The organism is Asaia krungthepensis NRIC 0535 (assembly GCF_025995175.1).
In the GTDB taxonomy this organism is placed as follows: domain Bacteria; phylum Pseudomonadota; class Alphaproteobacteria; order Acetobacterales; family Acetobacteraceae; genus Asaia; species Asaia krungthepensis.
In genome coordinates this window covers 1-115343 of sequence record NZ_BAPV01000057.1, presented here as the reverse complement: position 1 = coordinate 115343, position 115343 = coordinate 1, and the positions used below count along the sequence as shown (strand labels likewise).

The 115343-nt window shown below is 61.3% G+C and carries 103 protein-coding genes and 3 tRNA genes; 46 read left to right on the top strand and 60 right to left on the bottom strand.

Going from position 1 to position 115343, the window contains the following annotated elements:
* Nucleotides 1-86 precede the first annotated feature (86 nt).
* The 3 genes from AA0535_RS12855 to lysA all read right to left on the bottom strand — a co-directional run bounded on the left by AA0535_RS12855 (nt 87) and on the right by lysA (nt 7457).
* Nucleotides 87-3062, bottom strand: a complete 2976-nt coding sequence (locus AA0535_RS12855; protein ID WP_264816861.1) for a TonB-dependent receptor plug domain-containing protein — start codon at nt 3060-3062, stop codon at nt 87-89.
* A 366-nt stretch (nt 3063-3428) separates the two neighbouring features.
* Nucleotides 3429-6134 carry a DUF4175 domain-containing protein gene (locus AA0535_RS12850; protein WP_264816860.1) on the bottom strand — a complete coding sequence of 902 codons (2706 nt, stop codon included), beginning with the start codon at nt 6132-6134 and terminating at the stop codon, nt 3429-3431.
* 9 nt (nt 6135-6143) lie between these two features.
* A complete protein-coding gene (lysA, locus tag AA0535_RS12845; protein WP_264816859.1) occupies nt 6144-7457 on the bottom strand; it encodes a diaminopimelate decarboxylase in 1314 nt (437 codons plus the stop codon).
* A gap of 90 nt (nt 7458-7547) precedes the next feature.
* Here lysA and AA0535_RS12840 point away from each other — a divergent pair, with 90 nt between their 5' ends.
* The 4 genes from AA0535_RS12840 to AA0535_RS12825 all read left to right on the top strand — a co-directional run bounded on the left by AA0535_RS12840 (nt 7548) and on the right by AA0535_RS12825 (nt 10089).
* Nucleotides 7548-7970 carry a cytidine deaminase gene (locus AA0535_RS12840; protein WP_264816858.1) on the top strand — a complete coding sequence of 141 codons (423 nt, stop codon included), beginning with the start codon at nt 7548-7550 and terminating at the stop codon, nt 7968-7970.
* Nucleotides 7967-8767 carry a trypsin-like serine peptidase gene (locus tag AA0535_RS12835; protein ID WP_264816857.1) on the top strand — a complete coding sequence of 267 codons (801 nt, stop codon included), beginning with the start codon at nt 7967-7969 and terminating at the stop codon, nt 8765-8767. Before AA0535_RS12840 ends, AA0535_RS12835 begins: the two co-directional genes overlap by 4 nt.
* An 80-nt stretch (nt 8768-8847) precedes the next feature.
* The gene (locus tag AA0535_RS12830) at nt 8848-9252 is read left to right on the top strand and encodes a response regulator (RefSeq protein ID WP_264816856.1); all 405 of its coding nucleotides are present in this window, start codon (nt 8848-8850) and stop codon (nt 9250-9252) included.
* A 57-nt stretch (nt 9253-9309) separates the two neighbouring features.
* The gene (locus AA0535_RS12825) at nt 9310-10089 is read left to right on the top strand and encodes an SDR family NAD(P)-dependent oxidoreductase (RefSeq protein WP_264816855.1); all 780 of its coding nucleotides are present in this window, start codon (nt 9310-9312) and stop codon (nt 10087-10089) included.
* A gap of 22 nt (nt 10090-10111) precedes the next feature.
* On the opposite strand, the gene AA0535_RS12820 is transcribed toward AA0535_RS12825, so the two are convergent.
* The 3 genes from AA0535_RS12820 to AA0535_RS12810 form a co-directional block, all read right to left on the bottom strand.
* Nucleotides 10112-10188, bottom strand: a tRNA-Arg gene (locus tag AA0535_RS12820).
* Between the two features lie 32 nt (nt 10189-10220).
* A tRNA-Arg gene (locus AA0535_RS12815) sits at nt 10221-10297 on the bottom strand.
* A gap of 64 nt (nt 10298-10361) precedes the next feature.
* Nucleotides 10362-10745: a hypothetical protein gene (locus tag AA0535_RS12810; RefSeq protein ID WP_264816854.1), complete on the bottom strand. Its 384-nt coding sequence runs from the start codon at nt 10743-10745 to the stop codon at nt 10362-10364.
* Between the two features lie 212 nt (nt 10746-10957).
* On the opposite strand from AA0535_RS12810, the gene guaA reads away from it, so the two are divergent.
* Nucleotides 10958-12553, top strand: a complete 1596-nt coding sequence (gene guaA, locus AA0535_RS12805) for a glutamine-hydrolyzing GMP synthase (RefSeq protein WP_127101130.1) — start codon at nt 10958-10960, stop codon at nt 12551-12553.
* Between the two features lie 283 nt (nt 12554-12836).
* The gene (locus AA0535_RS12800; protein ID WP_264816853.1) at nt 12837-16598 is read left to right on the top strand and encodes an ATP-dependent DNA helicase; all 3762 of its coding nucleotides are present in this window, start codon (nt 12837-12839) and stop codon (nt 16596-16598) included.
* Between the two features lie 860 nt (nt 16599-17458).
* Here the strand turns inward: AA0535_RS12800 and AA0535_RS12795 are convergent.
* Both AA0535_RS12795 and AA0535_RS12790 read right to left on the bottom strand, forming a co-directional pair.
* On the bottom strand, nt 17459-18286 hold the full coding sequence (locus AA0535_RS12795) for an SDR family oxidoreductase (protein ID WP_264816851.1): 828 nt from the start codon (nt 18284-18286) through the stop codon (nt 17459-17461).
* A 436-nt stretch (nt 18287-18722) separates the two neighbouring features.
* On the bottom strand, nt 18723-19556 hold the full coding sequence (locus AA0535_RS12790) for an SDR family oxidoreductase (protein WP_264816850.1): 834 nt from the start codon (nt 19554-19556) through the stop codon (nt 18723-18725).
* A 136-nt stretch (nt 19557-19692) separates the two neighbouring features.
* Here AA0535_RS12790 and AA0535_RS12785 point away from each other — a divergent pair, with 136 nt between their 5' ends.
* Nucleotides 19693-20589: a LysR family transcriptional regulator gene (locus AA0535_RS12785; protein ID WP_264816849.1), complete on the top strand. Its 897-nt coding sequence runs from the start codon at nt 19693-19695 to the stop codon at nt 20587-20589.
* A 169-nt stretch (nt 20590-20758) separates the two neighbouring features.
* Nucleotides 20759-21118 (top strand): ArsC family reductase, encoded by a 360-nt coding sequence (locus AA0535_RS12780; RefSeq protein ID WP_264816848.1) that lies wholly within the window; start codon nt 20759-20761, stop codon nt 21116-21118.
* Nucleotides 21119-21147: 29 nt separating this feature from the next.
* Here the strand turns inward: AA0535_RS12780 and AA0535_RS12775 are convergent, their stop codons facing one another.
* On the bottom strand, nt 21148-21711 hold the full coding sequence (locus AA0535_RS12775) for an HNH endonuclease (protein ID WP_025885762.1): 564 nt from the start codon (nt 21709-21711) through the stop codon (nt 21148-21150).
* A gap of 138 nt (nt 21712-21849) precedes the next feature.
* Between AA0535_RS12775 and gluQRS the strand changes: the two genes are divergently transcribed.
* Complete coding sequence (gene gluQRS / locus AA0535_RS12770; protein ID WP_264816847.1) at nt 21850-22713, top strand: tRNA glutamyl-Q(34) synthetase GluQRS; 864 nt, start codon at nt 21850-21852, stop codon at nt 22711-22713.
* Here gluQRS and AA0535_RS12765 read toward each other — a convergent pair.
* Nucleotides 22682-22819 (bottom strand): hypothetical protein, encoded by a 138-nt coding sequence (locus AA0535_RS12765; RefSeq protein ID WP_264816846.1) that lies wholly within the window; start codon nt 22817-22819, stop codon nt 22682-22684. The two genes, gluQRS and AA0535_RS12765, sit on opposite strands and share 32 nt — an antisense overlap.
* Nucleotides 22816-24207 (bottom strand): argininosuccinate lyase, encoded by a 1392-nt coding sequence (argH, locus tag AA0535_RS12760; protein ID WP_264817031.1) that lies wholly within the window; start codon nt 24205-24207, stop codon nt 22816-22818. The genes AA0535_RS12765 and argH overlap by 4 nt, the downstream gene beginning before the upstream one ends.
* A gap of 150 nt (nt 24208-24357) precedes the next feature.
* Between argH and AA0535_RS12755 the strand changes: the two genes are divergently transcribed.
* The 9 genes from AA0535_RS12755 to AA0535_RS12715 all read left to right on the top strand — a co-directional run bounded on the left by AA0535_RS12755 (nt 24358) and on the right by AA0535_RS12715 (nt 32834).
* Nucleotides 24358-25131, top strand: a complete 774-nt coding sequence (locus AA0535_RS12755) for an N-formylglutamate amidohydrolase (RefSeq protein ID WP_264816845.1) — start codon at nt 24358-24360, stop codon at nt 25129-25131.
* Nucleotides 25068-26015 (top strand): shikimate dehydrogenase, encoded by a 948-nt coding sequence (locus AA0535_RS12750; protein WP_264816844.1) that lies wholly within the window; start codon nt 25068-25070, stop codon nt 26013-26015. The genes AA0535_RS12755 and AA0535_RS12750 overlap by 64 nt, the downstream gene beginning before the upstream one ends.
* A gap of 2 nt (nt 26016-26017) precedes the next feature.
* On the top strand, nt 26018-26611 hold the full coding sequence (coaE, locus tag AA0535_RS12745; RefSeq protein ID WP_264816843.1) for a dephospho-CoA kinase: 594 nt from the start codon (nt 26018-26020) through the stop codon (nt 26609-26611).
* Nucleotides 26608-27285, top strand: a complete 678-nt coding sequence (gene dnaQ / locus AA0535_RS12740) for a DNA polymerase III subunit epsilon (protein ID WP_264816842.1) — start codon at nt 26608-26610, stop codon at nt 27283-27285. The genes coaE and dnaQ overlap by 4 nt, the downstream gene beginning before the upstream one ends.
* Entirely contained in the window at nt 27282-28193 is a 912-nt protein-coding gene (locus tag AA0535_RS12735; protein ID WP_264816841.1) for a glycosyltransferase family 9 protein, read from the top strand. The genes dnaQ and AA0535_RS12735 overlap by 4 nt, the downstream gene beginning before the upstream one ends.
* Nucleotides 28194-28309: 116 nt before the next feature.
* A complete protein-coding gene (locus tag AA0535_RS12730) occupies nt 28310-29329 on the top strand; it encodes a glycosyltransferase (protein ID WP_264817029.1) in 1020 nt (339 codons plus the stop codon).
* Nucleotides 29330-29332: 3 nt separating this feature from the next.
* Nucleotides 29333-31081: an asparagine synthase (glutamine-hydrolyzing) gene (gene asnB / locus AA0535_RS12725; protein WP_264816839.1), complete on the top strand. Its 1749-nt coding sequence runs from the start codon at nt 29333-29335 to the stop codon at nt 31079-31081.
* Nucleotides 31082-31094: 13 nt separating this feature from the next.
* Nucleotides 31095-32414: a dihydroorotase gene (locus AA0535_RS12720; RefSeq protein ID WP_264816836.1), complete on the top strand. Its 1320-nt coding sequence runs from the start codon at nt 31095-31097 to the stop codon at nt 32412-32414.
* Nucleotides 32415-32462: 48 nt separating this feature from the next.
* On the top strand, nt 32463-32834 hold the full coding sequence (locus AA0535_RS12715; protein ID WP_264816834.1) for a hypothetical protein: 372 nt from the start codon (nt 32463-32465) through the stop codon (nt 32832-32834).
* 138 nt (nt 32835-32972) lie between these two features.
* Here AA0535_RS12715 and bla read toward each other — a convergent pair whose 3' ends face one another.
* Nucleotides 32973-33929 carry a class A beta-lactamase gene (gene bla, locus AA0535_RS12710; RefSeq protein ID WP_264816832.1) on the bottom strand — a complete coding sequence of 319 codons (957 nt, stop codon included), beginning with the start codon at nt 33927-33929 and terminating at the stop codon, nt 32973-32975.
* 148 nt (nt 33930-34077) lie between these two features.
* On the opposite strand from bla, the gene AA0535_RS12705 reads away from it, so the two are divergent.
* Genes AA0535_RS12705 through AA0535_RS12690 form a run of 4 tightly spaced genes read left to right on the top strand, consistent with a single transcriptional unit; the run spans nt 34078 to nt 38164 of the window.
* A complete protein-coding gene (locus AA0535_RS12705) occupies nt 34078-34770 on the top strand; it encodes a tetratricopeptide repeat protein (RefSeq protein WP_264816831.1) in 693 nt (230 codons plus the stop codon).
* On the top strand, nt 34770-36161 hold the full coding sequence (locus AA0535_RS12700; RefSeq protein ID WP_264816829.1) for a PQQ-binding-like beta-propeller repeat protein: 1392 nt from the start codon (nt 34770-34772) through the stop codon (nt 36159-36161). Before AA0535_RS12705 ends, AA0535_RS12700 begins: the two co-directional genes overlap by 1 nt.
* A gap of 3 nt (nt 36162-36164) precedes the next feature.
* Nucleotides 36165-37571: a ribosome biogenesis GTPase Der gene (der, locus tag AA0535_RS12695; RefSeq protein WP_264816826.1), complete on the top strand. Its 1407-nt coding sequence runs from the start codon at nt 36165-36167 to the stop codon at nt 37569-37571.
* On the top strand, nt 37568-38164 hold the full coding sequence (locus tag AA0535_RS12690) for an isochorismatase family cysteine hydrolase (protein ID WP_264816824.1): 597 nt from the start codon (nt 37568-37570) through the stop codon (nt 38162-38164). Before der ends, AA0535_RS12690 begins: the two co-directional genes overlap by 4 nt.
* Before the next feature lie 27 nt (nt 38165-38191).
* On the opposite strand, the gene AA0535_RS12685 is transcribed toward AA0535_RS12690, so the two are convergent.
* Nucleotides 38192-38830, bottom strand: coding sequence for a YitT family protein (locus AA0535_RS12685; protein WP_264816822.1), 639 nt, complete (start codon nt 38828-38830; stop codon nt 38192-38194).
* Nucleotides 38831-38927: 97 nt separating this feature from the next.
* Between AA0535_RS12685 and AA0535_RS12680 the strand changes: the two genes are divergently transcribed.
* Entirely contained in the window at nt 38928-39911 is a 984-nt protein-coding gene (locus AA0535_RS12680; protein WP_264816821.1) for a LysR family transcriptional regulator, read from the top strand.
* 23 nt (nt 39912-39934) lie between these two features.
* On the opposite strand, the gene AA0535_RS12675 is transcribed toward AA0535_RS12680, so the two are convergent.
* A complete protein-coding gene (locus AA0535_RS12675) occupies nt 39935-41275 on the bottom strand; it encodes a GntP family permease (protein WP_264816820.1) in 1341 nt (446 codons plus the stop codon).
* Between the two features lie 263 nt (nt 41276-41538).
* Here AA0535_RS12675 and AA0535_RS12670 point away from each other — a divergent pair, with 263 nt between their 5' ends.
* The 3 genes from AA0535_RS12670 to AA0535_RS12660 all read left to right on the top strand — a co-directional run bounded on the left by AA0535_RS12670 (nt 41539) and on the right by AA0535_RS12660 (nt 44045).
* On the top strand, nt 41539-42288 hold the full coding sequence (locus AA0535_RS12670; RefSeq protein WP_264816818.1) for a dienelactone hydrolase family protein: 750 nt from the start codon (nt 41539-41541) through the stop codon (nt 42286-42288).
* Between the two features lie 3 nt (nt 42289-42291).
* Entirely contained in the window at nt 42292-43656 is a 1365-nt protein-coding gene (locus AA0535_RS12665; RefSeq protein ID WP_264816816.1) for an MFS transporter, read from the top strand.
* An 89-nt stretch (nt 43657-43745) separates the two neighbouring features.
* A complete protein-coding gene (locus AA0535_RS12660; RefSeq protein WP_264816814.1) occupies nt 43746-44045 on the top strand; it encodes an HD domain-containing protein in 300 nt (99 codons plus the stop codon).
* A 173-nt stretch (nt 44046-44218) separates the two neighbouring features.
* Here the strand turns inward: AA0535_RS12660 and AA0535_RS12655 are convergent, their stop codons facing one another.
* From AA0535_RS12655 to ubiA, 4 genes are all read right to left on the bottom strand, one after another.
* Complete coding sequence (locus AA0535_RS12655) at nt 44219-44731, bottom strand: hypothetical protein (RefSeq protein WP_264816812.1); 513 nt, start codon at nt 44729-44731, stop codon at nt 44219-44221.
* Between the two features lie 254 nt (nt 44732-44985).
* On the bottom strand, nt 44986-45282 hold the full coding sequence (locus tag AA0535_RS12650; RefSeq protein ID WP_264816810.1) for a hypothetical protein: 297 nt from the start codon (nt 45280-45282) through the stop codon (nt 44986-44988).
* 28 nt (nt 45283-45310) lie between these two features.
* Nucleotides 45311-45964, bottom strand: a complete 654-nt coding sequence (locus AA0535_RS12645; RefSeq protein ID WP_264816807.1) for a class I SAM-dependent methyltransferase — start codon at nt 45962-45964, stop codon at nt 45311-45313.
* Nucleotides 45961-46881, bottom strand: a complete 921-nt coding sequence (gene ubiA, locus AA0535_RS12640) for a 4-hydroxybenzoate octaprenyltransferase (RefSeq protein ID WP_264816805.1) — start codon at nt 46879-46881, stop codon at nt 45961-45963. The genes AA0535_RS12645 and ubiA overlap by 4 nt, the downstream gene beginning before the upstream one ends.
* A 75-nt stretch (nt 46882-46956) precedes the next feature.
* Here ubiA and AA0535_RS12635 point away from each other — a divergent pair, with 75 nt between their 5' ends.
* From AA0535_RS12635 to AA0535_RS12625, 3 genes are read left to right on the top strand one after another with little or no spacing between them, the layout of a single operon-like run.
* Nucleotides 46957-47679: a 16S rRNA (uracil(1498)-N(3))-methyltransferase gene (locus AA0535_RS12635; protein ID WP_264817027.1), complete on the top strand. Its 723-nt coding sequence runs from the start codon at nt 46957-46959 to the stop codon at nt 47677-47679.
* 57 nt (nt 47680-47736) lie between these two features.
* A complete protein-coding gene (locus AA0535_RS12630) occupies nt 47737-49119 on the top strand; it encodes a glutamate--cysteine ligase (RefSeq protein WP_264816803.1) in 1383 nt (460 codons plus the stop codon).
* A 10-nt stretch (nt 49120-49129) separates the two neighbouring features.
* Entirely contained in the window at nt 49130-49753 is a 624-nt protein-coding gene (locus AA0535_RS12625; protein WP_264816801.1) for a LolA family protein, read from the top strand.
* A gap of 12 nt (nt 49754-49765) precedes the next feature.
* Here the strand turns inward: AA0535_RS12625 and rsmI are convergent, their stop codons facing one another.
* On the bottom strand, nt 49766-50725 hold the full coding sequence (gene rsmI, locus AA0535_RS12620; protein WP_264816799.1) for a 16S rRNA (cytidine(1402)-2'-O)-methyltransferase: 960 nt from the start codon (nt 50723-50725) through the stop codon (nt 49766-49768).
* Here rsmI and AA0535_RS12615 point away from each other — a divergent pair.
* Entirely contained in the window at nt 50710-52128 is a 1419-nt protein-coding gene (locus AA0535_RS12615; RefSeq protein WP_264816797.1) for a penicillin-binding protein activator, read from the top strand. The genes rsmI and AA0535_RS12615 overlap by 16 nt on opposite strands.
* Nucleotides 52129-52246: 118 nt before the next feature.
* On the opposite strand, the gene AA0535_RS12610 is transcribed toward AA0535_RS12615, so the two are convergent.
* The 6 genes from AA0535_RS12610 to pdxH form a co-directional block, all read right to left on the bottom strand.
* A complete protein-coding gene (locus tag AA0535_RS12610) occupies nt 52247-52618 on the bottom strand; it encodes a hypothetical protein (protein ID WP_264816796.1) in 372 nt (123 codons plus the stop codon).
* Nucleotides 52619-52804: 186 nt separating this feature from the next.
* Nucleotides 52805-53728, bottom strand: a complete 924-nt coding sequence (locus tag AA0535_RS12605) for a lysophospholipid acyltransferase family protein (RefSeq protein ID WP_264816794.1) — start codon at nt 53726-53728, stop codon at nt 52805-52807.
* A 9-nt stretch (nt 53729-53737) separates the two neighbouring features.
* Entirely contained in the window at nt 53738-54730 is a 993-nt protein-coding gene (gene lpxK, locus AA0535_RS12600; protein ID WP_264816791.1) for a tetraacyldisaccharide 4'-kinase, read from the bottom strand.
* Nucleotides 54721-56679 carry a glycosyltransferase N-terminal domain-containing protein gene (locus AA0535_RS12595; protein ID WP_264816789.1) on the bottom strand — a complete coding sequence of 653 codons (1959 nt, stop codon included), beginning with the start codon at nt 56677-56679 and terminating at the stop codon, nt 54721-54723. Before AA0535_RS12595 ends, lpxK begins: the two co-directional genes overlap by 10 nt.
* A 68-nt stretch (nt 56680-56747) precedes the next feature.
* Entirely contained in the window at nt 56748-57635 is an 888-nt protein-coding gene (locus AA0535_RS12590) for a universal stress protein (protein WP_264816787.1), read from the bottom strand.
* A 97-nt stretch (nt 57636-57732) separates the two neighbouring features.
* Complete coding sequence (gene pdxH, locus AA0535_RS12585; protein WP_264816785.1) at nt 57733-58344, bottom strand: pyridoxamine 5'-phosphate oxidase; 612 nt, start codon at nt 58342-58344, stop codon at nt 57733-57735.
* 142 nt (nt 58345-58486) lie between these two features.
* Between pdxH and fabI the strand changes: the two genes are divergently transcribed.
* Both fabI and aroC read left to right on the top strand, forming a co-directional pair.
* A complete protein-coding gene (gene fabI / locus AA0535_RS12580) occupies nt 58487-59329 on the top strand; it encodes an enoyl-ACP reductase FabI (protein ID WP_264816784.1) in 843 nt (280 codons plus the stop codon).
* 1 nt (nt 59330) lies between these two features.
* Entirely contained in the window at nt 59331-60428 is a 1098-nt protein-coding gene (aroC, locus tag AA0535_RS12575; RefSeq protein ID WP_264816781.1) for a chorismate synthase, read from the top strand.
* A gap of 44 nt (nt 60429-60472) precedes the next feature.
* Here the strand turns inward: aroC and AA0535_RS12570 are convergent, their stop codons facing one another.
* Nucleotides 60473-60901 (bottom strand): OsmC family protein, encoded by a 429-nt coding sequence (locus tag AA0535_RS12570; RefSeq protein WP_264816779.1) that lies wholly within the window; start codon nt 60899-60901, stop codon nt 60473-60475.
* Between the two features lie 405 nt (nt 60902-61306).
* On the opposite strand from AA0535_RS12570, the gene AA0535_RS12565 reads away from it, so the two are divergent.
* From AA0535_RS12565 to AA0535_RS12555, 3 genes are read left to right on the top strand one after another with little or no spacing between them, the layout of a single operon-like run.
* The gene (locus AA0535_RS12565) at nt 61307-63160 is read left to right on the top strand and encodes a ribonucleoside-diphosphate reductase subunit alpha (RefSeq protein ID WP_264817025.1); all 1854 of its coding nucleotides are present in this window, start codon (nt 61307-61309) and stop codon (nt 63158-63160) included.
* Nucleotides 63151-63972 carry an META domain-containing protein gene (locus AA0535_RS12560; RefSeq protein WP_264816777.1) on the top strand — a complete coding sequence of 274 codons (822 nt, stop codon included), beginning with the start codon at nt 63151-63153 and terminating at the stop codon, nt 63970-63972. Before AA0535_RS12565 ends, AA0535_RS12560 begins: the two co-directional genes overlap by 10 nt.
* Nucleotides 63969-64994: a ribonucleotide-diphosphate reductase subunit beta gene (locus tag AA0535_RS12555; protein WP_264816775.1), complete on the top strand. Its 1026-nt coding sequence runs from the start codon at nt 63969-63971 to the stop codon at nt 64992-64994. The genes AA0535_RS12560 and AA0535_RS12555 overlap by 4 nt, the downstream gene beginning before the upstream one ends.
* Before the next feature lie 133 nt (nt 64995-65127).
* Here AA0535_RS12555 and AA0535_RS12550 read toward each other — a convergent pair whose 3' ends face one another.
* Nucleotides 65128-65943: a tRNA1(Val) (adenine(37)-N6)-methyltransferase gene (locus tag AA0535_RS12550; protein ID WP_264816773.1), complete on the bottom strand. Its 816-nt coding sequence runs from the start codon at nt 65941-65943 to the stop codon at nt 65128-65130.
* Between the two features lie 158 nt (nt 65944-66101).
* Between AA0535_RS12550 and AA0535_RS12545 the strand changes: the two genes are divergently transcribed.
* Nucleotides 66102-67166: a polyprenyl synthetase family protein gene (locus AA0535_RS12545; protein ID WP_264816770.1), complete on the top strand. Its 1065-nt coding sequence runs from the start codon at nt 66102-66104 to the stop codon at nt 67164-67166.
* Between the two features lie 163 nt (nt 67167-67329).
* On the opposite strand, the gene AA0535_RS12540 is transcribed toward AA0535_RS12545, so the two are convergent.
* Nucleotides 67330-68154, bottom strand: a complete 825-nt coding sequence (locus AA0535_RS12540) for a glutamate racemase (protein WP_264816767.1) — start codon at nt 68152-68154, stop codon at nt 67330-67332.
* Between the two features lies 1 nt (nt 68155).
* Nucleotides 68156-68908 (bottom strand): orotate phosphoribosyltransferase, encoded by a 753-nt coding sequence (locus AA0535_RS12535; RefSeq protein ID WP_264816765.1) that lies wholly within the window; start codon nt 68906-68908, stop codon nt 68156-68158.
* A gap of 177 nt (nt 68909-69085) precedes the next feature.
* Here AA0535_RS12535 and AA0535_RS12530 point away from each other — a divergent pair, with 177 nt between their 5' ends.
* Nucleotides 69086-69322 carry a hypothetical protein gene (locus AA0535_RS12530; protein WP_127101041.1) on the top strand — a complete coding sequence of 79 codons (237 nt, stop codon included), beginning with the start codon at nt 69086-69088 and terminating at the stop codon, nt 69320-69322.
* 125 nt (nt 69323-69447) lie between these two features.
* Here the strand turns inward: AA0535_RS12530 and AA0535_RS12525 are convergent, their stop codons facing one another.
* The 11 genes from AA0535_RS12525 to AA0535_RS12475 form a co-directional block, all read right to left on the bottom strand.
* The gene (locus AA0535_RS12525; protein WP_264816763.1) at nt 69448-70764 is read right to left on the bottom strand and encodes a citrate synthase; all 1317 of its coding nucleotides are present in this window, start codon (nt 70762-70764) and stop codon (nt 69448-69450) included.
* 71 nt (nt 70765-70835) lie between these two features.
* Entirely contained in the window at nt 70836-71351 is a 516-nt protein-coding gene (locus tag AA0535_RS12520; protein ID WP_264816761.1) for a SixA phosphatase family protein, read from the bottom strand.
* A 13-nt stretch (nt 71352-71364) separates the two neighbouring features.
* On the bottom strand, nt 71365-71667 hold the full coding sequence (locus AA0535_RS12515) for a chorismate mutase (RefSeq protein ID WP_264816758.1): 303 nt from the start codon (nt 71665-71667) through the stop codon (nt 71365-71367).
* On the bottom strand, nt 71660-72376 hold the full coding sequence (locus AA0535_RS12510) for a metallophosphoesterase (protein ID WP_264817024.1): 717 nt from the start codon (nt 72374-72376) through the stop codon (nt 71660-71662). Before AA0535_RS12510 ends, AA0535_RS12515 begins: the two co-directional genes overlap by 8 nt.
* Before the next feature lie 96 nt (nt 72377-72472).
* The gene (locus AA0535_RS12505) at nt 72473-76987 is read right to left on the bottom strand and encodes an AAA family ATPase (RefSeq protein WP_264816756.1); all 4515 of its coding nucleotides are present in this window, start codon (nt 76985-76987) and stop codon (nt 72473-72475) included.
* A 23-nt stretch (nt 76988-77010) separates the two neighbouring features.
* A complete protein-coding gene (locus AA0535_RS12500; RefSeq protein WP_264816754.1) occupies nt 77011-77613 on the bottom strand; it encodes a DsbA family protein in 603 nt (200 codons plus the stop codon).
* Nucleotides 77614-77724: 111 nt separating this feature from the next.
* Nucleotides 77725-78645 (bottom strand): hemolysin family protein, encoded by a 921-nt coding sequence (locus tag AA0535_RS12495; protein WP_264816752.1) that lies wholly within the window; start codon nt 78643-78645, stop codon nt 77725-77727.
* On the bottom strand, nt 78642-79082 hold the full coding sequence (gene ybeY, locus AA0535_RS12490; RefSeq protein WP_264816749.1) for an rRNA maturation RNase YbeY: 441 nt from the start codon (nt 79080-79082) through the stop codon (nt 78642-78644). The genes AA0535_RS12495 and ybeY overlap by 4 nt, the downstream gene beginning before the upstream one ends.
* A 70-nt stretch (nt 79083-79152) precedes the next feature.
* Nucleotides 79153-80217 (bottom strand): PhoH family protein, encoded by a 1065-nt coding sequence (locus AA0535_RS12485; RefSeq protein ID WP_264817022.1) that lies wholly within the window; start codon nt 80215-80217, stop codon nt 79153-79155.
* 113 nt (nt 80218-80330) lie between these two features.
* Nucleotides 80331-81812, bottom strand: coding sequence for a tRNA (N6-isopentenyl adenosine(37)-C2)-methylthiotransferase MiaB (gene miaB, locus AA0535_RS12480; RefSeq protein ID WP_373319337.1), 1482 nt, complete (start codon nt 81810-81812; stop codon nt 80331-80333).
* Nucleotides 81813-81982: 170 nt separating this feature from the next.
* Complete coding sequence (locus tag AA0535_RS12475) at nt 81983-82945, bottom strand: lysophospholipid acyltransferase family protein (RefSeq protein ID WP_264816747.1); 963 nt, start codon at nt 82943-82945, stop codon at nt 81983-81985.
* A 492-nt stretch (nt 82946-83437) separates the two neighbouring features.
* Between AA0535_RS12475 and AA0535_RS12470 the strand changes: the two genes are divergently transcribed.
* On the top strand, nt 83438-85354 hold the full coding sequence (locus AA0535_RS12470) for an autotransporter assembly complex protein TamA (protein WP_264817017.1): 1917 nt from the start codon (nt 83438-83440) through the stop codon (nt 85352-85354).
* Nucleotides 85354-89595 (top strand): translocation/assembly module TamB domain-containing protein, encoded by a 4242-nt coding sequence (locus tag AA0535_RS12465; protein WP_264816745.1) that lies wholly within the window; start codon nt 85354-85356, stop codon nt 89593-89595. Before AA0535_RS12470 ends, AA0535_RS12465 begins: the two co-directional genes overlap by 1 nt.
* A 73-nt stretch (nt 89596-89668) precedes the next feature.
* Here AA0535_RS12465 and AA0535_RS12460 read toward each other — a convergent pair whose 3' ends face one another.
* From AA0535_RS12460 to AA0535_RS12435, 6 genes are all read right to left on the bottom strand, one after another.
* The gene (locus tag AA0535_RS12460; protein WP_264816743.1) at nt 89669-90301 is read right to left on the bottom strand and encodes a nucleoside/nucleotide kinase family protein; all 633 of its coding nucleotides are present in this window, start codon (nt 90299-90301) and stop codon (nt 89669-89671) included.
* Complete coding sequence (locus tag AA0535_RS12455; protein WP_264816741.1) at nt 90298-91776, bottom strand: tetratricopeptide repeat-containing glycosyltransferase family protein; 1479 nt, start codon at nt 91774-91776, stop codon at nt 90298-90300. Before AA0535_RS12455 ends, AA0535_RS12460 begins: the two co-directional genes overlap by 4 nt.
* Before the next feature lie 3 nt (nt 91777-91779).
* Nucleotides 91780-92142 carry a response regulator gene (locus tag AA0535_RS12450; RefSeq protein WP_264816739.1) on the bottom strand — a complete coding sequence of 121 codons (363 nt, stop codon included), beginning with the start codon at nt 92140-92142 and terminating at the stop codon, nt 91780-91782.
* Between the two features lie 20 nt (nt 92143-92162).
* Nucleotides 92163-92963 (bottom strand): glucose 1-dehydrogenase, encoded by an 801-nt coding sequence (locus AA0535_RS12445; RefSeq protein WP_264816737.1) that lies wholly within the window; start codon nt 92961-92963, stop codon nt 92163-92165.
* A 102-nt stretch (nt 92964-93065) separates the two neighbouring features.
* Nucleotides 93066-93656 carry a CarD family transcriptional regulator gene (locus AA0535_RS12440; RefSeq protein ID WP_264816735.1) on the bottom strand — a complete coding sequence of 197 codons (591 nt, stop codon included), beginning with the start codon at nt 93654-93656 and terminating at the stop codon, nt 93066-93068.
* Nucleotides 93657-93746: 90 nt separating this feature from the next.
* Nucleotides 93747-94622 carry a bestrophin family protein gene (locus tag AA0535_RS12435; RefSeq protein WP_264816732.1) on the bottom strand — a complete coding sequence of 292 codons (876 nt, stop codon included), beginning with the start codon at nt 94620-94622 and terminating at the stop codon, nt 93747-93749.
* 133 nt (nt 94623-94755) lie between these two features.
* On the opposite strand from AA0535_RS12435, the gene AA0535_RS12430 reads away from it, so the two are divergent.
* The 3 genes from AA0535_RS12430 to AA0535_RS12420 are packed head-to-tail and all read left to right on the top strand — an operon-like array spanning nt 94756 to nt 97462.
* Nucleotides 94756-95877, top strand: a complete 1122-nt coding sequence (locus tag AA0535_RS12430; protein WP_264816730.1) for an S-(hydroxymethyl)glutathione dehydrogenase/class III alcohol dehydrogenase — start codon at nt 94756-94758, stop codon at nt 95875-95877.
* Nucleotides 95874-96728 (top strand): S-formylglutathione hydrolase, encoded by an 855-nt coding sequence (gene fghA / locus AA0535_RS12425; protein ID WP_264816728.1) that lies wholly within the window; start codon nt 95874-95876, stop codon nt 96726-96728. Before AA0535_RS12430 ends, fghA begins: the two co-directional genes overlap by 4 nt.
* Nucleotides 96725-97462 carry a ribonuclease T2 family protein gene (locus AA0535_RS12420; RefSeq protein WP_264816726.1) on the top strand — a complete coding sequence of 246 codons (738 nt, stop codon included), beginning with the start codon at nt 96725-96727 and terminating at the stop codon, nt 97460-97462. The genes fghA and AA0535_RS12420 overlap by 4 nt, the downstream gene beginning before the upstream one ends.
* A 164-nt stretch (nt 97463-97626) precedes the next feature.
* On the opposite strand, the gene AA0535_RS12415 is transcribed toward AA0535_RS12420, so the two are convergent.
* Nucleotides 97627-98043 (bottom strand): secondary thiamine-phosphate synthase enzyme YjbQ, encoded by a 417-nt coding sequence (locus tag AA0535_RS12415; protein ID WP_264816724.1) that lies wholly within the window; start codon nt 98041-98043, stop codon nt 97627-97629.
* A gap of 50 nt (nt 98044-98093) precedes the next feature.
* Nucleotides 98094-99089 carry a tryptophan--tRNA ligase gene (gene trpS, locus AA0535_RS12410; RefSeq protein ID WP_264816722.1) on the bottom strand — a complete coding sequence of 332 codons (996 nt, stop codon included), beginning with the start codon at nt 99087-99089 and terminating at the stop codon, nt 98094-98096.
* 148 nt (nt 99090-99237) lie between these two features.
* Here trpS and AA0535_RS12405 point away from each other — a divergent pair, with 148 nt between their 5' ends.
* Nucleotides 99238-99768 (top strand): thymidine kinase, encoded by a 531-nt coding sequence (locus AA0535_RS12405; RefSeq protein WP_264816720.1) that lies wholly within the window; start codon nt 99238-99240, stop codon nt 99766-99768.
* A 327-nt stretch (nt 99769-100095) separates the two neighbouring features.
* On the opposite strand, the gene AA0535_RS12400 is transcribed toward AA0535_RS12405, so the two are convergent.
* The 9 genes from AA0535_RS12400 to AA0535_RS12360 form a co-directional block, all read right to left on the bottom strand.
* Nucleotides 100096-100509 (bottom strand): c-type cytochrome, encoded by a 414-nt coding sequence (locus AA0535_RS12400; RefSeq protein ID WP_373319335.1) that lies wholly within the window; start codon nt 100507-100509, stop codon nt 100096-100098.
* Between the two features lie 47 nt (nt 100510-100556).
* On the bottom strand, nt 100557-101045 hold the full coding sequence (locus AA0535_RS12395; RefSeq protein WP_264816719.1) for an FKBP-type peptidyl-prolyl cis-trans isomerase: 489 nt from the start codon (nt 101043-101045) through the stop codon (nt 100557-100559).
* A gap of 25 nt (nt 101046-101070) precedes the next feature.
* Nucleotides 101071-102300 (bottom strand): argininosuccinate synthase, encoded by a 1230-nt coding sequence (locus AA0535_RS12390; RefSeq protein WP_264816717.1) that lies wholly within the window; start codon nt 102298-102300, stop codon nt 101071-101073.
* 96 nt (nt 102301-102396) lie between these two features.
* Nucleotides 102397-103590: a 23S rRNA (adenine(2503)-C(2))-methyltransferase RlmN gene (gene rlmN, locus AA0535_RS12385; protein WP_264816715.1), complete on the bottom strand. Its 1194-nt coding sequence runs from the start codon at nt 103588-103590 to the stop codon at nt 102397-102399.
* Between the two features lie 158 nt (nt 103591-103748).
* Entirely contained in the window at nt 103749-104486 is a 738-nt protein-coding gene (locus tag AA0535_RS12380; protein WP_264816713.1) for a TlyA family RNA methyltransferase, read from the bottom strand.
* Nucleotides 104486-106480 carry a 1-deoxy-D-xylulose-5-phosphate synthase gene (dxs, locus tag AA0535_RS12375; protein WP_264816711.1) on the bottom strand — a complete coding sequence of 665 codons (1995 nt, stop codon included), beginning with the start codon at nt 106478-106480 and terminating at the stop codon, nt 104486-104488. Before dxs ends, AA0535_RS12380 begins: the two co-directional genes overlap by 1 nt.
* Before the next feature lie 4 nt (nt 106481-106484).
* Nucleotides 106485-107405, bottom strand: a complete 921-nt coding sequence (locus tag AA0535_RS12370) for a polyprenyl synthetase family protein (RefSeq protein ID WP_264816708.1) — start codon at nt 107403-107405, stop codon at nt 106485-106487.
* The gene (locus tag AA0535_RS12365; RefSeq protein ID WP_264816705.1) at nt 107402-107662 is read right to left on the bottom strand and encodes an exodeoxyribonuclease VII small subunit; all 261 of its coding nucleotides are present in this window, start codon (nt 107660-107662) and stop codon (nt 107402-107404) included. The genes AA0535_RS12370 and AA0535_RS12365 overlap by 4 nt, the downstream gene beginning before the upstream one ends.
* A gap of 121 nt (nt 107663-107783) precedes the next feature.
* The gene (locus AA0535_RS12360) at nt 107784-108053 is read right to left on the bottom strand and encodes a sulfurtransferase TusA family protein (RefSeq protein WP_264816703.1); all 270 of its coding nucleotides are present in this window, start codon (nt 108051-108053) and stop codon (nt 107784-107786) included.
* A 132-nt stretch (nt 108054-108185) separates the two neighbouring features.
* Between AA0535_RS12360 and AA0535_RS12355 the strand changes: the two genes are divergently transcribed.
* A complete protein-coding gene (locus tag AA0535_RS12355; RefSeq protein ID WP_127102393.1) occupies nt 108186-109121 on the top strand; it encodes an ROK family protein in 936 nt (311 codons plus the stop codon).
* Here the strand turns inward: AA0535_RS12355 and AA0535_RS12350 are convergent, their stop codons facing one another.
* Both AA0535_RS12350 and AA0535_RS12345 read right to left on the bottom strand, forming a co-directional pair.
* Complete coding sequence (locus tag AA0535_RS12350; protein WP_264816699.1) at nt 109122-109934, bottom strand: RlmE family RNA methyltransferase; 813 nt, start codon at nt 109932-109934, stop codon at nt 109122-109124.
* The gene (locus tag AA0535_RS12345) at nt 109931-111070 is read right to left on the bottom strand and encodes a Ppx/GppA phosphatase family protein (RefSeq protein WP_264816698.1); all 1140 of its coding nucleotides are present in this window, start codon (nt 111068-111070) and stop codon (nt 109931-109933) included. Before AA0535_RS12345 ends, AA0535_RS12350 begins: the two co-directional genes overlap by 4 nt.
* A gap of 199 nt (nt 111071-111269) precedes the next feature.
* On the opposite strand from AA0535_RS12345, the gene AA0535_RS12340 reads away from it, so the two are divergent.
* Nucleotides 111270-111343, top strand: a tRNA-Gln gene (locus AA0535_RS12340).
* 1521 nt (nt 111344-112864) lie between these two features.
* Complete coding sequence (locus AA0535_RS12335) at nt 112865-115141, top strand: TonB-dependent receptor (RefSeq protein ID WP_264816696.1); 2277 nt, start codon at nt 112865-112867, stop codon at nt 115139-115141.
* On the opposite strand, the gene AA0535_RS12330 is transcribed toward AA0535_RS12335, so the two are convergent.
* The coding region (locus tag AA0535_RS12330; protein WP_264816694.1) for a hypothetical protein at nt 115090-115343 on the bottom strand (254 nt) is incomplete at its 5' end. The two genes, AA0535_RS12335 and AA0535_RS12330, sit on opposite strands and share 52 nt — an antisense overlap.

Here is a 115343-nt window from a genome sequence, read left to right as displayed (position 1 = left end):
ATCTCCCTCCCGCCCTTTTTTTCCGTCCGGCGCCCCGACCGGCAGCACCACATATTTGGCGCTGACGGGCGAGGAGATGGGGTTGATCAGAAATTCAGACCAGCCTGCAGGAAGATGTAACGGCCGAGATAGAGGCCGCTATAGGTGTTGTCAGCAGAGTTGCTGGCGCCGTTGAGAACGAAGGGCGGGTTCTTGCCGGCGATGTTCTGCACGCCGCCGCTGAAATCCCAGCGATTCCAGGTATAGCCGAGCGAAATGTCCTGCTGGATCATGCCGGGGGTACGGATCCGGGCATTGGCCGCCGGGCTTTCCTCGCTCAGGAAAGCTGAGCCGTCATTCCAGTTCATGCCGCCAATATACTGGAACATGTAGGAAATGCGGAAGGCATCATGCTGCCATGTCAGGGTGGCGTAGTCGCGCACGCGCGGCTGGCCGACACCGTTCTGGTAGAACAGCGCGCCTGTCTGGTTCAGATAGTCGCCACCGGGCTGCTGCTGCTGCTTGTACTTCACGAGTTGCTGGAAGTTGTTGTCAACTGTCAGGCTGTCATGACGCGTGATGCGGAAGCGGTAGTTCAGGTCGAAGTCGATACCGCTGGTCAGCAGGTCGCCCAGGTTCTGGTCGAGGGCAGAGACCGTGTTGATCTGGCCGTTCGGCAGACGGGTGATCGAGTTGCAGTAGGACTGCACGCTGTACTCATAGCACTCGTTCAGGATGTACTGGGTCGGCAGCGAACCGATCAGACCGCCAATGGTGTAGTGCCAGTAGGTGACGGATGCTGCGAGACCCGGGATCCAGCGCGGCGTGATGACCGTACCGAATGTGTAGGTGCGACCCGTTTCCGGCTTGAGCGCGGCATTACCGCCCGAAAGCGTCGGAACCTGACCCGAATTGGCCGAGTTGAAGTTTGCAGGATCGGCCACACCGGCCTTCATGCAGTTGGCGATAAGCGTGGCACCCGATGCACCGGCGCAGGGATCGGAAGCTGCAGGGTAGCCGAGGCCGACACCGCCATAAAGCTCATAGACGTTCGGCTGACGGAAGGACGTGCCCAGCGTGCCGCGGAAGCGGATATCGCGCGTGGGTGCCCAGTCGATGCCGACCTTCCAGTTCTTGGCGCCACCGAAGGTGTTGTAGGACGAGTAACGGCCCTGACCGTCGATCGACAGATCCTTGGCGAAGGCAACGTCCTTGAGGAGCTGCGCATGGCCCTGAATGTAGCCTTCGGTCACGTTGAAGCCGCCCGAGGTGGACTGCACCGTATTCGTGAGCGAGTAACCGCTTTGAACCAGCGGATCGGGGTTGTTCGAGAGCTGCTCGCCACGATGCTCCATACCGAGCGCCACGCCGAAATCGCCGCCGCCCCGCCAGGGCATGTGGACGATATGATTGTTGTGGATACGCAGGTTGAGGTCGCGCAGCTGATACATGGTGTGCGAGTGCGTCGTGTAGTTCGCGTAACGCGCCGCATCGGGCGAGAGACGCGTGAACACGTTGGACTGGACGCAGCCCGGCGAACCGGCACAGGAATTCGGGTTGTAGATCAGCGCACCATCAGGGTCATTGGGGTCGACCTGGTTCTCGAGGCCCCATTCCTGCAGCAGGTTGGAATAGCTGCCGACGCCCTGGAGCTCGTTCGTCACCTGGCTGGCGCCATAGGTGTAGGACAGGTCATACTTCCAGTCGCGCACGATGTCGCCGCGCACGCCGAACATGCCGGTCACGCTGTCATTCGAATTGTTGTTCGTACGCGGTCCGAACTCGTTCAGGCGGCGATAGAGCTGAAGGTCTTCACCGGCAGTGTTGCCGGGATAGCTGGCTGGAATGATGATCGAGTTGGGAAGTGGCGAAGGCGGAACGCTTCCGATCGCCGGTTCAGGCGCGAGCTGCGTCTTCGACGTGCGATGGGCATAGAGCACGTTCGAATAGACATCGAAATGACGGTTGAACTCGTAATGCAGGTCGCCCGTCAGGGTGGAATCCTGGAGGGCGTTCACCAGCCACTGATTCTGGGCATAGTTATAGCGCTTGGAGCGGCTATAGGGGCTCAGGCTGCCATCATCGAGGTTGCCGACATAGGTCGCGCCCGAATCCTGGCCGAAATAGGTGCCGCCCGGCGTGATGATCGAGCCGATCTGCAGTGCGGAATTGCCCGGATAGGTCCCACGAGCGACCTGCGGGTAACGCGACCAGGAACGCGAGCGCGAGGTGACGCCGCCCTGTGTCATGTAGCTGCCGCCAAGGGTGATGTTGCCCTTGTCGTGGTCAAAGTTCCAACCCTTCATGGCCGAGAGCATGCCGGTGCGGTTGTCACCATGGCCGGTGATGCCGCCGCGCATGGTGATGCTGCCGGTATTCAGGTCGTGACGCAGCTTGATGTTGATGACACCCGAAACAGCGTCGGCGCCGTAGAGCTCCGAACCGCCATCGCGCAGGATTTCGACCGACTGGACCATCTGCACGGGAATGGTGTTCAGGTCGACGCAGTTTGAATCGCCATTCGGGGTGGTGCGCTTGCCGTCGATCAGCACAAGAACGCGGTTCTGCCCGAGGTTACGCAGATCCACGCAGGACGCGCCGTCGCCGCCATTGGTGTTACTGTTCGACGTGCCGCTGGCGCCTATAGAGGGCAGGCGTGAGAGATAATCGTTAAGGTTCGTTACGCCGGTCTGCTGGATCTGCTTGGCCGTCACGATCTGGACAGGGTTCGCGCTGGTGTTGTTGGCCGTGCTGAGCGCGGAACCGACAACGATCAACTCCTCGGATTTGCCTCCCTGAGCAAAGGACACCGTGCTTGCAGGGGCCACATTCCGCAACGCATCCTGAGAGCGGGCGGGAACCATTGTTGCGGCGGGCGCTGTCTGCGCATCAAGGCGCGGGCCGTTGGCAGGACGCGGCGTAGTGACCGTCTTGCGGGTGGTGTTGTGACGCACGGCCTTGCGGTGATGGGAGGTGCTGGTGGCCGTCTGAGCCTGCGCGGAAACCGTGGCGACCACCGGGGAGAGGAAGATGGCGGCGCCGAGCAGCAGCCTTCCTCGTCTCTGAAAATTAACGATTTTCATGAAAATTAACCCTCGGAATGACTTTGTTTCACGAGGCTGCGGTTTCTGTCATTTCATTGCAAGGGCGTTATCGTTTTGTGACGTTCCATTGCACGAACGGTTTTTCGGATGTTGCAATTTTGCATCGTTATGTTGCTGAGAAGGCAGTCGCGGCCCCGTGATGACGCCTGCCGGGTGGCGAGGGATATTCCGTTTATGAATCGAATCAGGTCGGAAAGCCTCATGGCCGGGTCATGGCGATTCGATTCGCGCGAGCATCGCCCCCTCGAAAGGGCGTTGCTCCCGCTGAGGGCGTCTGACGCCGTGTGTGGTGATACGATAGGGAGAGGGTCGACGCAGGGGAGGTGCCCCACCGGGGGCAGGCAGTCAGTAGGATTTCAGAAGACGGTCCAGATAGTCGAGTTCGCTCTGCGGCCGGGTACGGTCCGCATCACGGCGGCGCAGCTCGCGCTCGATTTCGCGTGCTCTCTCGCGACTATCCGCATCCGGGACCGTTCCATCGGTATCGGCTCCCGAATGTCCTTTCCCCATCTTGCGGCCCAGCGGATCACGGTCGCTCTTGTCGCTACCGTCATCCTGGGTATCGTCGTCGCCCTGATCCCTGGCTTCTCCCCCTTTCTTGCCGCCGCCCTGTGAGGGCTGACCGGTGCCCATCGTGGGCAGGAGCGCTAGCGGTCTGCCTCCATGGTTCTTGCCTTTCTGGGCTTCTTTCATCTGCTGCCCGGTCTCTGCAAGATCCTTGAGGACCTGCCTTATGGCCTGTTCGGCAGGACTATCCTTGGCTTCAGCAAGATACTGGCGCGCTGTTTTCATGTCCTTGTCGGCCTTCGTCAGCCCGTCCATCTTCTTGTCTGTCAGCGACTTGATGTCTTCATTCAGGACGCGCGCCACCATCTGAAGTGCACGTTGCACGGCATGATCATCGCGTCGCTGCTCATGCTGGATCGCGATCTGCTCCGGCGTGAGGGGCGCGGTGTTGGACCCATTGGGAGATGTCGCTGAGGAGTCCATATCCGGTGGCGGGCTCATGCCCAGCTGACGCAGCAATTCCGCTGTCGGCATGGTGCTCACATCCTGACCCGGCACACTAGCCTGGTTCTGCTCGGCTTCTTTGGCGGCACGCTGCCCGATGCCGAGGCGGGACTGTACGTGGTCGAGCAGGGTCGTCTCGCGTCTGACCAGATCATGCAATGCAGCACGCTGGGCCTGAGCACGCGCCCGCGCCTGCATCTGCTGCGCGATCTGCGCCAGATCCTGAGGCGTGGCGCTGCGCATGCGCTCCGTCATCTTGGACAGCTCATCCAGACGCCTGAGAGCCTCGTCGCTCTGGCCATTGGCTGCCTCGGACTGAAGGCGCCGCATGAGCCGGGATACCGGATCACTGTCACCATCGGGTGTCTCGCCGATATCGGGCATGACCGTGCCAAGTTGCATGCTGCGTTGCATGAGGGCCTGCATGCGCTGGTCCAGCGCCTCTCTGAGGCGTTTCATGCGCTCGGCGAGTTTCTCCTGCTCCGCCTCGGTATGACCTGCATCACCGAGCGCACGCATATGCGCAATCTGGTCCTGCACAGCTTTCTGGGCGGCACGGATGTCGAGATTGGCCTGCGCCGTCTCAGCGTCGCTTCCGGCAAGGTCGTCAAGATACAAGGCCACCGCCCAGCATAGCCCCAGCGTATTGTTCCGTGCCTGGTCAGCATCGGGGTCGTCGAGCTGGGCCGCGGCATACAGAAGGGCAAGCATGCTGCCCTTCGCATCCTGCGGGAGAGTTCCTGCGAGGGCTCTCAACTCATCGGCGACTTCAGGCGGGGTCTCCTGACCGAGGCCAAAGCGATGACGCAGGCTGATCAGGGCGCGCGCGGTGGGGTCATGAAATTCCCGAGCGGGCAGGGTGAGGGTCTCGATCTTGCTGACAGACTCCTTGCCGCCCCGGCTGGTCGCGTGCAGTGTTATGGCCACTTTCTCGCCAGCCCAGAGCGACTCCGTCAGGTCTGTTTCGAAAACGCCCTGTGGCTTTATCGGTGTGCCCTTGAGAGGGATAGGGACGTTCAGCGCAGGCAGATCGGTGCGTGAGGGCAGGATGATCTTGGCCCAGATTCTGGCAATACCATGGGCCTGCGCCGCCCGATAAGGCAGGGCGAGTGTCGTACCGTCTTCTGTCTTGTGCGGGGCTGATGCCCAGGCGATTTCCGGTGGCAGATCGGGCTCGATGTCGAATTGCCACTCTCCAACCGTTCGCCCGCGAGATCGTATCGACACCCGGCCCGTATGCAAAAGACGGGTTGTGAAGCTCCAGCTTCCCGCGTCCAGCCGGCGAACAGTGACATCGGCTGTTTCCACGCCCAGCACATGGGGGCCCGAGCGGGCGCCGGTAACGTGAACCGTGAGCGTGGCATCCTGCGGGATGCGGGGCGGCGCTGTGTTGGATGAAAGAAAGACCGGAGCACCGGGTGCATAGGCGGGGAGATCGACCCATGCCTCGATCTGGGGCAGAGGAACATCGCTGTCATCGACCCCGGGCAGAAAGGCGGCCTCGAGCCGTGACGGGGCTTTTTGTCCCGCCACGAAAAGGGCAAGAGCGAGACAGGCGGCGAAACCCGTCCACCCGGCGAGACGCGATGGAGTCCAGGCAAGGGCAGGCCATCCGCTGCGCAACGGGCCGATACTTTGCCGTAGACGGTCCATATGCGTTTGCCAGAACGCGGTTTCCTCGCCATCGGCGGGGAGGTCATCGAGCCCTGACAGTGGTCTGTGCCGCAGTCCCGATTTCTCCTCCAGCCGCCTGTCGATGCGATGCAACTCTGGTGGCGTGACGCGGGAGAGGTTGCGCGCGGCCAGAGCCAGTGCCCCGCCGCCGACACCGGCCAGCAGGAAGGCGTGTAATGTATCGGGCAGGGATTGCGGGACTCGTAGCAGCCCGCTCAGCGCGTAGCCACCGACCAGGGCTAGGGGTGTTTGGACCGCAAGCCAGGCGGATTCGACCCACAGAATGCGCCGGGCCCGATGTCGCGCCTGATGGACCCGCGCCTCAAGCGAGAGCGTCTTGGAACTGGCAGGTGCGGGTGGCGCCATGATCATGCGTCAGGTGGCCGTCCCGGCGCCGTCCAGCCAGTCGGGAACGACGTCATCGCTCCAGAGACTCTCCAGGTTCTGTCTCTTGCGGATGATTTGCCACTTGCCGTTTTCGATCATCACCTGTGCGGCAAGGGGGCGACTATTATAGGTCGAGCTCATGACAGATCCGTAAGCTCCTGTATCCAGCACGGCAATTTGGTCGCCGGGACGCAAGGCGGGAAGCAGTCGGTCCTTGGCCAGTACGTCGCTCGACTCGCATACCGGGCCGACAACCGTCTGGGGTGCCGTCTCCGCATAGGCAAGATCGGGGGCGAGCGGGATAATGCCATGCCATGAGTCATAGAGGCTCGGTCGCGCCAGATCGTTCATTGCAGCGTCCACGATCACGAAATCGGATACGCCCTCACGCTGGGCTTTCAGGTCGATGATGGATGCAAGCAGGAGGCCCGCGGGTGCCGCAATCCATCGACCCGGTTCGATCGCGAGTTGAAGGTCGAGGCCGCCCAGTGTCTCGACAATGGCGCCTGCCAGCGCCGCAGGCGGAGGCGCAAGTTCGTCACGATACCGGACGCCCAGCCCGCCGCCGCAATCGACCATGGTCACTGTCAGGCCCTCGGATCGCAATCCGCTTACGAGCTCGGCAATGCGGGTATAGGCCGCCTTGAACGGCGTTGGAGTGAGGATCTGGCTGCCGATATGTGTGGCCAATCCCCTGATCTCGATACCCGGCAGTTTACTTGCTTCGCGATACAGAGTGGGGGCGTCGTCCCAGTCGATGCCGAACTTGTCGCCCAGACGCCCGGTGCTGATCTTGTCATGCGTTCCGGCATCGATATGCGGGTTGACGCGCAAGGCAACACGCGCTGTCAGGCTGGAGGCGCGAGCGAGACGCGACAGGCGTCGCAGTTCCTCGACGCTCTCGACATTGATCTGTCCAATCTCCTCCTGAAGGGCGAGCATCAGCTCGGCGTCGGTTTTGCCCACGCCCGAGAACACGATATGGGCTGGATCGATCCCGGCCTGGATTGCCCGGCGGAGCTCGCCACCGCTGACCACATCGGCCCCGCAGCCTTCCTGACGCAGCACGCTCAGAGTGGCCTGGTGATCATTGGCCTTCATGGCATAATGCAGGGCGATATCGACGCCACGTTCGGTAAAGGCCTTGCGCAGATTGCGCGTGCGCCTGCGCAGCGTGCCAGCCCCGGTTACCCAGCATGGTGTTCCAACCGCGCTCGCGATGGTCTGCAGGGGGACACCCTCGAAAAGCAGCCCATCCTGCCCGTCCATGTGAAGAGAAGGGCGAGAGGCGAGAAGGTTCATGATATCAGGGTCGTGGCGTGTCATGCCGGACAGACTACAAGGGCAATCCGCGGCTTCCAAGCCGGGATTGCAGAGCGGAGAGGGATTTTCATGACCACGGATCTGGTGGCGGCGGCGCTTGCTGCACGGTTGCGGGCCTATGCGCCGTATTCACGTTTTCAGGTTGGGGCTGCGCTACGCTGCGACGGCGTAATTCACGCCGGGTGCAATGTCGAGAACGCCGCCTATCCGCAGGGGAACTGTGCCGAGGCCAGCGCTATCAGCGCCATGGTGATGGCAGGCGGGCGCAGGATCGACGAAATCGTGATTGTCGGGTCAGGTGAGGCACCGTGTACCCCGTGCGGTGGGTGCCGCCAGCGTCTGCGCGAGTTCGGCGCTCCAGAATTGCCGGTGAGAATTGTGAACGCGCAGGGCGAATTGCTGCTCGATACGACGCTTGAGGCCTTGCTGCCCTGGTCGTTCGGCCCGGATCACCTGGTGAGTCGACCGGGACAGGAAGATACCGGTAGATGAAACGCCTCTCGGGTTCAGGACGTGGGCTGCAAAGTCATGTCGCCGTACCACGACGCGGTTCAATGCTGCGCATGAAAACCGGGCTTGCGGCTGGTCTCAGCCTGATGATCGCTGCTGCGTGCGGTCATGCCGATGCGCGCAGGCCGGTAACTGCCTTGCCAGGTGTCGGGCAGGGGGAGCGTCATGCCATCGATGTCGGTCACACGCCGTGGCGCATGCTCGGGCGTGTGCAGACGGAGTTGGGCGCGCGATGCACGGGCTTCATGGTCGCACCTTCGGTCATCATGACGGCAGCGCATTGCCTCTGGCGGGAGGAAGTGGCCGGTTTCGTGCAGCCTTCGAGCGTGCATTTCATGCTGGGCTATGACACGGGCTCATGGCGTGGCACTGCACGTGCGGTTCGCTTTATCATTGCACCCGCCTATGATCCTTTCCACCCCCTGCGCACCAGTCAGGCTGACCATGCCACGGTCATTCTCGACCACCCGCTGATAACGAGCGCTGATCTCGTGCCGATCGTGGCTGCTTCACCTGGCCTGCCCGCCATGCTGGCCGGGTATCAGCAGGACCGTAAGGAGCTGGCGATTGGTGACTCAAATTGCCATGTGGTGCAGGTGCGCGGGCAGTTGATCGATCACGATTGTGCAGCCACGAAAGGCGCAAGTGGCGCCCCGTTGCTGGTTTTGAAGAATGGAAGCTGGGGTATCGCCGGTATCGATGTACTTGCCCATGACGGACAGGGCGGAACGGCCGTCGGTTTCGCAACCGAACAGAGTTCTGACAAAACTGTTAGATAGAAGTAACAACGTCGCCAGCGAACTGTAAGCCTGCGCCGCCGTTGACATGGCTCAATGCTCTTCCGGGAGATACGGGGACCATGTGCGCAGATCTGTCTTTTGCTACCGCCCGCTCGAGCGATATTCATACCGCGCCTACGGTTCTCGTTGTTGAAGACCAGGTTCTTCTGCGTCTTTACGTCTCCGACATGATCGAGCAGGCGGGATATACCGTGCTCTCCGCCGAAAATGCCGATGAAGCGCTGACGGTCATCAGCTCCAATCCTCAGATCAGGATTGTCTTTTCCGATCTGGAGATGCCGAGTGAGATGACAGGGCTCGAACTCGGGCACCATCTGTCTCGCACGCGCCCGGAGATGGGCTTCGTTCTCACATCGGGGCGCCAGATGCCCGGTAGTGCTGCCTTGCCCCCTCGCGGCCTTTTTGTCCCCAAGCCTTTCCTTGAAAGCGATGTATGCGCAGCCTTGCAGCGTTGCGTGCATTAGTCTCAAGCCACGTTTTCCCGCCACCCCCAAAAAAAAAAGAAAAACCGGGGTTAAATCATGGATACGACCGTTGGAGGTCGCGCGCCCCGCAGTCGTACGCATCCGGGGTTGGCGGCCCGTTCTGTTGAACCCGAACACGCCATTCTGATCTCCGGCGCAAGCTGTGATATCGGTCGTGCTGTAGCGCTGCGCTTCGCTCGTGCAGCCTATCCGGTCATCCTCACCTATTGGTGCAAATGCGAGCCTGTCCTGACGCTTGCAGTTGAAATCAATCGGGCAGGGGGGCGCGCGCTGGCACTGCCTCTCGATATCCGTGATCGTAAGGCGATTGCAGAAACGTTCAGAAGAGGATGCGAGGCATATGGGCGTATCGGTGTCCTCGTGAACAATGTCGGTATGGCGGGTCGCGCCGTTCCCTTGGCGGGAGCCTCCCCGGAGGATCTGGAGACGGTGATCGATACCAATATACTGGGTACGGTTTTGATGAGCGCTGAGGCGGTACGTCAGATGTCCGTGTCGGCGGGGGGTGTCGGCGGCGTCATCATCAACATCTCGTCTGTCGCAACACGATCGGGCAGCAGGATATTCCACGTGCCGGAAGCGACGTCCTGCGGCGCAGTTGAGGCTCTCACCAAGGCGTTGTCAGATGAGGTGGCGGCGGACGGAATAAGAGTGGTGTCGGTTGCACCCTGTGCCGCGCCGTCTCACGCGCGCATGCGAAAGAATATACCGTCCAGCAGGGCTATTGAGGCGGATGATATCGCACAAGCCGTCTTCTTTCTGGCCTCTGATCAGGCACGCGCCATCACGGGCACGACTTTGACGGTGTCAGGCTGACGGCTGATTTTCAGAAAGAGAATGGCGCACCCGAAAGGACTCGAACCTCTAACCCCCAGATTCGTAGTCTGGTGCTCTATCCAATTGAGCTACGGGTGCGTAGTGATCATTTGACTGATCACGATTTATACTGGCGCACCCGAAAGGACTCGAACCTCTAACCCCCAGATTCGTAGTCTGGTGCTCTATCCAATTGAGCTACGGGTGCGTCGTGGGGCGGGTTCTACTGCGAGTTGTCCGACCCCGCAAGAGGGAAAAAGAATTTTTTTCAATCAATGATTTGGGCGGGTCATGACGATATGGGCGCGGCATGTCGGAGCCCCGTAAATGCCGCCGATCGCATTCCCTACCGGATAGCCATTGAAGACGATGCTGTAGGGTTTGCCCTGCGCGTCCTTGAGGTCGAGCTGGGCATGATAATGGTGTGGGTCGGTGCCCCGCACGCCCTTGAGCACCAGCGCATTATCCCCCGGGGTGAAGCTGATCACCTTGGTGCCGATCTGAAGGGTCGAATCAGTGGTCGTCGGACAACTGCCCTCATCGGCCACGAGCGCTCCGGTCCAGAGCCCGATGGGGTCCTTGCTGGGAGGCGCGGGCGGCGAGCAGGCGGTCAGGCCGGCGCTGAGCCCCAGGAGAGTCAGGCATGCTGTCCTCATGCCGAAGCCACACCGCATGATTGCTTCAGAAGCCAGGCGAACCCTCGCGGTGGCAGTGATGAGGGGGAGGAAGGGCATGATTCTCTCGTCCGGGTGAAGAAATGGTGACATTTAGCGGGGGGCAAATGCGTGCTTTGGGATGACGATGCCCTGCGAACATCCTATACGATGCCCACAGAACTTGCCCATGCACGACGTGTTGAAAGAGCGCCATGACTGAAACCGCCCCGCAGAACGCCGATAACCTCGACCTTCAGCTTCACGAGGATCGTATCCTGATTCTCGACTTCGGCAGTCAGGTCACGCAGCTCATCGCCCGTCGTGTGCGTGAGAGCGGCGTCTACTGTGAGATCTGGCCGTTCACCGCAACGGAAGAGAAGATCCGCGGTTTCCATCCGCGCGGTATCATCCTTTCAGGTAGCCCGGCCAGCGTGCACGACGATAATGCGCCGCAGATCCCTGAGATCGTCTTCGATCTCAACGTGCCCGTGCTTGGCATCTGCTATGGCCAGCAGGCCATGTGTGCGCGTCTCGGTGGCAAGGTTGAAACCCATGAGCATCGCGAGTTCGGCCGCGCCCATATCGAAATCGCCGAAGATTGCGCGTTGTTCCGTGGTGCCTGGTCGCGCGGGCATCGCGAGCAGGTCTGGATGAGCCATGGCGATCGCGTCACGGCACTTCCCCCCGGCTTCCGGGCCGTGGCCTGGTCGGAAGGCGCACCGTTTGCGATCATCGCCGATGAAGGGCGTCGCCTCTATGGGGTGCAGTTCCACCCTGAGGTCGTGCATACGCCGCATGGCGCAGCCCTGATCAAGAACTTCACCCATGATGTGGCCGGATGCAAAGGCACATGGACCATGGCCGGGTTCCGCGATCTCGAAATCGCGCGCATCCGCGAGCAGGTCGGGTCAGGCCGCGTCATTTGCGGTCTCTCGGGCGGTGTTGATTCGTCGGTTGCGGCCAAGCTGATTCATGATGCTATTGGCGATCAGCTCACCTGTATCTTCGTCGATCCGGGCATTCTGCGGGCAGGCGAAGCCGATGAGGTCGTCAAGACCTTCCGTGGCCGTTTCAATATCAGCCTTGTCCATCGCGATGCGTCGGATCTGTTCCTGAACGCTCTTGCTGGCGTGACGGACCCGGAGGTGAAGCGCAAGACCATCGGGCGCCTGTTTATCGAAGTGTTCGAGGAAGAAGCGACCAAGCTGGGCGGTGCCCAGTTCCTGGCTCAGGGCACGCTTTATCCCGACGTGATCGAATCTGTCAGCTTCACCGGCGGTCCTTCGGTCACCATCAAGTCGCACCACAATGTCGGTGGTTTGCCCGACCGTATGAACATGGAATTGGTCGAGCCGCTGCGCGAATTGTTCAAGGACGAGGTGCGTGCGCTGGGTCGCGAGCTCGGAATTCCTGAAGCCATTGTCGGGCGTCATCCCTTCCCTGGACCGGGGCTCGCCATTCGTATCCCGGGTGCGATTGACAGGGAGAAGCTCGACCTGCTGCGCAAGGTGGATTCAATCTATCTTGAAGAGATCCGCAATGCCGGGCTCTATGATGCCATCTGGCAGGCTTTTGCCGTGTTGCTGCCGGTCCGCACCGTCGGCGTGATGGGCGATGGCCGCACCTATGACCAGGCCTGCGCGCTGCGCGCCGTCACCAGCACGGATGGCATGACGGCTGAGGTCTATCCCTTCGATTTCGGTTTCCTGAACCGCGTGGCGGGACGTATCGTCAACGAGGTGCGCGGCATCAACCGCGTGACCTATGACATCACGTCCAAGCCGCCGGGTACGATCGAGTGGGAATGATTTTTGCCTATCCGAGCGTATCCGAAACTACGCTAGAATACTATCTAACCCACTGATAAAAATAAATAATTCACTAGGCATCTATCGGTGCCTATCGGTGGGCAAGGATCGGAAGTGGCGGCCCAGTTGACGGCCCTTGCCCATATTGATCACCGAGAAATTTGAAAGTGCCGTCAGAAGAGAATTCGGAGCTGTAGTCCTCGGGATCTGACGAGCGATAAAATGGCCAGTATCGATCGAAGATTCCGCAAGGTCTTGCGGTGATGCGTATTGAGGGGAAGAGATGATCGCCGGTTCCGGAAAGCTGCCGTGGCAGCACATAACGATACGTGTGCCTTGGCATGATGGTGGCTGGAATGGGCGTGTCTGCACCGCACCGTCGGCGAACACTTCATGTCTGGTCCTCGGACGCATCGCCTCGGCAAAACGTGAAGATCAGGATGCTATAGCGGGAAGGTTGTTCGATGAGCTCGGGCCGGCGGTGCTACCGCCATGTGTCGATGAGCGTGTCAGCTTTATGTGCGACCACGACCTCGTTCTAACCAAGCAGCACCCCTACAAGCTTTCGAGCCCTACGACGCACGGCCATTTCGGCGAGACGAAGCTGCGGATCGAAGCCTATTCGGCAGCATGCATTCCCTTCGGATGGATGTTGAAATCAAACATCGAGGGCGACGAGAGCGAGGGTGATCTCGGCAAGGCAACAGCGTTGCGGCTAGCCTATGATCCCGAACGCGAGCCGGACCTGTCGTTTGAAACGGGTTGGGTTCAGGACAAGACGAACCAGCTCATCATGCTGGACACGTTCTTCGGGGCCCTCCTGCCGAAGACGTCACTCTGTTTTTTCTATGCAAAGAAGACGCCGCTCTCGGAAAGCGCAAACCGTGTAATCGTCGGTGTTGCCAAGGTCAACGGCATTGGCGGGCATACCGAATACGCCTATGACTCGCCTGGTGACCTTAAGGGCGTGCTCTGGGAGCGATGTGTCCGCCATTCGCTTCGCCCCGGTGGCGACGATGGCTTCCTCATGCCTTATTATGACGTCCTTGCCGCTTCACAGGCAGATGCAAGCGTGCCCGTCGAAGATTGCGTCGCCTTTGCGCCTGATGACCAGTTCGACGCGTTCTCATACGGCGCAGAGCATCTCGGCCATGACGGCGCAATAGCGTCGCTGCTCGCTTGCGCCGCGGCTTTGCGAGCGACAGCGAAGGTCGTCGAAACTGACGTTTCCGGCTCTCTCGCGTGGATCGATCGTGAGATTGCGCGTCTGTGGAAGGCGCGAGGCGTTCATCCGGGACTAGGAAGTGCTCTGAGCGCTTTCGGTCTGGCGCATGGATCGCTGCTGGCGCATGAGATCGTGCGTGCGGGGAGTCGTGAAGGCGAGGTGTTCGATGCCTTCGCGTTTATCGACCACATCGTGAAGAAGCCCTCGGCATGTCCGCAGGCCGAGAAGCTCGGCTTCGGTTCGTCTTATCGCGAGAAATGGAAGAGCCTCGCGCTGCCACGCCGACAACTGCTCGATCTGGTCGCGCGCTGTAGTCTGACCACTGACCAAGCACTCCGAGCCTATCAGGCTACTCAGCGTAGCGTCTTTACCGAGGCAACGAGCGACGCCGACATCTTGGCCAATCCGTACCTTCTCTATGAGCGGGACGAGACGGCGGCCCAAAGGATAGCCTTTGGCATCGTCGATCGTGGCGTATTCCCAGCCGATGTTATTCGCGAGGTCGCGCCGCTTCCCGCTCAAGCGGCGATGACCGACGGGATCGACAAGCGTCGAGTTCGCGCGCTGATCACCGACATGTTGGAGCATGCTGTCCAGAACGAGGGGCACACGCTTCTCCCGCGCAGCTGGATCGTTAGGAGAGCGATCGAAGCGCCGCTCGACCCACGCTGCATGGTCGACGAAGACGTGATCGATATGGTGGCGGACTACCTCGCGTCCACGTTGGAAAGTGCGCGAACCTCCGACGGCGAAATCGCGCTGAAGCTTCGGCGTTATGGGGCGTCGCGCACGGCGATCACGAACGCGGTCCGCAAACGCGTCGGTGGCAAGCGCCACGCGATCGTCCACAAATGGCGCGCGCTCGTCGATGCGGTACTGCCTCCAATGGGAACCGGGCCTGAAGCCGAGGTCGAGGAACTGGCGCGACGGGAGAAATCGGGCGCACTCGAGCAACTCGCATGCGGACGATTCTCCGTCCTTATCGGTCCAGCGGGTTCGGGCAAGACGACACTCCTGAAGGTCCTGTGCGACCTTCCAGAGATCGGCTCGGGCGGGATCCTTCTGCTGGCGCCGACCGGGAAAGCGCGCGTCCGCTTAGAGGAAGCGACCGAACGTCTTGGTGAGGGCCAGACACTGGCTCAGTTTCTCCAGCGCTATGAGCGGTATGACGGGGCGAGCGGACGGTACTTCCGTAATCCAGAAGCGCCGCGCGAGAAGGGGTATCGGTCGGTCATCGTCGATGAGTGTTCGATGCTTACAGAGGACCAGCTTTCGGCACTCATCGACGCGATTGAGGGCGTTGATCGCTTGATTTTGGTTGGCGATCCTCGCCAGCTTCCGCCTATTGGCGCCGGCAGACCGTTTGTGGACATCTGTCGGAAGCTCGCGCCTTCAGAGGATACGCCTCAGTTTCCGAAGGTGGCCCCAGGATATGCCGAGCTCACCATCATCGGCCGCCAGCGCGGGACAGACCGCGGCGACGTGCTGCTGGCTCGGCAGTTCAGCGGCGAGCCCCTGGATGCCGGCGCAGACGAAGTGTGGGAGGCGCTAAGGTCCGGCACGCTGTCGCACGTGCGGACCGCCCATTGGGCTCTCCCTAGCGAGCTGGAACCGCGCCTCACCGACGAAATTGTACGAGGTCTTGCGCTTGCCGACCGCGCTGATCAGCGCGGCTTCGAGCTGAGCCTAGGCGGAAGCGAATGGGAAGGACATGTGCTTTTCTGGGCACGGCGCGCCGGTGAAGCCGAAGGCGGCGCTGCCGAGGCCGCTCACGACTGGCAGATCCTTTCACCAGTCCGGACGGGCCCCCCTGGTGTGGAAGCGATCAATCTCGCGATCCAGCGTCGGTTCCGGGACAAGGTACGCGACCGTGCGCTCACCCCATATGCGAAATATCCTAAGCCTGCAGGTCCTCAAGGCGTGCTGTGGGGCGACAAGGTGATCAACCTTCGCAACAACGGCCGGCGTCGCACCTACCCGCGACAGGAACGGGCTTACGTCGCTAACGGCGACATCGGAATCGTCGTCGGGGGCTACAAGACGGGAAAGATGAAGTATCGCCCACGCGACCTCGAAGTCGAGTTCGCCAGTCAGCCCGGCGTGAAATTCACCTACTTTGCGAGCGAGTTCTCGGGCGAGGAGGGAACTCCAGAGCTCGAACTCGCCTATGCGCTCACGGTTCACAAAACGCAGGGCAGTCAATTCGAGCGCACGTTCGTCGTGCTGCCGCGCAATTGCCGACCCTTGTCGCGAGAGCTGCTCTACACAGCGATCACGCGACATCAGGAAGAGCTGATCCTTCTCCACGAAGATGACATCGGCGCGTTGCGGCAATACTCGGATCCGTCGGCCTCGGAGATCGCACGGCGAATGACGGATCTCTTCGAGGCGCCTGGGCCGGTCGAGGTGAAGACGGTCTCAGGCCCACGGTTTCTCGACAAGCATCTTATGCATCGAACGAGCCGGGGCGAGTTCGTTCGGTCCAAGTCGGAATTGGCCATCGCAGAAAAATTGAACGGCATGGGCGTCGGCTACGTCTACGAGCAACCCCTGCAACTCGACGGCAAGACGCGCTGGCCTGATTTCACGATCATCGATGAGGACTCTGGGGTCACATATTATTGGGAGCATCTCGGCATGCTGTCGGACCCGCAATATGCGGCACGATGGCAGATCAAACGTGCGGCCTACCTGGCAGCAGGCATTCGACCGATCGATGAACAGGCTGGGGGAGATGTCCTGATCGAGACCAAGGAAGCGGCGGGTTCGGGCCTGGACATGGTCGAGGTTGACCGGCTTGCCCGCTTGATCGTGGGCTGAGCGTTGCGCGATCGTCTCTGGTCTTGACGCCCTGTCTCTTAGTGAGTGCAGCGGTTGCCCTCTTCCTGATAAAGCAATCCGTGTGAGAGTTCGTTACCTACGCGACTGGCTTTCCTCGAGACATTTGTCCTCCTCTTGGATAGGAGGAGGGCCGTTACAGCGGGGCGTCTACGCTCGTGCTTCGACTCTGCGATTTGTTGTGGCGGTGTTTTTGGGGAACGTTTGCTATACGTAAAGCTCTTCCCGGGAAACTGTCTTCACCCTCTCAACCTCTGTCGCGCTTGATCCAGCCCACCATCCCGGAAATCCAGGATCGAGGTGGGTGTATTGATCTCGCCGATTTTGGCGGTACTTTATCGGGAGCAAAAGATTCGAGATCTGAGGTCTACGCCTCACTGCGAAAGGGTCGATAGATACCGATAGTTCACAGAATTTTTTCTGCGCTAAAATTGCCAAAAAATCCCGCAAAAGCAAAAGGATAGGTTTTTGACGGCCTACGCCTCGGCGCTGGCGGCCAAAGAGAAGATTTTCCACAATAAAATCAATCGCTTATCGTAGAAAAAATATTAGAGTGGGAATGATCCTCCCGGTTTCAAACACCTGATCAGGGGGCGTGTTGGCGTGGGCGGATTTGGGGACCCACGCCGTCCGGGAGTTCTGCCCTCCCGACGCGTCAAGACATGGTATGGCAGGCTCGGCCCACAGAGAGCCAAGATTGGCACGACCCTGTGATGTGCTCCCGGCATCCATACAGTCGCGCCGGCAGGACGTGGCTTGACCACGTTGCGAAGACCGGAATCACCGGCGAGGCATTTTCAGGCGAAGGCAGATTTCCCTTTCCTGGGTGGGGATCAGCCTTGTCAGGACAGATCCCACTCCTTGCACCAATGAACGGCGGTCGTGCCGCCATCGATCAGGAAATCGCTCCCGGTGATAAAGCGTCCATCGGGGCTCATGATGAGCGCGGCGAGCGTGGCAATTTCGTCGGGTGTGCCTGCGCGTCCGGCGAGTGAGCTCTCGATCATGCTGCGATAGCTGGCGCCTCTTGGGCCACGCAGTTCGTCATTTGCCAGTGGCGTGATGACAATTCCCGGACTGATAGCATTGACCCGCGCACCGCGCTTGCCCCAGTTGATGGCCTGAGCCCGTACCCGCAAGCCATTGGCGCGCTTGGATAGCTGATAGGCATGCAGCGTGTCGCGTACAGCGTCTGGCTGCAGAAAGGGCAGATCCAGCAATGCATCCACGGGCGTCACGGCCAGCTCGCGGTCCTGTTCAGGGGTGAGCGCGCCCATTCGGTGGCCGGATTGTGACGAAATGACGAGGCCTGCGCCACCGGTCGCTATCACCTTGCCAAAGCATTCGAGAACGAGCGCCGTCCCGTAGAGATCGATTTTGAGAATCGTCTCGATGTTACCCTGGGAAGGCGAGACACCGGCGGCCTGTATGAGACCGGTGATCGGCCCCAGCGCTTGCGCTTGCGTTGCCAGCGCCTCGACCGAGCGGCGAGACGCGATATCCACGCTGGCGGTACGTACATCGTAGCCCGCATCTGCGAGGGTTTTCGCTGCGGTTTCGGCATTGCCAGGCGTCACATCGGCAATCAGCAGGATCTTGCCCGCGCTCACGCGCCGCGCAATGGCCTGACCGATCGAGCCGGCACCGGTGAGAACGATCACATCAGACATCGAGGTTTCTCCTTGCTTCGTTGACACAGTGTGTTGTTGAGACCTCCCCGGTCGAATGGATTGGAGACCAGGGAGGGTTTCCTGGCGGACGCAGGTATCGTCCTTGAGAGGTTGGCTTTCGCGGTCAGAAAATATGGTCGGCGTACCTAAGAAGATGGTGGCGACAGGCGCGCCTATTATGAGCACCCTCCCGGGCATACCAGGCTGCACCACTCTTTTCTGTAAGCGGGACTTGCGCTCCCGGATCCGTGGGCTAGGCGTGGAGCATGCGACGCGCGCAGCAAAAGAGGGCGTGTCCCCCCCCGGGTCCGGTGAAGTGCCTTGATAGAGCGCCACTGCGCGTGTGAGGTGACGCGCCCGATTGCCTGTCCCTCTCGATAACCGCCTGATCCGGTGAGCCAACCCTGGCATGCGGTCAAGCGCTCATGTGGACGGACTAACCCGGCGCGGGGAGCCGCCCGGCACGCATGGCTGCGATTACGCCGCCATCAATGAGAAGATCGCTTCCTGTGATGAATCCCGCATCGGGCCCTAGCAGGAAGCTTGCGGCGATCGCAATTTCATCCGGGGGCGCCATGCGTTTGGCTGGCGATGCTTCGACCATGGCGCGATAGACAGGACCGATTTCGGAGGCAAGTTCATGCGCTGCGAGTGGTGTGACGACGATGCCGGGGCTGATGGCGTTGACGCGCGCAGCTTTCTCACCCCAGCGGACCGCCTCGGCCTGGACCCGCAGATAATTCGCGCGCTTGGCGACCATATAAGCGATCATGCTATTTGGGATTGCCTCTGGTCGAAGGAACGGCAAGGCGAGCAATTCATCAGCTGGTGTCGACGCGAGTTGCTTTTCCTGGTCTTCAGGCAATGGGCGTATCATGTGACCTGCCATGCTCGAGATGATCAGCCCCGCGCCCCCTGGTGCGATCACGGCGCCGAACACCTCGAAAACGAGCGCCGATCCGTAGAGATCAACTTCGAGCACAGTTCGCGCCAGGGCCATATTGGGCGATAGCCCCGCCGTGTTGATGATCTGCATGACCCGGCCGAGCTCCTGTGCTCTGCGGGCCAGCGCCTGCACTGAAGCGCGTGATGTCACGTCCACGTTTTGTGTGACGACATCATAGCTCGCCTCACGAAGGCGCATTGCGGCAGCTTCGAGCGTTTGCACGTTGCGGTCGGCGAGCAGAAGCACTTTGCCGACACCCTGACGTCGGGCGATGGCTTCACCGATACCGCCTGCGCCGATGATCACGACTAGGTCTCTCGTCATACTCAATCTCCGCTCTCTGTACCTCGCGCGGGGGGTGAATTCGCGCCGGAGGTCATTCGGGAAGACAGATATAGCCGTCTGTGTTTTTATAAATTAGACGCTGTATTCTGCATGGTCTTATCATCAGGGCTAATCAATGAGACGCGAAGAGCTGAGCGATCTGGTCGTGTTCCTTGCTGTTGCCGAGGCACGCAGCTTCACGCGGGCAGCGGCCCTTCTGGGCGCATCCCAGTCCGCAATCAGCCAGATCGTCCGTCGGCTCGAAGCAGGGATGGGTGTCAAGCTGCTGACCCGCAATACGCGCAATGTCGCTCCGACCGAAGCGGGAGAGCAATTGCTGGCGACGCTGCGTCCCGCTCTCAGCGACATCGATGCCCAGCTCTCGCGCCTGAGTGCGCTGAGGGAGAAACCTTCCGGCACAGTGCGCGTCACCTCCAGCCGTCATGCAGCGGAGACCATACTCTGGCCCACGGTGGGGCGTTTGCTTGAAGCCTATCCCGAACTGGTGATCGAGATTTCCATCGACAGCCAGTTGACCGATATCATCACTGATCGTTTCGATGCAGGCATCAGGCTCGGCGAGCAGGTCGCAAAGGACATGATCGCCGTGCCGATCAGCCCGGAACTGCGCATGGCTGTCGTCGGCTCACCCGATTATCTGGCGTCCCGAGGTGTCCCCGCGACCCCCCATGATCTTACGGGACATGCCTGTATCAATATCCGTATGCAGACACGTGGAGGCCTTTATGCATGGGAGTTCGGCCGCGACGGGCGTGATCTCAAGGTGCGTGTTGAAGGGCCGCTCATCCTCAATGACGTGCCGATGATCCTGCACGCTGCGGCACAGGGCGTGGGCCTTGCCTGCGTTCTGGAAGATCAGGCCCTGACCCTTCTGGCATCGGGGCGGCTCGTGCGGGTTCTGCAAGACTGGTGCCCTCCGTTTTCGGGCTATCATCTCTATTATCCCGACCGCCGGGAGCTACCGCCTGCTTTCAGGATCCTGGTCGATGCGTTGAGGTACAGGAAGCCTTGATACGGCAGCAGTGTCTTGGTGCACCTGCGCGGATTTGGCGGCGATGCAGTTGCCGTGCTGCGCTCAATGAGGATGATGATCGATTGGTTGGCGCAGTTACCGTGACCCGCAGTCAGGCCCGGCATGGGCGGGGTCGAGCTCATCGCGAAAGTTGGGAAAGGAGACGCTCATGGAAAATCAGCCGGTATTATATGGAATCACCACATGCGACACGGTGCGCAAGGCACGGCGCTGGCTTGAGGGAGAGGGGATTGCCTATCGCTATCACGATCTGCGGAAGGAAGGACTAAGTGCGGATGATCTTGCCGTATGGATGCGTTCTGTCGGATGGGAGGCTCTGATCAATCGGGCCGGGACGACCTTCCGCAAGCTGCCCGATGCCGAGAAGCAGATCACCAACGAGGCGGAGGCTCTGGCCGTGATGCTGGCCCACCCCACCGTGATCAAACGGCCAATTCTGGCGCAGGGAGAGAGGGTGACGCTTGGCTTCAAGCCCCTTGTCTACGAGGCCCTCTTCGCGCAAGGCTAAATGTAGCCGGAACGCACATGCAAGAAGGGTCAGCCTTCGAGTTCGCTGTCCCAGTACAGATAATCCCGCCAGCTTTCATGCAGGTAGTTCGGCGGGAAACTGCGTCCGTTCTCCTGCAGGCGTCGCGTCGAGGGCTGTACCGGACGGATGCGCGGGTGCATGCCGATTTCGGAAGGGAGTTTGGAGCCCTTGATGAGATTGCAGGGGCTGCAGGCTGTCACGACGTTCTCCCAGGTGGTGCGTCCCCCCTTGGCGCGCGGGATGACGTGATCGAAGGTCAGCTCATGCGTCGGCAATCGGTCATGGCAATACTGGCAAGAGAAATTATCACGCAGGAAGACGTTGAATCTAGTGAAGGCGGGGCGTCGCGCCGTCGGGATATATTCCTTCAGTGCAATGACGCTCGGCACACGCATCACGCAGCTGGGCGAATGCACCTCGATATCGTCATATTCGCTCAAGACCGAGACACGGTCGAGAAAAACGGCCTTGACGCTTTCCTGCCAGGACCATAGCGACAGCGGGAAGTATGAAAGCGGACGAAAATCCGCATTCAGGACAAGGGCGGGGAAATGCTGGGCGCTGGCAAGCATCGATCGCATCCTCTTTTACAGGGCGGCACGATCGGATTATCTCAAGCGCGACGGGAAACCAGCGCCTATAGATACGCGCCGTCTGTCTGATAGCGCCGACTATTTCAGCTTTCCGTGAACAGGGCAAGCGAAGGTTTGATGACAGGATATCGCACACGTTTCGCCCCGAGCCCGACGGGATATCTGCATCTGGGGCATATGGCCTCTGCCAGCCATGCACGCGCTATGGCGGGTCGTGAGGGAACGTTCCTCATACGCATCGAGGATATCGACGCACAGCGCTGCTTGCCGCATTTCGAGCAGGCCTTGCGCGAAGACCTGGACTGGCTCGGGTTCGAAAGCGCGCTTCCGGTCCGGCGTCAATCCGACCATCTGGAGACCTATCGATCCGAACTCGCGCGCTTGCACGCCATGGGGCTCGTCTATCGCTGTGGCTGCTCGCGCGCGCAGGTGCAGGCGGGCATGAGGGGGCGGGCTCCCGATGGGAGCGTGATTTACGGTGGGTGTTGCCGCACGGCGTGCATAGCGGCCGATAGGCCTCATGTTTGGAGGCTCGATATGGCGAGGGCACTCGCCACGATCGGGCAGGCCCCGGGCTGGGAGGAATGGTCGCCACACGGCACGCAGTTAGTGTCCAGCCGGGCTGCCGAATTTGGCGATGTGGTTCTGGGCCGCCGCGACAACGGCGTATCTTACCATCTCTGCGTCACGGTGGACGATGCACGCCAGAGAATTACCCTCGTGACCCGCGGAGCGGATCTGTTCGAGGCGAGTTCGGTCCATCGTGTGTTGCAGACACTGCTGGGATATGACGCGCCGCTCTACGCTCATCATGGCCTGATCTGCGATGACACGGGGCAGAAACTCTCGAAGCGCGATGGGGCAGAGAGCCTGCGCGCCCTGCGTGACAAGGGATATGACGCGCACCGGATCATCGCTCTGGCGCGCGCCTCCTTATCGGATGCGCCGGTTACTCCGGCGGATAGGTATGCGGATAGGTGATCTTGCTGGCGGGGCCGGGGGCATGGGGCGCCCCCTTCTTGCCACAGGCCGTCAGCATGACGGACGCGATGAGGCTCAGACAGAGCAGATGCGTCAGGGTTTTCACGCGTGGTTCTCCTCAAGGCGTGCGAGCCAGAGCCGCGCGGCCTTTGTGACATTGGCAGGGGCCGTACCGCCCTCACTGGTGCGGGACGCAAGCGAGGACTCGACGGTCAGCACGTCGAAGATGGTGGCATCGATCTGCGGCTCGACGCCCTGCATCTCCTCGAGCGTCAGATCGGCGAGATCGCAGTTCTTCGCTTCCGCCATGCCGACCAGACGCCCGGTGACGTGATGCGCCGTGCGGAAGGGCAGGCGCGGCACACGCACCAGCCAATCCGCCAGATCGGTCGCGGTCGCAAATCCTGCCCCGGCCAGAGCGCGCATCTTGTCGGTATTGGCCGTCATGTCACGGATCATCCCGTCCATGGCCGCGAGGGACAGGGTGGCGGCTTCGGTCGCGTCGAATACCGGTTCCTTGTCTTCCTGGGTGTCCTTGGCATAGGCCAGAGGCAGGCCTTTCATGACCATGAGCAGCCCCATGAAATCACCGGTGATGCGCCCGACCTTGGCGCGCACCAGCTCGGCAGCATCGGGGTTTTTCTTCTGCGGCATGATGGAGGAACCGGTCGTGAAGCCATCGGAAAGCCTCACGAAGCTGAACGGCGCCGAGCACCACAGAACGAGTTCTTCGGACAGGCGCGACAGGTGCATGCCAAGCAGAGAGAGCGCAGAAAGATATTCGAGCGCGAAGTCGCGATCGGAAACCGCGTCGAGAGAATTGGCCGTCGGGCGGTCGAAACCCAGCGTGTCAGCCGTGAAGCGGCGGTCGATTGGAAAGGATGTGCCGGCCAGCGCGGCCGAGCCCAGAGGGCACTCATTGAGCCGCGCGCGGGCATCGCGCAGACGGTCGCGATCGCGTGACAGCATCTCGACATAGGCCAGAAGATGATGCCCGAAGGTCACTGGCTGGGCCACCTGCAAATGGGTGAAACCCGGCATGGCATCTGAGGCGTGTTCCAGCGCGCGCGTGGCGAGGGAACGCATAAGGGCGGTGATCTGCCCGCTGATCCCGTCAATGGCGTCGCGCACCCAGAGGCGGAAATCGGTCGCGACCTGGTCGTTGCGCGAGCGCGCCGTGTGCAGGCGCTTGCCTGCCTCCCCGATGCGTTCCGACAGACGGGCCTCGATATTCATGTGAATATCTTCAAGGTCCTGCGAGAAGGTGAAAGCGCCCGCCTCGATGTCGCGCGCGATGCCATGCAGACCGTCGCGGATTTCCTGCTCTTCCGAAATGGTCAGCAAACCGACGCGTGCGAGCATGGCCGCATGGGCGAGAGAACCACGGATGTCCTGACGCCACAGCTTTTGGTCGAAATCGATCGAGGCATTGATATCCGCCATGATGGCCGCAGGTCCGGCCGCAAAGCGCCCGCCCCATTGCGGGTTCGCCAGACGGGCCTCGCCCTGAGTATTCGTCTCACCACTGGCGGAGGGGAGCGGGGGCGCGGTCGGTCGATCTGTCTCGGTCACGGGGTTGTCCATGGCGTAGGGATTATGGTCAAGAAGGGGTAACCTAGTCAGTCAGCATGGTGCGCGCAATTCATGAGCGGGTTTCCTCCTCTTCTCGGCCCAGACGATCCTGCTCCCTTCAGGATCACGAAGGCGACATCGGACTCGCCTTTTCTGTTGGTCAGCGACCATGCCGGGCGCGCCGTTCCGCAAAGCCTGGGACGGCTCGGTGTCGCCGAGAGCGATTGGGGGCGCCATATTGCCTGGGATATCGGTATCCATGGCGTGGGGGTAGCGCTTCAGGCCCTGCTGGGCGCTGATCTTGTCGAGCAGGTCTATTCCCGCCTCGTCATCGACAGCAACCGGGCACCGGGCCACCCGACCTCGATTCCGGCCATCTCCGATCACACACCGATCGGCGGGAACGCCAATCTCTCGGCGGCGTGTCGTGCGCGCCGCGAGAGCGAGATCCTGCATCCCTATCACGATCAGATCGCGGCCCTGCTGGCCGCCAGAACCCGACCCACGGCGCTGATTGCCCTGCACAGCTTTACCCCACGCATGAACGGGGTGGAACGGCCATGGCATGTCGGGATTCTGCATCATCGCGACACGCGCTCAGCCGGAATCATGCTCGATCTGCTGCGCGGCGAGGGCGATCTCTGCGTCGGGGATAATGAGCCCTATGTGCTGACCGCCACATCGGATTATACCGTGCCCTATCATGCGGAACGGGGCGGACTGCCCTATCTGGAAATCGAGATCCGTCAGGATCTGATCGAGAACGAGGCAGGGCAGAACTCTTGGGCACAGAGACTGGCGCGGCTATTGCCGCTTTACTGGAACGCCATCTCAACGGCGAAATGAGTTTCGATCAGGCCAGGGTTGCGCTCGACGCCTTGTTCACGAAGGATCTGTACCCGCAGGGGCGGCCCGTCCTCGCCGCCGTGACGGGTTGGCCGCTCACCTATACGCGCTCGCCTATCCTGCATAATGGCTGGTGCGCGCATTACGGGATCAACGGGCTTTATCTGCGCCTGCCTCTCAAGCCCGAGAATTTCGAGCGCGGTGTGCGCGCCCTTCAGGCGCTTGGGTTTGCAGGGCTCAATGTTACCATTCCGCACAAGGAAGCCGCCTATGCGCTGGTGGATCGCCACACCCATGACGCGCGACGCGCCGGGGCGGTGAACACGCTTGTGTTCGAGGCGGACGGGTCGATCGAGGGCGGCTGTACGGACGGTATCGGCTATCTTGATTCCCTCCGTGAAGCGGGGGTGACATTGCCACGTCGCGCGCTGGTTCTGGGGGCAGGTGGGGCCGCCCGTGCCGTATGCGCCGCACTGCTCGATGCAGGGTGTCGCGTGACGCTCGCCAACCGTACGAAAGCGCGCGCCGAGGCTCTGAGTGCCGCGCTGGGCGGTGGCCATGTAATCGACTGGCAGGACTGGCCCGATCATCTGGCAGAGGCCGAGCTTTTGACGAACACCACGTCGCTCGGCATGACGGGGCAGGATGTCTTTGACTGGGCGGGGAGCCTGACGAAGGCTGCGGGATCGTTGGTTGTGTCAGATATCGTCTATGTCCCGCTCGAAACACCGCTCCTCGCCGCGGCGCAGGCACGCGGTCTCGCGACGGTGGACGGACTCGGCATGCTTATCCATCAGGCTCGTCCCGGTTTCGAGGCCTGGTTTGGGCGTCGGCCCGAGGTCACGCCGGGCCTGCGTGCGCGTCTGATCGAGACTCTGGACTGATCATGCGGGTTCTCGGGCTTACCGGAGGTATGGGGGCGGGCAAGACCACGGTGGCGCGTTTCCTGCGACGCGCTGGCTGGCCGGTCTTCGATGCCGATGCAGCGGTCCATGTCCTGCAGGCGCGTGGCGGTGCGGCGGTTCCGGCGATCGCGCGCCGCTGGCCCGACTGCGTGCGGGACGGCGCTGTGAACCGGAGCGCCCTGCGTCGGGCCGTCATCGGCCAGTCTGCCGAGATTGCGGCGCTGGAGGCGATCATCCATCCTTTGGTGCGCCGGGCACGCCGCGTTTTTCTGGGGCAGATGCGTCGCCGCCAAGTGACTATCTGCGTGCTCGATATTCCGCTCCTTTTTGAGACAGGGGCGGAGCGCGACTGCGACGCGGTTATCGTGGTCACTGCCCCGCTCGACATCAGGCTGCGCCGGATCATGAGGCGGCGCTCTTTGACTGAGCCACAGGCCCGCGCCCTGCTCGCGCGCCAGATGAGCGATAGCGAACGCAACAGGCGCGCCGATATCCTGTTGCACAATGGCCTTTCTCGCGGCCATACCGCGCGCCAGATGAAACGCCTGATCGCTAGAATGGAGAACCCGGCATGAAACGCTCGATCCTGTTCGATACGGAAACGACGGGGCTCGATCCGGCGACGGGGGACCGTGTGATCGAGATCGCGGCGCTCGAACTGATCGACGATCTGCCGACGGGCGAGACTTTTCACGTGCTGATCAACCCGGAGCGCGATGTCCCCCCCGAGGCGAGCCGCGTGCATGGTTTCACGCTCGACGATCTGCTCGACAAGCCGAAATTCGCCGAGATCGCGGATGCATTCCTGGCCTTCATCGGTCAGGACGAAATGATCGCCCATAACGCGCCCTTCGATTTTGGCTTCATCAACGCCGAGCTGAAAGCTTGCGGCAAGCCGATCCTCGAGCGTTCGCGCATGGTCGATACGCTTGAAATGGCCAAGAAGCGCTATCCGGGACTGCCCAATTCGCTCGATGCCCTGTGCCGACGACACGATATCGATCTTTCGGCGCGTACCACCCATAACGCGCTACTCGACTGTAAATTATTGTCCGAAGTGTATCTCGAACTCATGGGCGGCCGTCAGCGCGGACTGGGCCTCGCCGTATCAGGCAGCGGAGGGGGTGTCGCCACCTACCGCGGCAACCCGGACCGTGTGCCCCGGCCAATGGCGCCCCCCGATGACGAGACCCGCGCAGCGCATGAGGCGTTCGTATCCGGGCTTAAGGAGCCGATCTGGCTGCAATGAAGCGTATCCTGTTTATCACGGCCAACCGTCTGGGCGATGCGGTCATCTCTTCGGGCGTCCTGGCGGAACTTATGCGCCGTCACCCCAGGGCGCGCATTACCGTGGCGTGCGGCCCCGTAGCGGCCTCCTATTTCGAGCCTTGTCCCGCTGTCGAACGGGTGATCGTGGTCAACAAGAAGCCGTTCGATCTGCATTGGGCGGGGCTCTGGTGGTCATGTGCGCCGCATTTCTGGGATCTGGTCATCGATCTGCGCGGATCGGGGGTGTCTCTTTTCCTCCCGGCATTACGCCGACGCATCCTCCGCGGCGGTCGTAGGCCGGGGGCGCGTATCGGGCATCTGGCCGAGGCGTTTCCCGAGCCGGTCACGCTGATGCCTGAGGTGTGGTGCCGCCCCGAGCAGGAAACCCTCGCCGCGGAAATCCTGCCCGCGACGCGGACTTATGCGGCCCTTGCACCGACAGCAAACTGGGAGGGCAAGATCTGGCCTTCTGCCCATTTCGTCGAGATAGGGCGGAGGATGCAGGCGAGAGGCCTCGTGCCGGTGGTCTTCTTCGGCCCCGGGGAAGCCGAAAAAGCACTCGCGTCCCCCGTTATAGAGGCATTGGGGCACCAAAACGGGGTGGTACTCGATCTGGGTGGGCAGACCGGCCTTGGTCTGGTCGCGGCATTGTTACGGCGCTGCGCGGTGTTTGTGGGCAATGATTCCGGGTTGATGCATCTTTCCGCTGCCGCCGGAGTGCCCACTCTCGGCCTGTTCGGCCCGAGCCGCGCTTCCGAATATGCGCCGACCGGGAAGGCGGCCCATTTTGTGGCCGCGCCCGGCCCCGAGGGGGAGGCACCCATTGCAGGGCTCCCGGTCGAGACCGTCTGGCATGAGGCTTGTAAGCTGATGCCGGATGAAGGATGAACACGGTCATGGCTCACGTCTCGTCCGATACGCCATCGTCTCCCGCCCCGCTCGCTGACGCTGGGGCCCCGTGCTTGGCCCCTGAGAGTCTCCCCCCTTTGCGCCTGGCGCATGTGATGGCCGGCGCGCCGAGTGGCGGTGCCGAGCTCTTCTATGAGCGACTCTGTATGGCGCAGCATCAGGCTGGGCATGAGGTGCTGGCGCTTCTGCGCCGTGATCCGGGACGGGAATCCCGGTTGCAGGCGCGAGGGGTCGCAACAAGAGCGCTCCGTTTTGGCGGCAGGCTCGATCTGCTGACCACGCCGCGCCTGAAGCATCACCTGACATCGTTCAGACCGGACATCGCCATCGCCTGGATGAGCCGCGCGGCCCGCATGATGCCCAAGGGGGACTGGCCGGTGGCCGGGAGGCTGGGCGGCTATTATGACCTCTCCAACTACAGGCGCTGCACCGATCTGATCGGTAATACGCGTGGACTGGCGCGCTGGATGGTCGAGCAGGGCTGGCCCGAGCACCATGTGCATTATCTGCCCAATTTCGCGCATGATCTGGCTGATATCGCGCCGGAACGGCCGTCATGCGTGCCCGATGGCCAACCCTACATTCTCGCTCTCGGCCGGTTGCATCGGAACAAGGCGTTCGATGTGCTGATACGCGCCATGACGAGTCTGCCTGGCATTCATCTTGTGATCGCCGGGGAAGGGCCGGAGCGCGAGGCTTTGACGGCTCTGGCCCGAGGAGAAGGGGTCAGCGCGCGGGTGCATATGCCCGGATGGGTGCAGGAGAGCGGGGCGTGGTTGAAAGCGAGTGACCTGCTTGTCTGCCCGTCGCGCATCGAGCCTCTGGGCAATGTCGTCATCGAGGCGCTCTCGGCAAGCCGTCCCGTTGTGGCAAGCGCCATTCAGGGGCCGGAAGAAATCCTGTCCGGCACGCAGGATGGTCTGCTCGCCGAGGTAGAGAATCCGGCCTCCTTCGCACAGGCTATAGGGCGGGTGCTGGAAAGCACTGCGCTCGCGGCTACGCTGTCACAGAACGGGCGCGCCCGCTTCGAGCGTGAATTCTCCGCTCCGACGGTTCTGGCGCGCTGGGATGCGTTTTTGCGGCAGGCTGCCTCAGGGCGCAGCAAGGAGAGTTGAGCCATGTGCGGCATTGCAGGAATGGCTTGTCTTCCCGGCTATCATCCCGATCCGGTCGTTCTGCACCGTCTCGCCGGGGCACTGGCGCATCGCGGCAAGGATGGAGAAGGGTTCCATGAGACGGGCAATGCCGCTCTGGTGCATCGTCGCCTCTCCATCATCGATCTGGAAGGGGGCGCGCAGCCCCTGATCCAGGGGGATCTGGCGCTGGTGGCGAATGGTGAGATCTATAATGACCCCGCCCTGCGCGACAGGTTGCACGATGCGCCGTTCAAGACAGGCAGCGATTGCGAGTCCCCGCTTTTTCTATGGCCCGAATGCGGGGCAGGATACGGGTTCGAGTTGCGGGGCATGTATGCCATCGCTCTGCTCGACAATACGGGCCCCGACACGGTCCTTGCGCTCAGCCGTGATCCGTTCGGGATCAAACCGCTTTATTATGCCGAGACCGCACAAGGGGTGGTCTTCGCTTCCGAACCTCAAGCGATTCTCGCGACCGGGCTCGTGGCGCGCGGCGTCCGTCCGTTGGCACGCGATCAGCTGCTTCAGGCACAGTTCGTGGCCGGGCGCGAGACGATCTTTCCGGGCATCATGCGCGTCCTTCCCGGTGAGACGCTGCGTTTCGTCAATGGCAGGCTCGATCATGCGAGAAAGCTGCCTGCCCGTCATGGCCGGATAGACAGGGATTTGACAGAGGCCGAGGCGCTTGCGCGGCTCGACGCGGCTCTGATGGACAGCGTGCAGGCCCATGAGCGGGCAGACGTGCCTTTTGGCATGTTCCTCTCCGGCGGGATCGACAGCACGGCCGTGCTCGCTGCCATGACGCGTCTGGGCAATGGCGCGCCTCTGGCCTGGACCGCGCGTTTCGATGCGGGTGAGATCGATGAAAGCGCGCAGGCCGCCAGTATGGCCCGATCGCTCGGGGCGCAGCATCATATCCTGACGGTCACGGAGACAATGGTTTGGGACCATTTGCCGCAGATCGTGGCCTGTCTGGACGATCCGGTCGCCGATTACGCGGTTATCCCGAGCTGGTTTCTGGCACGTGAGGCCCGAAAGGACGTGACAGTGATCCTGAGCGGCGAGGGAGGGGACGAACTGTTTGGCGGATATGGTCGCTACCGTCGCGCCATGCGGCCCTGGTGGCGTGGCGGGCGTCCGCCGTGGCGCCGTGGCACGATGGATGGTCTGTGCACCCTGCCCAATGGCAAGGCCTGGCGTCAGGGTTTCCATCCCCGCCCTGACGAGACCCGCCTGCGCGCAGTGCAGGGGCTCGATCTCGATGAGTGGCTGCCCAACGATCTGCTGATCAAGCTCGACCGCTGCCTGATGGCGCACTCGATTGAGGGGCGTACGCCCCTGCTTGATCCGGTGGTGAGCGCTCTGGCCTGGTCTCTGCCGGATGCCCTCAAGATACGGGGCGGGCATGGCAAATATCTGCTGCGCCGCTGGGTTGAGGCCCATGTACCGGGGGCCGAACCCTTTGCGCCCAAACAGGGATTCACTGTGCCTGTCGGGCAATGGATCGCCGCGCAATCAAAGCGTCTGGCGCCGTTGGTGGCGTCGAGCCCTGCTTTCGCCGGGGTCATCGCGCCTGAGACGATAAGAAGCATCATCGAGAGGGCAGGAGAACGCCGCGCGCGCCATGCCGCCTGGGCTTTGCTCTTCTATGCCCTTTGGCACCGCCTTCACATCGAGACTGGCCCGTCAGGGGGGGATGTGTTCGAGACACTTGCCTCTGCCGTGCCCTGAGAAGGAGAACACCATGCATTATGATCTGATCATCAAAGGCGGCACCTGCGTCTTCCCCTGGGGAGAGGCGCAGGCCGATCTGGGCGTGACGGATGGGCGTATCGCGAGCCTTGCCGTCGGCACGGGGGACAGTGCGACACAGGTAATCGATGCCAAGGGCCTGCACGTGCTGCCGGGCATGATCGATTCCCACGTCCATCTGCGCGATCCTGGCAATGCGGCCATCGAATCCATCGCCACAGGCACACGCGCTGCGGCTCTGGGCGGGATCACGATGGTGTTCGACATGCCCAACACGTCGCCTTCCATCACCTCTGCCGAAACCATCGCCGACAAGCGTCGTACCGTGGCGGAAAACGCGCTGATCGATATGGGCCTGTATGTTGGCGCAACACGCGCCAACACGCCGGAGCTCGCGGCGCTGGAGCAGGAAGAGGGGATCTGTGCGATCAAGGTCTTTGCCGGGTCTTCAACGGGCGATCTGATGATCGAGGACGATGAGGGCATCGAGGCGGTCCTGCGCAGCGGCCATCGCCGCGTCGCTTTCCATTCGGAAGACGAATACCGCCTCCAGGCGCGCAAGCCGCTTTTCGAGACGGGCATGCCCCATGTGAACCATATGATCTGGCGTGATGAGGAATGCGCATTCCTTGGGACGCGCCGCATCACCGCGCTGGCCCGCAAGACGGGGCGCCCGGTGCATATCCTGCATACCTCGACCGCCGAGGAGCTGGAATGGCTCGCCGCTCATCGCTCCCATGTGAGCGTCGAGGTGCTGGTCAATCATCTCACCCAGGTCGGCCCGGAATGTTATGAGACGCTGGGCGCGTATGCCGTGATGAACCCGCCCATCCGGGATCGCCGTCACTATGACGCCTGCTGGGAAGCCGTGCGCGACGGGCGCGTGGACGTCATTTCCTCCGATCATGCACCGCATCCGCGCGAGGCGAAGGAAAAGCCCTGGCCGCAATGTCCGGCCGGGCTGACGGGTGTGCAGACCATCCTGCCGCTCATGCTCGACCATGTGAATGCAGGCAGGCTGAGCCTCAGCCGTCTGGTGGACCTCATGGCAGCCGGCCCCGCCCGGATCTACGGCTTGCTGACCAAGGGGCGTCTGGCAGTTGGCTTCGATGCCGATTTCACCCTCGTCGATCTGAAGGCGCGGCGGGAGATTCGCAATGACTGGATTGCGAGCCCCGTGGGGTGGACGCCTTTCGACGGCAAGCAGGTCACGGGCTGGCCGATGGCCACCATCGTGCGCGGCCACGTGGTGATGCGCGATGACGCGATCGTCTCGGCACCGATCGGGCGTCTGGCCCGATTTGCGCCGTAATTATCGCGCAATGCCGCACACTTCTTTTCTCCAGCAGATCGCCTGATCATGAATCGCATCGCTCTCACGCTTCTCACGACCGCCTGCCTTGCCGGTGGGTTTACTCTGTCTTCGGCTCATGCCGACCCGCGCGCCAAATGCGGGCAGGAGCCGAGCGCGCCGTCGATCGCGGCGACCGATACGGCGCATTACAATGCGAGCGTGGACAAGTTCCAGGCCTATGAGAAGGAAGCGCGTGCCTATAATAGCTGCGTGGCTGCCGCCGCGCAGAGAGAGGAACAGGCGATCAGCGAGGAGGCGCGCGATCGTATTGCCAAGATCCATGCCGTGAGCACCGGCGTTCAGCAGCGCATCGCCGCCAATTTCAGCCATCTATCGGGTGAACTGACAGCGGCCGGGAAGAAACTCGCAAAACACTGATAGTGCGGTTTCGTCGCCCCAATGGGTGAAGGCTATAGGGACGGGATTCATGCCCGTCCCTTTTTTGTTGCAAAACCCGAATGGCCTGGAAATCTCAGCCCCGAGAGGCATCGTTCAGGCAAAATACGTGTCTTCCGTTCAGGCGATCAGACGGGGCGCCAGGGCTCCAAGATCGTGGAACACGCTTCTGAACCGCATTTCGTCAGGCTTGCCACCCGCCGTATAGGCCGCGATCACCAGTGATTTTCCGCTATCGGTCGATGGGGCAGCAAAGGCGATATCGGCGGCGATATCCTCCCCGTTATTACCGGTCTTGTCTCCCGCGATCCAGTTTGGGGGGAGACCGGCTCGCAGGCGATGTGTTCCAGTCGTGCAGCTGATCATCCAGCTGCGCAGGAGCGCTGCCGAATTCGGATGCAGCAATGTTCCATGCACAAGGCGATGCAACGTACGCGCCATGGCAACAGGAGTGGTCGTGTTGGCAGCCGCATCGGCCGATGGGCGGTTCAATTCAGGCTCGTAGGCATCGAGGCGGGTGATGTCGTCGCCGCTCTCCCGCCAGAAGCGGGTGAGGGCGGCGGGGCCCCCGATATGGCGAAGAAGCATGTTGGCGCAGACATTGTCGCTGGCCGTGACCGCGCCGGCGCAAAGCGCCGCGAGGCTTAGACTACCGGCATCGCGGTTCTTGCGGGCCACGGGTGCCCAGGCCGAGGACGTGAAGTCACTGTCCTGAAAGCGGATGCGTGTGGTGAGTTCGTCTTCGTCCCGGTCGCATCGTGCCAGTACGCAGGCCACGAGCGACGCCTTGAAACTGCTGCACATCAGAAAGCGCTCATCCCCGCGCCATGTCAGGGCCGCCCCCGTCTCCGGGCAGAAGATATGAACGCCAAGCCTCCCACCGCAGCCTTTCTCGTATCCTGAAGCGATTGATGCCAGCGCCTGTTGGGCGTCATGCGGGTGATCCGGGGCAAGCGGCGTCGTGCCGGTTTCAGGGGGGGCGGCGAAAGAGCGTGAGGCCCGGGACGCGATCCCGATCAGGGGCAGGCCGAGGATGAGCCGTCGCCTTGTCAGCGAGAAAGCGGGTTCAGAATGCATGAAAGGGCCTCGTGTAACTGCAAAGATGCTCTTCTGACGCTCGGTTGTGTCTGAAGTTTGTCCGGTCCATGTCCGAAATAACAAAGCGATTTGCCGCATGGTCCCGGCGTCTGTATGGTTGGAACGATAGTGTCGCAAGAGGATGACGGTGGCAGACGAGTTTTTCAGTCAGGCCCAGGCGGAAATGCGTGCAGCAGAGTTGCGCGCAACCGCCCGGCGTTTCGGAGGTGTGGCGGCTGGCGTGGCGATTATCGCCCTGATCGGTGTCGGCGGATGGCAGTGGCAGATCCATCGTCATCATCAGGCTCAGGCCGAGGCATCGGGGCGTTATTACACGGCTATGGAGGCGCTTCAGGCACCCCAGCCCGACGCCGCAGCGCGCGCCAGTTCCGAGAAGACCCAGGAAGCCGTCCTTGCCGATCTGGCGGGTAAAGCGCCCGGGGCCACGCGTGAGTTTGCCGCCATCCGTCTGGCTCAGCTCCATGCCCAGTCCGGCGATCTCGCTGCGGCACGCTCCGGCTGGCAGGGGGTGATCGATTCCAGGGACGCCGATCCTGTATTCAAGGCGCTGGCCCGCCTGCTGCTGCTGAACAGCCATATCGACGATGCCAACCCCGCTGAGACGCGCAAGGGCTTCGAGCTGCTTGCGGCGAACCCGGGGCCGTGGCGCGCTTTCGCTCAGGAGGGCCTGGCCGCACTCGATCTGCGCGCCGATGCCACGCCCAAACAGCATGATGAGGCGCGTAGCCTTCTGACCGGGCTTGCACAGTCGCCCGATGCGCCGGACGGTGTCCGCCAGCGCGCTTCCATTCTCCTTCAAACATTCGGCGGAGCCGGCTGATGCCCACGACCAACAAGAATTCCCTGCGTCAGCCGGGGCGCCGTCTCTTTCTCGGTTCGACACTGGCGGGCACAGCACTGCTCAGCGGTTGTGGCATTTTCAAGGACGATCCCAAGCAGATCCTCGCGGGCAAGCGTTATGACGTGCTCTCGACCGGCGCGGGTCTGGTGATCGACGAGGAAGATCATACTCCGATCAGCTTTCCGTCCGCGCAGAACGTGGTGTCCTGGCCCGTCGTGGGCCGGGTGCCCGACCATATGGGCGTCAATGCCAGCTGGAATGGTCCGCAACTGGCCTGGTCCCGCTCCATCGGTCATGGAATTTCCGAGCCCGCTTTCTTGCATTTCGTCGCTCTGGGACCGAATGGCCGTGGGGCCATCCAGTCCCCCCCGGTGATCGATGGCGGTCGCATCTACACGCGCGATGGTGTCGGCACGGTTCGTGCCTGGACCTGGCCCGCGATGAGTTCTCTCTGGACGTTCATCCCCAAGGGCAACAAATCGCGGTCGAGCGATCTTGGCGGTGGTATGGGCCTGTCGGGTGACACGCTCTATATCGTCGATGGCGTGGGTCAGGTTGTTGCGGTCGGCGCCGAGACCGGCAAGGTCAAGTGGCGCGCCGAGACGGTCGTACCCGGACGCTCGGCTCCGACCATCGTTGACGGTCGCGTGTTCTTCGGAACCATCGATGAGCGGCTTTTTGCCCTCAATGCCGAGACAGGCGAGCAGATCTGGACCTATCAGGCGACCGAGGCCGACACAGTGATGTTCGGCCAGTCCGCTCCCGCCGTTGCCAATGGCGTAGTGGTGGCCGGTTTCGGCAGTGGCGATCTCGTCGCCCTGCGTGCAGAGTCGGGCGAACTGGTCTGGAGCGACAGTCTCGGCGGGTCCAACGGCCGTGGCGCCATGCTCGATCTGGCCTGCGTGCGTGGCGCGCCGGTCATCAAGGACGGCACAGCCTATGCCGTATCGCTCTCGAAGGTTCTGGTGGCCATCGACATGCGCTCCGGGCGCCGCCTGTGGGAGCGCGAAGCGAGCGGACAGAACACGCCGCTGATCGTCGGTGACTGGCTCTATGTCATCTCGTCCGATCAGCAGCTCGCCTGTGTGGACCGTCTCTCGGGCCATGTGCGCTGGATCCATGATCTGCGCCGCTTCAAGAACGAGACGAAGCAGAAATACGCCGTGACCTGGTTTGGGCCGGTCATGGCTGACGGTAAGCTCGTTTGCGTGTCCTCGCTCGAGGAAAACGGTCTGCAGGTGATCGACGCCGTGACGGGCAAGGCCACGGCCCCGCTCAAGACCAAGAAACCGACCCTGGTCGAACCCATCATCTGTGACGGCAAGGTTCTTGTGCTGTCCACGGATGGCAATCTGAACGCATATGGTTGATCCGTGACTGACTCTTCTACTCTTCCGCTCGTTGTTATCGCCGGGCGTCCCAATGTCGGTAAATCGACTCTTTTCAACCGGCTGGTAGGGCGGCGTCAGGCCATCGTGTCTGACATGCCGGGCGTCACACGCGATCGCAAGGAAGGAGAGGCCCTGTTGCGCGGGCGCAAGGTGCGCCTGATCGATACAGCCGGACTTGAAGAGGCGGCGCCCGATACCTTGTTCGGCCGGATGCGCGCCTCATCGGAATCGGCGGTGGCCCAGGCCGATCTGGTCCTGTTCTGTATCGATGCCCGCGCGGGCGTCACCCCTGCTGACAAGCATTTCGCTGCATGGCTGCGCAAGCAGAACAAGAAGGTGCTGCTTTTGGCCAACAAGGCCGAGGGCGCAGCCGCGAGCAACGAGGTGCTCGAGGCCTATTCGCTTGGCCTCGGTACCCCACTCGCGCTGTCTGCAGAGCATGGTGAGGGTATCGCGCATCTCATGGGCGAGATTGCCGACCGTCTGCCCGAGGGAGAGCGCGTACGCGAGAAGCCCCGCTCGCGCGCCAAGCCGCTCGATGAGGATGGCGAGGAAATCGAGGAGCGCCCTGCTGGGCCGTTGCGTCTGGCTATTGTGGGGCGACCCAATGCCGGCAAATCGACGCTTCTGAATTGCCTGCTTGGCGAGGAACGCATGATCACCGGGCCGGAACCCGGGCTCACGCGTGATTCGATTGCTGTGTCGCTTCATGATGAAACTGGCCCTATCCAGCTTGTGGATACGGCTGGTTTGCGTCGCAAGGCGCGCATCGAGCAGGATCTCGAGCGTATGTCGGTCTCCGCCTCCATCGAGGCCCTCAAAATGGCCGAGGTGGTCGTGCTCACGCTCGACGCCACACTTGGCGTGCACGAGCAGGACCTGCAGATTGCCCGGCTGATCGAGCGCGAAGGTCGCGCCTGCGTGCTCGCCCTGAACAAATGGGACGCGGTCGAAGATCGTGCGGCAACGCGCCAGGCGATCGCGGATCGTATCGAGACGTCGCTTGCACAGATGCGCGGGATTCCGGTGGTGACCTTCTCGGCCCTGACCGGTGCGGGGGTGAACAAGCTGCTCCCCGCCGTGCGTCGTGCGCATGAGGTCTGGAACAGCCGTGTGACCACGGGCGAACTGAACCGCTGGTTCGAGGCGGCACTGGAGCGGCATCAGCCACCACTGGTGGATGGTCGTCGCCTGAAGCTGCGCTACATGACGCAGGCCAAGTCGCGTCCGCCGACCTTCATTCTGTTCGGGACGCGCGCGGAACTGCTGCCTGACGCGTATAAACGCTATCTGGTGAACGGGCTGCGCGAAACCTTCCACCTGCCCGGCACTCCCATCCGTTTGCAATTGAGGGGCACCAAGAACCCCTATGCGGAGAACAAGTCATGAGCCAGACTGCCCTTGTGCTGATTGAATATCAGAATGATTTCGTCTCCGAGGGCGGCGCGCTGCATGACGGCGTGAAGGCCGAGATCGCCCGTACGGGCATGCTCGAGCATACAATCGCTCTGGTGCGCGAGGCGCGTACCAGAGGGGTCAAGATCATCTGGGTGCCGATCGAATTTGCCCCGGGCTATCCCGAACTCCCTGCCGAACCCTACGGCATCCTGGCCGGAGTCAAGGCGACTTCCGCGTTCCGCAAGGGCGAATGGGGCGCGCAGATCATCGAAGCATTGACGCCGCACGACGAGGATGTCGTGATTGCCGGCAAGCGGGGACTTTGCGGCTTCGCGAGCACCAATCTGGATTTCATTCTGCGTCACAACGGCACCACGCGTGTGGCGCTCAGCGGTTTTCTAACCGATTGCTGTGTGGAGTCCACCATGCGCACGGCTTTCGAGCTGGGCTATGACGTGATCACTCTGACGGATTGCACGGCCAGCCTCTCGCAGCCGCAGCATGAAGCCGCTATCGCCTACACCTACCCCATGTTTTCGCGTCCCATGACGTCGCGGGACTTTCTGGACACGCTCGCTCCCTGACCGGGTCATGAACGCGTATCGGGTGTCTCAATGCCCGATATAGCGTCCCGGCCTGTGATAGACGATCAGGATACCGCTCGTCGAAACGGCACTGACTAGAGACAGGACGATCTTGTCTTTGGGCAGGAAAAACGCTGAGACGGTCAGGATGACGACGTCGATCGCAATCTGCACACGCCCTGCGTTGATGCCCCGCGATTTTTGCAGCCATAACGTGACAATGCCCGTACCGCCGACCCCGGCCTGATGGCGGGCAAGGCACAATATACCGAGCCCTATGATGGTGCCCGCAAAAAGGGCGCTGAAGAGCGGATTGATTTCCGACACCGTGATGACGCGTGGCATCAAACCGCCAAACGCCGTGACGCCCATGCTCGCGATCATGGTCCTGACCGCAAAATTCGGGCTCATGGCTTTCAGGGCGAATGCGAGGAAGGGAATGTTGATGAGCGTGAAGAGCAGACCCGGCGAGAGCGGCAGGACATAGGACAGCAGAAGCGCGATCCCCGCCATCCCGCCCGTCACCAGCCCGGCCTTGTGCAGACAAAGGATGCCCATCACGATCAGAGAGCATCCGATCAGAAAGGCATAGACATCCTCAGCGAGCGAATGGCGCAATCCGCCTGTATGCGGCGTCGATATGGCGGTCGAGGCAGATGGGCCCATGGGAGCGAACTCGCAATTACGTGGAGGCGCCTGCTTTACGCCTGCCTGAGTCAATAAGATAATATGATCTTCAGATTGGCTATATAGGATTATTCCTATGATCCCTCCGCAGATCACCTTTCGCGAATTGAGCCATTTCCTGACTGTCGTCTGTCAGGGGGGCTTCGTCAGAGCCAGCGAGGCACTCCATGTCAGCCAGCCCTCGGTCAGCCAGAGTGTCCAGTCCCTCGAGACAAAGCTCGGTGCTCAGCTGATCGTCCGGGGCAGAAAAGCCATCGCCCTGACCGAGAAGGGGGAAGTCCTGAGGCGTTATGCCGAGCGCACCTTGCGGGAAGAGGTGAGCCTGCGCGAGATCATGGGCAGAGACAGTCAGGGCCTGGAGGGACGTTTGCGCGTCACCGTACCTCCGGCGCTTTCTTCGGTATGCTTCCCTGCAATCATCGAGGGTTTTTGTCGTGAGTATCCCGGCGTGATGCTCGAAATCGATGAGTCACCGTCTGAAAAGCTGATGCCGCGCTTGCGTGGAGGACAGACCGAAATCGCGGCACTCATCGTGCCAGGCGGTGAGGAAACGCTTCATTTCTACCCTCTCGGGCGGGACCATCTCTGCCTCGTGGTGCCCGACGCTCATGACCTCGCAGATCGGCGTTCCTGTGCCTTGGCAGAAATCATCCAGGAGCGGGTGGCGCTGCTTCGAGAGGACTTCAAGATCAACCGTTTCATCCTGCAGGCCTATGCCGGGCATGGCGCGAAGCCGCGCGTGGTCGGGCGTACAGGGGATATCCATCTGCTCATGGCCATGGTCCGGTCGGGGCTGGGGCTCGGGATCATTCCTTCCGCCCTGTGTCGCGGCGTCTGGATGGAGGGGGTGAGGGCGCTGCATCTGCACTCGCCCGTCATGGCTTTTGACTGGGCACTGGCCACGCGGCGGGACCATCAGCTTTCACCGGCTGGCGAGGCCTGGCGCAAAACCTGCCTGGAGCATTTCACCCGCTCGATCCTCCCGGAGGAAGGCCTCCTCGAGGGAGGCTCCCCGGGGGAGCATCTCTCACAGGTCAGCGCTCAGAAGGAGCGCACCTGAGCGCCTTGGCAGCGTGCCGTCGGTCAGATCACCAGCGAGGCCAGCAGGCAGAAGCCGAGGCCCAAAAAGGCGATCAGGGTTTCGATCACGCACCAGGTCTTGATGGTCTGGGGCACGGTCAGGCCCAGATATTCCTTGATCTGCCAGAAGCCCGCATCATTCATGGGGCCGAAGGCGACCGAACCGGCACCCGTGACGAGCACCATGAGTTCGGGCGAGACGCCATGGCTCTTGAGGAGGATCGGTCCGGCAATGCTCGAGGCCGTGCTCATGGCAACAGTTGCCGAGCCACAGGCCACTCGCACGATCACGGCCAGCAGCCAGCCGAGCACAAGTATCGGGACGTTGGCGTTCAGCGCTGTGTCGGTGATCACCTTGGATACACCGCTATCCACCAGTTCGCGGCCGAAACCACCGCCGGCTCCCACCAGAAGCATGATCAGTGCGGTCGGACCAAGGCACTCATTGGTGAAATGCAGGATCGTCTCACGGGAGAAACCGCGCGCCAGACCCAGCACGTAGAAGGACAGGATCACAGCCAGAACGAGGGCGATATCGGTATTGCCGATGAAATGGAGCGCCGTATTCAGTGTCGTGCCGGGCGCCGAGACGCGATCGGCTACCGAGGCGACCAGCATGAGCACGACGGGCGAAAGAATGGTGAAGACCGTAATCGCGAAGCCCGGCATGTTCTTGGGTGGCTCGCGATTGACGAATTGTTCGGCCAGTGGATTGGCCTCTGTCAGCGGAACTCGCGGTGCGATGAACCGCGCGAAAAGCGGTCCGGCGATGATCGCAATGGGTGTGCCGATCAGGATACCCAGAAAGATCGTATGGCCGGTATTGGCATGATAGGCCGAAAGGGCCAGCAGGGTCGCCGGATGGGGCGGGATCATGGCATGGGTGACGGAAAGCGCTGCGCCCATGGGCAGGGCCACGCGTAGCAGCGGCATATCGGTACGCGCCGCCAGCACGAAAGCCAGCGGGATCAGCAACACGAACCCGACCTCGAAAAACACCGGGAGTCCGATCAGGAGTCCGATGATCATCATGGCCCAGTCCACACGCGACCGGCCCGCGCGGTTCGAAATCGTCAGGGCGATCCGGTCTGCACCGCCTGATTCGGCCAGCATCTTGCCCAGCATCGTGCCGAGCGCGATCACGGTCCCGACATGGCCGAGCACATGGCCCGCGCCCTCCTCGAAGGATTTCACCACCTTGTCGGCAGGCATTCCGGCGGCGAGCGCGAGAGCGAGCGACGTCGTGAACAGCACGATGAACGGGTTGAGCCTGAAATAGGCGATGAGGACGACGATCGCGAGGATCGCGGCGGAGGCAAGGGAGATGGCAAAAAGCGCAGACATGGCATGATCTCGGGGGTCGAAACGGGTTTCTGTCAACGTGTCGAACCCTGTCGGGATGTTCACATATTGGGCAGGTTTCTTACAACCCGCATCCTCGCTGGCTTTGCGCGCCGGGATTTCTGGATCGATCCAACCGACGCTGTGGGGGGTGACGCGAGTCGGCGCTTGCGGCGGCCATGGCGCCGCAGCCCCGGAGGCTCTATGCACGAAAGCCCTGCGCGATCGGCCTGGCCGATTCTGTGACCGTTGAAGGAGAGACCCCCATGCTTATTCGCAGCGACGAGAAAGCAGATATCGACACTCCAACAGGGACGATGCGGGTCCATCTCTTCCGGCCGATGCGCGCCGGCCGTTTCCCGGCAGTGCTGCTTTTTTCCGAGATCTATCAGGTCACGGCACCCATAGAGCGTCTGGCGGCCATGATCGCCGGGCTGGGCTATCTGGTGGCCGTGCCGGAAGTCTATCATGAGTACGAGGCACCGGGCTGTGTGCTGGCCTATGACAAGCCGGGCACGGATCGTGGCAACGACCTCAAATACACCAAACCCATCGGGCAATTCGACAGCGACAACATTGCCCTCATCGACTGGTTGAGGGGCCATGACGCCTGTAGCGGCCGGTTCGGCGCGTTTGGCGTGTGTCTGGGCGGGCATCTGGCGTTCCGTGCGGCGCTGCATCCGGCCATCGAGGCGACGGCCTGTTTCTATGCGACAGATCTGCATACCGGAACGCTGGGTGGTGAGCGTGCCGATGGGACGTTGGCCCGCGCAGCCGAGATCAGGGGGGAACTCATGATGGTCTGGGGACGCCATGACCCGCATGTTCCCTATGAAGGCCGCAAGCAGATACGTGATGCACTGGAGGCAGCTGCGGTCGCTCTGGAATGGCATGAGGTAGACGGTCAGCACGCGTTCCTGCGTGACGGCGCTCCGCGTTTCGACGCTGCTCTGTTCCTGGCCGGGATGACCTGGACCAACACGCTGTTCCAGCGCGTCTTCATCGCCCAGAGCTGAGCCATGAGCCCGGCACCACAGGCAGATGGACTGTACGGAGCCGAGCGCGCCAAGGCGATGCTGGCCGTGGCGCTCGCTGTTCTGCTCTCGGTGCTGGATTACGCTGTCGCCAATGTCGCCCTGCCCAGCATCGCACATGATCTGCATATTGCCTCGTCGCAATCCATCTGGGTGATCAACGCCTATCAGCTGGCCTCACTTTCGATGCTGTTGCCGCTGGCATCGATAGGGGCCCGGATCGGCTTTGCGCGGATGTGTCGTCTGGGGATCGCGATCTTTCTTGTCGCATCCATTCTGTGCGCGTTATCGCATACCCTGCTGGAGTTGGCGCTTGCCCGCGCGCTGCAAGGCATGGGGGGGGCGAGCATCATGAGCGTGGCCATCGCGCTCATACGCTTCATCTATCCCAAGGCAGAGCTCGGGAAGGGTCTGGCCCTGAACGGGCTGATCATCGGCACCGGGGTGGCGCTGGGGCCGACCGTTGGGTCGCTTGTCATGTCCGTGGCCGACTGGCCCTGGATTTTCTGGATCAATGTGCCGCTCGGCCTGGCCGCCCTGGGGCTGGCCAGCATTGCTTTGCCCGTCACGCCGCGCTCGGACAAGGCGGTCGATCTTCCTGCCGTTGCGCTCACGATTGCGGCTTTCACCTTCACGGTCATCGGGGTCGATGATGCGGTACATGGCGGGTTGCTCAGCGCTCTCGCCCTGTCCGGGATCGGGGTAGGGTGCTGGGTGGCCTTGCTGCGCTATCAGCGTGGGAAGAGCGAACCTGTCGTGCCGGTCGATCTTCTGGGAGTGCCGTCGTTTCTGATCGCCTTCATCGTGGGGATGACCGGGTTCGTAGCCTCGAATTTCTTTATCATCGCCATGCCCTTCACGCTTGAGACCGTGTTCCATCGCCCTGCTACCGTCACGGGGTTTCTGATCACGCCCTGGGCAGTTGGCGTAGCCAGCATGTCTTTCCTGATCGGTCGATGGACAGACCGGATCCCGGCGGCCCAGCTCTCAAGTCTTGGCCTCGCTGTGACAGGGTGTGGCTTTGCCCTGCTCTGGCAACTGCCAAGCGATGCCAGCAATTTCGATATCATCTGGCGTACCTGGCTCGCAGGATCTGGGTTCGGCATGTTCCAGCCGCCGAATAACCGCGTGATGATGCTGGCTGCTCCGCGCGGGCGTGAGGGTAGCGCGAGTGGCCTCGTCTCGGTGGCCCGGCTGGGCGGGCAGACGCTGGGCGCCTTGCTGGTGGCAAGTGTCTTCCGGTTCAGTCTTCATGCCTCCACACTGTGTCTGCTCTGCGCCATGGTCATTGCCTGGCTCGGTGCAGGTTTGAGCCTGGGACGGACGATCCGGTTCAGCCCCAGAGGCTGATCGCTGGGCTCTGAGGCGGCGCATCGCTCAGGCTGGATATTGGGGTTCGACCCGGTATGGGGCGGGAGATGCACAAGGGAGAAGAGCTCATGAACGACCTTGTCCGTCGCGCCAGGATCTTCGCGACCCGAGCCCATGCCTCGATCGGGCAGAAACGCAAATATGACGGTCGGGATTACATCGTCCATCCAGAGGCGGTCGCGCTGATCGTGGCGACAGCCGGTGGGCGGCCCGAGGCCGTGGCAGCCGCCTGGCTGCATGATGTGGTCGATGATACGCCCGTCACGCAGGCTGAGATCGACGATCACTTCGGGCCGGATATTGGCGCTCTGGTGGAGATGCTGACCGATGTCAGCCGCCCCGAAGACGGTAATCGCGCAATGCGCTAGGCGCTCGATCGGGCGCATTCTGCCCAAGCAAGTGCCGAAGGGCAGACGATCAAGCTGGCGGATCTGCTCGATAATGCGCGCTCCATCATCCGGCATGACCCGGATTTTGCCGTGACCTTCCTGCGTGAAATGCGCCTGCTGATGCCCCTTCTGACCAAGGGGGATCGCGGTATTCATGACACACTCGACACCGTGCTGAGTGCCTGGGAGCGTTCACGCTCATGACTCCGGTCATACGCATGGTCGCGGGGGCGCATCTTTATGGCACCGACACCGTGTCTTCCGACACGGATCTCAATGGCGTTTTCCTGCCCGATGCATGTCACATTCTCCTGCAATCCTGATGCGATGTCGTCGTACAGCAACGGAAGAACCATCACGGGGAGCGCAATCAGCCCGGCGATGTCGATGAGACCGGTTTCGCCCTCCATCGCTTTCTCGATTTCCTGGGTGAGGCTCAGATTGTCGCTCTCGACAGGGTCTTTACTCCGTCGCAATTCTGGCTCGAGAAACCCCACCCGGTCTGGCACCGCATCGTCGAGAACCGGCGCAACCTGATCGGTCTGAATGCTGCGACTTCTCTGAAGTATTGTCGAGCCCATGCGGTGCGGCTTGGCGCGCGTGGAACGAGGCTCTCCGAACGGACCTGCATGGTCGATTTTATCGACAACGCGCGATCGAAACACGGCGCTCGAGCCCGGCTGGATGATCTTGGAAGCTCGCGCTGCAGGACTTAGTCGCGGCGTCAGGATTCACACATATCGGGATCGTCCTGTTCGATCAGCCGAGTTCGAAAGAAGCTGTCGCCCATCTGAATTGCGCTCGCATCAACAAGCCGCTCTGCACCAAATTGAACGATGTGGAAGTGCTCGTGGCCCGTGCTGTTGCCAGCTGAGGTGATCGCGCGGCCGTCGCGAGTAAGGGGCATGACTGGGAGGGGCTAAGCTATGCGTCGCGCGGAGGCTATAAGGCCAGGGGATCGCTGGGCACTGAACACATCATCTTCACAGGCCCCGAAGCAGCGCTTCTGCGCTTCATCAAATGCGGCGAGCGTGATGCAGAAGAGATGGGCGCGCAGCTTGAAGCGCTCATGGCCGAGATCGAGAGTCTGACGCAAACCCCCCAATTCCTGCATGCAGAGCCTGACGGAGCGCTGCGTAACTCTCTCGGCTGCGATAGCTATGCCGACATTATACGCGCCCAGCGTGATTGTGGTTTCGTCGACAGTCAGGACCAAACCGCGAGCGCGCGACGCTCCGAGTCTCTCAGCCGGATGAGGGGAGGATACGGCACAGCCTTGTCTCCCGCGCGGTCTTGCCTTCCAGTTCCATCGTCGTCGGGAGTGTCGCCGAAATAAGGATCTCGATACCGTCCTTCGGGGCGTAGGGACGGCCGGGATCGGCCATCCACACGTCCATGGTCCGGGCGCAGCGGCGAAGCCAGGGGATGATGCGATCCGCCATTTGCTGATTGTAACAGACGTCGCCGCAAAGCAGCAGATCGATCCCTTCAGGCACGGTGCCGACCAGATCGTTCGTCACCGGAACCACAGACACCTTGTTCAGAGCCGCGTTCAGGCAGGCGGCTTCGAGCGCGAGCGGATCGATATCGTTGACGCGCACGGCCCGTGCGCCAGCCTGGGCGCAGGCGATTCCTGCAAGGCCCCCGCCACAGGCGAAATCGAGAACAGATCTGTCTCTCACCCGCTCGGGCTGGTCCAGGACGAAACGCGCGAGCAACTGGCTTCCTGGCCAGGCAAAGGCCCAGAAAGGCGGCTCGATATTCAGTGCTGCCAAATGCGCCTCTGTCGCCTGCCAGATCGGCGTGATCTCGGTGGCGAGATGCAGTTCGATCTCGGGTACCAGAGGTGCGACTGCGATGACCGTCTGACTGCTGATGAAGGCGCGCGGATCTTTCATGAAAAGGCTCGGCCGCAGATCAGGGCAAGGGCCAGCACCATGCCGAAGGGAACATTCTGACGAAAAAGGGCCAGGCAGAGCGCGGGATCGCGGATATCCAGCCGCCCGATCTGACGAAGAAGCATGAAAGCCGCCAGGGCGGCGATCGGCCAGGCGATCCAGTGAAGGGGGGACAGCGCCATGGCTGTGGCAATGAGAAGCAGGGCAGCACCATAGCAACACCCAATGAAGCCACGCGCCTGTCCGGCCCAGAGGCGGGAGGTGGAGCGCACCCCGATACGGGCATCGTCATCCATGTCCTGGAACCCGTAGATCGTATCAAATCCGAGCTGCCATAGGATGGTGCCCGCATAGAGCAACGCACACACCCAGTCGATCCTGCCCGCGCTGGCGGCATAGCCCATGGGCGCACCAAATCCGAAGGTGAATCCCATGACGAGCTGAGGCCACCAGGTCACGCGCTTTGCGGCGGGGTAAAGCCCGACGAGCAGCAGGGCGAGCGGTGCCAGAGCCCAGCACAGGGGAGGTAACTGAAACAACACGAAGGCACCGATGGCCAGAAGAAGCGCAAGGGTGACAAGCGCCTGACGTACCGTAAGCCTGCCACTGGCAAGGGGGCGCCCCGCCGTGCGCGCGACCTGAGCATCGATCTTGCGATCCCAGATGTCATTCACCACGCATCCCGCCGAGCGCATTGCCAGCGAGCCGATCGCGAAAAGCAGGATCAGTACGGCGCGATGCAGGGAGGATGAGCCCTCGGCCAGTTCGATGCCCCAGATACCCGGCAGGAGCAGAAGCCAGGTTCCGACCGGACGATCGAGCCGGGCGAGCAGGATATAGGGCCTGATACCCTCGGGGAGGCGGGCTACCCAGCCATGAGCGCGTATATCGGTGTGGGGCACGGTCTGGCGCGTCATTCAGGTCTCCATGTCGTCATCCCGGTTCATTGCGTCTATGAACGGGGAACGTCAATCGCGCATCAAGAGGGTTTCATGCAGGACGCTCCCCGGCTTCATATCGACTCGCTGCAGCCCATGATGGGCGAGGGTGCCGCCATAGCGCTCGATCCGGGCCAGATGCGTTATCTTGCAACCGTGCTCCGCCTCGAGACGGGCGATAGCGTCCACCTGTTCAATGCTGAAGCGGGAGAGTGGGAGGCACGGCTGGAGATCCAGCGCAAGGACAGGGGGCAGGCGGTGCTCACCCGACAGCATCGCGCCCCTGTCGTGACGCATGGCCCGGTTCTGGTCTTTGCGCCGCTCAAGCGCGATGCCACCGATCTCGTGCTCCGCATGGGGACCGAAATGGGGGTGAGGCGTTTTTGCCCGGTCATCACGGAGCGTACCAACACGCATCGCATCAATGCCGAGCGTTTTCACGCGATCGCGCTGGAAGCCGCCGAGCAATGTGAACGGCTCGATATACCGGCGATCGACCCGCTCCGCCCGCTGGTGCAGGTTCTGGACGAATGGGATCGGGCGCGGCCGCTTTTTGCGGCACTGGAACGACAGCAAGGCACGCTCGTTGGGAACGTACCCCAGGACCATGCGCTTCTGATCGGGCCGGAGGGCGGGTTCTCGGAAACCGAGCGTCGCTTGTTGGGCGCCCATGAGGCCGTAACCCCGATTTCGCTGGGGAATCTGATCCTCAGAGCCGATACCGCAGTGGTCGCCGGTCTTGCCCAGTTGGCGTTTCGCGTCTCACGGTCCATATAGGACGAAACTTCTCAGTTTCTTTTTCCAGAAATCCCTTTCGAGGCTCCAGTACCGCCCATGTCTAATCCCGGTGACCTGAACGATACGCCTATCGAAAACAAGGCCCAGCTCGTTGCTCTTCTTGAGGAGGGGGCCAAGCCGCAGGAATCCTGGCGTATCGGTACGGAGCATGAAAAATTCGGTTTCGTTCTGCCGGGTGATCGATCCGGCCGTGAGGCGTTCTCGCCGCCCCCCTACGCGCCGGGCGGTATCGAATCCCTGCTCGAGGCACTCAAGGGCAATGGTGATGACTGGCAGGCCATCGAGGACCACGGCAAGCTGATCGGCCTCAAGGGGCAGGGCGCGCATAAGGGCGAGTCGGTTTCTCTTGAGCCGGCAGGGCAGTTCGAGCTATCCGGCCGACCGGTCGCCGACCTGCACGAAACCCGTGCCGAAATGGATGCCCATTTCGGCGCACTGCGTGAACCCGCTGCGGCTCTCGGACTGGGTTTCGCGCCGCTCGGGTTCCAGCCGCTCTGGTCGCGTGACGCCATGCCGATCATGCCGAAAAGCCGCTACGCCATCATGCGTCGTTACATGCCCAAGGTGGGATCGCTCGGTCTCGACATGATGACCCGCACCTGCACGGTTCAGGTCAATCTCGATTTTGGCTCCGAAGAGGATATGGCCCGCAAGATGCGCGTCTCCCTGGCCTTGCAGCCATTGGCCACCGCGTTTTTTGCGAACTCTCCCTTCTATGAGGGCAAGCCCAACGGCCTGCTCTCGAACCGCGCCCATATCTGGACCGATACCGATAATGCCCGTTCGGGCATGCCACCCTGCTGCTTCGACGAGAATTTCGGCTTTGAGCACTATGTCGACTGGGTTCTGGATGTCCCGATGTATTTCGTGATGCGTGATGGCGAGATCCGTGATGTCGCCGGTGCATCCTTCCGCGACTGGCTGGCGGGGAAGTCGCAGAGCGCCTTGGAAGGGCTGACCCCGACCATGGGTGATTTCGAAGATCACCTGACCACGGTTTTCCCCGATGTCCGCCTCAAGCAGTTTCTCGAAATGCGCGGTGCCGACGCAGGTAGTCCGGCGATGATGCTCGCACAATCTGCGCTCTGGGTGGGCCTGCTCTATGACCCGGCCACGTTGGTGGCGGCCGAAGCCCTTGTGCGCGAACAGGATTGGTCCAGCTATCGTGCCTTGCGTGGGGCCGTGCCGACCCAGGCCATGAACGCGTCCTTTCCTGGAGGGCTACGCGCTCTGGCAAGCCGCGTGGTCGCTCTGGCAGCGCAAGGACTGCGCGCGCGAGGCCTGGGTGAAGAATCCTATCTTGCCCCTCTGGAAGCCATTGCTGCCGGGGCGCCGACCCAGGCCGAGATCTGGCTCGAGCGCTTTCACGGCGCGTGGCAGGGCGATGTCCGCCCGATCTTCCAGGAAGCGTCGATCTGAGCGCCCGGCCATGAAAATCCGTTCTTTCTGCCTCCTTGCTCTTCTGTCTGTGTCGCCGGGCCTCGCTGATGCGGCCCATGCGCAGGCCACACCCGCCGCTCTGCGTCCTGCCGATGCCGGCTGGATTGCGCGCGTGCAGGACGCGCTCAACGCGACCCATGCGATCAAGGCAAGGTTCCAGCAGATTGCCCCGGACGGGGCACGTTCAACCGGGCAGGCCTGGCTGGATAGACCGGGGCGCATGCGTTTCGATTACGACAAGCCGAGCCCGCTGCTGCTCATCGCCAATCAGGGGCAGATTGTCTACCAGGACCGCGAACTCGGTCAGGTCACGACGTTGCCCCTCGACAGGACACCGCTCGGGTTATTGCTCCGCCCTGATCTGAAGCTTTCCGGAGATGTGACGGTCACAGGCTTTGCGCATGATCATGGTCTGGTTCAGGTCACCCTCGTGCGCAGCGCAACACCGGGAGAAGGCAGCCTGACCCTCATTTTCAACGAAGCGCCGCTAAGCCTGCGTTCCTGGGTCGTCAAGGACTCGCAAGGCCGTGAGACGCAGATCGACCTCTTCAATATCGAGGCCAATCCGAAGCTTCCTGACAGCCTGTTCGTCCTGCCGAAGGAGCAGGACTGATCAGGTTGCGGGTCAGTCCTTGTCTGCCCCCTCTGAGCCGAGTTCGAGCGCGCGTGCGTAGACCACGCGCCTCGGCAGATTGACTGCTCCTGCCACGAGCGTCGCGGCATCCTTGACCGAATGGGTTTGCAGTGCCTTTCGTAGGCGCGCATCGAGATCTTCCTCGCCGTTGTTCTCCGATTCATCGGCCGGTCCGACGAGGATTGTGATCTCGCCCCGGGGGGCAGTGTGCAGGAAGTGCTCCTGCAATTCGCGCAATGTTCCACGACGGACTTCCTCGAACCGCTTTGTGAGTTCGCGGGCAACCGCGCCCTGCCGTTCCGGCCCGAACACGACGATCAGATCCTCGATCATGTCGAGCAGACGGTGCGGCGCCTCGTACCAGATGAGCGTTGCTGAGAGTCCCGCCTGTTCGGCGGCACGCAGTACGCCGAACTGGGTGCGGCGGGCCGAGGAGCGCGGGGCGGCGAAGCCGCTGAACAGATAGGGATGGGGAGGCAGGCCGGACAGGGTGAGGGCAAGCGTCGCGGCGTTGGCTCCCGGCACAGCCCCGACCACCATGTCCTGCGCAAGGGCGGCGCGTGCGAGGCGAAAGCCAGGATCGGAGACCAGAGGCGTACCCGCATCCGAAACCAGCGCCATGCGCGCACCTGAAGCAAGGCGGATCAGTAGACCGGGGATACGATCTTCCTCATTGTGATCGTGAAGAATCTGTGTCGGTGTGGAAACATTATAGGCTTTGAGCAGTTTGGCTGTTACCCGTGTGTCCTCACAGAGAATGACATCGGCAGCCTTCAACGTCTCGATGGCCCGCACGCTCATATCGCCCAGATTGCCGATTGGCGTTGCCACCAGGGTCAGGCTGCCAGAGGGGAGGGTCGCGGAACTGCCCGAATTATCATAAGCATGACCCGGACCCTCCGGGGTCGAATCATTTTCAGGAGTATGGGTGTAAGATGGTAGGTCGGACATTCGGTCCCCGTCAGCGCGTGGTTTCCTTCACATCGCTCAGGTCGGCCTCTGCATGCAAGGTTTCCGCTCTTGCCGGTGTCGCGCTCTTTGCCCTCAATGCCTGTAACGGCCCCGAGACCCCTCCGCCTGTGAGCCCGGTAGGTCCCTCGGCCCAGGAGAGTGCGACGCGCAAGATCGGTATGCTCCTGCCGCTCTCCGGTCGCTTCGGCAAACTCGGTCAGCAGATGGCCAATGCTGCTCATATCGCGGTGCCCGATGGCCATGGGGTGATGCTCGACATCCATGACACCGACGCCCCTGGTCAGACGGCCGAGGCAGCGGCACGAGCGGCAATTGATCAGGGCGATCGCGTCATTCTCGGTCCGCTCACGGCGCCGCAGACGGCCTCTGCTGCAGCATTGACGCAGGCTGCCGGTCTGCCGGAATTTGCCTATACGAGTGACCAGGCGCAGGCGCGACCCGGCGTCTGGGTCATGGGGATCACGGTCGAGCAGCAGGTTAATCGGCTGGTCGATGCCGCAATGGGGGAAGGGCGCAGGAATTTTGCGGCTTTTCTGCCTGATAACGCGCTCGGCCACGCGCTGGGCGATGCCCTTGCCAAGGCTTGCAGCACGAAGGGGCTGAATTCGCCTCAGGTCGTGTTCCATACCGCGGCGAACGATTCGATCATTGCCGGGCTCAAGACGCTTGCCGCCGTGCAGACCCGTCAGGATCAGGCAGCCCAGCAGGCTGGTTCGCCCAGCAATGCGGCACAACCCACTGCGGCAGCGGAACCTGACGCGATCAATCCACTGGGCAGTGATGCGTCTGCTGCGCCCAAGCCTGCCTCATCGCAGCCGCCTTTGCCGACAGGAGCGACAGCCCCAGCACTATCAGGTGCCGGAGGCGCAGCCCCAGCCCCGGCCACCCCCGCAGCGCCGGTCGTGCTGCCCCCGCCTCCCTTCGACGCATTGCTGCTGGGCGATACCGGCCTCCAACTGGCGACCGTGATCGAGGGATTGAAACAGGCGTCGGTCGATCCGCATCAGACGCGCATCCTCGGTCCGGCCCTGTGGAGCGCCTTCGCCGGCAAGCTCGGGGCGTTGCAGGGAGGGTGGTTCGCGGCGCCTGATCCGTCGTCGCGCACCGACTTTGTGCAGCGCTATCGCAGCCGCTATGGCTATGCGCCCTCTGTGCTGGCCAATGTCGCTTACGACACTGCGACGATGGCAGCCGTGCTCAGTCAACAGCCGGACGGATTTTCGCAGCACTCCCTTTTGCGCCCCGATGGTTTTGCGGGATCGGACGGGACGTTCGTGCTTCAGGGAGACGGGACAGTGGCTCGCGGTCTGGCCGTTTTCGAGATTTTGCCGGGTGGCGGCGTGAAGATGGCTTCAGCTGCGCCCAGACGGCTTGGCAGGTGAGTTACACCTGATAGCCCGCCTCTTCCATGCGCGCCGGACCCTCAAGGTCTGGCCGCGAGGTACCCTATCCTGATGCAAGGGCAATGCGGTCAGGACAATCCGGTTTGGTCGCGCCGCGTCAGGCAGCTGCGATAGACTTGAGCGGCAATACGGGTCGCACTGTGTGCAGGGCGAGTTCGAGGCTCGCATACACGCCAAGTTCATGGTCACGGATATGATCGACGAGAACCCAGCGCATACCGCGCGGTTTGATCATATAGGCCGGGTCAGCATTCTCACGGACCCAAATCAGGATATGGGCGACGGCCTCTTCGCGTCCGTTAAGACACTCGGTTTCGATATCGGCGTCGCAAAGCCCCATGGCGAGGCCGGCCTGCAGCCATTGCGAGAGATATTCGCGATGACGAGGCAGCACATTGAAGCGCAGTGGAATCACATTGCTGAGAGGTGCTGGAGTTTCGTTCTTGGGAAACGGCAGCGTCTGGGCCATACGTTGCGTCCTCATTTCTGGTGCAAGACCGAGGCTAGACGGCAAAAGCGGCGTCTCTCAACGTAAAATTGCGCCTGAACGCTATTTTTCCTCATCGAAAACGATTGGTGTTGCACAAAAGCAATGCTTTGTTTCGCCTCCCATAAGATCCCTGGAACGGAACTCACAGTGCTTTTAGCGCGTTAATTAGCGCCTTCTTCTTGTATACAACTCTTTTGGCCAACGACGATGTAGCCAAAGCCATGATTCTGGCCGTTCGGTAATCCAGTTTTCGAGCCGGTCATTAAGCTGCTGCGTCAGGCTTCCGATCTCTATTTGACGGGGCGCTTTCATATCTGGGTACAGCACAGGGCCGACTTCCAGATGCAGGCGTGCTGGGCCGAGGCGGATAATACGACCGGTCACGATCGGACAATCGTATTTCACCGCGAAACTTGCGGCCGCCGAGGCGGTCATCGCGGGCAGGCCGAAGAAGCGACACTCGATTCCATCATTCATCTTCTGGTCGCCCAGAATCCCGAGATGATGCCCCCGCGAGAGATGGCGCAGGGCCAGGCGCGCGCCTTTGGCGCCTTTCGCAAACATTGGCGCGTCGCATTCCATGGCCCTGTTGCGAAGGGCGATGATGAGGCGATCGATCAATGGGTTCCCCGCAGCGCGGTAGAACGAAGCGAAAGGCAGTCCGTGGCGGGCCACGATGGGGGGGAGCATCTCCCAGTTCCCGATATGGCCCGAGAAGAAAATGACCGGGCGCGAGGCTGCCGCCATGGCTTCGAGGGTCTCTGCGTTCGAGATACTCCAGCCGGGACCTGTCTGCGTGTCGCGTTTCAGTTGGGCCAGATGAGGAAACTCGGCAACCGTCCGGCCGAGATTGTCCCACAGGCCGATGATGATGCGTTCATGATCGGCAGGAGAAAGTCGCGGCAGCGCCATTTCCAGATTGGCCCTGGCCACCCGCGTCACGCCGAGGCGTGGGCCAATATGCCGCGCCACCCAGCCTCCGAGATTTGAGGCAACTGCAGGGGGAAGAGCGGAGAGCCCTGCCAGGGCGATGCGGACGACGCCATATTCGACGCGGTTCAGAAACGTGATGACGGGTTTGTCGCTCATTGGGCGGCTCTATACGTTCGCGAGAAGCAGGTCCAGAAGCCGTTCCGGGGCGCTAGGATCGGCCCAGAGCAATTCCACGTCGATGACCGTGACCTCGGCGCGCAGCCATTCTGGAAGTTTGACCCAGTCCTTGCGCGTCGTGACCAGCAAAGCGCCCGGCTGGCGGGAGAGCACTGAAAGGCGTCGGCAATCGCGCTCGCTATAGTCGTGATGATCGCCGAAGGGGATGCATCGCATGGGAGGCGCCCCGGCCTCCTCCAGCATCTCGAAAAACTTCGAGGGTCGGCCGATCCCGGCGAAAGCGATCACCTGACGGCCCTGCAATTTCCGAATGGCCGCCGATGGAATAAGACGCGCGCTAAGCGTGGACAGCCCCGCAGGCAGCAACGGAACGAGCCCGGTATCATCCCGCCCTATCAGGACGACCGCATCTGCTCGTGCAAAGCCCCGTGATGCAGGCTCACGCAGCGGGCCCGCCGGAAGGAGACGGCCATTGCCAAGTCCGGTCCCCCCGTCAATAGTGATCAGCTTCAGGGTCTGGCGCAGCGAATGGTTCTGCAAGCCGTCATCCATGACCAGGCAGGTGGCACCGGCCTCCGCGGCAAGCAGCGCCGTTTCGGCACGATTGGCCCCGATCCAGACCGGAAACTCCCTTGCCAGCATATAGGGCTCATCGCCCACATCACGCGCCGTATGATGCAACGGGTCCACGCAAAGCGGTCCCTTGAGATGTCCCCCATAACCCCGGCTCAGGATATGCGGACGTTCCCCCCGCGCCACGAGGCGCTGCGCCAGATCGCGAACGATGATGGTCTTGCCCGTGCCTCCCACGGTGAGATTGCCACAGCAGAGAACCGGCACTGGGGACAGGGACGGCGTTGCCCTGAGCGCGCGAAAAGTCCCAAGCGTGTCGATCATCCACGCGACAGGCGTCAGGGCACGGGCTTGCCAGCGAGGAGACCTGTCCTTCCAGAAAGCAGGGGGGCCAGGCTTCAGCCGCATAGGGCGTCGATCCTGTCCAGCAGGCCGGGGGGTACGGTCTCGTCCGGTACGAGCGCCGCGCGCGCCGCATCGGCCCTGGCCTGCCATTTCAGAGGCTCGTTCAACACGGCATCGATCCATCCAGCCAGTTCATGCTCATCATGTATAGTCGAGACCAGCCCGTCGAGTTGCGCGAAGGCAGGACGGAAATTCCCGCAATGCGGCCCGCTGGCCAGGATGACATCGAGGCGTACAGGCTCGAACGGATTATGACCGCCGCCGGGAGAGAACAGTGAATTGCCGATGAAAGCGCAATTGGAGAGCCGATAGAAAAGCCCGAGTTCTCCAAGCGTGTCGGCGATCCAGACAGAGCAATCCGCATCGGGCTCCTGTTGCAAGGACCGCCGGGGAAGTGTCGTTGGAGCGAGTGCTGCAATTGCTTCGCCGCGCACGGGATGGCGTGGGGCGATGATGGTCAATAATGTCGGCGCACGGCGTCGGGCGATAGCGGCGGCGCGCAAGATGACCTCTTCCTCGCCCGGATGGGTCGACGCGGCGAGGAAGACGGGACGTTCGCCTATCATCGCACGAAGACGGACGAGTTCGGCCTGATCGACCGGCGGGGGAGGCGCGCTCTGCTTCAGGTCGCCGTGGCAGGACACGTCGCGAACGCCGAGGGCACGGAAATGCCGTGCATCTTCCTCGCCTCTGGCGGCGACAAAATCCAGCCTCTCGAACAACCGGGGCGCGAACGACCTCAACCGTTGCCAGCGTTGCCATGACCGGGCGGAGAGACGACCATTCAGCACGGCCACCGGGATGGCACGGCGCATGCAGGCGAGGATAAGCCCCGGCCAGAGTTCGCTGTCGGTCAGCAACAGGGCTGAAGGCTTCCAGTGATCGAGGAAGCGTTTTGTCCATAGCGCGACATCGTAGGGAATGAACTGATGAATCAGCCGCGAGGCGGCCACGTCATCGCTCGCCTGATAGGCAGCTACAATATCGGCGCCTCCCAGGGTTGCGGTCGTGACCAGAAAATGTCGTCGAGGGTGGCGCACGGCCAACGCTCCGAGCAGCGGCAGGATGGAGTTGGCCTCACCAACGCTTGCCGCATGCAGCCAGAGGATTTCCCCTTCTGGTCGTGCAATGGCGGTACGGCCACGACGTTCCGCAAGGCGGTCGTGGCGCTCCTTGCCGCGTCGGAGGCGCCACAGCATCATGCCGCGCAGGGCGGGCATCAGCATCACGCCCAGCACCCGCCAGACGATATCGGCAATTCCCATGCGACCGAGGCTTACGGCTCTGTCAGCCCGGAGCGTCAGCCGGTCGAGCCGTTCATTGACTTCATCGCTCGTGATAGCTGTCTCGCATGGCTGTCCATGAAGCAGATATCCCCGACCGAAGGGCAGGGGGAGACGTAACCGGTCCCAGGTTGGCAGGCGTAAAGAGAGGCAGGCCGTCGCGACAGGCACGAGAGGTTTCCCGGTGAGGCGCATCAGCGTCTCGGTACCACGTTGCGCGATGCGCGCAGGCCCCCGCGGACCGTCCGGCGTCAAAGCGAAGATCGCGCCATCGCGCAGAATGGCGCAGGCCTGTCTCAGGGCTCGGCTTCCACCCTTGTTCTTGCCCCCGCGGTCGCTAGAGCCCTCGACACCGATGATCCCCCACGGTGCCACGAGATCGTTGATGAAACGCCCGTCACGGTTGCGGCTGATCATGACCGTGATCTTCAGATCGGGGTTTTCCTCATGTCCCCAGCGGCACATGGCCGGTAGCATGAGGAGGGTTTCATGCCACGCCGCGACGATGGCTCCATCAGTCCTGCGGGACGGCGATTGCGTCAGAGCGGGAACGGCATCGGGGGCGCCTGTGATCGTCCAGCGTGTGGTTCTGAGCGCGAAGGCGAGATAACCGCGTGCCAGAACGAGAAGGGCCCGGGTTGCAGCGCCGCCGGCACTCTTGCGGTTCATCTGGCGTCTGGAAGGAAAGCGCGCATACCGCGCCGGTAGCATGTCCGGCGCGGCAACGCAAAGCAGCCTCAGCGGCTCATCAGCACCGTGAGGTTGGCATGCTCAAGCACATGTCGTGTTGCACCGCCGAGGATCATCTGGCGCAGGCGCGAATGGGAATAGGCGCCCATGCACAGCATGTCCGCCCCGAAATCGGCGCAGCTTGCAAGGAGTCCGGCGCCGACATCACGCTCGACCCCCTTGAAATCGCGGATTTGGGCCTCGACACCGTGGAGCCTCAGGTAATCCTGCACAGTATCGGCTTCGGGGCCACGGCGATGATAGTCGACGCTGGTCAGGATCTGCACGCCCTCCGCCCGCTTGGCGTAGGGCAGAACCCCGCGCAGGGCCGATGCGGCCTCGGCCGTTCCGTTCCAGGCAATACACAACCGCGTGCCGGAGGTCTCGGGCGGGGTAGGAGGCGCAATCACGAGGGGGCATCCGCTATCGTACAGCACGGCATGGAGCACCTCGGAGGCGCGCGCATTATCGTTAGGGCCGAGATGCGGCATCAGGGTCAGGTCGGAGAGGCGTGCGCGCCAGGTGACGGCCTCGTGCTCCGAGCCTGTCAGAAACTCGAGCGAAGCGCTCAATTTCGAATGAGCCAAGGGGTCATTTTCCAGAAAGCCCTGCTTGGGTTCGATGTCGTTGTCGCGGATGAACGCATCGAATTTCAGCCGTACCTGCAACATGCGACGATGGGCCTCATGCTCGGCGGCCTCCATCATCTCGTTGATCATCGAGCTCGACAGGCCTTCACCTGTCAACGCCGCCATCTCGTTCGGGTCGTCGCCCACAAGGACCGTTGAGAGATGGGCATTGAAGGCGCGGGCATGAAGCAGTCCCACACGCAGGACGGCATCGATATTACCCGCGCCGTTGAGCGGGACGAGAATGTTTCTGACGTCGTTGGCCATGGGGGGTCTCACTTGGTTGAACGAGGGTAACGAGTGAAGAAAGGCGCCGGGGAGACAACGCAGCCTGCGAAGGCTGGAGTATCCCGAGGTCCGAATTTCAGGGGTAAAGCCGGGTTACGGCCCAGTCATTTTCCTCACGCGTCCAGGTGGCGCGGTCATGCATCCGATAGGGGCGGTCCTGCCAGAACTCCATCACCCGTGGCACCAGGCGAAAGCCGGACCAGTTGGCAGGTCGTTCGGGTTCCTGCCCTTCGAAACGCGCAGTGACGTCGCGGATGCGGTTCTCGAATTCCGAACGGTCGGCAAGGGGGCGGGACTGATCCGATGCGATGGCGCCGATACGTGAATTGCGGCTGCGGCTCGCAAAATAGCGATCGGCTTCTTCAGCGCTGACGGGCTCGACCGGGCCCTCGATACGGATCTGGCGGCGCAGCGATTTCCAGTGAAACAACAAGGCGGCATGGGGATTGGCGAGGAGTTCCCCTCCCTTGCGGCTTTCCAGATTGGTGTAGAAGACGAAGCCGCGTGTATCGGCTCCCTTGAGAAGGATCATGCGAACCGAAGGCACACCCTCCGCGGTAGCCGTCGCAAGTGCCATGGCGTTGGGATCGTTCGGCTCGGTGGTTTCTGCTTCCTTCATCCAGTCCGCGAAGAGCGAAAAGGGGTCTGCGTCGAGTGGAATGAGGGGAAGGCTTGTATCGTCTGCCATGACAGGGTCTCTCCTGCGTCTATTCGGTCCGTATTCGTTGCCCGTCCTAACGTGTCATCTCGAGACTTGTTTGCGCGGCGGGCATGTGCGACGAAGCGGAGCGTTATTATTTCTTTTTCTGACATTAACCGGGATCTGCCTCATGTCCACCGCTTCGTTCGATCTCCCTACCGGGACGCTGATGGCGGGCAAGCGCGGTCTAGTGATGGGCGTCGCCAATGACCGCTCCATTGCCTGGGCCATCGCCTCTGCCTGCGCCGCACAGGGGGCGGAGCTTGCCTTCACCTATCAGGGCGAGGCTCTGGGCAAGCGCGTCAGACCGCTGGCGGAAAGCGTGGGCGCTGGTCTCGTCATACCGTGCGACGTGGGCGACGATGCGGATATCGACCGCGCCTTCGATGAGATCGAGAAGGCCTGGGGCAAGATCGACTTTGTCGTGCATGCCATTGGCTGGGCCGACAAGCAGTTCCTGCGCGGGCGCTATGTCGATACGCCTCGCGACGCCTTTCTCAAGGCAATGGATATCTCGTGCTTTTCCTTCACCGCCGTTGCGCGCCGCGCCGCCGCTCTCATGACGGATGGGGGGTCGCTCCTGACCCTGTCCTATCTCGGCGCCGAACGCGTCATGCCTCATTATAACGTGATGGGTGTGGCCAAGGCCGCGCTCGAAGCATCGGTGCGGTACATGGCGGCCGATCTGGGCAAGGATAACATCCGCGTCAACGCCATCTCGGCTGGCCCGATCATGACGCTGGCCGCCAATGGTATCGGTGACTTCCGCTATATTCTACGCTGGAACCAGCTCAACGCACCGATGGAGCGCAATGTCTCTCTCAAGGATGTTGGCGGGTCGGGGCTTTATCTCCTGTCCGATCTTTCCTCCGGGACGACCGGCGAAGTGCATCATGTGGATTGCGGCTATCATATCGTTGGCATGAAAAACCCGAACGCGCCCGATATCGCCGTCGTCACCTCAGAAGGCTGACATGTCGGATAACAGCTTCGGCACTCTTTTCCGGGTCACGACCTGGGGCGAGAGTCATGGGCCTGCGATTGGCTGCGTGGTGGATGGGTGCCCGCCGGGTATTGCCCTGAGCGAGGCCGACATCCAGCCCTGGCTGGACAGGCGTCGCCCTGGGCAGTCCAAATTCACGACCCAGCGTCAGGAAGCGGATCAGGTTCGCATTCTGTCCGGCGTGTTCGAAGGGCGTACGACCGGGACGCCAATCTCGCTCATGATCGAGAATACCGACCAGCGGTCCAAGGACTATTCCGACATTGCCTCGCGTTATCGCCCTGGCCATGCCGATGTGACCTATGACCTGAAATACGGCCATCGCGATTATCGTGGCGGCGGTCGATCTTCGGCGCGTGAAACCGCCTGTCGGGTCGCGGCAGGGGGGGTGGCGCGCCGCGTGATTGCCGAGTTGCTCGGCAAGGCCGCGGTCATTCGTGCCGCCCTCGTGCAGGTTGGTGGCTTGGCTGTCGACCGCACACGCTGGGATTGGGATGAAGTAAGCCGCAACCCGCTTTTCTGCCCCGATCCGGTAACGGCAGTCGAGTGGGAAGGGCTGCTGGCCAGTGTGCGCAAGGATGGATCCTCTATCGGCGCACTGGTGGAAGTTGTGGCGGAAAATTTCCCGGCAGGGCTCGGGGCGCCCCTTTATGGCAAGCTGGATGCCGAACTTGCCGCGGCACTGATGGGTATCAATGGCGTCAAGGCTGTTGAGATCGGAGAGGGCTTTGGAGTGGCAACGCTGCGTGGAGAGGACAATGCCGATCCCATGCGCATGCGCGACGGCGTCCTGCATTTCGAGCGTAACCGGGCCGGTGGTATATTGGGTGGCATTTCAACCGGGCAGCCCATCGCCGCGCGTTTTGCCATCAAGCCTACCAGCTCAATTCTGGTGCCGGTCCCTTCCGTCAATCGCGAAGGCGAAAATATCGACGTGATCACCAAGGGACGTCATGATCCCTGTATCGGCATCCGTGCCGTGCCGGTGGCAGAGGCAATGATGGCGTGTCTGCTGGTCGATCACCTCCTACGTGATCAAGCACAGAATAGCTGGCACCGCGGGCGTTAAGTATACGTCATGGCCGCCCCCGAGGGGGCGGCCACGAAACGATATCAGGCCAGACTCGCGGTCAGGCTGATATCGGCTTTGAAGAGCTGTGAAACGGGGCAGCCATTCTTCGCCTTGGTCGCGAGCTCTTCGAACTTCGCCTGATCGGCGCCGGGAACGCTGCCCTTGAGGTCGAGATGGATGGCCGAGATTTCGAACCCGCCCTCTGTCTTGTCGAGGGAGACGGTCGCCTTCGTCTCGAGCGAAGTCGCCGTCAGGCCTGCCTCACCGAGGATCATGGAGAGCGCCATGGTGAAGCAACCGGCATGGGCTGCGCCGATCAGTTCCTCGGGGTTCGTACCGGGCTTGTCCTCGAATCGTGTGTTGAAGCCATAAGGCTGCTCGGAAAGGGCGCCGCTCTGGGTCGAGATGGTGCCCTTGCCATCCTTGAGGCCGCCACTCCACTGCGCACTGGCTGATTTCTTGATCGTCATAGAGGGATCTCCTGCGTTTCCGAAGCCCGATCGGGGTCGGTTGGTCAGCCAACGCAGGGGAGCGACAAATGTTCATCCCGGGCAGCTGTGTCATCGGGGTCACGCGGATTGCGCTACGTTAAATCAGCCGGATCGTGGAACTCTAGGTTCCCCAAGGGCTTCTGGGCCTGTCAACACCAGATGTAGTGTCCGGGGCGAAATTTAACCCGATATATTGCTTGTCTCGACCGGCGGACTTGCGCCAAGAGGACACACGGAATGAGCGTTACTGATCTCGATTTGATCTTGGGGAGATAGCCCGTGAGCCTGCTAGAAGACACGACCCGTGAGGCTGAGACCGAAGCGGCTGATACCCTGCCAGAGCCCTGTGCCCGCGCTCCCCAGGACATTGAAGCCGAGCCTGATATGTTCGACGATGTCGTCCAGCTTGAGGGTCATCACCCCGTGCGCGTCAACCGCTCACGCGATGCCCTTCTGACGGATTTCGGGCGTGCGACGCTCGATAACCGTTATCTCCTGCCGGGTGAACACTATCAGGATCTGTTTGGGCGCGTCGCCTCTTATTATGGTGCCGATGCTGCCCATGCCCAGCGTCTTTATGACTATATCTCGCAGCATTGGTTCATGCCGGCCACCCCGATTCTGTCCAATGGTGGCACGACGCGCGGGCTTCCCATTTCCTGCTTCCTCAACGAGGCAGATGACAGCCTGCGCGGTATTGTCGATCTGTGGAACGAAAATGTGTGGCTCGCCTCCAAGGGCGGCGGCATCGGGTCCTATTGGGGTAATCTGCGCTCTATCGGCGAGAATGTCGGCAAGAACGGCAAGACCTCGGGTGTCATCCCGTTCATCCGCGTCATGGACAGCCTGACCCTTGCGATCTCGCAAGGCTCGCTGCGCCGTGGCTCTGCGGCCGTCTATCTGCCGGTCTGGCATCCGGAGATCGAGGAGTTCGTGGAGATGCGTCGCCCGACGGGTGGCGATCCGAACCGCAAGGCACTCAACCTGCATCACGGCGTTCTGCTGACAGACGACTTCATGCGCGCCGTCGAGAAGGACGAGGAATGGGGCCTGCGTTCTCCCAAGGATATGGCCGTCATCCGCAGTATACCGGCGCGCCAGCTCTGGATCCGTATCCTGACCGCCCGCATGGAGCAGGGCGAGCCCTACATCATCTATTCCGATCACGTGAACAAGGCGCGCCCCGAGCATCACAAGCTTGCCGGGCTCGAGGTCAAGACCTCCAATCTCTGCGCCGAGATCACCCTGCCGACAGGCCTCGATCATCACGGCAAGAACCGGACCGCTGTCTGCTGTCTGTCCTCGCTCAACCTCGAAACCTGGGAAGAGTGGAAGGACAATCCGCAATTCATCGAGGACGTGATGCTGTTCCTCGACCGGGTGCTTCAAGACTTTATCGATCGCGCGCCGGATGACATGGAACGCGCGCGTTATGCGGCGATGCGCGAGCGTTCGGTCGGGCTCGGGGTGATGGGCTTCCACTCCTTCCTGCAGGCCCGCAACATCCCGTTCGAAAGCGTGATGGCGCGCGTATGGAACAAGCGTATCTTCCAGCAGATCAAGGTTCAGGCGGATGCCGCCTCGAAGCATCTGGCCGAACTGCTTGGTCCGTGCCCTGATGCTGCCGAATACGGCATCATGGAGCGTTTTTCGAACAAGATGGCGATTGCACCGACGGCGTCGATCTCGATCATTGCCGGTAATGCAAGCCCCGGTATCGAGCCGATTTCTGCCAATGTGTTCCTGCAGAAGACGCTCTCAGGCTCCTTCACCGTGCGTAACCGCCACCTGCTGCATTTGCTCGAACAGAAGGGCCAGAATACCGACGCGATCTGGTCGTCCATCACCCTGAATAAGGGCTCTGTCCAGCATCTTGACTTCCTCACCCAGGATGAGAAGGACGTCTACAAGACCGCCTTCGAACTCGACCAGCGTTGGGTGGTCGAGCACGCTGCGGATCGCGCGCCTTTCATCTGTCAGGCGCAATCGATCAACGTGTTCCTGCCTGCGGATATTCACAAGCGTGATCTGCACCAGATCCATTTCTTGGCGTGGAAGCGCGGTGTAAAGTCGCTCTATTACTGCCGCTCGCTGTCTATCCAGCGTGCCGATGCGGTCAGTGACATGGCACTGAAGAACAATATCCTCGAAGACGAGGATTACAGCACCAATGCTGCCGAAGCGGCCAAGAAGCCCGCTGCTACGACGAGCTATGAAGAATGCCTTTCATGTCAGTGAGAGGGTCACTGACGAAAGCCTTTCTGGCATCGGCCCTTCTGCTCGGCTCACTGCCGGATTGTGTCATGCGCGCCGAGGCTCAGACCCAGATGTCTGCCGCGACATTGCGCGGCACAGTGACAATCAAGGGGACGGTCGATCTGCCCCCCAATGCCCAGGTGAGCGTGGTTCTGGAGGATGTCAGTCTGGCTGACGCCCCCGCCATTACGCTGAGCAAGACGGTTTTCTCACCCGTTGGCGGTCAGACCTTCGGCTATGCGCTGGGTTATGATCCCTCGGCGCTGAAACCGGGCCATCATTATGCCCTGCGTGCCGATATCAGAAATGGCACCTCTTTGCTCTATATCAGCAAGGAGGCAGTCATGGGCCTCGGCGCGGTGCCAGACCAGACAGCCCTCGTGGTTGAGGCCGTTGCATCGCCTCTTCCCAGTGCTCTGGTCGGCAACTGGGTGATCGATCGGATCGGCTCTGATGCCGTCGATCCCACGACCCCGGCTTTTCTGACCTTTCGTGCCGATGGCTTTCTGTCTGGCACAGGTGGATGCAACCGCCTCATGGGCCGGGTGACGGCAAGTGGTAACGCTCTCACCTTCGGTCCTATGGCGGGAACCCGAATGGCCTGTCCCGGCAGCCGCATGAGCCAGGAAGACACGTTTTTTGCTGCCGCGCGAAAAGTTGTGGGCTGGCAGGTCGATCAGGGTACGCTGCTGCTGACCGATGCCCAGGGCGATATCGTGCTGACGCTCAGCCCGAACAAAACCAACGACCCCCACAAGAATCTCCAGAATCCCAGAATCAGGAAAAGCCGATGAGCGAAACTAACGGTTCGGGCGTATCGCACGCCGAAGAACAGCATTTCGACCTCATGACCGCCAATCCGGTCTACAAGCCCTTTCGCTATCCGTGGGCCTATGACGCTTGGCTGATCCAGCAGCGCGTGCACTGGCTGCCCGAAGAAGTGCCGTTGGCCGATGATGTGAAGGACTGGCATCGTACGCTCAGCGAGTCCGAGCGCCATCTGGTCACGCAGATCTTTCGCTTCTTCACCCAGGCGGATGTCGAGGTGAACTCGGCGTACATGAAGTATTACAGCCAGGTCTTCAAACCCACCGAAGTGCTGATGATGCTGTCATCCTTCTCGAATATCGAGACGATCCACATCGCCGCCTATTCGCATCTGCTTGACACCATCGGCATGCCCGAGACCGAGTACTCGGCATTCCTGAAATACAAGGAGATGAAGGACAAGTATGATTTCATGCAGTCCTTCAATATCGACAACAAGCGCGAGATCGCCAAGACCATGGCCGCCTTCGGTGCGTTCATGGAAGGGCTTCAGCTCTTCGCCTCTTTCGCAATCCTGTTGAACTTCCCGCGTTTCAACAAGCTCAAGGGCATGGGGCAGATTGTCTCCTGGTCCGTGCGTGACGAAACGCTGCACTGCCTGTCGATGATCCGGCTGTTTCGCACCTTTGTGCGTGAAAACCGGGAGATCTGGACGGAAGACTTCCAGAAGGAACTTGCCGAAATCTGCGCGACCACGGTCGAGCACGAAGACGCCTTCATCGATCTGGCTTTCGAGATGGGCGATGTCGAGGGGCTGAGCGCCGATCAGGTGAAGCGCTATATCCGCTTCATCGCTGATCGTCGCATGACGCAGCTGGGGCTCGATCCTTTCTATGGCATCGAGGAGAATCCGCTGCCCTGGCTGGATGATATGCTCAATGCCGTCGAACACGCCAACTTCTTTGAGAACCGTTCGACGGAATACTCGCGCGCTTCCACCTCCGGATCGTGGGAAGAAGCTTTCGAGGCGGATGTGTTCGCTTCCTGAGCGAAAGGGTGGCGGGGTAATCCGCCACCTCTGCACTCCAAGCCATAACGATATCTACTGTCGGCGCGCCTCCCTCGGGGGCTCATGCCGCAACCTGATTGTATGGGCAAACCCTGCAACGGTCAGGTGCAGTCTATTTCAGTGCTTCCATCCCGCGCAGAATGGCCTCGCTCTGCGCCGTATAGCCGCCCTCATCCCTGTGCAGGATCAGGCCCGGCATCAGGCGGAACACGCCTTTCCCTCCCCAGATTCCGCGTAGCAGGACAATCTTTGCGCTTCGTCCCTGTTTGGGCCAGAGGGGGCAGAGAACAAGGCCGCCGAAGCCTGAACCGCGCATGGCCTCACAGGCAAGGTCGATGACCGCGGCGGGGAGGGCGAGGGTAAGGCTGCCTCCGGGCAGGATCCAGCGCGACAATGCCGAGATCCACGCGACCCATCCACCCTCAGGCATGGTCATCGCAAGTCTGCGACGGGCGTCTTCCGCTCCCGTATGGTTGGCCGGGTGCCAGGGCGGGTTTGCCATCGCATGGTGGAACCGGCCATTCGCTCCCGGGGTCATATGGCGCAGGGAAGGGGGAATATCGGGGAGACTGCCGGTGACGACCGTGATCCGTTCACCAAGGCTGTTTTCCTCCATGTTGCTCTGCGCAAGCGAGGCCGTGGCATGATCGGCTTCAAGCCCGACCCCCGCAATACCGGGGCAGCGTGTTGCAAGGCAGAGCAGACCTGCTCCGGCGCCGCACCCGGCCTCCAGAATACTCTGGCCGGGCTGTGCCGGCACGAAAGCCGCCATGAGAACCGGCTCGATGCCGGTTCGATACCCTTGGGTGAATTGCCGGTAGTGCACGCGTCTGTCGAGCAGATAACCGGTCATGGTTTCCTCGGTAGTCACCTCTGCGGCCTCAGCTTTTAAGGTGGCCGGGTTGACCGGAACGGTCCTGCCGCTCATATGGTTTTGACTGTCAGAGGGCTGGTGATCCGGTCTGGCTGGGTCATGCATGAAAGTCGGTTTCTGCCTCGGTGTGTTCCTGCGCCGGGACGAAACCCGGCACATGCCTTATACTGCATCAGGGTCGTCAGTGGCCAAGTAGGAAGTGGAGAGTTGCCTTGGGTGGTGCCGACAGCCTGACCGATACGAAGGCTCAGGAACAGAACAGCGTAGCCAGCCCAGCCAGCGGAGAACGTTCCGCTCTGAATGCGCTCTCCGATTTTCTTCGTGACGACATGGAATCCTGCAATCGCGAGATCGTGGCGCGCATGCAGAGCCCGGTACCGCTTATTCCGCAGCTCGGCGCGCATCTGGTCGCGGCAGGCGGTAAACGTCTGCGCCCGCTTCTCACGCTCGCTTCGGCGCGTCTGTGCGGCTACGAGCCTTCTCCCGAGCGGCAGCGTCACGTCGGGCTTGCGGCCTGCGTCGAGTTCATCCACACCGCAACCCTGCTGCATGATGACGTGGTCGATGAGAGCACCTTGCGCCGTGGTCTGGCCTCTGCCAACGCGGTGTTCGGTAACAAGGCCTCCGTTCTGGTGGGTGATTTCCTGTTTGCGCGGTCTTTCCAGCTCATGACCGCCGACGGGTCGCTTAAGGTAATGGCCATTTTGTCCGCCGCCTCTGCCACCATCGCAGAAGGCGAGGTGTTGCAGATGGCAACCCAGAATGATCTCTCGACGCCGATCGAGAAATATCTGGAAGTCATCCATGGCAAGACGGCCGCGCTTTTTGCGGCCGCCTGTCGGGTGGGCGCGGTCGTGGCAGAACGCCCCGAGGCCGAGGAGGCCGCGCTGGAAGCTTATGGCACCAATCTGGGCATGGCCTTCCAGCTTGTCGATGACGCGCTCGATTATGCTGCCGACCAGCAGGTTCTGGGAAAGACGGTGGGCGATGATATGCGCGAAGGCAAGATCACCCTGCCGGTTCTCGCCGCCTTCAATGCCGGTGATGAAGCTGCGCGCGGCTTCTGGCTGCGCGTGATCGAGACGGGTGACCAGACCGAGGAGGATCTGCCTCACGCACTCGCTCTGATCGAAAAGACGGGCGCCATCCAGACCACGCTCGATCGCGCGCGCGTCTATGCCGATGCGGCCATCGAGGCCTTGTCGATCTTCCCTGACAGCCCCATCCGTCGCCTGATGATCGACGCCGCATCCTACACGGTCAGCCGCGCCAATTAACGGCATAGCTGGTTCACCGAACGGGCAGGGATTGGGCTCTGGGCCGGCCTGACACGCCCCCGGCATTATCAGGGATAGCGCGTGTCTGGCGTTAAAGTCGGACTGGGCCGTCAGGTGTTGAGGGTATGTGAGGCGTCACCGCAATGCGGTAAGGCGCGCCATCTCAGACGCTGGCGTGTTCCACGATCGTGATCTTGTTATAGCCAAGCCGGGCAACGGCTTTTTCGAGCGCTTCCTGGGTGGGGGTCGGCCCCGTGAGGCAGAGTGTTTCGGGGAGATCGGTACCGCTCGCGCTCGGTGAGCGCTGATCGAGAATGCGCCCGACCTGTTGAGCAACCGGAATGGCGGGATCCAGCCAGTGGATATCCGGCGGGCAGAGTCTCAGAAACGCCTCGTTGAGAAACGTGTAATGCGTACAGCCTAGTCCTATCGTGTCGATACGCTCGCCATTCGGCGCCTCGAAGAGATGACGAAGCTCTTCGGCCACGAGCCGGTCATCGACTGCCTCGCCCAGATAGGCTTTCTCCGCGAGATCGGCGAGGGCGCGAGCGCCATGGACGATCATCTCGCAATCTGCTGCATAGGTGTCACGCAGGCTGCGCAGATAAGGACGTCGCGCCGTTCCTCTCGTGGAGAGCAGACCGAACACGCGGGTCTGGCTCACCCGGGCAGCCCAGCGCACCGGCGGGACGCAACCGACAAACGGCACGGCAAAACGCGCGCGCAGGGCGTCGAGCGCGATTGTGCTGGCGGTATTGCAGGCGATCAGCACGACATCGGGCCGCACTCGCGCGATACGGTCTTCCATGAGGGAAAGGATACGCGCGACGAGCACTGGATCTTCCTGCTCGCCATAAGGAAAGAGAGCGTTATCGGCCAGATAGTCAATCCGGGTACCGGGGGGCAGGGTGGTGCGCAAAGCCTGCACCACACCCAGTCCGCCGATGCCCGAATCAAAGGCCAGAACGCGCCCGGGGGGCAGGGGCAAGTCAGCCCTCCGCCTTGGCCTTGAGGGCTGCGGCTTCCTCGGCGCTCCCGACGCCACCATGGGCCTTGGACCAGCCACAGGGATCTTCTAGGAAGCGACGGACCTCGTGAATGTCGCTTTCCGAGAAGTAATTGGCACCCGAACAGGCCTCGAGCACGTCCCACCAGGTGCAGAGCGAATGCAGGGACACATTCATGTCGGCGAGCGTTTTTTGCGCGCCGGGGAACACGCCGTAAAAAAACACGACAAAGGTATGATCGACGAGGGCGCCTGCTGAACGTAGCGCATTGGCGAAGCGGACTTTCGAGGCGCCATCCGTGGTCAGATCCTCAACCAGGAGCGTCCGCATCGATTCCGGCACATCGCCTTCGATCTGGGCGTTGCGGCCAAAGCCCTTGGGCTTTTTACGCACATAGGCCATCGGAGCCATCATGCGATCGGCAATCCAGGCGGCGAACGGAATGCCCGCGGTTTCACCACCGACCACGCAATCGATGCTCTCATAGCCGATATGACGGCCAATCTTCTCGACGGCGAGTTCGACGATCTTCGCGCGGGCGCGTGGGAAGAAGATGATCTTGCGGCAATCGATATAGACGGGGGACTTCCAGCCCGAGGTCAGGGTGTAGGGCTCGTCAGGCCGGAAATTGATGGCCTTGATTTCCAGCAGGATACGCGCCGTCGTCAGCGCGGCATCCCGGTCCCACTGTGTCTGACGAACCGCGCCACCATTGATCTCGTTGCTGAGAGCCATCTGTTATCACTCCATAATCTATAGCGATGCAGGATTATCCGCCCTTTGCGAGAAAAGTAAGACAAATAAGAAGAGAAAATCCTCGCGCTTTCGTTCCATAGGCCGTGCTTGCATTTACCATCGGAAAAGATTTAGAATGCGCCAATTGAAAATAATTCTCAACTAGGACCAGTTTGCGTGACTGTCGATCTCAACCGCATTTCCCGAAAGTGCGAACGCGCCGTGATCACGGCGTATGAAGAATTGCGGGAAGTGGGCCAGCCTGACATCCAGGCTTTCACCGCATGCACGACCCTTTATCGCATCCACCACCCGGAGGCGTCCCTGAACGAGGCGCGCCGTCTGGTTTCTGAATGGATCGATCATCATATTGTCCGCCAGGACAAGGGTGCGACGCCGGGCTGCGATTGCTGAGACCGTCTTTTCGGCCTGATCGCTGAAAAGCGCCATTGTCCGAAGAGGTCTGCAACGATACGGGTCAAGAAAAAGCCGGGGAGTAGCCCCGGCTTTTTGTGTTTCCAGACACTTGCTGCGTGGTGTCAGCTTCGACGACAAAGCGGTACGAAGTCGCGCCGTGTCTCGCCTATGTAGAGCTGGCGCGGCCTGCCGATACGCTGTCCCGGCTCTTCGATCATCTCACGCCACTGACTGATCCAGCCGACCGTTCGTGCAACGGCGAAGAGAACGGTGAACATCGAAGTTGGAATGCCCATGGCTCTCAGAATGAGCCCCGAATAGAAATCGACATTCGGGTAGAGTCGGCGCTGTACGAAGTAGGGATCGTTGATCGCTATGCGCTCGAGCTCTGCCGCGAGATCGAACATCGGGTCGTGCTTCAGCCCAAGCTCGGAGACGACCTCGTGATAGGTCTGTTCCATGATCTTGGCTCGCGGGTCGAAATTCTTGTAGACGCGATGGCCGAATCCCATCAGCCGCACGCCGCTCTCGCGGTTTTTGACCTGAGCGATGAAGGCAGGGATATTTTCCTTGGTTCCGATCTGGGCGAGCATGCCCAACACGGCCTCATTGGCGCCGCCATGGGCCGGTCCCCAGAGCGCCGCGATACCGGCGGCAATACAGGCGAAGGGGTTTGCGCCGGTCGAGCCAACCAGACGCACTGTGGAGGTCGAGGCATTCTGCTCGTGATCTGCGTGCAGGATCAGGATGCGATCGATGGCGCGCGCGAGAACCGGGTTGACCTTGTATTCCGCGTTAGGGCGGGCAAACAGCATCTTCAGAAAGTTTTCAGAGAAGGTCAGGCTGTTATCGGGATAAACGAAAGGCTCGCCCACGGTGTATTTATAGGCCCAGGCAGCGATTGTCGGCACCTTGGCGATCAGACGGCGTGTCGAGAGGTCGCGTGAGGCCTCATGGGAGATATCGACAGCGTCGGGGTAGAAGGCCGAAAGCGCCGCAACCGTGCCGCATAAAATGGCCATAGGATGAGCATCACGGCGAAAGCCGTTGAAGAAATTCCTGATCTGCTCATGGAGCAGCGCCTGTTCCTTCAGGTCCTGCTGGAAACGGTCATAATCCTCGCGATTGGGCAGGTCCCCATAAACCAGAAGATAGGCTGTCTCGACGAAGCTGGCCTCGGTGGCAAGCTGCTCGATAGGGTAGCCGCGATGCAGCAAGACGCCCTCGTCACCATCGATGAAGGTGATGGCGCTCTGACAGGATGCTGTCTCGCCATAACCAGGATCGAAGGAGAACATCTGGGTCTGGGCGGTGAGCTTGCGGATATCGACCACATCTGGGCCGAGCGTTCCCTTGAGCAGGGGAAATTCGGCAGAGCGCTCGCCAATGCTGAGGGTCGCCGTTTCGGGAATGGATCCGTTGGTGTCGTGATCAGCCATGAAAAACGCCTTACGAATTGTGCCGCACGGAGGCAATCAACATATGGGTGAGGACTCCGACCAGACGGGCCTCAAGGACGAATCACGGCGCCAAGACACGCCGTGTTGGGAGACAATCCTGCCCAGTCCGATCCAAGGGTAAACAAGGTCGCCGTTCCCGGCTCATAACCCTGCATCAGTTCTCGTGCCACAGGGCCATCAATGGCATCGCTGGCAAGATGACGACATGTCTCGGCAATGGCGGGGTTATGCCCTACGATGATCAGGGTCTGTACGGATCCTGGCGTCTCACGCAGCAATTCAAGAATGCCATAGAGGTCGAGATCGTAGAGCGCATCGAGCCCGAACACTTCCCGGGAGACGGGAAGGCAGGCTGCAATGGCTCCTGCCGTCTGGGTGGTTCGTTTCGCGGTGCTATGCCACAGATGGACATTCGAGAGATCGAAGTCGAGCCTCGCCAGTTTGTGGCCGATGTTCCTGGCGTCGCGCTCGCCGCGTTCGGTCAATGGTCGGTCGCGGTCATTGCCCCCAAGCATTTCGGGTGCGGCTTCGGCATGTCTGACGAAAATGATCCGATGCGTCGTCATGGTCGGCTCCAACTCAGCGCGGACTGCGCCCGGCAATCGAGTCATGATGACGGATCACTTCCTTGATGATGAACGCAAGGAACTTTTCCGCGAAGTCCGGATCGAGGCGCGCCGAAGAGGCAAGCTGGCGCAAACGCTCGATCTGCCGGGCCTCACGTGCAGGGTCGGCTGCCGGGAGGCCGGAGCGGGCCTTGAGCTCCCCGACGGCCTGGGTCTGGCGAAAGCGCTCAGCCAGCATGTGAATCAGCGCCGCGTCGATATTGTCGATGCTTTGCCGGTGCTGTTCGAGAAGGGCGCGTGTTTCGTGTTCAGACATCCAGATCAATCCAGGCTAGATGGCCGCCTTTTCCGGCGCCAAGGTCAGTGAAAATAGCGCGACCTCCATTGCGTCCGTCCCTTATCCAGGGACGCCCATCGGTCGAGCGGCGGTCGTGACCGCAATAGACGACATGACCCTCAGGAATATGATCGATCCAGCGCAACCGTCTTTCCGGATAACCATCGGGCTGCATCCGTCCTGTCGTCTCACCGAAAAGCGCGCGCGACAGGAGAGGCGTCATCGAACCGAGAGCGGGGGGCGGGGCCTCGATCAGCATGTCGGTGTGAAATCCGCCATGCACGAAGATCAGATCGTCCTGTACGATCCAGGCCGGTGCTTCCGCGATGGCCTCATAGGCCCGCTCGCGCAAGCCTGCCTGAACAGGTCCAGAGAGCTGGTGCAGCGTCTCTTCCAGCGGCGGGTCGCGCCTCAGTCTTCGGCCCTCGAGCGCACGCCCGAGTTTGCGATCATGATTGCCAAGAATGAACAGTCCGCGCCCGTCATCGATCAGATCCAGCATCAGCCTCAATGTGCCTGCGCTGTCTGGCCCGTGATCGACGAGATCCCCGAGCTGGATGATGAAGCGGTCGGTTGCCACAGCATGCTCGAAAGCCGTGAGATCGCCATGCACATCGCCCACTACGCGCAAACCACGACCGGCGCTCAGTCGGGAAAGATCGGGAGGAGGCGGTGGGGAAAACGAAATCGGATCGGCCTTTCAATGTGACTTCATGTCGAAACCGTCATTATGGGCAGGATCGGGAGAAAAACACAATAAAGACATGGTTATAACCGCTTCGCCTCAGGGCACCACTGCGAGAGACCCGCTTTCCGCGAAACTGGCTGCCAGCGACAGATCGACCGAGAGAACCTGGCTGACGCCGCGCTCCTGCATGGTCACGCCGAACAACCTGTCCATATGCGCCATGGTCAGCTGGTGATGGGTCACGATCAGGAAGCGCGTCTGGGCCTCCTCCGCCATGTCCTTCAGCAAGCCGCAGAGCCGCTCGACATTGGCATCGTCCAGTGGGGCATCGACCTCGTCCAGAATGCACAGCGGCGAGGGCTGGCACTTGAAGGTCGCGAAGATGAGCGACAGCGCGGTGAGAGCCTGCTCGCCCCCCGAGAGCAAAGAGAGGGTCGAGAGTTTCTTGCCCGGAGGCTGGGCGAAGATTTCCAGACCAGCCTCGAGTGGATCATCGCTTCCTACAAGACCGAGATGCGCCTTCCCGCCATTGAACATGCGGCTGAAGAGGGACTGGAAGTGACGGTCCACCTCGACAAAGACGGACTGGAGCCGCTCGCGTCCTTCCTTTTTCAGGGCATTGATAGAGCCCCGCAAACGATTGATCGCCGATTCTAGCTCGGCATGCTCGCGCGCCAGATGGTCCGACTGGCTGCGGGCATCGGCATATTCCTGCTCCGCGAGAAGATTCACGGGGCCGAGCGCTTCACGCTCTTTCTCGTTGCGTGACAGACGACGCTTGAGCGTGGTTTCGCTCTGCTCCGTCAGAGGTAGATCGAAGGATTGCTCCGGGAGATCGACGCGTGTCTCTGCCAGCTTGGCAAGTTGGGCGCGCGCCTGTTCGAGCCGCTCCTGGAGCCGTATGGCGGTCTCTCGCGCGGTTGCGCAGCGCTGTTCCTCTTCGCGGTGCGTTTGGGTGAGGGCTTCGATGGCAAGGTCGATTTCTGCGAGAGCCTCAGCCGCAGCAGAAAAGTCGCTTTCTGCTTCCCTGAGCGCATCGGCATTGTGTTCTGTACTCATTTCGAGCCGGGCTGCTTCTGCCTCGACACGGGCAAGCTCTGCAGTGCCTTCGGTCACGCGTTCTGCAAGGCGAGCAAGATCGTCCTCAAGGCTCTTGATCAGGGAGTCAGCCTCGGTCCGGCGCAGGATGATCTGAGCTTTCTCCTGCGTGGCGGTCGTCAGGTTTGACTCGGTTTCACGCAGGGAACGCTGGCAGGCCTGATCCTGCTCACGGCGCGCTGTCTCGGCCTCACGGCACCGTGCCAGTTCCAGTTCACTCGGCGCCAGATCCGGCACCGGGGATAGGCTTTCGCGATGCGCGTGCAGCGTCTCCAGGCTTCTCACCAAAGCATCGTGCTGTGGTATAAGAGCCGAAAGTCGACTGGTCAGGCCAAGCCTGAGATCACGCCTCGTCTGAAGGTCACGGGCTGCCGCACCGATCTCCCGCCCCAGCGTCTCACTCGCTTCACGCGATATTTCCAGCTCTCGCTCGATGGTTTGCAGCATGTCGCGCCTGCTTCGAAGCGCGGCCTGCGCGCCATCAAGCGTCGTCTCGTGATCGCGGGCCTCGAGCTCCGTCCGCCGTGCAGCGACGTCCTGCCGGTCAAGATGCGCCTGACCGAGCACAGCCCTGAGCGTCACTGTCTTTGCGCTGCGGGCCTCCTCCTGGAGGCGAAGCCGGGTCGCATGCTCCCGGGCCTGAGAATGGGCCGTCTCTGCTTCTCGTGCTTTCGCCTGCGCTTCGGTATGGGCTTCTCTGGCTGCGTTCGCGACACGCTGCGTCAATGAGCGTTTGGCCTCCACGCTCTCCCTGGAAGGGAGACTTTTCAGCGCCGCGCTGGCATTCTCGGCGCGGCGTTGCGCTTCTTCGTGCTGGATCGCGGCCTCGCTGCGACGCTCCTCAAGCAGAGCCAGCTGACCTGTTACACGGTTCTGTTGCGCCAGAAGCGCCTCCTCCTCACGACGCAACCCGGGCAGGAGTGTTTCGTCACGGTGCATGGCCTCGCGCAGCGTGCCGAGGCATGCGGTCAGATCGTTATAACGGGATTGGTTTTCTGCTTCCCGCGCTCGCAATCCGGGCAGTTCCGCCTCGACCGACTGGATCTCATCCTCCAGTTTGCGCAGCCGAGCCATTGTTTCGACTGGCCCAAGAGCGCCCGAGGGCAGGGTGCCCGTGTCACGATACCCGTCCCAGCGCCACAGGGCGCCGTCCCGGCTGACAAGGCATTGCCCCGGCAACAGAGCTGACTGAAGCCTTCTCCCCGTTGCCTCATTCTCAACCAGGGCAATCCCTGACAGACAACGGGAAAGCGCAGGTGGCGCGGACATCAGCGTGTGAAGCACCTGGCATTCCGGTGGGAAGGAGCGGGCTTCGAGTTCAGGGAGAATGACCCATGCGCGGCTCTCGCTGGCATCGAGCGATGCTTCCAGCGTCTGGTCCAGCGCCACGGCGACAGCGCGTTCCAGTCCCGCGGGAACGACAAGCGTTTCCACGAGGGGATCGTGAAGAAGAGTACCGGCTCGCACCGCTTGCAGCGCCTCATGCTGGGTTTGCAACGCCATGAGTCGTGCAGCGGCTGTCTGGCTGGCGGCGCTCGTGCTGTCCCATTCGCGCTGGCAGGTATTCCGCTCGGCAGAGAGTGCTTCCCGTTCGAAATTCAGGGACTGAAGGCGAGCCTCTGTCTCTTCCCGCTTCAGGCGCGCCGCTTCGACTTTGCCCTGATCTGGGAGACCCGCAAGCAATTCACGGCGCTGGTCCTCGGATACCTGGCTTTGCGAATCGTGCCGCGCGCAAGCCTGCTGCGCCTGTTCATGCTCTTTCTCGAGCAACGCATATTGACGTGCAATGCTTCCGGCTTCGGCCTCGGCTTCAGCCTGCGCCTGTTGCGATCGCGTCAGACCTTCCTGACACGCCTCGGCGGTGCGGCGTGCCTCGTCCAGCGCTTGGCGCAGGGTGACAACAAGAGAGTCTTCCCGCGCCAAGGCCTCATCGTCCATCCGGGACGCTTCGAGAGCAGAGAGTTCGGCTTCATGAGAGGTGATCTGGCGCAGGAGACCATCATGACGCTCTGCCAGCCCCTTGAGTGTCTCGCGGGTCTGATCGGAATCTCGTCGGGCCTGGCCGACACTCTGCTCGGCTGCCGCCACCGCCAGGCGCGCGTCCTGGTGACGCTTCGTCAGGACGGTCAGCTCCCGCTCATGGCGCTGGCGGGTCTGGCGCTTCTCATCCAGTCCTGACTGGAGTGTCTGCAAAGCCGCCTCGTCAGGCATCTCGGCCTGAAGCGTGGCGATCGTCCCGGACAGTGCGGTTTCTTCGGTTTCGAGCGTGGCAAGGCGCTGCGCGGAGGACTCATGGTCTTTGGCAAGTGTCTCTGCGGCAAGCCGGTCCCGTGCAAGCGTCTCGCTTCGCCTTGCGACTTCCGTCGCGATGTCGCTCAGGGCTATCGCGGATTGCCGGGCGGCCTCCTGCTTTTCTACGAGTGTTTCAGGCAATGCCGCCAGAAGGGCATCGAGTTCCTCGAGGCTGGTTTGCAGCGTGTGCCGCCTTGTGATCGCCTCGTCGATGCGTGCCCGGGCGATACTCTGATCGGTGAGTCGCTGCTCCTGATGGGATCTAGTTTGGGCACAGGCTGCGCGGGATTGTGTCAGTGATTCCCGGATTGTCTCCGTGGTGACCCGAAGTCGGTCACGTGCCGCACGTAGTGTCTCCACCGTTTCACGCAGGGAGAGAACTCTCTCCTTGTGGGAGGCGCTGGCTTTCTCAGCGGTTTCGGCACCGCGCCCGGCCTCGTCACGCTGGCGTTCCGCTTCCGCAAGCAGGGCCTCGGTACGCTCCACCAAAAGCGCAGCGCGCTTGTGCACCAGCCAGGAAAGGGCAGCCTCATCATCGCGTATGGCCTCGGAGAGACCGCGATAGGCACGCGCCTGGGTCGATTGGGCGTCGAGCTGTTCCAGGCGCAGTTCGATCTGCTGCCGCAGATCCTCGCTGCGCTCGATATTGCCCTCGGCCTGACGAAGTTTGAGTTCCGCATCGTGGCGTCGGGCATGCAGCCCGCTTATCCCTGCGGCCTCTTCGAGCAGCGAGCGTCGCTCTTCCGGCTTTGCACTGATGAGGGCGCTCACGCGATTCTGGCTGACGATGGAGGAACTGCGCGCGCCGGAGGAAAGATCGGCGAACATGGTCGTGATGTCGCGAGCGCGCAAGGCACGCCCATTCAGCCGGAAATCGCTGCCGGAACCGCGCTCGGCCCGTCGACAGATCTCGAGCCCATCTGCCTCGCCAAATGGATGCGGAGCGAGGCCGGTTGCGTCCTCCAGCCAGAGCGTGACTTCCGCCAGAGAGCGCGCGGCGCGGGCGCTTGTGCCTGCAAAAATCAGATCATCGAGTTCTCCGCCACGGAGGGCACGGGCGGAGCTCTCTCCCATGGCCCAGCGCAGGGCCTCGACGACGTTGGACTTGCCACATCCATTCGGCCCGACAATGCCCGTCAGGCCGGGAAGGATATCAATCGTGGCGGGATCGGCGAAACTCTTGAAACCCGCTATCCGCAGGCGCGTGATCTTGGCTGACATACGCGAAAAGCGGGGTCCTCTGTTTAGCCGCCAGCTTTCTTCACTTCGGCCTCGAAGGCTTCGAAGGTCAGAAGCTCCTGGTTATAGGGCTGGTTGTTGAACATGAAGAAAGGCGTGCCGCCAATATTGTACTTGGCCTGGTCAGCATCCTGCTGGGCGACCAGCGCCTGACGGAATGCATCATCTGCATCGATCTTGGCAAATTGTTCGGCTGAAATGCCGGCAAGAGCGGCCATCTGCTGGATCTGTTTCTTGGGGTCGACGTCACGGGCGAAAGCCCAGCGATCCTGGCTGGCCAGCATCGAATTGACGAAGGGAACATAGCGGTCAACAGGCAGGGAGCGCGCCACCATGGCCCCCAGCAGGGCGATCTGATCGAGCGGGAAGTCATGATAGACGTAGAAGACCTTGCCCGTATCGATCAGCTTCGCCTTGACGTCCTGAAAAACGGTCATCTCGAAATGCGCGCAGTGGGTACAGGTGAGGGAGAACCACTCATTCACCGTGACCGGGGCCTTGGGGTTGCCCAGAGTGCGGGGCGTGAGCCGCGCATCCTCCGCGCGTGCCTTCGGGATGAGCGCAAGAGCAGGCAGAGCAGCCAGAAAACTACGCCGATATAGAGACATTGAGGAACACTCCCGGGTCATGATGTCAAAGTTTTGAAGACCGGAAGCCACACGGCGTCAAGAGGCGGCCTGCCCTGCAGGGGCAGACCGCTCCCTTTTCGTCTGGCGTTGCTAGTGCTTGTCATCCCCGCGATGAGGCGCGTCGGCATCGCTCCGTACCCAATCCGCTGGCACGCGCATTCTAAGGGCGCGTATGTGCCGTGCATCGGCGTCGGTCACGCGAAAGACAAGACCGCTCTCATGGGTGAAAACTTCGCCGCGGATAGGAACATGCCCGGCCAAGCGAAATACGAGACCGCCGACGGTTTCGATTTCTGCCTCACGTTCGGCCTCTGTCAGCAGCGGCCCCATGAAGTTTTCGAGCTCGTCGACCGGCAGGCGGGCATCGAGATCGAAGGAGCCATCGGCGCGCTCGGAGATCATGGCCGAAACAGGCTCGTCATGCTCGTCCGAGATGTCGCCAACGATCGTTTCAACGAGATCCTCAATGGTCACAAGACCATCCACCCCGCCATATTCATCGATGACCAGAGCCAGATGGGTGCGTCTCTGGCGCATCTGCAACAGCAGATCGAGCACGGGAATCTGCGGGGCAACCAGCAAGGGCTGACGCAGCAGCGGCTCAATATCGAAGGCCTCCGATGTGCCTATATAGGCAATCAGATCCTTGACGTGGATCATACCGATGACGTTGTCGAGATGCTCGCGATAGACCGGCACACGCGAGTGATTCTCGCGGCGCATGAAGGCCAGCGCCTCATCGAGCGTGATATCGGCTGACATTGAGACGATATCGGCGCGCGGTACCATCACATCATCCGCGGTCTTTTCGCGCAGATGCAGCACGTTGGTGATCAGCGCGCGTTCCTGCCGGTCGAGTTCGGGGCGCGTACCGGTTTCCGGATGGGGGGCCGCGGCCTCTTCCACCAGGGCCGCGATCGAGAGGCGCAGCCCCTGTTCACGCCCCTTGCGGTTGAAGATGCCGAATAGCCCCTTGGCGGGGCGCTGGCGGTGCTCGTCGCTCTCGCTCATGCGCCGCGCCCCCCGCCCAGACGCCAGGGATTAGGAATACCCAGACGCGCAAGGATGCGGGATTCGGTCATCTCCATCAGACGGGCTTCGTCCGGGCGATGATGGTCGTGACCCGCCAGATGCAGCAGACCATGAACGACCAGATGTGCAAAATGGTGCGGGAATTTCTTGCCGCTGATCTGCGCCTCACGGCGGACAGTTTCGTAGGCGAGCGCGATATCGCCGTCGCCGAATGTCCCGTTCTCTTCGAAAGTGAGGACATTAGTCGGCTTGTTCTTGTCACGGAATGTCGCGTTGAGCGCCTTGATGGCGTGATCTCCCGCGAGAAGAAAGGCGGGGATGCGATCGCGATCCAGCCAGGGCCAGCTTGCCTCAAGGCAGCGCGCAACGAGCGCTTCCAGATTGGGCACGCTGGCGCGCCAGCGGCGATCGGCCACGATCAGATCGAGACGTGAGCGAAGCGCCGCCCTCGTAATAGAGGACGGTTCTTCGGCGGATTGGGGTAAACTACTTCGAGGTTCCATTGTATTCCCGGCGCGACCTGCCTCGGGAATAATCCCGTGCCGCAGCCACTCGTTGATCATAAGCGTCTACGATACGCGCCACGAGCGGGTGGCGTACGACATCGGCGGACTCAAAACGCGTAATACCAATTCCCGGCAGGCCTTCAAGGGTTTCTACCGCTTCACGCAGTCCGGATGCGACGCCCGAGGGCAGATCGATCTGGCTGAGATCGCCGGTGATGACCATGCGTGCCCCCTGTCCCATACGGGTCAGGAACATTTTCATCTGGGCCGGGGTGGTGTTCTGGGCTTCGTCGAGGATGACGAAGGCGTGGGCGAGGGTGCGCCCGCGCATGAAGGCAAGCGGCGCCACTTCGATCTCGCCATTGGCCATGCGTCGTGCGACCTGATCGCCCGGCAGCATGTCATTGAGCGCATCGTAGAGAGGACGCAGATAGGGATCGATCTTCTCGCGCAGATCGCCCGGCAGGAAGCCGAGACGCTCCCCAGCCTCGACGGCGGGACGCGAGAGAATGATCCGATCCACCTGACCCGCCTGAAGCATGGCGACACCCTGCGCCACGGCAAGATAGGTTTTGCCAGTGCCTGCAGGTCCGATGCCGAAAGTCAGCTCGGTCTTGGCCAGCATCTGCATATAGGCCGCCTGACCGCGCGAACGTGGCGCAATGGCGCCCCGCTTGGTCTTGATGGCGGGCAGATCGAGGAAAGGCGTCGAACCATCGGTATCGTTGCGGGGGGCTTCGACAGCGCGTGCCTGGGTTTCACGCTGCGCGTTGCGCGGTTCCGTTCCACGGCCGGGGCGGGGCAGGGCCGAAAGACGGATCACGCTGTCCACAACCGGACCATCAATCTTGCCGCCATGTTCGAGCTGATTGTACAGCGCGGTGATGGCGGCCTGAGCGCGCGCGACCGACGCCGCCTCACCCGTGATGGCAATCTTGTTGCCGCGGCAGGTCAGGCGGACATCGAAACCCTGTTCGAGCCGAAGAAGATGGCGATCATGATCGCCCAGCAATTGCTGCAGGAGAATATTATCTCCAAATCTCAGCGCCGAGGTGCGTTGGCCCTGTGCGTCAGGAGGGGTTTCAGGCGGGAGGTGCCGCCTGGAGTTACGGTCATTTGTCCCGTATTCGGGATGCGACTGGGGTGCCGTGGGGTGGCTCAAGCGCAGACTCTCTCCCGTAAGAGTGTACCGGCCAGCGAATTGGTCAGTCGCTGGGTTATCACAACCGGCACTGTCTGGCCGATGAGCTCATCCGAGCCTTCGACATGAACCGGTTGCAGATAGGGTGAACGCCCGGTGATCTGGCCGGGTTTGCGCCCGCGTCCCGTGAAAAGAACGGGCAGGGTACGACCGACCATATCGGCGTTGAACGCGTCCTGCTGTTCGCGCAGCAGCGCTTGCAGGCGCTGAAGACGGACATCCTTGATGGCCTCGTCAACCTGGAAAGGCTGACCCGCTGCAGGTGTGCCGGGACGGGGCGAATACTTGAACGAGAATGCCTGCGCGAAGCCGATATCGCGCACAAGCTGCATCGTCGCCTCGAAGTCCTCCTCCGTTTCGCCGGGATGACCTACGATGAAATCCGAGGACAGCGCCAGATCGGGGCAGGCCTCGCGCAGCCTTGCGATCAGGGCGCGGTACTCGTCGCTCGTATGGCCCCGGTTCATGGCCTTGAGGATACGGTCCGAACCCGACTGGACCGGCAGATGCAGGAAAGGCATCAACGCCGGGTTATCGCGATGGGCGTCGATCAACGCCTGATCCATGTCCCGCGGGTGCGAGGTCATGTAGCGAATGCGTTCGAGTCCCGGCAGAGCCGCAAGAGCGGCCGCCAGTCGCGGCAGATCGGCTGTACCGCCTTCGCCGTCATCGCCATGATAGGCGTTCACGTTCTGGCCCAGAAGCGTGATTTCCCGCACACCGCTCTCCACCATGCGACGCGCCTCGTTCAGCACGGAGGGGAGGGAGCGGCTGGTTTCGGCCCCACGCGTGTAGGGTACGACGCAGAAAGAGCAGAACTTGTCACAGCCTTCCTGAATAGTGAGAAACGCTGTGAGATTGCCCTCCACCTGAGGCGCCGAGGCCTCTGGCAGGAAATCGAACTTCATCTCGACAGGGAAGTCCGTGTCGATCACAGCCCCGCCGGCGCGGGCGGCTCGGGCCACCATTTCGGGCAGGCGATGGTAGGTTTGCGGCCCGAGAACGATATCCACATAGGGTGCACGGGCGAGGATCTCCTCGCCTTCCGCCTGGGCCACACATCCCGCAACAGCAATGATCGAACGCTTGAGCCCGGCAGATACGCGCTCCTCGCTGATCTTGCGCAGGCGACCGAGCTCGGAGAAAACCTTCTCGGCAGCACGCTCGCGAATGTGGCAGGTGTTGAGGATGACCATCTCAGCCTGCTCGGGCGAGGTCACAGGCTGGTAGCCCAGAGGCGCCAGCACATCCGTCATACGCGCGCTGTCATAGACATTCATCTGACAGCCCCAGGTGATGACATGCAGGCCGCGCGAATTGGCCGGGCTGCTTTTCTGGGGAATTGTCTTGCTGTCGGTGATCGTCTCGACCGTCACGTGTCCTTGCCTTGAGCTCTCGGCTCTGTCTTCTGGGCGGGAAAAACCCCGCGGGCGGCCCATTCAGGAGAAAAGGCTGTCAACGGGTCTCGGCGCGCATTCTGGAATGTCCTGCCGTTCTTGTAGCGGATACCGGCAGTAAATGCATGGCTAATATTCGGGCCATCGGGCGCGCCAGGCGTCATCGCGGCCGCATTCTATTCGGGGTGCCGGGCCCCGGAATGGGGAGCAGGTCAGTGAACCACTGGCTCGGGGTGGTCGGGGTTATGGTGCAGTTGGGCAACACCAAGGGCGACAATCTCCTGCACGGCTGTCGAGAGTTCCTTGCGGCTCGGATAATCAGCAGGATCGACCGGTTCATGCAGGATGACGGTAGCGCCCAGAGAACGCCACTGCGTGACCGACCAGATATGGGGGGCAAGCTCCATGTCGCCATACCATGCAAGTGCGGTGCGTCTGGCGCGACCGATAGGGAGTCCATCGAGGCGGTCATAGACGATGGAAACGGGCTGGATGAGGACCGAGGGAGGGGTGGGCAGCGTGGTATCGACCCGGCTCGGTTTGGCAATCGCGAAGAAAGACGACATGAACGGCAGGACATGCGTGCCGTCAGTCGAGGTCCCTTCAGGGAACAGAATGAGGTTGTCGCCATTATTGAGGCGATCGGTCATCGCCTGAAGTTCGCGACCCGTATTGTTGCGCTGGCGACTCACGAAGATCGTGCGGCCGAGCCGTGCCAGTGTGCCGATTACGGGCCAGTCTGCAATCTGCTGCTTCGCCACGAACACGGTGGGCAGGATGCCTCCGGCCACGGCGATATCGAGCCATGAAGAGTGATTGGCCACGAAAATCACGGGACGTTCGCCGTTCCTGACGGCCATGCTGTCCCGTATCGTTCCGGCTGGCTCTCCGATGACACGCACATTCATGCCGAGAATCCGGCATATCGTCGCCCAGTAGAACCGCGCGAAAACGATTTTGGCGGCACCATGGCGTTTGAGGAGAACGCGCTGCGGAACACTGGCGAGCAGTGTCCAGAGACAGGAGAGCCCCATGCGCCGGATGGCCCTGAGCCTGCATAGAATACCATTCCCGGCGGCTGGCTCAGTCGAGAGAGCAGGCTCGAGCGGGGCGGTCCAGGAGTCGGGGCCGGAAGCGTCACTTGCAGGACGGCGGCGCGTGATCGCGTCTGTCATTGACGGATACCTAACGCGAAACGCCTAAACCGGACAACAGCGATCCAGCGACGATTTGATTAAGATTGAACGAAACCCATCCCCTTGCGTCTGAAACACAGCGTCCGACGGACGCAAAGCCATGGTTTCAAACCTTTTCTTGCGTGACCGACCATGACATGATCGGGCCATTCTTTCGTGTCATCGACCGCGCACATTGTTCCAGCAGCAGGAGTTCTATTGCTGTCGCCTCAACATGCTTCTTCTGATCGGAACCTGGTCGATCCGGTCCTCCGCCTGACCGGTTCGGCTTGTCCGACACGTTTCGGCCTGCTCGTCACACTTGCGGTTTTCGGCGCATTCGTTCCTGGTCGCTGCGCGACGGCAGCCACCGGAACGAAAGTATCGTCCCCCACGGGGGGCGCTGCAAAGGCCGGCGCGGGAGACAAGGCCCAGGCCGATACAGCCTATCATGTCGATATCACCCCTTCATCGGATCCGGAACTCGATCCGATGGTGGCCGCAGCCTCCACGCTTGTCACGTTGCAGAAGACGCGCAATGTCGATCCATATGCCCTGGCTGGGCGCATCCGGGGCGATTACGACCGTGTCCAGACAGCTCTCGAAAGCCGTGGGTTCTATGCCGGGCATGCGGTGATAACAGTCCATCTTCCTGATGGGAGAACCATCGATGGCCGCAACCCCGCCTTGCCCGACCGCCTCGCGGCCTTTCATGGCAGCCGCAAATTACGGATCGTCATCGAGGCCGTTACCGGTCCGGAATTCCATCTCGGCAAGATCACGCTTGTCAGGGGAGCACTGAACGACGGTCAGCCTCACGACGAATCAGCCACCGGAGACGGGGGGGGCAAAGCACCGTCAGGGCAGAAAGGGCCGGGAGAGCCATCTGGCAAGACCGGACAGACCGCGTCGGCAGCGAATAGCAGCAAGGAGGCCATGCCAGTCAGCCTGACGCCTTCCCAGCTTAAGGCATTCGCTCTGCAATCCGGACAGAGGGCTGTGGCGAGCGACGTTCTCGTCGCGCAGTCTTCTCTGCTCCATGCCTTGCTCGAGGAGGGACATGCTGAGGCCAGCGTTGGAACTCCGGTCGCCTATCTGAGGCCTGCAACCCACACGCTCGATCTCGAATTCGCGGTGGGCGTCGGTCCGGTTGTGGATATCGGGCCGATCGCTTTCTCCGGCCAGAAGCGCACGAGCGAGAAATTTCTGCGACGGCGCCTGCTCATTCATGATGGTCAGCTCTATCAACCGAGCAAGATCGAGGAGGCGCGTCAGGATCTGGCGAGTGTAGGCATTTTCTCGTCCGTGGGGGTGCATGATTCCCCTCCTCTGGTTGCGCTTGCCAAGGGCGCAGGTACCCAGGGTGTCAGCCAGGCCATGCCGCTGCGCTTCTCGCTGGAGGAGTCGAAACGCCACACCGTATCGGCTCAGCTGGGGTATTCAACTGATCTGGGCGGGCGTCTGGGCGCCAGCTGGACGCATCATAACCTGTTCGGTGCAGCCGAGCGTCTTCGGCTTACGGCTCTGGTCACAGGGCTCGGCGGGAGCGCGCAGCAGGGTCTTGGCTACGATGTCTATGCTGATTTCCTCAAGCCGGATTTCATGCGCCGGAACCAGAATCTGAGCCTGCGCGTCGAGGGTATCCGGCAATTGCTCTATTCCTACCATCAGACCGCGCTCCTGGTCCGCGGGGGGCTGATCCGCAAACTGAGCAAGTTCTGGAATGTCTCGGGAAGCGTGCTGGCCGAGCAGGAAAACATCAAGCAGTTCGGGGTTTCGACCGACTATCTGATCGTGCAGTTACCTCTGGGCGCGACCTATGACAGCACCGAACTCTCTAATCCGATCGATCCGGCAACCCATGGCGTGCGCGTCAATCTCAACGTCACACCGTCCGAATCGCTGGAAAACGGCAGTGCCTTCTTCACGATCATGAGTGCTGGCGCATCGACCTATTTCGACCTCCATCATCTGGGTATCAGCGCAGCCGGGCGGTCTGTCATCGCGGTACGTGGCATCGTGGGGTCGGTGCAGGGGGCGTCGACCTATCAGATCCCGCCCGATCAGAGGCTCTATGCGGGTGGACCTGCCACTGTGCGCGGCTTTCGTTATCAGGGGGTGGGACCGCAAAACGGCAAGTACGGCATAGGCGGGACGTCGCTCGATGCCGGGTCTGTTGAATTCCGCCAGCGCATACTCAAGAGCTTCGGAGCCGCGGCGTTTGTCGATGCGGGGCAGGTCGGGGTGGGAAGCCGCCCGTTCCAGGGGACCCTGCGCGTGGGCTATGGCGCCGGGATTCGCTACTACACGCCCATAGGACCCGTGCGTCTCGACGTCGCCCTGCCTGCAAATAGGCCGCCCCATGGCGATAAGTGGGAACTCTATATTGGCCTCGGGGAGACTTTCTGATGCCGCAACGTCCCGGGCCCGATAAACTCGAATCAAAAGCCAGACAGGCCGGTCGCCCATTATCCGTCGATACGGGCCCCGCGCCAGCGCGCAGGCGCCGCTGGAAACGCATCGCGCTCTGGACCACCGCATTGCTGCTCGGTGTTCCGGTCACGCTCGTGATCCTGGCCGTCATGGGTCTTATGGTTTTCGCCAATATTCCCTATGGGCAGCGCGTGATCGAGAGGCAGACCGCCAGCCTGACCGGGAATATGGTCCAGATCCAGGGGATGGGCGGGTTTTTCCCGAGCCATTTGCGTCTGAGACGGGTCACGATCAACGATCACCTCGGACCTTACCTCACCGTGGACCAGGCGCGTCTCGACTGGTCGCCTTTGGCCCTGTTGCATATGACTGTGCGCGCCTCGCTGCTTCAGGCGGAGGGCCTGCGTTTCGAGCGGTTGCCGGTGGCAGACCCATCCGCTCCCCCCACAAAGCCGGGTCCCGATACGCCGTCGAGCCTCCACATCGCGATTGCCTTGCAGGATCTCGATGTAAGGCGCATCGATCTTGGCAAGAGCCTTGCTGGCTTTCCCATGAGCCTCTCGGCCCAGGGGCATCTGCGGCTGGGCGATCTGGCTCCCGTGCTCGATGGCCTCAAGCTTGACAAACTGCCGGTGGCCGATCTCGGTCTCACACTTCGACGACTGGACAGACCGGCGACGATCGCTCTCGCCCTCGCCACTCCGAGAAACGTCCTGAACCTTCACCTGAACATGCAGGATGAGGCCAATGGCCTTGTGACCCAGCTCGCGGGGATGAACACGCTCGACCCGCTCGCCCTCACGCTCGACCTGTCAGGGCCGGTCGTCTCCAACACGCTCGGTCTGTCGCTCAAGGCGGGACAGATCGAGGCTTCGGCCCATGGGGGGATCGATCTCACCCGCCACGCCGGCACTCTGTCTGTCAGAGCCTCTACCCCCGCAATGACGCCTGTACCCGGCGTCTACTGGTCGGGCCTGACCCTGAATGCCGACTTGCAGGGCGACCTGCTGGCGCCCTCGGGGCAGGGCGCGCTGAATATCGACTCGCTGGCCGCAGCCAATGCCGGTGTCACGCATCTCGCTGCCTCATTCGGAGGCGATAAAGGGCTTGGCGCGCGAGCCGACAAAATCACCGTGCATCTGCGCGCCGATGGCGTTCGGGCGCCCGGCGTGCCTGCGGGGCTGATCGCCCAGTCCCCTGTAGAGGCAGAACTCGTTGCCATGCCTAATGAGGAGGGGCAGCCTCTGACCCTCAGCATCCGTCATAAACTGCTTCAGCTCACCTCGTCGGCCCGCCTCAAACCGGAGATCAGGGGCGTTGCAGATCTTGTATTGCCCGATCTCGGCGCCCTGGCTTCCATTGGCAAGGTCGATCTGGCCGGACATAGCGTGACCCATGCCGATTTCGCGTACCTTCCACAGGGTGAGTCCAGCCTCAGGCTGACGGACCGCCTTGCGATCACGGGTGGGATGAAACAGCTCGTTTCCCTGCTCGGTGACGACGCGAACCTGTCTCTGGACGTGGCTGCGTCACCCCAGCGCCAGGGCGTTCGTACGATCACGATCAGGGATATGACCCTCGATGGGCGGGCACTTCATCTTCACGATGAGGGCAGGGCGGTTCTGGGAGGCGAAGGCTCCCTGCTCAATGACCTGCTTGTGACGCTGCCCGATCTCAAGGCGGCGGCACCGCAACTGCATGGTCATGTCGCTCTGGCTGCTCACACCGAAGGGAGGATGAGCGATCTCGGGGCGCACGTGCAGTTGAAAGGGGAGATTGGCGCAAGTGCGGTACCCCCGGGCCCGTTGACACTCGACCTTTCTGTCGCACATCTGCCTGACGCTCCGGAAGGCACGCTGCACGCCGATGGAAAGCTCGATGGTCGCAAACTGGCCCTTGAGGCAGGTTTCTCGCGTCAGCATGACGGCGCTGCCGAAGTGCTTCTCGACAGGCTCGACTGGGCCAGCCTGAGCGGAAAGGGGCATCTCACCCTGCCCCCGGGGGCCAAACTCCCTCTGGGTGCCCTCGCAATCACGGCCGGGAACCTCAACGACTTCAGTGCCCTGGCAGGGCATGCATTGGGCGGTCGTCTCGCTCTGGACGTGCATACGAGCGATCCCGAACCTGACAAGCCGCCGATCATGACCGTATCGCTGAAGGGGACAGTTCAGGCTCCTCCAGCCCGAATCGGCGCGCTCGATTTGGGAGGCACCATCCGTGATCCGGTCGACAAGCCGGATATGGATCTGCGCCTCGGGCTTAACGGCGTTGCCTTCCAGGACATGAAGGGCAACGCCACCCTGACGGCGCGCGGTCCGCTCGAGGCGCTCGCCCTGACCCTCAAGGGGACGTTCGACAATGTCGCTTCGGCCCCGGCATCCATCGATACAGCGCTGCTGCTCGATCTGCCGGAAAGGACCGTACGACTCGATCGTCTCGCAGCCTCGGTGAAGGGCGAGACTGTCCGTCTTGGCGGGACGAGCACGATCAGTTTCGGCGAGAAGCTGGGCGTTGACAGGATGCAACTGAGCGTGGCGCCGCCAGGTGTCGCTCCTGCAAGTCTGGATCTGGCAGGGACGATCAAGCCGCGTCTCGATGTGCATCTCAGGGTGACCCATGTGACGCCCGCTCTGGCCAGGCCGTTCATGCCGACGCTCGATGCGGCAGGATCGATCGCGGCTCAGGCGGATCTGTCCGGAGATCTCGCTCATCCTGCGGGCACGGCGGGGCTGAGTGTCAGCGGGTTGAGGATGCGCTCCGGCCAGGGCGAGTCCCTGCCTCCGCTTTCCATGCAGGCCAATGCCGTTCTGGGAGGGCAGCGGGCGCAGATCACGGCGCAGGCCGATGCAGGACGTCAGATCAGCCTTCGGGCCACAGGTTCCGTACCGACTGGCGGGAGCGGTGCGCTCGACATGAAGCTCAATGGTGCCGTCGATCTTGCAGTCGCCAATGCGGTGCTGGGGGCGCAGGGCATGGCGCTGAGTGGCAGAACGGCCATCGATCTGGCGCTTTCAGGCAATATGTCCGCCCCGAGTGCTGCGGGGCGGGTCACGCTGGAGCACATCAATTTTGCCCATTATGGTCAGGGTGTGCGCCTGACCGACATTAACGGGTCGATCCTGGCGGCCAATGACAGCCTCACCCTCCAGAACGTTCTGGCGCATGCCGGTAAAGGAACGATTGCTCTGGGAGGGACGATTGGCGTCCTGCGTCCGGGTCTGCCACTCGACATCAGCGTCATGGCGCGCAAGGCTCAGCCCGTGACGAGCGATCTGCTCACCGCCGTCATCGATACTGACCTGCGCGCCCACGGCCAGTTATCGGCGCGTCTGGATGTGGACGGCAAGATTGTCCTGCCATCGGTCATCGTGAATATTCCGAACTCCATGCCCGCCTCAGTGCCGCAACTGACGGTCATCCGCCCGGGAGAGCAGCGTGAAGCGCAGGCAAGATCCATGGTGATCGGGCTGGATGTCTCGGTCATCTCCCCGGGCAGTTTTTTCGTTCGTGGCCATGGGCTGGATGCGGAGATGTCCGGCAAGCTGCATGTTGGCGGGGTCAGTACGGCCCCCGATATTTCAGGTGGCTTCGATCTCAAGCGCGGCTTTTTCAATCTTGCCGGTGTCAACCTTAACTTTACCAAGGGGCGCGTTGCGTTCGACGGTTCAGGCGTCGACCACAAGCTGGACCCGTCTCTCGATTTCCGTGCCGATCGCAATGTGCAGGGAACCACAGCGAGTCTTGTTGTCGGCGGATATGCGAGTGCGCCGAAGATCGACTTCTCCTCTCAGCCATCGCTCCCGCGTGATCAGGTGCTGGCTATGCTGCTCTTCGGCAGTACCACAGCTTCCCTTTCGCCAACCCAATTGGCGAGCCTCGCCGCAGCCGTGGCCCAGATCAGCGGTGGTTCGAGTTTCGACCCACTCGACAAGGTGCGCGGCTTCCTGGGACTCGACCGGCTCGCAGTCGGCGGTGGGAGCGGCGTAAATAATGGTGGGGCCAGCCTTGAGGCAGGCAAATATGTCATGAAGGGCGTGTATGTAGGCGCCAAACAGGCCACCAGTGGATCGGGCACGCAGGCGCAGGTCCAGGTGGATCTGACGAAACGGCTCAAGCTCAACACCACTGTCGGGACAGGCGGGCAGATCACGGGTTTCACGACGCCGGAGAATGACCCGGGATCGAGCGTGGGACTAAGCTACGGCTTCGATTACTGAAACACCCCTTGCCGCGCAGCGCGCACCGCGCGGTAAGAGGCTGGCGCTGTCAGGACGCTGAAGGCCCCGCTGCTCAGACCGGCGTGTCGTCCACGGGGGTGTAGATCCAGTCGGCCTTGTCACGGGTCTGGAGAATCACCCTCGCATTGGGGGTGTCAGTGACGGCAATCCAGTGGCGCGCTTCATCCAGGCTGCGGCCGTAGCGTACATGACGGGCCTCCAGCCATGCATTGCGCAGAGCCTCATCCGTGGCGACGAACCAACTCTCGTCAAGCAGGCCCCGCACGGGAGCCCACGGCCCCTCGCATAGCAGGTAGTTACCCTCCACGATAACCAGTCGACGCTCCGGCAGGACTGGAATAGCCCCTGCGATAGGCTCCTCGATCTCGCGTGCAAAGAGCGGCGCATAGACGATATTGTCTTGCTGTGCCCTGATGCGCTGCATCAGCGCGACAAATCCAGCCGCATCGAAAGTGTCGGGAGCTCCTTTGCGGCCCGCGCGATCAAGCCGCTGCAATTCGCAATTGGCCAAGTGGAATCCATCCATCGGCACGACCTGAGCGACTCCCGGGTAATCAGCGGCAAGCCTGGCTGCCAGTGTGGATTTGCCGCCCCCCGGTGCGCCGACGAGACCGAGGATGATCCGTCCGGGTTTCAGAAGCAGGGTATCGAGCCTGTTGCGCGCGTCCTGATAGGTGTGGGTCATATGTGTTTATGCCTTGCAGCGTCTGCCAGTCTGTCCCGCACTTCTGAGACGACGCCGCGCCAGTCCCAGGCTGTGGTCTGGCGCAGGATCTGTAGGGAGGGATACCATGGGCTGTCCTCCCTGCCGGTCATCCAGCGCCAGCATGGATTGACCCGGTCCATCAGCAATACCCGCTTGCCCATGGCGCCTGCCAAATGGACCATCGAGGTATCGACCGATACGACGATATCGAGATTATCGATCAGTGCCGCTGTATCGTCCATGGTGTCCATCTCCGGCATCAGGTCGATTATCGGCAGTGGAGACGTGGCGATCTGGGACGCGGCCTCGCCTTTCTGGAGGCTGTAGAACGTCACCCCGGTGAGTTCTGCGAGAGGCGTAAGACAGTCGAGCGGCATGGAGCGACGCTGGTCGAGCATGTAGGCCTCGGTCTGGTCGCGACGCGGCGCGCCAGCCCAGACCAGCCCGACACGCAGATTGTGGTCCTGCGCAACTCTGCTGGCGATAACGGCCGACTTGACGGGGTCAGCGGCGATATAGGGAGGGAGGACGCCAAACGGGGTTGCGGTTGCGGCAAAGGCGCGCGGCAGGCTGATGAACGGACAATGGTAGTCATAAGGGGGGATGTCGCCACCGACCTGCACGGTGTCGACCCCGTTCACACGGGCGCAGAGATCGGCCATGACATCTGCGCCCCACAGGCGAATGATCGCACCCCTCTCGGCAAGAAGGGGGATGAAGCGAAGGTACATGAAGCTGTCGCCGTACCCTTCCTCCTGGGTGATCAGGACGTGTTTGCCCCGAAGATCAAGGTCGGCAGTGATATTGGGCAGCAGACGCGCCATGGGCAGTGTGGTGTGGCCCGGTAGCTGGAAACGCCATTCATGCTCGGTCCAGCCCTGCTGGAAATATCCTGCTTTGAGCAGAGCGATTGAATAGTTCAGCCGCATCTGAGGGTGGTCGGGTTTGGCGTGAATGGCCTGCCGATAAAGGTTGAGCGACTCGTGCAGGTGGCCTGTGGCGGAGTGAAGATAGGCGATATTCGAGAGCGCGCTCGGGTCGGAAGGATCATGCGCGCGGATCTTCTCGAGCACGACCAGGGCTTCATCGAAATGCCCGCCCTGGGTCAATGCGCAGGCAAATGTGCTGAGGGCAGGCATGTGGTTGGGGCGTCTGGCAAGAGCGAGGCGCAACTGTTCGATGGCCTCGTCGATATCACCAAGTTGCATGCGCAGCGCGCCACTCAGCTCCAGGAGCCGGCAATCTTCCGGTTGGGCCGCAAGCGCCATATCCGTTATGAGGAGAAGATCTTTTCTCCTGTCGTGAGCCTCCGCATGAGGAAGAAGACTTTGCAGGGGATGAAACGCCGCATTTCCGGTGTCGCATTGGCGGGCGAGATCAAGGCATGCCTGCGACGCGTTCTGGTGGAAAGCGGTCAGCAGGGCTTTCAATGGGGGAGGGGCGTCGGAGCTCATATCTCAGCCCGCCGGGACAAGCTCCTGCACCACGCTCAATATCGCATCAAGCTGGTAAGGCTTGGTCATGACCCGATCCAGAGAGGACTGATTGCCGATCGTGATGCCATGGCCCGTTGTGTAGATGATCGGCAATTCAGGCCTGCATTCCTTGCTTTCCTGACCGAGTTCCGCGCCATTTCCATCAGGTAGGGAAATATCCATGATGACAACATCGAGAGGCTCGTCGCTGTGGATCAGACGACGAGCCGTTTCGCAGTTATCAGCCTCGAGGACACGGACATCGCTGTCTTCCAGAAACTCGATGAGGCATGTCCTGATGAGAAAGTCATCCTCGACAACGAGGATGGTAGGCTGGAGAGACATGGGTGCTGATCTCGAACGCTTCAGGATGACCAGTTCTGCTCGAAGTCGGCATAGAGCGTCAGTCCGCCATCCACAAACAGGGTCTGACCCGTGATATAACTCGATTCCTTCGATGCAAGGAAGGCTGTCGCATCGGAGATTTCGCGGCACTCCCCGGGACGCTTCATGGGGATGTGCTTGGCAGTAGCCTCATATTTCACGGGATCCTTCACCCATGCGTCGTTGATCGGGGTAACGATCGCGCCGGGAGCCACAGCGTTCACGCGGATGTTATAGCGCGCATATTCGAGCGCGAGAGTGCGGACAATATTACCGACAGCACCCTTGCTGGCCGAATAGCCAAGATAATGAGGTTTGGGGATCTGCTGATGAACCGAGCTGTTCACGATGATATTGCCGGGCAGATCATTCGCGCGCCAGTATTTGAGGGCGGCACGCGCACAGAGGACAACGCCGGTCACGTTGACCGCCATCACCATATTGAAATCCTTGAGCGCAATATCCTCGGAGGGACATTCGATCTGCATCCCGGCATTGCAGATCAACACATCAAGGCCTTCGAAGCCCTCGAGTGTTTCCTTCATGACCCGATCGACGTCTTCCTCGACCGACATGTCGCCCGCGACGATGAGATGGCTGCCGCTGGCAGGCTTGGGAAGCTTGTCCAGAAGGGGGCGGAGCTTTTCGGCCTTGCGCCCATTGATTGCGACCTGCGCGCCTTCACTCGCGAAATGCATGGCGATGTCTTCGCCTATGCCCTGTGAGGCTCCTGTCACCAGGATTTTCTTATGGGCGAAACGCTGGCTTTTCTGTTCCGTCACGCGGCGTGCTCCTTCTCATCCGAAGAAAAGCCAGCTCCGAGAGAGCTGGCAGATCAGGTCGGGAGGAGAAACGCCCGTGATCGCGAAAGGATGCCTGAATGATCAGGCAGCCTTCATTGTCTCCGTCAGGGCCTGAAGGACAGCCGTCGGATCCTTGTTTTCGAGCACCGCGACTTCGCTCACAAAGCGCTCCTGCGCCGCTTCGAAGAGCTTGCGCTCGCTGAAGCTGCCATCGAGGCTGTCGACATTGCGACGCAGGTCACGAAGCACCTCGGCGATCTGGATCAGATCGCCCGAGTTGATCTTTTCCTGATAGGCGACGGCGCGACGGGCCCACATACCCTTGCTGACATGCGGCTTGCCCTTGATGATCGACATCGCCTTCTCGACGATATCGCGTGTCACGATCTTGCGCAGACCGGATTTGCGCGCCTTCGAAAGCGGGATACGCAGGGTCATCTGGTTGCCGGGGAAGGAGATCTGGATGATTTCCAGCTTCGTTCCGGCGATTTCATCGATACCGATGCGATCGACGCGGCCTACACCATGTGCGGCATAGACAATGGAATCCCCTTCCTGGAAGGGATCATCGTCTCCGGCATGAGTATCGGCTTGAGTTGCGGTCAGCGCGGCGGCGCTACGCGCCATCGCGTCTGTCATGCCTCCCTTGGGAGGGGTTTTGAACGTGCTCATGCAACGAGCTTATATCAGAAATTCCGCAGTATGTCTCGTGTCGCGATGAGACCCGGCGCAATACTGATGCCGGGTCGCGTCACGGGCTGTTCAGGGTTGAACACCCCGGCTCGTTGCGATCGGCTTACCCACTTCGTCGCCAATGGGCTGCAGCAGATCGATCTCGATATTGCGCGACATGGTGAGCATGGGCAGAGCGTGCTTGCTGGGGACGAACGGTTCCTGCAGGTCACGTCCGCTTTTGTCCAGCGCCTGGAACAGGAAGCCCACGAGACTGGACCCAAGAGGGGTGATCCAGCCAAGCGACTGTACTGCTGAAAGTGGCAGGACAATGCAGAACACATGCACGACCAGAAGCGGCAGAACCGAATATTGGATGGGCAGAGGCGTGTTCTTGATGCGCTCCAGGCCACCCTGTGCATTGGCAAGATCGGACAGGATACGATCGACCGTGCCGTGCACCGCGCCGTCGATATTTTTAAGAGCGACTTCTTCTGCGACGCCGAGACCGATTTCGTAAAGCAGGGCGTTGGGCTTGTTGGCGCGGCTCATGACACGCGCATACATCTCGGGTGTGAGCAGACGCTTGGCTTCAGGCCCCTGTTCGAGATTCGAAAGGGCTGTGCGCAGCAGATAGGGATAGGCCGCCATGGCGCGCGCCAGATCCGGACGGCCGCCCAGCAGGGTCGCGGCCTCTCGGGCGAAGGATCGGCAGTTATTGGTGATCAGACCCCAGAGCGAACGCCCTTCCCACCAGCGTGCATAGGCGGCATTGTTTCTGACTCCCAGAAACAGGGCGAGCGCCGAGCCCATCAGTGAAATGGGCAGGGCGGGCTGCTCCATCCATTCCTGATGATAGACCTGGTAAAGGATAACGACGACGAAATCCCAAAGAGCAAGTATCCCGAGAGGGACGGCCGTTTCACGAAGCAGGATCCAAAGGCCGTAGTTCTTGTCAACGATCAAGGTATCTTGGTCCCTAGATTGTTCATTGCGAGAGTCCGGGCATCATAGCCAAGAGTTTCGCGATAAAACTCGTTAAAACGCAGATGGTTATGTGACGTATCGTGAATAACCCAAATTCTGGAGAAGACTGATTATGGATGTCATCGCTGCACTGGCGCTCGAAGCCGGTCGTCCGCTGGAAATCGATACGGTGCAACTGGAGGGTCCGCGCGCAGGCGAGGTTCTGGTCGAGATCAAGGCGACAGGCCTGTGTCACACGGACAAGTTCACGCTTTCCGGTGATGATCCCGAGGGGCTTTTCCCCGCGATTCTCGGCCATGAAGGGGCAGGTATCGTGCGCGAGGTTGGGGCGGGGGTCACTTCCCTCAAGCCGGGCGATCACGTGATCCCGCTCTACACGCCCGAATGTCGCTCCTGCCCGTCCTGTCTGTCGCGCAAGACCAATCTCTGCACCTCAATCCGGTCGACCCAGGGCAAGGGCCTGATGCCCGATGGCACCACACGGTTCTCCTATCGGGGCAGGCCGGTGCATCACTACATGGGCTGCTCGACCTTTGCCAATTTCACGGTACTGCCCGAGATCGCCCTGGCCAAGGTCCGTGAAGACGCCCCTCTGGACAAGATCTGTTATATCGGCTGCGGGGTGACCACCGGGATCGGTGCCGTGCTGTTCACGGCAAAGGTCGAGGCAGACTCCACCGTGGTCGTGTTCGGCTTGGGCGGGATCGGGCTGAACGTGATCCAGGGTGCCAGGATGGTTGGTGCGCGTCAGATCGTGGGTGTGGACCTCAACCCGGAGCGCGGAAAGATCGCTCGTGAATTTGGCATGACCCATTTCGTCAATCCTGCCGATCTGGGACCGAATGGCGACCTGGTGGGGCATCTGGTCGAACTGACTGGAGGCGGCGCGGATTACACGTTCGAATGCGTTGGGAACGTCAAGCTGATGCGTCAGGCGCTCGAATGCGCGCATCGTGGCTGGGGCGTGTCCTGTGTGATCGGTGTTGCCGGGTCGGGGCAGGAGATTTCGACGCGTCCGTTCCAGCTGGTGACCGGCCGACGCTGGATAGGTTCCGCCTTTGGCGGCGCACGCGGGCGCACTGACGTGCCGAAGATCGTGGATATGTATATGGAAGGGCGGATCAACATCGATTCCCTGATCACACAGCATCTCAAGCTGTCGGAGATCAATCATGGCTTCGATCTCATGAGCCAGGGCAAGTCGATCCGCTCGGTTGTGGAATTCGATGCATGACGCTGACGACAATCTCGAGCCAGGCATGTCATGGCGGGGCGGTCAGCGTTTTCTCCCATCCTTCAAGCACGCTGGGGCTGGAGGCACGTTTTTCCGTATTCCAGCCCGCGGCCGCCCTGAGGGGGGAGAGTACGCCGGTTCTGTTCCTGCTCGCGGGACTGACCTGCACGCATGAAACCTTCCTGCAGAAATCGACGATCATCGCTCACGCTGCCGCGGAGAACCTGATGCTTGTCGCCCCCGATACCTCGCCGAGAGACGCGGGCGTTCCGGGCGAGGATGAGAGCTATGACCTGGGGAGTGCGGCCGGTTTCTATCTGGACGCCACAAACTCGCCCTGGTCGGATCATTACCGTATGGGCAGCTATATCGCTTCCGAACTGCCTGACCTGATCCGCACCGCCCTTGGACAGACAGAATCCCGCTTCGGAATCATGGGGCATTCGATGGGTGGCCATGGGGCACTGATCCACGGATTGCGCGCACCTGATCTGTGGCACTCGGTCAGTGCGCTTGCGCCGATCGTTCACCCGTCTGTTGTGCCCTGGGGGAAAAAGGCATTCGCTGCGTATCTGGGGGAAGATGCTGGACGCTGGGCCGAGTGGGATGCCGTCTCGCTCCTCGACTCCGGAAAGAGACACCCCCGGGAGATCCTGATCGATCAGGGGATGGCTGACCAGTTTCTGGCGGAGCAACTCCGCCCGGATCTGCTCGAGACCATGGCCGCACGCAAGGGCCAGCCTTTGAAATTGCGCTACCATGAGGGTTACGACCATTCTTACTGGTTCATCCAGACGGTGATCGCGGATCATGTGGCCCATCACGCCCGACTTCTCGGAGCCCCCTCATGACCCGCTGGATTGTCGTTCTCACCCTGCTCCTTGTCGCGGGGTGTACCGCTCGTAACCCCCATCCTGCCGCCTTGACGCCCACGGCCCATGGGGATTTCGCGCATAATACCCTCGCGCTGACCTGGCAGCCCGGCTTCTGCTCGACGGGGAGTGGCTGCACACCGGATCAGCCTCGCCGGGCTCTCATAGGGCTGCACGGTCTGTGGGCCTCCGAGCCACACACGCTCGAGGCACAGGGCGTCCCTGTGGAGCGTTGGTGGCGCGAAGGATGTAGTCTGCTGGGACCGGATTCAGGGCCACCTGTACTGGATAACGCCCTGAGCCAGACTCTTGCCGAGATCGTACCTCATACGGCGCCGTCGCTCGTCGTGCATGAGTGGGTCAAACATGGTGCCTGCTTTGGCTACGACCCTCGGATATTCTTCGCCAAGGCGAGTGCTCTTCAGGCCCGATTTGTCCGTTCACCCATGATGGCGTTTCTCGGTCAGCGCGCCGGTATGGTCGTGACGCATGAGGAAGTTCTCGCCTTCTTCCGCCAATCCACCGGTTCCGACCTGCCCCGTGCACTGCAACTGCGTTGCGAGACGGATCATGACAAGCGCGTGGTGCTGACCCAGCTCTGGTTCACTCTGAATCCTGACAAGATGGGCGACTTCCCGTCATCACCATCCTATCTTTCATCCCCGCACATGCAGGATAACTGTCCGGCCCAATTCTGGCTCAGGCGCTGGTGAAAGGGGCCGAGTTGTTCCGGATGAAGGGCGGGTACCGATACGGCTCGTCCGATGTCCCGAGGCGGCGACACCGCTTCGGGACAGGGCTGGTCAGCGGCTGCATGTCAGACGCTCGGCAAGACTCGCGCGGTTGCAGCAGTTTCTGAGCTGCCCGCTTGCAAGGCTCACGTGCCCATCAGATGCAGAACGAGTTCCCGGCTGTGGGAGGCGCGTCTGTGCTCGAACAGATAGATCCCTTGCCAGGTGCCAAGAACCGGCCTGCCGGACATCACGGGAATGGTCAGCTGCACATTGGTCAGCACGGTGCGGATATGGGCAGGCATGTCATCCGAGCCCTCATAATCATGCTGATAGATGCGTGATTCAGGGACGAGATCCTCGAAATAACTGTTGATGTCCTGCTGTACCGTGGGGTCGGCATTTTCCTGCACGATGAGCGAGGCCGAGGTATGACGGCACCAGAGCGTCAGCAGTCCCTCCTCGATCCCGCTACCGGCAACCCAATCCAGGATAGGAGCCGTGATCATCGTCAGGCCCTTGCCACGCGTGCGGACAGAAAGACGGTGAAAGACCTGTCGCATGATGTCTCCTGTAAGTTGAGCGCCTGGGGTGAGGGACTTCGCCTTGGGAACTAGCGCAAATACCCGACCAGACGTTCCGCCTCGGTGACGATGGGCTCGGCTATGGCATTGGCGCGGGCGGCACCCTGGCGCAAAATCTGCTCCAGATGGGTACGATCTTCCAGCAGGCGGCGCGTTTCATCTGCGACCGGGGCAAGCTTCTCGACGAGCAGTTCCGCGAGGGCTGATTTGAACGGTCCGAAGCCCTGCCCACCGAAGCGACCAAGTACATCGTCAGCGCTCTGATCAGCCATGGCGGCGTAAATGGTAACGAGATTGCGCGCCTCTGCCCGTCCTTCGAGCCCGGCGCTCTCCGAGGGAAGCGCCTCGGTATCGGACTTCGCCTTGCGGATCTTGAGTGCGATATCATCGGCCGTGTCGGTCAGTTCGATGCGCGACTGGGCAGAGGGATCCGATTTGGACATCTTCTTTGTGCCGTCGCGCAGGCTCATGACGCGCGCGGCCGAGGGAGGAATGAGGGCTTCGATGGCCGGGAAGAAGGCCACGCCATAATCGTGGTTGAATTTCGCGGCGATATCATTGGCGATCTCGAGATGCTGCTTCTGATCTTCTCCCACCGGCACACGTGTTGCATGGAAGGTGTGGATATCGGCGGCCATCAGGGCGGGATAGACGAACAGGCCAGCAGAATGCTGTTCCCGGTCCTTGCCTGCTTTTTCCTTGAACTGGGTCATGCGGTTGAGCCAACCCAGCCGCACCACGCAGTTGAAGATCCAGCCGAGGCGCGCATGCGCGCTCACGGCCGACTGGTTGTAGAGAACATGTTTTTCAGGGTTGATGCCCGAGGCGATCAGGCAGGCGGCCTGTGCCAGATTATCGCGGCGCAACTGCTCGGGCTCGCGGAAAACGGTCAGGGCGTGCATGTCGACCAGGCAGAACACACAATCATGGTCGTCCTGCAAACGCACCCAGTTGCGGATTGCGCCAAGATAATTGCCAAGCTGGGGGACACCGGTCGGCTGAATGCCGGAAAAAACACGTTGCATGGCCGTTCTTGTCGAATGCGCTCCCTCAGCGGTCAAGGGGAAAGATTGCCCTGATAATGCAAATCCCTGTAAGGGCACCCCTTCAGGTTCTGGGCCGGGTTCTGCTCCCGGGAGGATCAGGGCGAGGGGTAACAGGGGGACAAGGCGGGTGCGGGGTATTCTGACTGTTTTTGCAGGGCCGATGTTCGCCGGGAAATCGGCGCATCTGCTGAGCGACTACCCCGATGATGCGGCGACACTCTGTCTGGCACCTGCCTTCGACACGCGCTCCGGGGCACAGATCAAGAGCCGCGTCGGGCTCTCTCGTGCCGCGCGCTCCGTGTCATCCTGGCCGGAGGATTTTGCCGCCTACCGCCATATCCTGCTCGATGAGGGACATTTTATGATCGCCCCGCATTATAAGGGCGACGTTGCGCGCGATATTGAACGTGCTCTCGATAAGGGGGTCAATGTGACTGTGGCCGGGCTCGATACCGATTACAGGCGCGAAGCCTTTGTGGTCATGGACCGCCTGCGCGCGTTGGCGGATCATTATGTGCCACTGACCGCACGTTGCCATCGCTGCGGTGCGCCCGCCGCCTGGACCGCGAAGAAACGCCCGACAGGGCACCTGCTCGAGACGGGCGATGAGGATCTGTATGAGGCCCGGTGCGATACCCATTGGCAGAGCCCCGATTAAAAACGACCGTCGCCCTATACTTGGTAGGCGACCCAATGAGTTGAGGGCAGGTGGAACAGGGCTCTGTTGCGCAGAGATCACCCCGCTTTGGCCTGCGAACGAGACACCGCCGCGCGTCTATACGAGCCCTAGATATATATTTTTGACCGAACATCCTGAGGACACGCCTTGTCGGAAACGTGAGCGCATGTTGCGAGGGGGATTATGGTTGCCTTTTCTGCCTCGTATGCTCGCTCCCGTTCAGGGAGAGACGTGCTCAGGCGAGGCGTGGACGTGGAGACAGCGCGCGAAATAAAGTGCGAAGGGCGGAAGAGGTGCCCTGCCTGATCAGGGAATTTGCCCCTCGGCCGCCAGTTTTTCGCGCAGATCATAGACACGATTCGAGCCGATCTCGGTCTCACGCGCTTTGGCAAAAATCTCGGGCCCGATATGAGGGGCAGGTTTTGTCGCTCCGCGCTCTATCAGCCAGTTCAGAATGAGTGAGAGCTGTTCGTCATTCAGTCGACGAAAGCTTGGCATGGAGAAATTATAGCGACCGCCATTTGCCTTGATCGGGCCGTCAAGCCCGTTGAGCATGACACGGGCGAGATAGTCGCGCCCCTCTGGCGTCCTGGCAATCAGGTCCAGGCGACCCACCAAAGGTGGAACCTCGCCGGGTAATCCGCTGCCACCGTGATGGCAGATACCGCAATTGGGGCCATAAAGCTTTTGCCCGGCACTCTTCTTGCCGCACCCGCTCAATGCGAGGCTGGCGAGAAGAGCGAGGACGAGAGAGGGGCGAGACAGGATTACTGCTCCTGACCGCCCAGACCGAGAAGCTGGATCTTGAACACGAGCGGGCTGTTGGGCGGAATGATGCCCATGGAACGTTTGCCGTAACCCAGCTCGGGCGGGACATACAGCATCCAGGTATCTCCCACATGCATCATGGGCAGGGCTTCCATCCAGCCCTTGACGAGGCCGTCCAGCGTCATCTGCATATAGGCGCCATTACCATGCTGCTCGGAACTGTCGAAGATACCGCCATCTGGCAGGCGGCCTTCATAGATGAGCATCATCTGTCGACCCTTGGAGGGCTGCTCGCCATCCTTGGGGCCCGACTTGAGCACCTTGTAAGCCAGACCATCCGGCAAGGTCTTCACGCCGGGCTCGGCGCGGACCTTGGCCATGAACTGCTCCGGGGTCAGTTCCGGCTCTTCTTTCGGGCCGCCGCAGGCGGCCAGAGCAAGGAAAGACGCCCCGGCGACGAGGGTCTTGAGAGAGCGGGATAGACGCATGATGGACCTCTTGACGCTTGTGCGATCAGGGCTTGCCGCCGGTGCGGCCAATCTGGCCACCCAGACGCAGGCGCAGCGCGTTGAGCTTGATGAAGCCCTGAGCGTCGATCTGGTTATAGGCGCCCTCATCGTCCTCAAAGGTGACGACGCGGGTATCGTAAAGGCTGTTCGGGCTTTCACGACCGACGCAGATCACATTGCCCTTGTAGAGCTTCAGGCGAACACGTCCCGTGACCGATTTCTGGCTAGTGTCGATCAGAGCCTGCAGCATGTGACGCTCGGGCGAGAACCAGAAGCCGTTATAGATGATCTCGGCATAGCGCGGCATCAAGCTGTCCTTGAGGTGCATGGCCTCGCGGTCGAGCGTGATGGATTCGATGCTGCGATGGGCGGTGAGCAGGATCGTGCCGCCCGGCGTCTCGTAGATGCCGCGGGACTTCATGCCGACAAAGCGGTTCTCGACGAGATCGAGACGGCCGATACCATTGTCATGGCCGAGCTTGTTCAGACGTGTCAGCAATTCTGCGGGCGACAGAGTCGCACCGTTCAGCGCAACCGGATCGCCCTCGAAGAAATCAATCGCGATTTCGGTGGCGACATCCGGGGCGTTCTCCGGGGAGATAGTGCGCTGGAAGACGATCTCATCGGGAGCCACTGCGGGATCTTCGAGGATCTTGCCTTCGGACGACGAGTGCAGAAGATTGGCATCGACGGAGAATGGTGCCTCGCCGCGCTTGTCTTTGGTCACAGGGATCTGGTTTTCCTCGGCGAAGGCCAGCAGCTTGGTGCGCGAGGTCAGGTTCCATTCGCGCCAGGGCGCGATGACCTTGATATCGGGCTGAAGCGCATAATAGCCAAGCTCAAAACGAACCTGATCATTGCCCTTGCCGGTCGCGCCGTGGGCCACGGCATCGGCACCGACCATCTTGGCAATTTCGATCTGACGCTGGGCGATAAGCGGGCGCGCAATCGACGTGCCCAGCAGATACTGGCCTTCATACAGTGCGTTGGCGCGGAACATCGGGAACACGAAATCCTTCACGAAGGTTTCGCGCAGATCCTCGACGAAAATATCCTTCACGCCGAACATTTCCGCCTTGCGACGGGCCGGTTCCAGCTCTTCGCCCTGGCCGAGATCGGCAGTAAAGGTCACGACCTCGCAGCCATATTCCTTCTGCAGCCAGCGCAGAATGACGGAAGTATCCAGCCCGCCCGAGTAGGCGAGAACAACTTTTTTAACGTCCCGGGCGGTCATGAGGCCAGGCTTCCCTCTGATAGAATGACGAATACGGCGCCATTCTTATCACCCGTCAGACAATCAGGCCAGACTCTGCCGCCAGGCGCGCGTTTCTTATTCCACTTCTGCCGTCGTGTTGCGGCGCAGGCGCTCGCTCTCGGTCTTCAACTGCCCACACGCTGCCAGAATATCGCGACCGCGCGGCATGCGAATGGGCGAAGCAAACCCGGCATCCATCACGATGGCAGCGAATTTCTGTAATTGCTCGCGCGTGGAGGGTTTGAATTCCGAACCCGGCCAGGGGTTGAACGGGATCAGATTGACCTTCGCAGGAAGGCCCTTGATCAGGCGCACCAGTTCGCGCGCATCGGCCTCGCTGTCGTTGATACCGCGCAGCATGATGTACTCGAAGGTGATACGGCGCGAGTTCGAGGCTGCCGGGTAGCGACGACACGCTGCCATGAGCTCCTCAATCGGGTATTTGCGATTGAGCGGCACGATCTTGTCGCGCAAATCATTGGTCACGGCGTGCAGGGAAATAGCGAGATTGACAGCCAGTTCCTCGCCGCAGCGATCCATCATCGGGACGACGCCGGAGGTGGACAGCGTGATGCGACGGCGTGAAAGCGCGATCCCTTCGCCATCCATGACGATACGCATGGCCTTAGCCACGTTGTCGTAATTATAGAGGGGTTCGCCCATGCCCATTAGCACGATGGTCGAGAGCAGACGGGGTGTCTCGCCCCTTGGGCTGGGCCATTCGCCATAGGAATCGCGCGCTGCCATGAACTGGGACACGATCTCTGCCGCGCCGAGATTGCGGACCAACTTCTGGGTGCCGGTATGGCAGAAGGTGCAGGATAGGGTGCAGCCAACCTGTGACGAGATACAGACCGCGCCCCGGTCTTCCCGACGATCGGGGATATAGACCGTTTCGGCTTCCTGGCCGTCGCGGAAGCGGAACAGGAATTTGCGCGTATCGTCGCTGGATGTCTGTTCGAGGCTCGTCGCGGGGCGACCGACGACATAGCGCTCGGCCAGCTTGGCCTGGAGCGGCTTGGCGATACTGCTCATGCGCGAAAAATCGGTTGCGCCCTGATGATAGATCCAGTGCCAGAGCTGCTTCGCGCGGAAAGGCTTCTCACCGAATTCGGCCATCTCGGCCACCAGCTCCTCACGCGACAGGCCCACAAGGTCACGCCTCCCATCCGGTAACACCGCTGGGGGTGGGGCGAAGAGAGCGGATTTGGCCAGGATGCGCGCGCGCTCCTGCTCATTCAGGTCGAGTGGGGTCGAGATGTCGGACATGCGGGTGCTCTATCACGAAGGGGCCCCGGGAGCGCAAGCAAAACCACCATGAGGCGGTGGGAGCGGGTACGGCGCATTCAGAGCGGCTCCAGAGAGCTTTCCTCAGGCCTAGCATCCGAGACCTGGCGGGTGGCATCGGCCTCCCCCCCGCAACGCTGTTACTGGCGTCGCGCGGCGATCAGGAACTCGCGGTTGCCTTCAGGGCCGGTAATCGGGCTGGGATCAATACCGAGCACGTCCCAGCCATCGAGACCTTCCCACCATGCCCGGATGTCGGCGCAGACGCGCTGATGAACCGCCGCATCGCGCACCACGCCCTTCGCCCCGATCTCGGACCTTCCGGCTTCGAATTGCGGCTTTATCAGCGCAACCGCCCAGCCGCCGGGCTGACAGAGCGCGAGGGCAGGGGGCAGCACCGTGCGAAGCCCGATGAAACTGGCGTCACAAACGACAATCGAAATCGGATCGGGAATGATCGAGGCATCCAGCGTGCGGGCATTGGTCTTTTCCATGACCACCACGCGTGGATCGGAGCGCAGCTTCCAGGCGATCTGCCCATGGCCGACATCGACCGCATAGACTTTCTCAGCGCCGTTCGTGAGAAGGACATCGGTAAACCCTCCCGTAGAGGCACCGACATCGACGGCGATCCGCCCCTTGGGGTCCAGCCCGAAATGGCTGAGCGCGTGATCGAGTTTGAGCCCGCCACGCGACACCCAGGGATGATCCTGTCCGCGCAGATCGAGCGCGGCATCCTCGGCAAGCATATCGCCTGCCTTGGCAATGCGGCGGTCCTTGCTGAAGACAAGTCCCGCCATGATCAGGGCCTGTGCCCGGGCGCGGCTCTCGACAAGGCCGCGCTCGACCAGCAGGACGTCAGCCCGCTTCTTGGCCATCAGGCCGTCTGCTGGGCGTTCTGGACACCGAGGGCGGAGAGGGCGGTAGTGACGATCTGCGGTGCGTTCAGCCCTGCCTCGTCGTACTGCACTTCCGGCAGGTTGTGGTCGATGTAGGTGTCGGGCAGCGCCATGGGGCGGAACTTCACCTGATCCAGCAGTGCCGTCTCGGCCAGATGACGCACTACAAGGCTGCTGAAGCCGCCAGCAGCGCCCTCTTCGATCGTCATCAGCACGTCATGCTCGCGGGCCAGACGCTCGACGAGGGCGGTGTCGATCGGCTTGGCAAAGCGGGCATCGGCAACCGTCACGGCAATGCCCTGGGCCGCAAGATGATCGGCAGCCTTGAGCGATTCGGTCAGACGCGTGCCGAGGGAGAGGATGGCCACACCCGACTTGCTGCCCGGCTGACGCGTTGCCTCACGCACGATCCGGCCGCGCCCGATCTCGAGCACCTCACCCTTTTCCGGCAGGTCCAGACCCGTGCCGCCCCCGCGCGGGTAGCGGAAGGCGATCGGGCCTGCATCGTAGACGCATGCCGTTGCCGTCATATGGGTGAGTTCGACCTCGTCGCTCGGCGCCATCACCACCATGTTCGGCAGGCAGCATAGATAGTTCAGATCGAACGACCCTGCATGGGTGGCACCGTCGGCGCCCACCAGACCGGCACGGTCGATTGCGAAGCGGACCGGCAGATTTTGCAGGTCGACATCATGCACCACCTGATCATAGGCGCGTTGCAGGAAGGTCGAGTAAATCGCGCAGAATGGGCGCAGCCCTTCCGATGCCATGCCAGCAGCAAACGTGACGGCATGCTGCTCGGCAATGCCGACATCGAAGAAGCGCTCGGGATGCTTCTGGGCGAACTTGTCCAGACCCGTGCCCGAGGGCATGGCAGCCGTGATGGCCGTGATGCGCTCATCCATCTCGGCGTGACGCAGCAATTCGCGGGCCATGACGGAGGTATAGCTCGGCGGTCCGGCGGGCGCCTTCTTCTGCTCACCGGTGACGACATTGAACTTGCTGACAGCGTGATATTTGTCACCGGCGGACTCAGCAGGCTTGTAGCCGCGTCCCTTCTCGGTGATCACGTGGAGCAGCACGGGGCCTTCATCGCTGTCGCGCAGATTGCGCAGGATTGGCACGAGCTGGTTCAGATCATGCCCATCGACAGGGCCGACATAATAGAAGCCGAGTTCCTCGAACAGCGTTCCGCCCGTGATCAGGCCGCGTGTCAGTTCGTCCGCGCGCTTGGCGGTACGCTCCAGCCCGGCAGGCAGGCGCTTGGCCAACTTGCCAGCGAGGTCGCGCAGGCTCAGGAACTGGCGCGAGGTCATAAGGCGCGACAGGTAGTTCGACATCGAGCCGACCGGCGGCGCGATGGACATTTCATTGTCGTTGAGGATCACGATCAGACGCTTGGCGCCCGGACCCGCGACCGCCGCGTTGTTCATGGCCTCATAGGCCATGCCTGCCGAAATCGAGCCGTCGCCGATCACCGCAATGACATTGCGCTCCTCATAAGAGGGGTCGTCGGTTGCGCGCAGGTGATGCGCCACCGCCATGCCCAGACCTGCTGAAATCGAGGTCGAGGAATGGGCTGCGCCGAACGGGTCGTACTCGCTCTCCGCACGGCGGGTGAAGCCCGACAGGCCCTCAGGCTGGCGCAGGGTGCGAATACGATCGCGCCGCCCGGTCAGGATCTTGTGGGGATAAGCCTGATGGCCGACATCCCAGATGATCCGGTCATCAGGCGTATTGAAGACTGCATGCATGGCCACGGTCAGTTCGACCACGCCGAGTGAGGCGCCAAGATGCCCGCCCGTGGTGGAAACGGCGTCAACCGTCTCGGAGCGCAGTTCCTCAGCGAGATGCTTGAGCTGCTCAGTCGAGAAGTTTCTCAGATCGGCCGGAATGACCACGCGGTCGAGATGGGGGAAACGGCCCATGGTCGGGATCGACGAGGCGTTGGTCGGTTTGGTGGTATCGCTCATTCTCTTAATTCCTGCGCTCGACGATGTAATGGGCCAGGGCTCTGAGCGCGGCTGCTTCGGTCCCGAAAGAAGTCAGGGCCTGTGTGGCCTGCTCGGAAAGGCGTGCGGCTTCCGCACGTGCGCCCTCGATACCCAGCAGGGAGACATAGGTGGATTTGCCGGAGGCTTCGTCCTTGCCGGCGGTCTTGCCGAGTTCCTCGGCACTTGCGGTGGTATCGAGCACGTCGTCGGCCACCTGAAAGGCTGTGCCGATATCGCGCCCATACGCAATGATGGCGTCGCGCTGCACGCGTGTCGCGCCACCCAGAATGGCACCGGCCTCAGCCGCGTAGCGGATAAGCGCCCCTGTCTTCATGGCATGGAGGCGCCGCACCTGATCGAGGGGAAGTGCCTTGCCTTCACCGCAGATATCGACCACCTGACCGCCCACCATGCCAGCCGCACCCGAAGCCTGAGCCAGCGCTGTGACGAGCGCTATACGCACGGACGGATCGGAATGCGTGGCGTGATCGGCCAGGATTTCGAACGCCGAGGTCTGCAAGGCATCGCCTGCAAGGATCGCGATGGCCTCGTCGAACTGCTTGTGCGTCGAGGGCTGGCCGCGACGCAGATCGTCATCATCCATTGCCGGCAGATCATCATGGACAAGACTATAGGCGTGCAACATCTCGACGGAGGCCGCAACGCGCAGGGCGCCCTCCGGCTCGGCGCCGAAAATGCTGGCGATCTCTGTTACAAGATAGCCGCGCAGGCGCTTGCCGCCGCCGAGAGCCGCATAGCGCATCGCTTCGATCAGAATCGATTCGTCACCCTCGACCATAGGGAGGAGGCGATCGATCGTGGCTTCGATGGCGCGGGCTGCAGTGCCGAGCGAGGCGGCCAGGGCCTCGGGCGTTGCAGTCTGGGTGAGAGAGGTGATCGTCATGGGGCTTTTCCGCCAGAAGGCTCGTCGAACTCGGGAAGGGGGACCGCCTGCGTTTCGCCGTCACGCTGGGTGATGGCACGCACGCGCATCTCCGCTTCCGAAAGTTTGGTTTCACAGTGGCGGCGCAGGGCGGCTCCTCGCTCATAGGCGCTGATCGCATCCTCAAGTTTCATCTGTCCGCTCTCCAGACCGCGAACGATCCTGTCGAGCTCTGACAGGGCATCCTCGAAAGAGAGCTGTGAAAGCTGTGCGTCCATGCCTGAAATGCCGTCCCGCTCCGCTGTTTCGGAAAATCGCCGTTATAGGAAACGGCTCGATGGGAAGGAGGGATAGCGTGTCGCACTCCATTCTCCAAGCCCAAGGAAGTAATGACTATGATTATTCCGTAACAGGGGAAGACACAGCTGTGTCCAATTTGCGACGGATGACAAAGGAAAGTGTCTCCCCGTCTTCGGAGAATGCAACTAACGCGTGTCCCGTTTCACGGCAGAATGCCTGAAAATCCGCCACGCTGGCGCGATCTGTGGCCAACACGCGTAGCTTCGCGCCTGACGGGAGTGATTTGAGCGTGCGATGCGCCTTGAGCACGGGCAGGGGGCAAGCGAGCCCGCGCAGGTCGAGCAACGTTTCTGTGGGGGAGGGCGTCATATTCGGGACTATGCGCGCAGCTTGATGTGTGTTTCAAGATCGGGCGCTGTTTTGCCAATAGATCTTTACTCCGATCCTATTCCTCCGCAACATGCGCGCCAGTTTTCAGAAGCAACATCAGTAAGGCATGAGATGGCTGATTATCGCCTCGGCATCGATTTCGGTGGGACGAAGATCGAAATCGCAGTTCTTGATCGCGCGGGCGATCTTCAATTGCGTGAACGTGTCCCCAATCCGGGAATTTATGAAGACGCCGTGATCGCCGTGCGCGACCTGGTCGCCAGCGTGGACCAGCGCCTTGGTAGCGTCTCGTCCCATCTGGCTAAGCCGGGTCAGCTCAGCTCCACGCTGGGGATCGGCATTCCGGGCTCCATCTCGCCCGAGACCGGCCTGATCAAGAACGCCAATGCCACCTGGCTCAACAATCAGCCCTTCGGCATCGATCTGGATCGTGCGCTTAACCGTTCGGTGCGCGTCGAGAACGATGCGAATTGCTTCGCACTCTCTGAAGCTGCCGATGGCGCAGGGGCGGGTAATCGTACCGTCTTCGGCATCATCATCGGAACAGGCATGGGCGCTGGCATCGTTGTTGACGGAAAGGTGATCGGCGGTCGTCACAGCATTGCTGGCGAATGGGGCCACACCCCGCTCCCCTGGGTGCGCATGGAGGAGTTCCCTCTCCCGAAGTGTTTCTGTGGCAATGAGGGCTGTCTCGAGCGCTATCTTTGCGGGCCTGAGCTTGCCAAGGACTGGAAAGGTGTCGGGCACCATAACACGGCCGGCATCGAAGAGGCTGCGGCTGCCGGAGACATCGCGGCAATCGGCGCGCTCGATCGCTACATGGATCGCTTTTCGCGCGCCTGCGCTCTGACGATCAACTTCCTCGATCCCGATATCATCGTGCTGGGTGGTGGCGTCTCTAACCTCGACAGCATCTATGAGCGTGTACCGCCCCTGCTGGCTCGTCACGTGATTACGCCAACCTGCACCACCCCCATCGTCCGTAACAAACACGGCGACAGCTCAGGCGTACGCGGTGCCGCCTGGCTGTGGGACGTGGCGGAGTAATTAATCCTCCGCGGCAAGGCCGGGATTCAGGCGTTCGGGCCTGAACCCGGTTGCCACCACGTAAAGTTCGCTCGATTCCTTACGGGATGCAGGCGGCTTGAGGTGGCGAACGTTAGAAAATGCGAGTTTCATGGGTTCGAGCATCTGGCGCTCGGAGCCCCCCTGAAACACCTTGGCCACGAAGCCGCCACCGACAGCAAGCACTTGCATCGCAAAATCAAGGGCGCCCTCAGCGAGGCCCATGATACGCAGGTGATCCGTCGGGGCGTGACCCGTCGTGTTCGGCGCCATGTCTGACAGGACCAGATCGGCGGGACCGCCAAGAAGCTCGATCAGGCGTGCAGGCATGTCTGGATCGGTAAAATCGCCTTCGATAATCGTGGCGTCGCTCACGGGATCAACCGGGAGCAGGTCAACGCCCACCACGGCACTTGCGCCACGCTTGACCGCAACCTGCGTCCATCCTCCCGGCGCGGCGCCAAGATCGATGATTTTCATGCCGGGCTTGATCAGCTTAAGCCGGTCGTCGATTTCAATCAGCTTGAACGCAGCCCGCGAACGCCAGCCCTGCTTGCGGGCGGCCGCCACATAGGGATCATTCAGCTGGCGGTTCAGCCAGCGCTGCTGCGCGGTGGACCGCCCTCGAGCCGTACGCAGAGTGATCGTCTTGTTGCGCGCTGTCTGGACCGAACTCCCATCTAGGGCGCTGTCAGTCTCGCCCGGCGCGGCAGAGCTTTTGAGTGCCTTGCCGGGAATGCGTCGTTCAGTTGGCTTGCCCGGCTTGCGGCCGCGCTTGTCACTATCTCTGGTCATGCGCGTCCCATAAAGGAAGACGAGGCATTATGGCCACGATAATTCGCTTGGTCGTTTCGGCTGAAAGCATGCCGGCGACCGCTAGCCGCCATATAAGGGTTGTTGCGCGTTTCCGACGCCATGCGCGCCACCATGCCGTCACGCAGGCCGCGATCGGCCACGATGATCTGCTCTGCGGGCCAAATTCTGTGGATCGCGTCGAAAATGGCGCAGCCTGGCAACATGTAGTGTTGCCGATCGGGCGACAGCCCCGCGGGTGCAGCCTGACCGCCTTGCGCAGTACTGCGCACAAGAGCCATGGCGTCATGCGCGGCGGTGGAGTTCAGGAGAAAGCCGTCAACAGCATGGCGATTATAACGCTCGAGGTTTTGCGCCATGCTCGCGAGAGTGGTCACCGTGCCCGACGTCCCCAGCATCTGGACATCGCCTCTCTGCATTTCGCGGGAGATCTGATGCACACGCTCGAAGGCCAGAAGCGGCTGTTGTACAAGCCGAACCATGTCTTCATAGGAGGCGACCGTCCCTGGGCTTCCCCCATTCCGGCGATGGCCGAAATGCTCGGCAAGAGTGACGACCCCGAATGGCAGGCTCACGAGGCTCACGACCTCATGATCATGCGTGTCGGGCGTGAGGCGTAGCCAGGCAACTTCAGTCGAGCCCCCGCCAATATCGAACACGATCGCCCGTTTGCCGCCGCGCGGGTTGCGATGAAGGAGAGCGCGGCACCCTTCGACGGCGAGTTCGACCTCTTCACGCGGCGAAATGATTTCCAATGAGAGACCTGTCTCAGCTTGGACGCGGCTCAAAAAGACGTCGCGGTTCATCGCCCGGCGGCAAGCTTCGGTAGCGACAGCGCGAACCTGAAGCGCAGCCAGCCCGTCCATGCGGGCTGCATATGCCTCGAGGGTGCGTACCGCGCGGTCCATGGCATGAGAACTCAGTTCGCCCGTCTCGATCAGGCCTTCTCCGAGGCAAACCATACGGTTCTGACGATCGACGATCTGCATGCCGTGCGTCGTGCGTCGGGCGATCATAAGGCGGCAGTTATTCGTCCCGAGGTCCAGCGCCGCAAAATGCCGCGGTGAAGCTGTTTGTGCGGGTGATGGCGACGACACGTCGTTTCGGCTGTAACCCATGATCGTCCTCCCTGCCTCTGAGCGCGTACGCGGAAATCTTGTGTAAAAAACAATGTGATAGCGCGCGCCGGGCGCAGCAAGGATTTTATCCAGCGTTGCTATCCGAATAATGAAAAAAAACAGAATTTGGGGGTTGCGGCTGTCCAGGCCGGGTGCTATCTCACCGCCACCGCAAGGCAAACAGCTTCTGCACAGATGCTGGGGGATAGTTTAGCGGTAGAACTACCGGCTCTGACCCGGTCAGCCCTGGTTCGAATCCAGGTCCCCCAGCCAAAAATTCTATCCTGACATAAAACTTATAGCGGCCACGGGACGAGTAACGCTTTTTTCCGTCCAGGTTTCTGTACGACGTCCGCGCCATCCCGCCAGAATGTCCCCGCTAAGGACAAACGGTTATCGGATGTATAGATCCTTACGCGTCGACGTGACCCATCACAGAGCAGCGCTGTCCACCCCTCGGACAATCCAGGTTTCGCGTCGCCGCTTAGGGGTAGAGTTGGGGACATCACATCGTCATCGACTGTCTGCCTTGGTGGTTCCAAGGCGCTGAGCCTGTAACTGGCATAATATGCATCTGCCCCCCATCAGGCGTCCGGGGCCTGAACGGCTTTCCCGTGAGGCATGCGGCGAGGCCGCTTGCAAACTAGGTGCGGGGTAAGCGCGTACTGATAGCTGATACACAGGCTGAGAACTCGAGTTGTTTCAGGTGTCATCGGCCAATGCGGTTGAGCGCGGCCTTCTTTGGGTGGTCGGGAGGCCACCGCATCTTGTTAGCGGCACGACGCGATTGATCCGGAACCAAAGCACGATGGCCAGATTTCGACGTTCCCGCCGAATTTGCGCTCTGTCATGAAGGAATGCGCGGTCGTGCTCTTTTTGAACACCCAACCGCAGTTGCTCAAATCCCATATCGTAGTGGTGCCCTGACGAAGGGAAAGAGAGGCTTGCGAGGCGATGCTCGCGGCGTGTCGGTTTGCTCAGCGGTTAGACGCTTCCGGATCAGGGCCCACTATGAGTTAAGGTGTCCCGCAGCGCCGGCGTTTCGTAGATATCCCCGTTCCCCTGCGAACAATTTATATCCTGAGGAGTAAGTGGGGTGACTCCCATCCGGGGGCCAAGAGTGCTCATGCCCTACAACGTGGGCTCGCTTCGACGATTCGGTGTCCATCTGGACTCCGAAGCGCGAAACATTGGGTCACGGCAAGGCCGCCGACAGTTTGCGCATTTGATGCTGGGGCAGGGGTGTCAAGAGGCCTGACGGTCCGGTGAGCGAAGAACTGCGATCCAAATTAAAATCTGACCAAAGAGATCGTTTTCAGTGGTGTCGTTTACCCTCGTATTTTTTGACTAATTGGTCACGAGTTCGCCCGAACCACCGTAATCCATATTTGAGAAAGAGGTGACGCTGAAACGCCTCCTGACCCGGACCATATCGTGAACCCATCTTATACCCGGCTGCAGGCTGGGAATATTTTCCAGTCGACTGTATCCGAAAATGTCCGAACGTAACGTTATATGTCCAAGATGTCTCTATGTCTCGTCATAAAATTTTCATCACGCTTTCCGAAATCTCATGTTAAACGTCATCAAATCGTAATAAATATCGTTAACGATCAAGTTCCGTTTGCAGGAAAAGTGATGAAATTTAGAGCTCGTTATTGTCTTTGTGCAACGTCGATTTTTGCCATTACTGTATCCGTTGCCAACGCGCAACAGAAACGGTCGGATTCATCGAGTGCTGGGAAGGTATCAACAAGTAAATCGCGGGCGCATTCCGCCGATGATGGTCCTTCGATGATGGGGTCAACCGCACCGACCGATGCTGCCCGCAGCGAGACAGTGCAGGTGCGTGCCAGCCGTCATACGTCTGCTGGTGGTGGTCTTATGGTTCACGAGGACGCGGCCAAATCGCGCTCGACGGTCACACAGGAATTCATTGCCAAACAGACGCCGGGTCTCAACCCGATGCAGCTCATCGCCATGCTGCCAGGCGTCAATACCACTTCGGTCGATCCCCTTGGCCTGAATGGTGGCAACTTGACGCTACGTGGCCTCAATGCGAGTCAGATTGGTTTCACGCTAGAAGGGTTCCCGATCAACGATATCGGCAATTATGCCGTTTATCCTCAGGAAATCGTGGACTCAGAGAATCTTCGCACGATCAATGTCGAGCAGGGATCGGCGGATCTGGATAGCCCGCATATCAGCGCGTCGGGTGGCGCGGTGAATATGTACCTTCTCGATCCGACCGAGAAGTTCAGCGGGCACCTCGATGGCACATACGGTAGCTACAATGCCCGCCGCATTTTTGGCCGGGTTGACACGGGGCGCATCGGCAATACGCATCTCAAGGGCTACATATCCTTTTCAGCGGCCCATGAAGATTCATGGCGCGGACCCGGTGCGCAGAAGAAGCTGCATGGCGAGACCAAATGGGTGAATGAGTGGGGTCAGGGCAATCGTATCTCGCTGGCAATCGTCGGGAATCAGAGTGACAGTACGCTCTTCCCTTCAATGAGCCTGGCGAACTGGCAGAAGTACGGAACGACCTACACTTACGACTCGAAGTGGAACCCGAAGTCACCGAGCGCCAATTACTACAAGCTTCACCAGAACCCGTTTACGAATATCTACGCCAGCGCACCGTCGACATTCACCCTGACTGATCATCTCACGCTGACCGAGACGCCTTATTTCTGGTACGGCAATGGCAATGGCGGCGGCGCGTATAATGAAAGCCTGACGAGCCAGCAATACGGGTCGCAGTCTCTCAGTGGATCGATCGGTCAGTATAACCCCTCGAACACCAAAAGCCTTCTGCTTTACAACCCGTCCAACACCCAGACCTACCGCCCTGGCGCCGTGACGAAGCTCGCGCTCCATACGGGTGCAAACCGCCTTATGGTCGGTTACTGGTTCGAATACTCGAAGCAGATCCAGACGGCACCGTACTCACTGGTTGACCCTGCGACCGGCGCGCCTCTCGACGAATATGGCGGTGGTCCGAACCTGGTCCTGTCGAATGGTGTCACTGCACAGTACCGCGATACCCTGACCCAGACGCGCATTCATACGCTCTTCATCGATGACTCGCTGTCCTTGCTGAACAACCGGCTCACGATCGAAGGCGGTTTGAAATACGCCATGATCACACGTGCAGGGCAGAACTACCTACCGAACACCTCTACCGGCCCGTACATCAACGGAAGCTGGAACGAGCCACTGCCGGCTGCATCGATCCGATACAAGCTGAACGATCAGTTCCAGCTCTTTGCGTCCGGGACGACCAATTTCCGCATTCCGATGAACACGTCGCTCTACGATGCCGGCACCTATACGAAGGGAGCAGGCTATAGCACGAAGGCAAACCCGAACCAGAAGCCGGAGATCTCCATCTCCGAGGAAGCTGGCATTCGTTATCAGGGCTCGCTGTTCAATAGCACCCTGACCTATTTCCACTATAACTTTACCAACCGGCTCTATACCCAGACGGTCGTGTTGCCTAACGGGTCGTACTACTCGCAGAGCATCAATGGCGGCGGTTCACATGCTGACGGTGTGGACTTCGAAATCGGAACCCGTCCGATCCTGTATCATCTGCGTCCCTATATCTCGGCCGAATACATCAACGCGCGCACTGACAGCAATGTCGCAGCGAGCGGCAATGGGGATTACGTTTTCAGCAAAGGCAAATTCGCGCCGCAAACGCCTAAGCAGCAGGTCGCTTTCAATCTGGACTATGATGATGGCCATCTGTTCAGTGGCTTCGCGCTCAAATATGTCGGCAAGCAGTACTCGACGTTCAACAATGACACGTCGATCCCAAGCTATGTGACGATGAACGTCCATGCCGGATATCGCTTCCATAATTTCGGCTTCATGAAGAACCCGGTCCTGCAACTTAACCTGCAGAACATCACCAATAACCACTACCTCGGCTTCGTGAATGGCACAGCCGCCAACGGAAAAGCCACGACGGGCGTATTCGGCAGCAAAATCTCTGCCGGAAGCACCACGTACTACGTGGCATCGCCCTTTTTCGTCGGTGGTACGGCCAGCGTCGATTTCTGATCATCGATCGGGAGAAGGTCGTTGGGGGAGGGGGCTTCGGCCCCCTTTTTTCGTCTCTGACGCGTGCTATATCTTTTAACGATCCGGCCAGGTTTTTTCCTTTTCATGTCATTTTTTTGAAGAATGGTGTTGACGGTGGGGGGTGTGGGGTCTAAAAGCCCGTTCACCGCAGCGGACGATGCCGCGGCCACTGCCTGAAAGA

Bases quoted from the DNA above. Each gene is read 5' to 3' on its own strand.
- AA0535_RS12855 (WP_264816861.1), bottom strand. From the start codon at position 3,062: ATGAAAATCGTTAATTTTCAGAGACGAGGAAGGCTGCTGCTCGGCGCC.
- AA0535_RS12850 (WP_264816860.1), bottom strand. From the start codon at position 6,134: ATGGCGCCACCCGCACCTGCCAGTTCCAAGACGCTCTCGCTTGAGGCG.
- lysA (WP_264816859.1), bottom strand. From the start codon at position 7,457: ATGAACCTTCTCGCCTCTCGCCCTTCTCTTCACATGGACGGGCAGGAT.
- AA0535_RS12840 (WP_264816858.1), top strand. From the start codon at position 7,548: ATGACCACGGATCTGGTGGCGGCGGCGCTTGCTGCACGGTTGCGGGCC.
- AA0535_RS12835 (WP_264816857.1), top strand. From the start codon at position 7,967: ATGAAACGCCTCTCGGGTTCAGGACGTGGGCTGCAAAGTCATGTCGCC.
- AA0535_RS12830 (WP_264816856.1), top strand. From the start codon at position 8,848: ATGTGCGCAGATCTGTCTTTTGCTACCGCCCGCTCGAGCGATATTCAT.
- AA0535_RS12825 (WP_264816855.1), top strand. From the start codon at position 9,310: ATGGATACGACCGTTGGAGGTCGCGCGCCCCGCAGTCGTACGCATCCG.
- AA0535_RS12810 (WP_264816854.1), bottom strand. From the start codon at position 10,745: ATGAGGACAGCATGCCTGACTCTCCTGGGGCTCAGCGCCGGCCTGACC.
- guaA (WP_127101130.1), top strand. From the start codon at position 10,958: ATGACTGAAACCGCCCCGCAGAACGCCGATAACCTCGACCTTCAGCTT.
- AA0535_RS12800 (WP_264816853.1), top strand. From the start codon at position 12,837: ATGATCGCCGGTTCCGGAAAGCTGCCGTGGCAGCACATAACGATACGT.
- AA0535_RS12795 (WP_264816851.1), bottom strand. From the start codon at position 18,286: ATGTCTGATGTGATCGTTCTCACCGGTGCCGGCTCGATCGGTCAGGCC.
- AA0535_RS12790 (WP_264816850.1), bottom strand. From the start codon at position 19,556: ATGACGAGAGACCTAGTCGTGATCATCGGCGCAGGCGGTATCGGTGAA.
- AA0535_RS12785 (WP_264816849.1), top strand. From the start codon at position 19,693: ATGAGACGCGAAGAGCTGAGCGATCTGGTCGTGTTCCTTGCTGTTGCC.
- AA0535_RS12780 (WP_264816848.1), top strand. From the start codon at position 20,759: ATGGAAAATCAGCCGGTATTATATGGAATCACCACATGCGACACGGTG.
- AA0535_RS12775 (WP_025885762.1), bottom strand. From the start codon at position 21,711: ATGCTTGCCAGCGCCCAGCATTTCCCCGCCCTTGTCCTGAATGCGGAT.
- gluQRS (WP_264816847.1), top strand. From the start codon at position 21,850: ATGACAGGATATCGCACACGTTTCGCCCCGAGCCCGACGGGATATCTG.
- AA0535_RS12755 (WP_264816845.1), top strand. From the start codon at position 24,358: ATGAGCGGGTTTCCTCCTCTTCTCGGCCCAGACGATCCTGCTCCCTTC.
- coaE (WP_264816843.1), top strand. From the start codon at position 26,018: ATGCGGGTTCTCGGGCTTACCGGAGGTATGGGGGCGGGCAAGACCACG.
- dnaQ (WP_264816842.1), top strand. From the start codon at position 26,608: ATGAAACGCTCGATCCTGTTCGATACGGAAACGACGGGGCTCGATCCG.
- AA0535_RS12735 (WP_264816841.1), top strand. From the start codon at position 27,282: ATGAAGCGTATCCTGTTTATCACGGCCAACCGTCTGGGCGATGCGGTC.
- AA0535_RS12730 (WP_264817029.1), top strand. From the start codon at position 28,310: ATGGCCGGCGCGCCGAGTGGCGGTGCCGAGCTCTTCTATGAGCGACTC.
- asnB (WP_264816839.1), top strand. From the start codon at position 29,333: ATGTGCGGCATTGCAGGAATGGCTTGTCTTCCCGGCTATCATCCCGAT.
- AA0535_RS12720 (WP_264816836.1), top strand. From the start codon at position 31,095: ATGCATTATGATCTGATCATCAAAGGCGGCACCTGCGTCTTCCCCTGG.
- AA0535_RS12715 (WP_264816834.1), top strand. From the start codon at position 32,463: ATGAATCGCATCGCTCTCACGCTTCTCACGACCGCCTGCCTTGCCGGT.
- bla (WP_264816832.1), bottom strand. From the start codon at position 33,929: ATGCATTCTGAACCCGCTTTCTCGCTGACAAGGCGACGGCTCATCCTC.
- AA0535_RS12700 (WP_264816829.1), top strand. From the start codon at position 34,770: ATGCCCACGACCAACAAGAATTCCCTGCGTCAGCCGGGGCGCCGTCTC.
- AA0535_RS12690 (WP_264816824.1), top strand. From the start codon at position 37,568: ATGAGCCAGACTGCCCTTGTGCTGATTGAATATCAGAATGATTTCGTC.
- AA0535_RS12685 (WP_264816822.1), bottom strand. From the start codon at position 38,830: ATGGGCCCATCTGCCTCGACCGCCATATCGACGCCGCATACAGGCGGA.
- AA0535_RS12680 (WP_264816821.1), top strand. From the start codon at position 38,928: ATGATCCCTCCGCAGATCACCTTTCGCGAATTGAGCCATTTCCTGACT.
- AA0535_RS12675 (WP_264816820.1), bottom strand. From the start codon at position 41,275: ATGTCTGCGCTTTTTGCCATCTCCCTTGCCTCCGCCGCGATCCTCGCG.
- AA0535_RS12670 (WP_264816818.1), top strand. From the start codon at position 41,539: ATGCTTATTCGCAGCGACGAGAAAGCAGATATCGACACTCCAACAGGG.
- AA0535_RS12665 (WP_264816816.1), top strand. From the start codon at position 42,292: ATGAGCCCGGCACCACAGGCAGATGGACTGTACGGAGCCGAGCGCGCC.
- AA0535_RS12660 (WP_264816814.1), top strand. From the start codon at position 43,746: ATGAACGACCTTGTCCGTCGCGCCAGGATCTTCGCGACCCGAGCCCAT.
- AA0535_RS12645 (WP_264816807.1), bottom strand. From the start codon at position 45,964: ATGAAAGATCCGCGCGCCTTCATCAGCAGTCAGACGGTCATCGCAGTC.
- ubiA (WP_264816805.1), bottom strand. From the start codon at position 46,881: ATGACGCGCCAGACCGTGCCCCACACCGATATACGCGCTCATGGCTGG.
- AA0535_RS12635 (WP_264817027.1), top strand. From the start codon at position 46,957: ATGCAGGACGCTCCCCGGCTTCATATCGACTCGCTGCAGCCCATGATG.
- AA0535_RS12630 (WP_264816803.1), top strand. From the start codon at position 47,737: ATGTCTAATCCCGGTGACCTGAACGATACGCCTATCGAAAACAAGGCC.
- AA0535_RS12625 (WP_264816801.1), top strand. From the start codon at position 49,130: ATGAAAATCCGTTCTTTCTGCCTCCTTGCTCTTCTGTCTGTGTCGCCG.
- AA0535_RS12615 (WP_264816797.1), top strand. From the start codon at position 50,710: ATGGTAGGTCGGACATTCGGTCCCCGTCAGCGCGTGGTTTCCTTCACA.
- rsmI (WP_264816799.1), bottom strand. From the start codon at position 50,725: ATGTCCGACCTACCATCTTACACCCATACTCCTGAAAATGATTCGACC.
- AA0535_RS12610 (WP_264816796.1), bottom strand. From the start codon at position 52,618: ATGGCCCAGACGCTGCCGTTTCCCAAGAACGAAACTCCAGCACCTCTC.
- AA0535_RS12605 (WP_264816794.1), bottom strand. From the start codon at position 53,728: ATGAGCGACAAACCCGTCATCACGTTTCTGAACCGCGTCGAATATGGC.
- lpxK (WP_264816791.1), bottom strand. From the start codon at position 54,730: ATGCGGCTGAAGCCTGGCCCCCCTGCTTTCTGGAAGGACAGGTCTCCT.
- AA0535_RS12595 (WP_264816789.1), bottom strand. From the start codon at position 56,679: ATGAACCGCAAGAGTGCCGGCGGCGCTGCAACCCGGGCCCTTCTCGTT.
- AA0535_RS12590 (WP_264816787.1), bottom strand. From the start codon at position 57,635: ATGGCCAACGACGTCAGAAACATTCTCGTCCCGCTCAACGGCGCGGGT.
- pdxH (WP_264816785.1), bottom strand. From the start codon at position 58,344: ATGGCAGACGATACAAGCCTTCCCCTCATTCCACTCGACGCAGACCCC.
- fabI (WP_264816784.1), top strand. From the start codon at position 58,487: ATGTCCACCGCTTCGTTCGATCTCCCTACCGGGACGCTGATGGCGGGC.
- aroC (WP_264816781.1), top strand. From the start codon at position 59,331: ATGTCGGATAACAGCTTCGGCACTCTTTTCCGGGTCACGACCTGGGGC.
- AA0535_RS12570 (WP_264816779.1), bottom strand. From the start codon at position 60,901: ATGACGATCAAGAAATCAGCCAGTGCGCAGTGGAGTGGCGGCCTCAAG.
- AA0535_RS12565 (WP_264817025.1), top strand. From the start codon at position 61,307: ATGTTCGACGATGTCGTCCAGCTTGAGGGTCATCACCCCGTGCGCGTC.
- AA0535_RS12560 (WP_264816777.1), top strand. From the start codon at position 63,151: ATGTCAGTGAGAGGGTCACTGACGAAAGCCTTTCTGGCATCGGCCCTT.
- AA0535_RS12555 (WP_264816775.1), top strand. From the start codon at position 63,969: ATGAGCGAAACTAACGGTTCGGGCGTATCGCACGCCGAAGAACAGCAT.
- AA0535_RS12550 (WP_264816773.1), bottom strand. From the start codon at position 65,943: ATGAGCGGCAGGACCGTTCCGGTCAACCCGGCCACCTTAAAAGCTGAG.
- AA0535_RS12535 (WP_264816765.1), bottom strand. From the start codon at position 68,908: ATGGCTCTCAGCAACGAGATCAATGGTGGCGCGGTTCGTCAGACACAG.
- AA0535_RS12525 (WP_264816763.1), bottom strand. From the start codon at position 70,764: ATGGCTGATCACGACACCAACGGATCCATTCCCGAAACGGCGACCCTC.
- AA0535_RS12520 (WP_264816761.1), bottom strand. From the start codon at position 71,351: ATGACGACGCATCGGATCATTTTCGTCAGACATGCCGAAGCCGCACCC.
- AA0535_RS12515 (WP_264816758.1), bottom strand. From the start codon at position 71,667: ATGTCTGAACACGAAACACGCGCCCTTCTCGAACAGCACCGGCAAAGC.
- AA0535_RS12505 (WP_264816756.1), bottom strand. From the start codon at position 76,987: ATGTCAGCCAAGATCACGCGCCTGCGGATAGCGGGTTTCAAGAGTTTC.
- AA0535_RS12500 (WP_264816754.1), bottom strand. From the start codon at position 77,613: ATGTCTCTATATCGGCGTAGTTTTCTGGCTGCTCTGCCTGCTCTTGCG.
- AA0535_RS12495 (WP_264816752.1), bottom strand. From the start codon at position 78,645: ATGAGCGAGAGCGACGAGCACCGCCAGCGCCCCGCCAAGGGGCTATTC.
- miaB (WP_373319337.1), bottom strand. From the start codon at position 81,812: ATGGGCCGCCCGCGGGGTTTTTCCCGCCCAGAAGACAGAGCCGAGAGC.
- AA0535_RS12475 (WP_264816747.1), bottom strand. From the start codon at position 82,945: ATGACAGACGCGATCACGCGCCGCCGTCCTGCAAGTGACGCTTCCGGC.
- AA0535_RS12470 (WP_264817017.1), top strand. From the start codon at position 83,438: ATGGTGGCCGCAGCCTCCACGCTTGTCACGTTGCAGAAGACGCGCAAT.
- AA0535_RS12465 (WP_264816745.1), top strand. From the start codon at position 85,354: ATGCCGCAACGTCCCGGGCCCGATAAACTCGAATCAAAAGCCAGACAG.
- AA0535_RS12460 (WP_264816743.1), bottom strand. From the start codon at position 90,301: ATGACCCACACCTATCAGGACGCGCGCAACAGGCTCGATACCCTGCTT.
- AA0535_RS12455 (WP_264816741.1), bottom strand. From the start codon at position 91,776: ATGAGCTCCGACGCCCCTCCCCCATTGAAAGCCCTGCTGACCGCTTTC.
- AA0535_RS12450 (WP_264816739.1), bottom strand. From the start codon at position 92,142: ATGTCTCTCCAGCCTACCATCCTCGTTGTCGAGGATGACTTTCTCATC.
- AA0535_RS12440 (WP_264816735.1), bottom strand. From the start codon at position 93,656: ATGAGCACGTTCAAAACCCCTCCCAAGGGAGGCATGACAGACGCGATG.
- AA0535_RS12430 (WP_264816730.1), top strand. From the start codon at position 94,756: ATGGATGTCATCGCTGCACTGGCGCTCGAAGCCGGTCGTCCGCTGGAA.
- fghA (WP_264816728.1), top strand. From the start codon at position 95,874: ATGACGCTGACGACAATCTCGAGCCAGGCATGTCATGGCGGGGCGGTC.
- AA0535_RS12420 (WP_264816726.1), top strand. From the start codon at position 96,725: ATGACCCGCTGGATTGTCGTTCTCACCCTGCTCCTTGTCGCGGGGTGT.
- AA0535_RS12415 (WP_264816724.1), bottom strand. From the start codon at position 98,043: ATGCGACAGGTCTTTCACCGTCTTTCTGTCCGCACGCGTGGCAAGGGC.
- trpS (WP_264816722.1), bottom strand. From the start codon at position 99,089: ATGCAACGTGTTTTTTCCGGCATTCAGCCGACCGGTGTCCCCCAGCTT.
- AA0535_RS12395 (WP_264816719.1), bottom strand. From the start codon at position 101,045: ATGCGTCTATCCCGCTCTCTCAAGACCCTCGTCGCCGGGGCGTCTTTC.
- AA0535_RS12390 (WP_264816717.1), bottom strand. From the start codon at position 102,300: ATGACCGCCCGGGACGTTAAAAAAGTTGTTCTCGCCTACTCGGGCGGG.
- rlmN (WP_264816715.1), bottom strand. From the start codon at position 103,590: ATGTCCGACATCTCGACCCCACTCGACCTGAATGAGCAGGAGCGCGCG.
- AA0535_RS12380 (WP_264816713.1), bottom strand. From the start codon at position 104,486: ATGGCCAAGAAGCGGGCTGACGTCCTGCTGGTCGAGCGCGGCCTTGTC.
- dxs (WP_264816711.1), bottom strand. From the start codon at position 106,480: ATGAGCGATACCACCAAACCGACCAACGCCTCGTCGATCCCGACCATG.
- AA0535_RS12370 (WP_264816708.1), bottom strand. From the start codon at position 107,405: ATGACGATCACCTCTCTCACCCAGACTGCAACGCCCGAGGCCCTGGCC.
- AA0535_RS12365 (WP_264816705.1), bottom strand. From the start codon at position 107,662: ATGGACGCACAGCTTTCACAGCTCTCTTTCGAGGATGCCCTGTCAGAG.
- AA0535_RS12360 (WP_264816703.1), bottom strand. From the start codon at position 108,053: ATGACGCCCTCCCCCACAGAAACGTTGCTCGACCTGCGCGGGCTCGCT.
- AA0535_RS12355 (WP_127102393.1), top strand. From the start codon at position 108,186: ATGGCTGATTATCGCCTCGGCATCGATTTCGGTGGGACGAAGATCGAA.
- AA0535_RS12350 (WP_264816699.1), bottom strand. From the start codon at position 109,934: ATGACCAGAGATAGTGACAAGCGCGGCCGCAAGCCGGGCAAGCCAACT.
- AA0535_RS12345 (WP_264816698.1), bottom strand. From the start codon at position 111,070: ATGGGTTACAGCCGAAACGACGTGTCGTCGCCATCACCCGCACAAACA.
- AA0535_RS12335 (WP_264816696.1), top strand. From the start codon at position 112,865: ATGATGGGGTCAACCGCACCGACCGATGCTGCCCGCAGCGAGACAGTG.